Origin of the sequence: Levilactobacillus parabrevis, from assembly GCF_044051715.1 — a bacterium.
GTDB classification, from domain to species: Bacteria; Bacillota; Bacilli; order Lactobacillales; family Lactobacillaceae; genus Levilactobacillus; species Levilactobacillus parabrevis.
Genome location: NZ_CP168688.1, coordinates 1,037,405 through 1,152,747, shown reverse-complemented (window position 1 = coordinate 1,152,747; position 115,343 = coordinate 1,037,405). Strand labels below are relative to the sequence as shown.

The window sequence follows — 115,343 nt, the reverse complement described above, 5'->3', positions numbered from 1 at the left end:
CAAAATAAGAGGCATAGGCCCCACCCGCGTAGCCAAGTGGCGAATCGCTCAATCAGCGACCACCCTAACTTTTGCTTACTGTAGCGACTCCCCAGAACCCAAAAAGGATAAACATTCAGTTTTTGATACCCCCTGGTTCGCCAAGCAACCTGTCTTGTCATGATCGGACTGCATTGAAACTCGATAGCAACCGGTCGTTGCCCCCTTCGTTCCACCCAACAGTCCGCACGTTGTTGGATATCCGGTAAGATCCGTTCCAAGGATACCGTTCCCCACGAGTCAAAGAATGCCATTAACTGTCGTTTGCCCATCAAATGTTGTTGGGTCTCACCTTCACCTAGAATTGTGCAGGCTGCCCTGGGTCGATGGGCAAAGTACGGCTGGACCCGCGTCCCATGATGTAAGGTCACACGTTGTCGGCAAGCAGGACAGCAATAGTCTTGCAGCCGCTTCGCATACGCCGCATCAATCAACTTCCCCTTCAGTAAAGCAATCAACATGGTCGCCGTCCCCCCTTTACTCTCTAACTCCGTAAAAAGGACCGCAATATATTTTATTTCTGCAATTTATTTCAAAAAAAGAATCCGTGTGAACAAACACCGGTGTCATCACCACTGTCTGTCCCCACGGACCCCACAAGTCTAATCTTTAGTTTCAGTCGGGAAGTGGGCAATCACTTGGTAGATTGGCCCCTTCGCTGAGAATTTTTGTTCGTATTCCGTCTGAATATCTTCCACGTCATCCGTAGCGGCGTGGAGATCGAGCCAGACCCCATCGAAGACCAAGCCAAAGTTGTTCAAACTCCCTAAGGAATATTCGAACAGGCCCCGGTTATCGGTCTTAAATTGAATCGAGCCTTCAGGCTGTAAAACATCGGCGTAGTGCGCCAGAAAGACTGGCGACGTCAACCGCCGCTTAGCATGCCGCGACTTAGGCCACGGATCGGAAAAGTTCAGGTACAAGCCGGCAATTTCGCCCGCCGCAAAGAACGTGTTGACTGCTTCGCCATCCGTGTGAACCAATTGAATGTTAGTCAGTTCACTGGCGACGACCTTCTTCAAAGCCGCTGCAATCACGGAGAACTGAATTTCGATCCCAATGAAGTTTCGGTCGGGATGGGCCTTCGCCATTTCAACGATGAACTGCCCCTTCCCCGTTCCAATCTCAACATACAACGGTTGGTCCTTAGGGAAACGGCTCTGCCACTCACCCTTCAGTGGTTCTGGTTCCTCAACGAGTCGTTCAGTGTGTTCGGCCACATAATCCTTGGCCCACGGTTTATTTCGCACGCGCAATGTCCAATTCCTCCTTCAATCACAACGGCGGGCGCAAGGTCCTTCCCCGCTCCCGCCGACGCTTAGTCCGTCACTGACTCTCTCGTCAGCTTTTCTAATAAAATTAAATGTTGATTCATAATTTGAAAACGCTGTTGGTGGTAACTGTCGGCAATCACCGTTAAACAGTGAATCCGCGCATACCAGTTGACCCGCGCCGTTAAATCCGTCGTGATCTTCTCGCCGTAGTCCTGTAACCACCGTTGCCACTCTTCCAGTGGCACGTATTCACAGAGCAAGGCGCCGAGATCATAAGCGGGATCGGCAAACGTTGCCGCGTCCCAGTCGACCAGGTACAGCCGTCGCCGATCAGACAACAGCCAATTTTTATGGTTTAAATCACCATGACATACTTCGTAATGCGTCTTGGGCAGTTGTGGTTGCTCAGCTTGTAACGCAGCAAACGCCGATTGAATCAGCGGATGGCGCCGTAAGTCAGCAGCTAGGGCTGGCTGTAAGCGAGTCAACAACTGGGCGGGCGTGGTAAATCGTCCGCCGACTTTTAATAACATATCATGAAGCAGGTGAGAATGATGGACCCGATGCAGAAGCCGAGCGACCCGCTGTTCGCGCATTTCTTCGCGATGCAACGTGCGACCGTTCAGCCATTCCTGAGCCGTCATGACATCCCCACTGGCAAGCCGCTTTGTCCACACCAACCGGGGTGTGATGCCCTCCATCGAGAGCGCGGCAAGAAACGGTGACGCATTTTGTTTTAAGAACACTTTTTGTGAAGCCTTCGTCCCCATATACGCTGTACCGGTATTCCCGCCCAGCGGATACAGACTCCAGCCGTCACTGATATCCAGTGCCATGGTCACCCCTCCTCGATTTGTCAGCTATTATTAATTTTATGGGGAAATCGGAGCCACGTCAAGCCCTATTTTCAATCGACCGAGCTAACCGCTGCGGTGTATAGATCCTAGCGAGGTACCAGACCTCAACGACCTCGACCAGCAACGTTATCCCAGCCGTCATCAGGTGTGGATTGGCTACCACGACCACGAGCCACAGAAGCAAAGCGGCCACGCTCAGAATCAACGTAATCAGCGTCACGAAGCTCTTCAAGCGCTGTGCCGGTAGGATTGGATAGACGTGGGTAAAGACGATATCCTCGTATTGCTGGAAGAATGGGAGCAGTTGAAACCCAATCAGGTAGATGAACAGGGCCGCCAGAATCACCGGCAACCACTCACCCCGGACAAAGTACAACAGCAGCATACCGATCACCGTTAACCGAACGACCAGTCCACTGAACTCACTGCCCCGCACCATACCACGACTGTAGAGGTAGAGATAGAACTTATCGTGTCGTGGCTTGATCAGTTTGAATAGGCCATCGAGATAACGCCGGCGTTTAATCGTGCCGGCCAGCATAGGTACTTCGGTAAACATGTTGAAGAAACGATAAATGCCCAGCATCCGATTATCTTCAATTTTAATCTGTTCACGCCAACGAATCTGTTGTTTTTGCCAGTGCTGTGCGTACCAGACGGCCACGGCGATATCGAGGATCAAGGCTAAGCCAACGGCCACCAAGGGTAGCATCCACAACCCCGCTGCCAAGACAACAATACTCAGCAGCCACTTGAACTCCCAACGATTCATCCGCGTCTGCCCCGTGACTTGGTAGGCACTCGCCAAATCAAGCCGGAGCAACGCATCCTTTAAGATGATCTGCGCCAAGCCTAATTCAACGAGGCTCAGTACCGGCCAAGCCATGGTCACACTCATAAATGGTGCCAATAGGAAGACGGCAATCACCTGGGTAGCCTGTGCCAAACCTTGGCTGTACCGCCGAGCGGCCACCAAGTAAGCGTGCATCGCCCGTTCCTTTGGCAACAGGAAGACCCGATCGGCATCTTCAATCAGCGTTGCAAACCGCCCAATCTGTGCCACAATTACCAACACCAGCAGCGCCACAACAGGTGCCCACCAGTAGCCGGTCTTCAGCGTCTTTAACATATTTGAATAACCGTATCCCAAGCCCCCCATTAAGAAGAGCAGGGCAAAGACAAAGAAATCATTGAACACGAGCCGCAAATACTTCGCCATTTCCCGGAGATGGCGCTGCAGCCGTGTCTTGAATAAACCGGTCATGCGCGGTCGACCTTCGTCATGGACAGGTAAATATCATTCAGCGATTCCCCCGCTTCGGGAAGAGCGGCTTGTAACTCACTGAGGGTCCCTTCAGTCTTAACCTGACCATCATGCAGTAGAACGAAGCGGTCACAGTAACGTTGCGCCGTGTCCAGCACGTGGGTCGACATCAGAATGCTAGCACCCTTCTTCTTGCGATCCTCGATCAGATTCAGCAGATCGTTAACGGCCAATGGATCTAGCCCCAGGAAGGGTTCGTCAATGATAAACAGTTTGGCCTGTGTCAAGAAGGCACAGACGATCATGACCTTTTGTTTCATCCCCTTGGAGAAGTTTGCGGGGAACCAATCCAGCTTATTATCCAGCCGGAAGGTCTTCAATAACTCATGAGCCGTCGTCCAAGCTTGATCATGGTCCAAATCGTAGGCCATCATGGTCACTTCCAGATGTTCCCGCAATGTCAATTCTTGATACAGCACGGGCGTTTCAGGGATGTAAGCAATCTGTTGCTTATACGCCTGACTATCCTGATCGATGGTCACGCCGTTAAGCGTAATCGTTCCCTTATGGGGTGTTAATAACCCAATAACATGATTGATCGTCGTTGATTTACCGGCACCATTCAGCCCGATCAAACCAACCAATTCGCCGTCCTTAACGTCAAAACTAATGTCCTTTAAGACGGGAATCTGGGAGTACCCTCCCACAACGTGGCTAACTTCTAAAGCCATAAACATTCCCTCATTTCTTGACCACCCTGCTGTTAACTGGGCGGTCTTTAATTTTTTCTAAATTTAACAAGCTCAAATTCCACCACCGTGTTTTAAACTATAGCGATTCAGCCCGCAGATAATTGGCAGAATCATTGCGAGAGTATTGACTGAATTGCTCTATCAGCGAATGTAACGAGAACTCAAGCCGCTATCTTAGCCGTAGACGGTCAGGGACGGCGCCAGCCGTGATTGTGGTGTTAATTGGCGTTTTTCTGCCAATTTACAGCACGGGACGCGTTTGAAAACTCGATGATTTTACGAGGTTTCAAACCGAGCTGGAAGCCCGGTTTTCGGCTGCAAGCGGTCCCCACAGCAGGCAGAGTCCCTGACAGTCGCAGGCGACCAGCATACGCACGCTGATAATTCGAGGCAAGACTCGGTGATAACTCAGCTATTATACCATAGCGTAGACTGTGAACGAACGGTGGAGATGAATCCGCCCCTAACGATGGTGTATAATAGACGAAATCAACCCGAAAGAAGGAGATTTCATGGATAAAATGACACTCGAACCGCACTATGATGACGATTGTATTTTTTGCAAAATCTTAAAGGGAGACATCCCGAGCTACACCGTTTACGAAGATAATATCGTGAAGGCTTTCCTAGACATTTCACAAGGGACTCCCGGCCACACACTGGTCATTCCGAAGACCCACGTCAAGGACATCTTCGCCTACGACAGTGATCTCGCAGCAGCCGTCTTCTCCCGGATTCCGCGAATCGCCCGTGCCGTTCAGGCGTCAGATTCCGCCATTACTGGGATGAACATCGTCAATAACAATGGTAAGGTGGCCTATCAATCCGTGTTCCATTCCCACTTTCACCTAGTTCCCCGCTACACCGACGATGATGATTTCCAAATGATCTTTAAGGATAACTCCGGCAACTACACACCAGACGACTACGCCGCTATTCAAGCTAAGATCAAAGCACACGTGGAGGATTAATCATGGGATTTGGTAAATTTCTAACGGGCGTTACCCTGGCAACCGGCGTTGGTTTGGCAGCCTACTTTACGTTGACCAAGCAAGACCCACGTGTCTGGGCCAAGCAACTCGGTGACCAAATCAAAGACACTGTTGACAAGGTTGATGACGTCAAAACGGCTAAAGATAACGTGACGACAAAGGTGGCCGCCCTTGACGCCGCCGTCACCGCTGCCACCCCTGCCATCGAAGACATCCAAAGCGACGTTGAAAAGTTTGCGTTTAAAATTGGCCCCCGCGTGGAAGAAATTCAGGACACCGTCTCACGCTGGGATAAGCTCTAAATTTGAACTTTTTGTAAAGCTTCGCGTACCTTTTTAGGTTTCGCTATATTTGTGTTATGATATCCAAGTATGGTGTTTACACCAATTTTGATGAATGGATGTGTTGAGTAATATGAAGAAATGGTTTATCGCCCTTGCTGGCTTGTTACTGACTGTAACGCTTGCTGGTTGTGGGAACCAAACCGTTGCAACCACTAGCGGTGGCAAGATCACCGAAAGTGCTTACTACAGCAGTTTGAAGGGAACTTCATCTGGTAAGCAAGTTCTGCAACAAATGATCCTGAACAAGGTCTTGGAAAAGCAATACGGTAGCAAGGTCAAGAAGTCCGCTGTTACTAAGCAATTCAATACCTACAAAGCCCAATACGGGTCATCATTCAAGAGCGTTCTTGCACAAAGTGGGATGACGGAATCCAGCTTAAAGACTGAAATCCGTTCTAACTTACTGTTGAAGGAAGCCGTTAAGGACAACGTAACGGTTACTGATGCGCAATACAAGAAGCAATTCAAGAGCTACGAACCAGAAGTTACTGTTGCCCACATCTTAGTATCCAAGAAGTCTACTGCTAACACTGTTATCAACGACTTGAAGGACACCAAGAAGAGCGACATGACGAGTGAATTCACGAAGTTAGCTAAGAAGTACTCTACTGATACAGCTACCAAGAACAAGGGTGGTAAGTTGAGTGCCTTCGATAGCACGGATACTTCTCTGGACTCAACCTTCAAGAAGGCTGCCTTCAAGCTGAAGACTGGTGAATACACCGCTACGCCTGTTAAGACGCAATACGGTTACCACGTCATCTTAATGTTGAAGAACCCTGGTAAGGGTACTATGAACCAACACAAGGCTGAACTTAAGAAGCAAATCATTGACAACGACATGAACGATTCTACTGTTCTGCACAACGTGGTTGCCAAGGTCTTGAAGAAGGGTGACGTTTCCATCAAGGATAACGATTTGAAGAACATCTTGTCTGATTACTTATCATCAAGCAAGTCTTCAAAGACGACTTCATCCGCAACTAAGTAATTTCTGAATTAAACGAATCCCCGGTACACCGATTTCCGTCGGCTTACCGGGGATTTTTTTTGTCGTCTTTGCCCTTCGCCTTGCCGGGCGGTGAAAATAAACCGGAACGCGGTGGGCGACAGACAAATTACGCCCTGTCGCCTGCGGCAGCCAGGGTTCCGTCTGCTGTGGGGACCGTCTCCAGCCAAAGAACGGGCTTCCGACTTGGTTTGAAACCTCGCTCAAGACCGCGAGTTTCCAAACACATCCCATGGTGTAAGGACGGCCCCACCGTCCTTACACCATTTTCACGGCTGACTCCACCCCAGCTGCCTCCGGCTACGCTGCAATTATATTTCAACCGCGCTACCTCGCCACAAATAATTGCGACACATACTTCAAAGATTCATCATGCTTACCTCTCATACAACGAAAAAAGTCGTCCCCTGCTTCTTTTCACACCATTCGTAATCAACCAAATAGATCCCCCTTAAAGACGCCATCATTTGAAACAAAAACCACGTCCAAAATTAACTGGCGTGGTTTTCTATTCTATTCAGATGTTATCGAAAAATTTTGAGACCCGTCTGGCTTAAATTTTACGTTCTAATCCTGCTTCTTTTCTGGTGCATCCGTCGTTGGCCGGTAGAAGCGACGGCCGTCTAAAGCGAAGACTCGTTCCGAGAATTCTCCCGGTTCCGTGTGGTCCACGACCGTATCCAACATCATGATGGAGGCGTCCAATTCGTCCAGTTGGTGGAGCACATCGGCTTCACGCAGAGCTGGGCGCACGGGGGAACCGTATTCCAGTAAGCCATGGTGACTCAAGATCATGTGCCGCAACAGCAAGACATCCTCAGCCTGTGGGTCCAATTTGAGTGGATCACAAGCCCGAACCAATTCACCATCGATCAAGACAATGTGACCAATCAGGTTACCGGCCAAAGTATAGGTCGTTGACTGTGGTCCGGACAGCTCAATCGTCTTGCCCAAGTCGTGCAGAATCGCCCCGGCAAAGAGCAGTGGCGCATTTAAATCCGGATACTGTTTAACCACTGAATGGGCTAATTTCAGAATTGAAATCGTGTGGAAAGCCAGCCCCCCCTTGAATGCATGGTGATTACTCTTGGCCGCTGGGAACGTGAAGAATTGATCCTGGTATTCACCTAAAAGCTTGCGCACCAGCCGATTCCAAGTTGGCTGAGTAATTTCAAAAATCGTTTGGTTGATATAGTCTTCCATGGCTGCCCGGTCCATTGGCGCCTGTTCAATAAACATCTCTGGATCGGTTGGCTCACCTGGCTTGGCTAACCGCAAGTGAAAAATCTTAATTTGCGGATGGGTCTGGTAATTCTCCCGCTTACCTTGCAAGTGCACGACCTGCCCCGACACGTAGTTTTTGACATCCTCTTCGGAAGCATCCCAGTACTTACCTGAGATCTCCCCGGATCGGTCCTCAAAAATCAAAGCGATGTATTGCTTCCCATTCTTAGCTATCCGGACGTCCGCTGACTTTAATAACACAAATAAGTCGACCGCTTCGTCCACTGCATAGTCCATTAATTGTTTTGTTGCCGCCATGTTAGACCCTCCTAATCAGTTAATTGGATTAAATTTTCTGTGGGTAATTTATCTGCGACCCCATCATCTGCGGTCAATAGAATCACTTGAATCGTGTCGCTGATTGTCACCAGCAACTGGTAAGCCGCCCGTCGCCGATCGGCATCAAAATTAACGAAGCCGTCGTCGATGACTACCGGCATGGCCACCTGTTGCGCCATAACTACGGCGAAGGCCAACTTCACGGCAAAGTCGAGCTGTTCAGCCGTTCCCCGCGACAGTTGTCCCACCGTACGCCAATCACCATCCGCACGTTTGACCCGGAGCGTGGTTGGTGTGAGTTCAATTTCAGTATACCGGTTTTCCGTTAATTTACCATAGAATTGGCTAGCCGTTTTGACGATTTGGGGCAAACGGTCGCCGGATGCCGCTGCTAGAGTTGCCGCGATCCACTGACTCACCAGGCGATCGACCAGCCACTGCTGCGTGGTCGCCTGCATCTGTGCCGCCAGGTTCGCTAACTTTTGTCGTAAGCCAGCCTGCGTGCCACTGGCAGTCAAATGGTCTAGCTGACCAGCAATCGTCGCGAGCTGTTCCGTTACGGCATCTAACTGTTGCTGTAAGTCTGCGACCTGTGTCGTCGCCGACTGTGCACGTTGACTGAGGTCCGCGTGACTAGCAACCTGTTGAAGTGCCGCCAAGTTACGCGCACCCAGCTGCTCGGCCAAGGCTGCCCGTTGCTGCGTCCGATTCCCCTGTTCACGCACCCGCTGATACTGCTGATAAAAGGCATCCGTGCTTCGTAAATTACGCGTCTGTAAAAAGGTCGTGACGGCTCGTTGAGCTTGGTCTAGCGCATTCTGGTCGCGTTTTAACCGACTGGCTACCGCCGTGACATCGCTCTCTTGGGTTCGCAAGCGCTGTTGTGTGCTTTGTAAGTCTTGTAACTCACGCGCCAATTTCGTAAAATCGGCCGTTGTCGCCGCCGGCAGTACCCGCTGAACGGCTGCCTGAAAGTCCGTGACCGTTGCGACCACCGTTGCTAACTGCTCGGCTACATTCTCCAAACGTTGTGTGAGGCGATCCCACGTCACGATGGCATCCTGCGCCGCGTTCCACTGTGCAGGTGCCAAGTCGCCTAGGCCGTGAGCATCCCCAATATCATCGAGCTGCTGAGTCAGGTCATCGATAGCTTTACCACCCTCTCGTAGCTGCGCCTGAACGTCACGGATATCCTCCTCTAACGTCTGCATTTGCCGGCTAGCTGGCGTACTGCTATCCACGATGAAGACACCATAGTAGCCCACGGCCACACCAAGTAACGCACCGCCCAGCTTAAATAGCGCGCCGGGAAGGAACATTGCACCAATCAGCACAACCAACCCTGCTGCCAACCAACCGACCTGTTTATCGGCCAGCGGATTCTGACGTTGCTGACGGGTTGGCTGTTGCTGGCGGTACTGCTCGTTAAGTTGATTCAATTGTTGCTGGAGCCGCCGGCGCTTCTGGTTTGCCAACGATAGACTCGCGGTTAACTCCTGAACCCGCTGCGTGGTTGCCAGTGAAAACGCCCGTGGCATCTGACCGTGCTTTGCGTACTGGCGTTCAATATCGCCAGCCTGCCGCTGAAGCTCCGCTTGATCGGTCTGTAAGCGTTCCTGCTCCCGCACAGCAATCGTTACGTCGGGCAACTGTGCAATCAGGGGGTCGACTTGGCCCGCGACTAATAAGTATTGTTGAAAGAGTGGCGGTAATTGGGCTTGGTCTTGCAAGCTCGCCAGTTGTTTCTGGTCTCCCTGAAGAGTTGCTGCCGTGGCATTTACCTGATTGGTCAGCCGTTCCAGAGTCGTGGCATCGTTCTGCTGAAAACCACTGATGACTGGCGCAGCCGTATCATCCAAGTCTAGCCACTGCTGATATGTCGACCACAGTGACAACTGCTGATCGTATTGGCTAGCTACCTGCCGTTGCACCGCAAGTTGTCGTTGTAAGTCTTTCTGCTGCGAACGCTGTTGTTGTTGCGTTTGTAAAAGTTCCCAATAGGTCGCATAACTGGCATTCGCCCGATTTAATTTTTCCGTTAAATCTTGATATTCCTGAAGTTGCTGATTCAGGCGGGGCTTGCGGCCCTGCGGCTTATACAACTCATCCGCCGCATCATCCAGTTGATGTGCCTGGTCCAACCAGAAGTCACTGCCGACAGCCCCCACGTGACGTAACCGATCAATTAGCGCCTGTTTAGACGCCGCAAAGACGGTTCCCAAACGGGGCTCATTGATTGCGTAAACGTTGCTAAAGAGCTGAGCATCGACCGGTGCCAATAAGTGAGTGAGTGTGGTAGCTGGCAGGGCCAAATCGAGCGTCACGTTGTGCAACGTCACCTTACCCCCACGGGGACCATCGACCCGGCTGACCAGGTAATCCGTTCCGTCCTGAGTGAAAGCAATCTCACCGCCAAACCGACTGCCATCAAGGGGTTCATAGCGGAGTTCCGGATGCTTCTTCGTGGGAAAACCAAAGAGGATGGCGCTGATAAACTGCGTCAGTGTGGACTTTCCCGCCTCATTGGGCCCCAACAGAACGTTTAAGCCTGCATTCAGTGGAAAAGTCCGATTATGAAATTTACCAAAACCATAAATCGTCAACTGGTTAAGCCTCATGGTTCCCCTCCTCTCCCATTAATTCTGCTAATTGCTGCCGCGCCAGAGCTTCCACAGCCTTCGCTGTCTGTGGCTGCGTGAACCACTCTGCCAATGCGGGATCCTGATTGAGCTTGCCAAATAGCCGTTGTAAGTTTTCCGGCGTAAAGACGCCAGCTGCTCCCTGTTCCCAATAATGCTGGTCCAGTTGGGGAGCCGCAACACTAGCCATCTGGGTCGCCACATTAACCGTAACCACGTAACGTTGAGCTGCTCGCATCACCCGTTGCTGCGTTCGTTGCCACAGCGCTAACCAATCTCCACTCTGAAGTTGTGCGGCATCCTCACCGGCCAGTGGCTGCGTCAATTGGATCGTGACGGCCGTGAGCGTCGTGCGGTCTGCGGGATGCGCCGTTAACCAGTCCACCAGCTGTTGACTCAATTTCTGGAGCGACGCACCCCCGGATAATGTGATGGCCTCCCAGTTGATTGTCGACGTTTCAAAGAATTCTGGGACCAGTTGGCCATTCCGACTGGTCACCAAATAAGCGCCCTTGGTGCCCGTCTCGGTGATCGCCCGTCCCTGCGTATTTCCCGCGTACAAGATCGGTGGCTGATCATTCAATACCTGTCGATGATGAATATGGCCCAGCGCCCAGTAATCGTAGTGTTTTGCCAATAACTCAGCCACCGTAAACGGCGCGTAGTGGTCGCCGCTTCCCGTACTGACAGCGCCATGAAGCATGCCAATATGCCAGTCCGTTGACGCGTGCGTGGGAAATTGAATGACTTGATCCTCCGGCACCCAGCGTTGCGGATAACTGAAACCACTGATCGCCACGGTCTCCCCGGAAGCTAACGTCAGCGTTTGTGTGCCGACTTCCGGACCAAACACGGTCACATTGGCCGGATACGCCACCGTCTGATGCTGATCGGCGAGATAATCGTGATTCCCAAAGCTAATCAACGCCGGAATTCCCACATCATTGAGTCGGTCAAACTGCTCGAATAAATAGGCTTGTGCGGCCACACTCTGTTCCGCCCGGTCGAAGAGATCTCCAGCGAGTAGCACAAAGTCCACGTGTTCGGCAATCGCTTTGTCAAAAACCTTAGTTGCCGCAGTAAAAGTTGATGCCCGCACTTGCGCCAACAGGCCGTTGGGTAAATGTTGCAGCCCCAAAAACGGGCTATCTAAATGTAAATCAGCCGCATGAATGAATTTCATGGTTCGGGCCTGCCTTTCCTTATTTCCTTTGGGTTAAGTCTAGATTGGAAAAAACATCCATAGATTTTTACCGCGCCTTACCGGGGGGCGCAAATAGACTGGAACGCTGGGGCGGACGTCCAGAGCCAAAGAGCGGTCTCTGAACTTGCTTTGAACCTCTGTGGACCGAGTTTCAAAGCACCAATTCTCTAAGCAGCAAAACCAGCTGCTAAGAGAATTCCCACGGCTGAGTCTATTTGCGCCCCCCTCACGGCTTATATTGTGGTCTCCAATCATTACTTGCACAATCACCATGCGAATTTAGTTTCACACAGTCAGCTCATTAATCTCTGATCGAACGCAATTGCCACCCAGCATTATCTATGGTGTTGGACTTAAAGCCTTTGTGAGCTTCACGAGGTTTCACCCGCACAAACTTCAACCAAAAACGATAGGCACAACCAACAATAAATTCCAATCTCCTCTGAACCCGTTCCAAAACATGGTCGGGTAAAAAAATCGTCGGCGCCGACCTTCCCAACGGAATGGTTGCGCCGACGATTCTTTTTGCCTAGCCCTTGTAGATAGCTTGGATGGGTTCGGTAATCATCTTGTTTAAATCAGTCAACAGGTCGTTAACGCCCCGTTCCTTATCCATCAAGGCCTTGATGGCATCCTTTTCGGAAACGCGACCGGCAACTTCTTGGACGTGCTTCATGTCTTCGTCCGTAGGTTGTTGACCCGTCATTTGTTTTTGTTGTAAGTCCATTTGAATTTGTTCAAATTCTTTAAACAACTTGTACGTTTCATCGTCAGCCTTCATCGTGTCAAAAGCTGCTTGAAGATCCTTGAATTCTTGCGTTTCTTGCAAGGTTTGGGCTACTTGTTCGCCCAGTGCGTGCATGTCTGCCATTAGTGTTCCTCCTTGATGGGCCTTCGCCCGGATAAGTTAATCACCAACTATTGTACCATGCTTTCCGATGCAACCCCAGCGAGAATCGGCTATTCCACGTAGGATTTCGCCTTTTCCCACCAAGCTTTAACCGTATCGGCAGCGTTGTTAAATGACTTACCAGCGTTATCGATCCCGTTTTGAACCTGATCCCAGATGTCACTAGACGCGGAGGTTGTTCCGGAATTCTGAGCTCTAGCCAGGGTTGACGCATCCTTGGTGGTAAACGACGTCCCCTTAGTATTGGGCAGGATGCCTTGCATTTCTGCCTGGAACAGTGGGCCTTCGCCGGTACCACTGACGTTCTCCAAGTGATGTTTACTGCTGGTGCTGTCAAACCCTTCCCAGGTCGTGACGACCACGTCAGGCGTGTAACCAACGATCCATTTATCACGGGTCGCATCGGCATCCCCATCGGCTTCGGTACTCCCGGTCTTCCCGGCAATCGTGTACCCGTAAGGCTTAGCACTGGTCCCAGTCCCGTAATTGAAGACGCCCATCATCATACTGGTCATCTGCTTAGCGGTCTTCTGCGACATCACTTTAGAACGCTTAGCTTGACTGTCATCCGTGCTGACGACCACGTTCCCCGAAGCATCCACGATTTTGCGGATGTAATGTGCCGAGGTCATGGTCCCGTTGTTGGCAAACGCCGTGTAGGCCTGCGCCAACTGTTGCGGCGATACCCCAGTCTTCAAGCCACCCAGCGCTAACGCCAGATTCTTGTCGGACTTCGTCACGGGTAGGCCAAACTTCTTCACAGACTCATACCCCTTGTCCACACCAATCTTATTCAGTAACCACACGGCCGGTGCGTTGGCACTCTGCGCAAGCGCCTGGTACATTGGCATCTTTCCGGTATACTGGTTACCATAATTTTCTGGCGTGTACTTGTTAGACCCATACGATTTCTTCTTGTTGGTCAATTCTGAGTCATAGTAATACCCGTTCTCCAAGGCTGGCGTGTAAACGGCCAGTGGCTTGATGGTCGATCCCGGTTGCCGCTGCATCTGCGTTGCTCGGTTGTACCCCCGGAAGACGTGTTTACCCCGACCCCCGACGACCGCTTCAACGCCACCAGTATCCGGATCAATGGCGATGCTGGCCGCTTGGACCTTGGTGCCATCACTCGCATTGGCTGGGAAGTAGCTGGTGTTCTTGAACAAGGTCTGCATCTGTCGCTGATTAGACTGATCCAAAGTTGTGTAGATCTTATACCCCTTGTTCATGATCTCCGATTCGGTCAGTCCATACTTGCTGACGGCTTCGTTGATCACGGCATCGAAGAAGTACGGATACTTATAGGTATTCTTATAGGAGTAACTATCACTAGTGGTTAACGCGGTGGCTTGATACTGCTTAGCCTGGTCCGAGGTAATCGCTCCGGTCTCCGCCATCAGTCCCAGCACGACGTTTCGCCGGGCGCGTGATGCCTGCGGATGGTCAATGGGATTATACGCACTCGGTGAGGTCAACATCCCCGCCAGAACGGCAGACTCGGGCACGGACAGCTGTTCGGCTGAGGTGCCAAAATACCGTTCGGCCGCGTCCTGAACACCCCAGACCCCGTTACCGAAGTAAGCGTTATTCAGATACATCGACAGAATATCCTTTTTGGTATAAACATTTTCAATTTCAATCGACAAAAAGAGTTCCTTAAATTTTCGCGTAAAAGTCTGTTCCTGCGTCAGGTAGGCATTCTTCGCCAACTGCTGGGTCAGTGTGCTCCCCCCACCACTGATGTAGTTGTGTCGAAGTATCTTATTCTTGGCATACAAAAAGAAGGCCCGTGCATATCCCTTGAAGGAAAACCCATACTCATGATAAAAGTTTCGATCTTCCGTCGAGATGACGGCACTTTGGACGCTCGGCGAGATGCTCTTTAATGGCACGTAGGTCCCCTTCTGGGAATACAGCGTCCCGGCTTTTTGATTACTGCGGTCATAGATCTGCGTTGGATTTTCCAGCGCAGCCTTCAGGTCACCGACGTTGGCTGTCTTAGCCATGAACGTCAGGTAACCACTTAACACCAAGAACCCACTCATCACAATGACGATCAACCACCGGGTTAATTGGAATCGATGCCAGATGTACTTGAAGCGGGCCTTGAAGCCTGACCAAAAGTTCTGATTAGGTTGTTGGTTATTCATAAATAGCCTCTTCTTATCTCAATTAGAATTGAATACTCAGGTTAGGCTAACCACGCCAAACTATCAGTTCGGACGGTCGGCACTGGCTTGCGTATCCGTTAGCTAGTCGTGTTGCCTTGCGACAAACGCGCACTCACGGCTCACACATGATTTTAAATAAACCTGCCGTGTGTAATATCACTATTTTAGCATAGTCCATTGCCCCGCCCGGCGTTTCCCGAAAACTTTACGAACCTTTAAAATAGCTTAACTTCGGGTCGCTACAGGACCTGCACCAGTTTCGATCACTAAGTTTACCGAATCGGCAAAAAGGCGTAAAGCGAACGGCTATTCGCTTTACGCCTTCTCAAATTAGCTGGTAAGTTTAATGGACGATGTCCGGATTCATTTCGTCTGCGATCATGTCGTGGAGCTTGACCGCCACCTCGGCGCTAGGACTGATAATGAAGATGGTATCATGTCCCGCTAGTGTTCCGGCCACCTCTGGTAAATTCAAGTCGTCAAAGATCGCTGCTAAAAGGTTCCCGTTGCTCGGCAGCGTTTTCAAAATATTGACGAATTCAACCCGGGTCAAACCCGTAACGACCTCGTTGATGGTTTCTCGTAGCCGCTCTTCCTCGCTACGATTACCTGCCTTAAAAATTGTGTAGCGCAAGTGGCCATGACCATCCTGGGCCTTAACAATCTGCATTTCCCGAATATCCCGCGAGATGGTGGCCTGCGTAGCTTGAATGCCAACCTCCTCGAGGTGTTCCATTAACTCTTCCTGCGTACCGATCGGATATTGATTGATCAGCTGCTCGATACGTGATTGACGCATACTTTTCTTCATTGCGACCACCCTTCCCGCATAAAATTGCATTAAGTATAACAAAGGATGCGGAATTTAGCCACACGTCTCTGCATATTTATAAAGCAAGTGTACCAAATATTCGTTTTCAACGCAAAAAGAAGCTTCCTCAGGAACGGGAAACTTCTTAACGAACTGCACTGGTTAAAAATTACCGCTTGCGGCTGCCAGGGATTACACCTGCTGTGGGGACCGCCTGCAGCCTGAAAACCTGGCTTCCGGCTCGGTTTGAAACCTCGCCAAGTTCATGCGAGTTTCCAAACGCGTCCCGCGGTGTAAGACCGGGGAGAAACAATCGCCCGGCCTAACACCACTGTCACGGCCGGTTCCATCCCCGGCCTCCTCCAGCTACATAATCCTTTACCCACAGCATTAGTTAATCACATAGTCATCAATCTTAGCATGCGACATCACGATTGTAAGCTCTAGTAGCCACCCACATTTTTCCTCTAGCTATCTTGACGCGTTGCAGCTAAATCAATCTCACGGACGTTAACTTCCTGTGGCATGTCATAGATAAACTTCACCGTCTGCGCCACGTACTTCGGGTCTAACGTTAAACCACCCATAGTATGCTTCCAGGCTTCGTAGTCCTTCAAGGCACTGGCGTCCGTCACGTGCGTCAGTAATTCCGTCTCACCGGCACCCGGTGCAACCAGGGAAATTCGCACGTTATCGTTGGCCACTTCCTGGCGAATCGTCTCCGACAGGCCGTGAACACCAAACTTGCTGGCAACGTAGGCGGCATGGTTGGCAAACGCCTTAAATCCGGCGATTGACGACATGTTGATGATGGTTCCATGTTGGCGTTCGATCATGCCTGGTAACACGATTTGCGTACCATTCAAGACGCCCATTACATTGGTATCTAGCATCGTTTGCCATTCCTTAGGATCTTGACGGGTGACGTTTCCCAATAACATGACACCAGCGTTGTTGATCAACAGGTCCGTGGGCCCATACTGTGCTTCAGCTTGACGAATCGCGGCGGCCAAAGCTGCTTGATCAGTCACGTCAACGGCATCCACCAGAACGTTATCAAAGTTCAGGGGCAACGCCTTGATTTTCTCTACACGCCGACCCAACAGTAACATGGGGTAGCCTGCAGCATTGAATAATTTTGCATCTTCCGCGCCAAATCCTGAACTGGCACCGGTAATGACAACTAATGGTTTTGTTTTTAACATCAGATAAATCCTCCTATTTTTTCCGAAATAACTTGAATAATCGTAGTATATAATCTAGAGTTAACTCTAAGTCAACACCAATTCGAAAAATAAAGGAGATTTTTTGATGAGTTACTCAATCGGGGAAGTCGCGGATAAGCTCGCCATCAGCCCCTACACCCTTCGCTATTACGATAAGGAGGGCCTGCTGCCCTTCGTCGACCGCAATGCTGCCGGGCGCCGGCGCTTCAAGGATAACGACTTTAATTTTCTAGAAGTCATCGTCTGTCTCAAGGAAGCCGGTGTGCCCGTCAAGCAAATCGGGGACTTCATCGACCTCTGTATGACCGGGGATTCCACGTTGCAGGCGCGCTACGATTTCTTAGACGACCACGAGGCTAAGCTGGAAGCCAAGATGGCTCGGCTCCAACACACCCTAGATTTCCTGCGGTGGAAGAAGTGGTACTACAAGACAGCGCTCCAGGCCGGCACAGAAAGCATCCACTATCTGCCAGGTACCAACCAAGTAGACCCAGCCGTTCACGCCGAGTTCAACCAACTCGTTGCCAACGGTGCCAGTCCCGAGAAACTGGGAACATTGGATTAGCTTTCAAGTGACCACACCACAAAAAGACGACCACCAACTCAGCCTATGCCCAGTTGATGATCGTCTTTTCTAAACTTTTAAATTTATTATGAGCCTACATTTCGTCCGGTGCTTGAACACCCAACAGGCGTAAGGATTCCTTCAGAACCGTGGAAACGGCCTTGACCAGTGCTAAACGTGCTGGTAATTCGGCGTCTTCCGTCAGGATCTTGGAGTGTGCGTAGTACTTGTTGAAAGTCTTCGCTAAGCGAATGGCGTACTTGGCAATGACGGATGGTTCCAGTTCCTTGCAAGCCATCTTGACCATTGCTGGGAAGTCAGCCAACGTCTTGATGGTATCCCAAGCCTCTGGGTCCGTGATTTGGTTGCCAGCTGCCTGAACGTCAACGTTAGATGCCTTACGCAAGATACTTTCGGCACGAGCATGGGAGTACTGGACGTATGGACCAGTTTCTCCTTCGAACTTCAATTGGTCAGCCAATACGAAGTCAATGTTATTCGTCCGTTCGTTCTTCAAATCACCGAAGACAATGGCCCCAACACCAACTTGCTTGGCAACTTCTTGCTTGTTTGCCAATTCTGGATTCTTTTCGTTGATCTGTTCACCAGCCAGCTTAACGGATTCTTCCAGAACCTTGGCCAACAGGATGATCCGGCCAGAACGGGTCGATAACTTCTTCCCATCAACAGTGATCAGACCAAATGGCACGTGTTGCAGATTGTCGGCGGATTTAACGCCCATTTCCTTCAGAACGGCCTTCAATTGCTTGAAGTAGTAAGTCTGTTCGGAACCAACCACGTACAGGTTCTTAGCTGGATCGTAAGTCCGGTCACGGTACAATGCCGTGGCGATATCACGGGTGATGTACAGGGATGCCCCGTCACTCTTCAAAATTAAGGCTGGGTTCAAGTCGTATTTGCTCAAATCAACCACTTGGGCGCCTTGTGACTCAACCAGTAAGTGCTTGTCCTTTAAGATCTGGACAACTTCTTCCAGCTTGTCGTTGTAGAAGGCTTCACCGTTGTAGGTATCGAACTTCACGCCCAATTCGTCATAAACATCGTTGAATTCTTGGAGGGAAGCTTCACGGAACCACTTCCACAGACGGTGGGCTTCTTCGTCACCATCTTCCAACTTCTTGAACCATTCCCGCGCAACGTCGTCCAGTTCAGGCTTGTTGACGTCTTCCTTGTGGAAACGCACGTAATATTCAACCAACTTGTTGATAGGATCAGCCTTCACATCTGCTTCATTCCCCCACAGCTTGTAGGCGGTGATCAGCTTCCCAAATTGGGTCCCCCAGTCACCCAGGTGATTATCTTTGATTGGGTGGTAACCGTTCTTAGTCAAGATTTCAGCAATCGAATTTCCGATAACCGTTGAACGCAGATGACCCATGGACATTGGCTTGGCAATGTTAGGTGAAGACATGTCGATTGGCACGTTACCACCATTACCGTCTTCGTTCTTCCCATAGCTGGCACCGGCCGTCAAAACCGTGTCCAGGGTAGCTTCACTGTAAGCACCCTTGTCAAAGAAGAAGTTCAGGTAAGGACCCACGACCTCGACCTTTTCAAAATCAGTCGTATCCAGCTTGTCAGCTAAGTCCTGCGCAATCTGTTGAGGTGCGCGGTGTAAAACTTTAGCCAGCGTAAACGTTGGGAACGCCATGTCCCCCTTGTCAGACGTCTTTGGCCGTTCTAGCTTGGCGCTGATCTCGTCAGCGGTCAATTGGCCGTCGAGGGCTTGGGCTAAGGCTGCAGTAACTGTTTGTTTGTAATCCATGCTAATTTTCCTCCCTATAATTCACTTCATCAATGACGTTGTGCTCTTAGTTTACATCATTTCACCGGCGGGATAAAAAAACGTCCCCTACAAAAATATTTGTAAGAGACGAGATTTCCCGCGGTACCACTCTGATTGACTTAAAAGTCCACTTAAATGATCAATTAAATTGACTCAGCCGCTCCGTTCCGATGGTGAAATTACCCGGCTCACAGCCTCCCGGATTCGCTGAAAATTATAACCACCGTACTAATTCGTCTGAGGTGCTTTCGAATAATAAGAAAGACGACCCTAAAGGCCGCCCCATTCGAAAGCGGGTGACGGGAATCGGACCCGCGACACAAGCTTGGGAAGCTTGAATTTTACCACTAAACTACACCCGCACAACACAGAAAAGTATAGCATACCATCTGTGAGTTGTCATTATCTTTTTGCAAATAAATTCAAAAAATTGTTAAAAACTAGTTTTCGTCATCTTTGTTGCCCGTAATCTTGGCAGCTGACTTACGTACTACGGCACGGTTATTCATGTCCCCGACCGCCGTTTTATCAGCTGGATCGTAGTCGCGGATCTCAACTAAAACTGAATTATCATACACTTTGGTCACTTCACCCGTGAAATTGTGTTCCAGGGGACCAAACTTCTTTGCCGCAACGTAATCGCCAATCTTAATCTCTGTTGTATCAGTCGTTTCATCAGCCATTGTTCGTCGCTCCTTTCGTATGCAAATAATAATTATAGCCAACTTCTGGCGTGACCGCAAGCAAATGCGTCTGCCATTTCTGCCACAGAATTGTAAGAACTTTGAAACAAACAGTTAATTCCGAACTTTTATTGTAAATATCATGTAAAACACGTAAGAATCCGACAGTTAGCGACACCATCCGCCCTTTTCCCACTATACATGTCGAAACTCCGAACTTCGCCGATAGATCACCCCATAAGCTATTCAATATTCAACCTTTGAAAAATACGTTATAATCGAGTCGTTGCGTTACATCTTTTTTTAAGATAAGAGATACTCAGTAGGAGGAGAAGTTATTATGAAGAAATGGCAACGCTGGACGATTCGGGGAATCGCCCTCACGGCGGGATGTCTGGGATTATTCTGGTCATCCACGACCGCTAGTGCCAATGCAATCAATACCTACATTGGTAATCAAGATTACAGCACCCCCAAGATCAAAAAGGCCTACCAATCGGTCTTGCCTCAAAATAAGTACCGGCACAACAAGCCTGAAGGGGTCGTCGTCCACGAAACGGCCAACCCTAATTCTAATATTTTTGGTGAAATCAGCTACATGACCAGTCACTATAACAACGCCTTCGTGCACACCTTCGTTGATGCCAGTAACATCATCAACATCGCCAACACGAAGTACCTGTGCTGGGGAGCTGGCCCGGTAGCCAACCAGCGTTACGTGCAATTCGAACAAGTCGAGGTTCACTCAAAGTCAGCCTTCGCCTCCGAATTAAACAACGCGGCCTACTACACGGCTTACATTCTTAAACAGTATGGATTAACACCAAAGCGGTACACGACAGTTCTTTCCCACCACGATGTCTCTAATCAACTGGGTGGGACGAACCATACCGATCCCGATGGTTACTGGTCCACTAACGCTCGGAAGTACTTCGGCACAACCTACACCATGACTGACTTTGTTAGCCTGGTTAAGTCACAGTACGCAAGTCTCGGTGGCACCACGGATAACACGACCACTGACGAGACTCCCGACGAATCCACACAGCATACGGTAGCTAAGCCTAAGACCGTGAAGTACTACCACGGCGGGAACAACGAAACGGCTACGTTGGCCAACAACTACACCAACTGGACCGTCTACAATCACGTTAAGGGCACGAATGGCGCCCGGAAGATTGGCTGGTCCAACCTGAGTTCCGACTATCGCGGGGCCAAGGTCTACGTCGATAGCCGTGGCGTCAAAAAGGGCGGCTGGAGTGGTACTTGGTACCGGATTCGTTTCAGCAAGAACTCCGGTTACAAGTACTGGGTCTACAACAAGGTGCTGAACTTCCCTAAAGTCAGCTACAGTGACGCTAATGGGACGCCAACCCTGAAGACCACCAAGAACTATGCGTTATACAATCACGTCCTGAACTCGGACTACTTGTCCAAGACGACGGCCCACACGCAAGACTTCAAGGCGGGAACCACTGCCAAGATCAATAAAAAGGGCTATAAATCCAGCGATGGGTCAACTTGGTACCGTGTTGCCGTTGCTGGTAACACTTACTGGGCCAAGTCCACGAGCCTGAACTTAAACTAACAAATAGACATTAAGGGGCGCAACACCATAGGGGTTGCGCCCCTTTTGACTAAAGGAGTGACCTTACATGGGTAAAATTCAATTCTACGGTGCTATTTCGCTCGACGGTTACCTGGCGACCACGGATGATAACATTGACTGGCTGACCAGACTGCCGAACATCCCCGCTGACGTGGGCGCTGACACGCTCGCCGCCATGTCGAGCGCCATCCTGGGCCGGGTCACCTACGAGGCGGTTCAAGCCATGGCGCCAGGAAGTCCACTGAATCCTCACAATCCCGCTATGGTCAGCTACGTGCTGTCTCATCAGGCTAGACCATCCCAGCCCGGCTACACCTTTACGTCAACGGACGTGGTCACTCTGGCCACTCAGCTGGCTCAGCAGTCGGGTAACGTCTGGATTGTCGGTGGCAGCGGCGTCCTCACCCCACTTCTAGCCGCTAACCTCGTCGACGACCTGTATATTCAGATTGCGCCCATTCTGTTGGGTACTGGCAAACGCCTATTCGGCGAGCTCACACAGCCCCAGAATTATCAGCTAGTGACCACCCACCAATATGGTCCATTGGCCGAAGTCGTTTATCACCGGGTAAATTAGTTCACTTTCGCCCCTCCAATATGGTACTCTGGATGTAAATAGTGCTTAAGGGAGCGGTTACGATGTGGTTAGCCTTACATTTTTGGACCTGGATCATCCTGACGATTCTGGTGATCTTCGGTCTAACACGTCACTCGGAAAAACGCGTGACGCAATTCTTACTACTGGCGAGACTGGCCTACCTGGTCATGATCATTAGCGGCGTTGTCCTGAGTATTCGGACGTTCGGTCACGCCCCCCTGCTAATCAGTCTCAAGTTTGTCTTGGGGATTGCCACCATCGCGCTGATTGAAGTCAGTTTTGGCCGCAAAATGGAACGTGACACCCCCCACCTGATCTACTGGGTACTGGGCGTTGTAGGTCTGATCACGGTTGGTCTGGGCCTAACTTTAGCCTTCCGATAATAGTTGCCTGTAAGCAAAACGGACCCGCTCATCATGAGCAGGTCCGTTTTTATCTGTAGAAATTTATGCTTCGCGCATCTTCAAAGCCAGTTCCAGCGTCCGGTCAACCAAAATAGATTGGCTGTCGGCCGTTGGAAAAGTCGTCTCGGACTCGATAGCTTCGATTTGCAGGACGGACGTTAACCCCTCTACTACTCACCTCATCCTTAATCTCCAAATATCATCTAAAAAACAATCGGTAAGATAACCTTCCAACCCAGGACGCCAACTAATAGAATCACTATCAGAACAATCCAAAATAAGTGAAAAAGTAATCTGAATACCAGCAATCCCATCCGCAACAAAAATAAGGGTAATTCTAACAAAAACAGCATTTTCTCTGTCCCCCCATCAATCAATTCTAATCAATCGAATATCCTTCTGCCCCCGATGACCTTTTTGGGGAATCATTTTATAATTAATCGTATCCATTTTCATGGCGTACCGTCCCTTAAGACTGCCACTCCTGATGCTTAACAGCTGATTATAATCATCAACTGAGTAGCGATAATGATAACTAGAATGGGCACCAGTGATTTCCATCGTTGATTTAGAAAACTTAGCAATTCCAACAGAACCCTGCTTCGTGTTTACATGCTAACTGAATCGTTGCAAAATTTGCTGAGTCGTTAAATGATGTGGCATTCGGGCTATCTTGACGGTCTCAACACCTAAAAACACAACAATTAGAATGGCGATTTACCCTTTCACCTTATGCTTACTCATCTGCTAATATCTCCCTATAACTCTTTATGTTGTATCAGAACTGTTGAACCGACGATTGTCAGGACTAATACCCCAAAACTAACACCGATATACGGCCAAAGTGCCCCAATCTTTAAAGTTCCCAAGGTTATTTGCTGGGCAACCCCCGTAAAGTTTAGGTACTTAAGCCACTGCCAACTCGTGAAATTTGATAAGAGCACAATCAAAATTGGCCATAAAGCCATAAAAATAGTCGCTGCTACCACCGAATTCATCAGAACTAGCACAATGACGCCAATACTGAAAATGACACTAATAAAAAATCCCATTGTTACGGTCATTAGTCCTAGTGTTCGTGCTAGAGTCATCAGCGAAGTACCACCGTCGCGGCCAGCCAGACGACTGGTTAAAATAACCACGCCGTAAAAGGCCAGCGTCAAAAGAAGAATGTCTAACAACATGGTGACAAATTTCCCCAAAATAAAACCCAGTCTCGAAATACCTGAAATCAACGTGTTTTTATACGTCTTCTTCGAAAACTCCTGTCCAATAACCATCACGAATAAGGCAATGTCGATGTATAACAGCATGGTTGCGGATAACGTGGCACTTCTCAAGCCCGTCATGACTGTCCACTGACTACTTGCAAACTTTTGCATTGTACCAGCATTAATCATGATGCCGCCTGTACTCTCATAGGCGGTAATCAAGACGCTAAGTAAAACCGTCAATGTTAAGATGACATAACTTCCCCAAGTATGTAGCTGCCGATAGCTGTCAGCCTTGATTTGGTTAAACATGACGCTGATCCTCCCTTGCAATCAGACTCGTATAATATTCTTCCAATGAGCCTTCTCGTTGTACAATTTGGGTCACGGAGACGCCTCCTTGAACCAAAAGTTGGTTTATCTTTGCAGCTGATAATGAACTATGCCGAACAATAAGTCGGTGTTCATCCAAGATTTCAAAGTCACCGGCCATAGCATGATCTAACACTTGTCCGGCAGCCGCGACCTGGTCAGCCTCAATCTCCAATCCAGCCTGATTAGCAGTATCTAGCTCAGACTTGGTGAGCTGTTTAATCAGTCGCCCATGATGCAGAATACCAAAACGGGTTGACACTTGGTAGAGTTCAGATAGGATGTGACTTGAAATCAAAATTGTTGTGTGTCGTTCCTCATTAAGCTGCTTAATCAACTTACGAAACTCTATGATGCCACTGGGATCAAGTCCGTTGATTGGTTCATCCAGGATTAAAAAGTCAGGCCGTGGTAACGTCGCCAACGCTAATCCTAGTCGTTGCCGCTGACCCAACGATAGATGGCTCGCCTTGGTAGACTGTTTGGACGTTAGCCCAACGAAGTCTAATGTTTCTGCCAACAGGTTTGGCTCCGAAATGCCATGCTGAATAGCACATAACTTCAAATTTTGTTTAACCGTTAATCCCGGAAAAGCTGTTGGATTTTCAATGATAGCCCCTGTTCTGCGCAGCGCTTGCCGATAATGACCTGGTTGCTCACCTAGTAAGACTATCCTTCCTTGTCTCAAAAAGGATAATCCTGTAATCAAACGCATGAGGGTTGTTTTCCCAGCGCCATTCTCCCCAAGCAGACCATAAATATCACCATTTCTTACGGTCAGACTAACATCATCAAGTGCTTGAAAATTACCGAAGCGCTTGCTGACATTAGTAATTGTTAAGACATCTTCACTCATGGTTATCGTCATTTCCTCTCCTATTCGCCCTTACCATCACTAATCTTAGTGACTATTTCTTAACTTCTGCTATAAGTAAACCTTAATTTAACCTAAATTGTGACAGCCCGCCTCTTCATATATAATTAAACATATATGAAGCTAAGGAGCCATTCAAAATTAATGTTAAAAATTTTACTAATCGAAGATCATACTGATATTCAACAACTTTTAAGGGCTGTATTAAGTCCTCAATACCAAGTTTTAACCGCCCTAGACGGTATTAAGGGACTGCAGGTCTTTAGCGAGCAGCACCCAGATCTCATTATTCTAGATTTAATGTTGCCTAATATTACGGGCGAAAGTGTGCTCAAAACCATCCGTAAGACCTCAAATGTTCCCGTCCTGGTTTTGACAGCTATTCAGTCAAAAACTAAAACAGTAGCTTTACTAACAGCCGGTGCTAATGACTATCTCACAAAACCTTTCGACATTGATGAACTCCTGGCTCGCGTTCAAGTCCAGCTACGTTCAACAGCCTCCACTAGTCCCGTAGAAAATACGACTTTGGCCTTTAATGATATTCGGCTCAATCTAACGACTCATCAAATCACAGTCAGCGATCATGCCCTAACGCTCCCCAAAAAAGAATTTCAAATTCTCCAGTTATTACTTAAAGATCCGCATCAGGTCTTTGCCAAGGCCCAACTCTACGAAACTGTATGGGGTGAACCCTACCAGGGCGCCGAAAACACGCTTAACGTTCACCTCAGCAATCTGCGGATTAAACTCAACGCGCTGACTGGTCACTCAAAATATATTGTCTCCGTTTGGGGTATCGGTGTCCGACTCGTCTAGTGAAGGAGTAGTTCATGACAACTTTAATCATCATCGTCCTATGTATTTTTGTTTTTATTTTGAGTAGTGTTCTCGGACTCATCTTAGTTGATCTGCAACACATCACGACAGACCTTGTCTACATCAATACCCATACGACTAACGCGGGTGTCACCAGTAATCTCCATTTTGGCCTCATTCAACATCTGACGGTCACAATGAATCAAACCCTTCAGAAGACCCGGCACCTCCAACAAACAGAATATCAGCGCGAGCATCACCTGGAACAAATGCTCCTTAATCTGACACACGACATTAAAACACCGCTAACAGTGGCTACGGGTTACGTTCAGCTAATTCAACGACAGCCAACGACCGCGACCACCACTAACTTACAGCGGGTTCTGAACAATCTGGCTTCCGTCAACTACTACCTACGATATCTGATGGACTTCAATTTGGTGCGCACCAAGGCGAATCATTTAAATCTGGAATCAATCAACGTTTCTCACTTTCTGGAACAAGAATTATTTGGCCTCTTTGATGAGCTAACCGCTAAACACATCACCGTGACTCCCCAGATTGCACCTAATATCACACTCACGACCGACCAACTGCTACTCCAAAGAATCATCCAAAACTTGGTTGGCAACTGGCTCAAATATGCAAAAAATTCAGCTATTGTTAGTCTAAGGTTCCTGGACGAGCAACATATTTGCCTAGAATTTCAGAACGAAACAACTGTAACTGCCACGCAAAAAGAAGTGACGACCAAGCAATTCTATACCACCGATGACCACTCAACCCAGAGTCTCGGCCTTGGGCTAAACATTGTCCAGTCGCTAGTGACCACCCTTGGGGGAAAGCTCATGTTACAAACGGACAGCCAATCCTTCACTGTACGGTTAACCTTCAGAACGACGCCCCCAATAGACTAATTTCCACAGCAAAAGACGGCAACCACTACTGGTTACCGTCTTTTTAGGTTCTTTTACTATCAAACTTATTTATTACGCATCTTCAAAGCCAGTTCCAGCGTCCGGTCGACCAAAATAGATTGGCTGTCGGCCGTTGGGAAGGTTGTCTCGGGTTCCCGTTCCTGAGCGAGTGAAAGCTCCGTGCAACCCAAGATAACCACGTCGGCGTGCTGTTCCGTCATCATTTCGCGAATGATGCGATGGAATAGGTCGGCGTTGACTTCGTTGTTTTCTTTAATGTAATGATAGATCAGCGTCATCGTCTCATCTTCGATGGCATCCGTTGGCAGAACGGGCGTTAACCCAGCTGCCTTCACCTCATCCTCGTAGACCTTATCGGCAATGGTTCCTCGCGTCCCGGTAATCCCGATACGTTTGGCATCCGGATACCTGCGCTTGATTTCTTTAACCGTCTCGCGTGGCATGTGCAGAATGGGAATGTCGGTAGCCGCTTGCAGATTGTCATAGAAATAATGCGCCGTGTTACAAGGCAACGTGAAGAATGCCGGATTCAGCTGACTCTGCTGCTGAATATCTTCTAACAAGCTCGGTAGCGGATTGGGCTGACTGTGATCCAAAATGTAGTCCGTCCGGTCCGGCACCGTGGCGTGGTTGACCAAAATATAATTCAAATACTCCTGATCGGCGTGAGCCGGCGTCCGTAAGTTCAATTGATGTAAATAACTTTCGGTGGCCATGGTGCCCATGCCGCCAATAATCGTAAAGAATTTTTGCATGGCAATTACCCCTTGTTTTCTGCGAAGTACTTCTTAAAGTTGACCGTATAGTTGTGTTGCATCCACTGGATTAAGGCCCAACGCTTCAGGTTCATATCTTGATCATAACGATACGTGGTGCCATACTTGCCCGCTGCAATCAGCTTGAGGGCGCGTTCCTTGTCGGCATTTTCACGCGTGTACTGCTTGAAGACCTTGACGGGAACGCCAAGCCACAGGGCGTGCTGACTTTCATCCTTGTTTCCGTAAACGGTTGGTGCATCAACCAGTTCACCCTTAACATAGTCCTTAACGACCCAGTCTGCAAGGTTATAGCCGTTCAACGTCACGAAGAAACTGCTCCGCCCCTGCCGCAAGTTGATTTCAAACAACTTGAAGCTGTGGTCACGGACGTCATACTTCATGTCAAAGTTGGCATAACCGGTAAAGTCGATGGCTTCCAGGAAGGTCTGGATGTTTTTGTAAATCGTTTCGTTATATTCCGGAATGATGGCCACGTAGTTACCGATGGCCGATGGTGCGGGATCTTCCAACAAGGGATGGCCCAAGCACATCATCTTCACGTGATGGTGCTGATCCACGTAAGCGTTCAGCACCCGCATGTTGCTATCATCCCCGGGCACGAAGTCCTGCAAGATCAGATCGGACGTGTAGCCATTGGCATAAGCCTTGGCCACGATGTCCTTGAACTCGGCTTCACTCTGAATCCGGAAAGCCTTCTTCCGACCCTCAAAGTGCACGTCCAGCCATTCCACGCTGTTAGCTGGCTTCAAGGCAACTGGGTAATCGAAAGGCTGCTCGATATCGCCACTAGTTGCTTCATCCTTGGTGATGATCCGCGTTGCCGGGTAAGGCAAGTCGTACTGATCACACACCTTGTAGAAGTTTTCCTTGTTGTTTAGGTGCCGCAATTTATCGTAATCAATGTATGGGCAGATAAAAACATCTTCCAATTCGGCCTTGTGCTTACTGATCAGTTGGGCATAACCATCCCCACAGCCAATTAAAATAACGGGTTCAGGATGATTGGCATACCGTTCCTTGAGTTTCCGCATGGTTTCAATCCACACAGGGTCCTCATCGAAGCCGGGGATCAATTCCAAATTAACCACTTTGGTGTAGCGGGTCGGGGCCAACTGAATGCTGGCGAAGGCCTGAACGGGTTCATGGTACAGGTCGTAAAATGACCGGGCCATCCCGTAAACGTTGAAGTCACTCCCCAACAAGATTGGGGTGAATTTTACGCCATTGTTTTCCATAACTATTTAAAAGTCCCTTCACAACTACTTTTATCTGACTAAACGCAAGCAAGGTTGTTAGCGGACGAGTCCAATAGCAACCTTGAGCGTTATGTACGCGCCGTGTAAATGCACGGCGCCATCGTAAATTATTAAACTTGCGTCCGGTGGACCAGATCAATCGTCTTAGCCGTCGTGTCTTCTGGGAAGTAAACTTCATACCAGAGAATGAACGTGTAGATAGTAAAGATCTTTTGCATGCTGGACTTACCGTTAATGTGTTCACGTAAGATATCCATCAAGGCTTCGGTATCAAAGAACTTGTGGGCCACGTCAGAATTGAAGGCTTCAATGATTCGTGACTTGTAAGGTTCCGTCTTGATCCAAGTAGCGATTGGGGATGGGAAGCCCATCTTTTCCTTCTTCGCTACCCGTTCTGGCAATTCGGCCTCGGCAGCGGTCCGCAGAGAAACCTTGGTCTCATCCGTGTGGATCCGCGTCTTCACTGGCATGGTTGCGGCGAATTTCGCCACTTCCTTATCAACCAATGGGGTCCGCACTTCCAGAGAGTTCGCCATACTCATCCGATCAGCCTTATGTAAGATATCATAAGGTAACCAGGTGTTGATGTCGAAGTATTGCATTTGCGTCATTTCATCTAAGCCCTTAACGTCATCAAACAAGTGCTTAGTGTAAGCACCAGCATCTTGGTTGAGCTTCGGATTCTTCAAAATCTTGTTTCGGTCATGGTAGTCAAAGACGTAGTTGACCCGGTAGTAGCGTTCGCTCAATGGCTGGGCACCACGCACCAGGAACCGCCGCCCATGGAAGCGAGGAAACTTTTCGGCGATGCCACCTAGCATCTTCCGAATCCCCTTTGGCACCCACTTCTGGTAGCGTTCGAATGGAATTGCTTCGAGGTACGTGTTGTAGCCCCCGAAGAATTCATCGGCCCCTTCACCAGACAGGGCAACCTTCACGGATTCACGCGTCCCCTTAGACAGGTAGTACAACTGCATCGCTGAAGGGTTAGACAATGGTTCATCCATGTAGTACATGATAGTTGGCAGGATATCGAAGTAATCCTCCCCCGTCATGTAGAGTGGCGTGTTCTTCTGCTTGATTTCCTTGGCAAACTCAGTGGACCAGCTCAGTTCGCTGTACTTAGAGTTCTTGAACCCTAAGGAGAAGGATTGAATTGGCTTGAGCTTAGAAGCTTCGTTCAGCACGTAGGAAGAGTCGATCCCACTGGATAAGAAGCTCCCAACCTCAACATCGGCGATCATATGGGCCTTTACGGATTCGTCAACGATACCGCGAATCTTCTTGGCATCCTCTTCAACCGTTTGGCTGTTGTCGATGTGATCGTAGTTGAACTTGAAGTAACGGTGCGTTTCCGTTTCGCCGTTTGCGTGGTGAATGAAGTATTGTCCAGGCAAAACCTTGTAGACGTTCTTGAACATGGTGTCCCGTGATGGGATAAATTCAAAGCTCAAGTGGATTGGCAATAAGGTTTCGTTGAATTCCTTCTTGAAGTTTGGATGTTCGAGAAACGCTTTGATTTCAGAGGCCCACAGGAACGTCTTACCATCGTCATAGTAGTACATTGGCTTGATACCGAAATGATCCCGGGCACCAAAGACTTCGTTCTTCGTCTTGTCGTAAATGGCAAAGGCGTACATTCCCCGAAGCCGGTCCAATAACTTAGGACCCCAAGCATCGTAACCGTGGATCAAAACTTCAGAGTCCACGTCCGTTTGGAATTCGTAGCCGAGCTTTTGCAAGTCAGCTCGAATTTCTTTATAGTTATAAATTTCACCATTAAAAGTTAAGACCTTCGTCTGGTCCCGGTTATACATGGGTTGCTTACCGTGAGCCAAGTCAATGATCGACAAGCGACGGAAACCCATGACAGCTTGGTCATCACTGAAGTAAGCCTCGTCATCTGGCCCCCGGTGCTTGATGCGGTCTGCCATATCATTAATCGTGGTAGCCGGAACATCCTTTTGGTTCACGTAGCCAACGAATCCACACATGTGCGTATCCCCTTTTTCCTGTTTATTATTAAGTCTAATTTGGTCGTTCATTAAGATTTAAATGAAACACAACACCCATCATTTTAGCAAATTTATTTCGGGAATACCATATTATTAAGGATTCTTAAACGGTTCGCTGAAAATGGCCTATGATGGGGCTAATTCACTGAGTTTAATGGAATCGGTTACTTTGACCTGCCGCCGGCCAATCGTCTCAATAATCCCGGACGTTGCCAGCTGTCTTAGCTTGCGGCTCAACGATTCCGGCGTCATCCCCAGATAAGCGGCCAGATCCTGTTTGCTCATCGGTAAGTCAACTGTGCCCGTCGTATGGCCGGTGAGTTCCTGTAAATATCCTGCCAAACGAGGTAACGCATCTGGAATCGCCAACAATGTTGCTTGACGTTCAGCAGACTTCAGCCGGTCGGCCAAAGCACCCAGTAAGGCCATCGACAGTGGCGGCAACTTCTTGATCAGTGCCGTCAGCGAGGCCCGCGAAATGGTACACAGCTCGGTTGTTTTGGTTGCTTCAGCGTAGGACGCATGGATTTCGTCCGTGAACAACGCAATTTCACCAACGAAGTCTCCCGGATTCAGGACCCGTAAAACCTGTTCTCGGCCATCCTCGGCCAAATGATACAAGCGAACCTGTCCCTGATTAACAATGTACAGCGTTTGTGAGACCTCGCCCGTGCTAAAGACGGCACCGCCCTTTTCGGCATGAATCGGGCGAGTCACCTGTGCCACCGAGGTCATCTGTTCAGCAGACAACCGCTGAAAAATCGGCACCTGTGAAACACACTCTAATTCTCGTTCAATCGAATGTTCATGCGTATGGACATTTTCCATCACGACATCTCCTTTAAAATCTTGCTTTCCGGCCACATATGAAGTGACTATTCTTGCCATCCTGACGCCTAATCAGTCGCCACTCTCAAAATTCGGCAGCTATCCAGAGTCTATTCTAGCAAACAATTGGATAGAAACGGTGGTCAACGGCTTATTCGGTCAAAATATGCTATAGTAAATCTTATATTTACGCACTTTTTGAAGGAGGAACCCCCATGACTCGTCAAACCCACCAGGCCTGCACCTCATTTCTTGCTGGCAAGCTAGCCACCATCGACGGTAGCCCCTTGATTGCCCGCAACGAGGACAACGGTGTCGCCATCTGGCCGAAACAAGCGGTCGTGCACCCAGCGACCAACAATCCGAATACGACTTTTATTTCTAAGAACAATCACTTCACCACCACCCTTCCAGTTCATGCAGCCCACTACACCGCCGTTCCCGACAGTGATCCGAGTGAGGGTGACTACGCTGAGAGCGGCATTAACAGTCACAACGTCGCCATGAGCGCCACGGAATCCGCTTACGCTAACAGCCGCGTGCTGGGCGTAGATCCACTCGTCGACGACGGCATTGCTGAAGACGCGATGGTCACGGTCGTTCTCCCTTACGTGGACTCAGCCCAAGCTGGTGTCAAACGACTAGGCCAATTGGTTGAAACCAACGGCGCTGCCGAGGCCAACGGCGTTCTCTTTAGCGACAGCGATGAGGTCTGGTACATGGAAGTCGTCAGTGGTCATCACTGGGTTGCCCAGCGCATCCCCGACGACATGTACGCCGTGGTCGCCAATCAATTGGCCATTCAGGATATCGACTTCGACCGTCCCGGTGACTTTCTGACTTCGACCGGCATCCGGCACTTCGTTCAGCGCAACCATCTTAACCCAGACGGTAATCGGTTCAACTCCCGCCACATCTTCGGCACCCAGACCGTTTTCGACGCTCACTACAATACGCCACGAGTCTGGTACGGACACAAGCTTTTCACGCCGAGTGCCTTTGAAAATCCGACCGACCAGGAACTCCCCTTCATTCGTCATGCGGAACGCAAAATCAGCGTGCCGGACGTTGCGGAGTTACTAGGTTCGCACTACCAGGAAACGCCCTATGATCCATTGGGCGATGGCACCGAAACCGAACGCCACCTCTACCGTGCCATTGGCCTTTCACGCACGGAAAATTCCCACATCCTGCAGATCAGACGTCACGTGATTCCTCAGTTAGCCGGTCTTATCTGGCAATGTTTTGGCAACCCCGCCTTCAATCCATACGTCCCCTTCTACGCCAACGGCGACCAGCTCGGCACGGCGTACGCGGCCGCCAATCAGCAGTTCTCGCCACAGAATCCCTATTGGGCTGGCAAACTGCTAGAGGATCTGAGTGAAGCGCACTACCACGAGAATCGCCAGCTCATTGCGGACTTCCTGAAGCACACCCAATCATTGGGGATTCAGCGTGTGACCGCTGGCGATGCGCTGACAGCGAACGATGACGCCAACTTAGGCCATTTCAACGTGGCTACCGCACAACTTTTTGCGACAGAAATTGAAAATCAAGCCGGCAAATTGCTCTGTGCCAACGCTGAACAGTCACAGCTGTCATTTACTATGGACCAGAATTTGTGAATTGATACCGTTTTCAGGACAAGTGCGGTATAATGAAATTAGCAGCTAGCCCTGAAAGGAATGATTATAATGGATGAAGTTGTACTCTTTAATCCTGGCGATTCAATTGGTAACTTTCACGATTATCACGAAGCCGTCCAATCGGCGCAGATCTATCAAGAACGGCACACCGATGCCGGTCACGTTTTGGTAGTGAAGAGCGAAAAAGGTGAGCCTTCCTTTGATATCTTCCTAGCAGAATCACAACTGGGAAATGGCCAGACCGGCCACGCGGCCAGCGAGCGTTACCAAATTTCCAAGAAACTTTAATCTAGATGAAACGAGCGTCGACGAAGATTGGTTCGTCGGCGCCCTTTTTTGTCTTAAATCTTAAGCGAATAGGTCTAACTGGGCCTTCAAATACCGCCCCGTCACACTCGCCGGGTTCTCACTGACCGCGGCCGGTGTCCCAGTTGCGACCAGTTGTCCCCCAGCAATCCCGCCACCGGGGCCCATATCGATCACATAGTCCGCATTGGCAATCAGATCCAAGTCATGCTCGATGGCAATCACCGTGGCCCCCTGCTGCAGAAGCTGATCGAAGACCTTGACCAACTGCTGTATATCCAGGGGATGCAACCCGACCGTGGGTTCATCAAAGATAAACAACGTGCCATTCTGCCGCTTACCGATGCGAGAAACCAGCTTCAGACGTTGCGCCTCCCCACCGGAGAGCGCCGGTGTACTTTCACCGAGTAACAGATAACCCAATCCCATGTCGTGAAGCGTCTGCAAGGTCTGTTCGATACCCGCTTCTTCGGCGAAAACGGGTAGGGCTTCATCAACGGACAAGGCCAAAACATCGGCGATACTGTACCCTTGCCATTTCACGGCCAACGTTTCTTGGTTGTAGCGCTGACCGTGACACTGCGGGCAAACTTCCGTAATATCCGGCAGATACTGAACATCTAGAGAAATCTGACCGGTTCCATTACACGTGGGACAAGCCCCAGCCTTAACGTTATACGAGAAGCGGCTATTGGTATAGCCACGTTCCTGCGCCGCTGGTGTTGCTGCGAACAGCTTCCGTAAGCGATTCAAGATATCCGTATAGGTTGCTACCGTTGAGCGCACATTCTTTCCCACGGGAACCGAGTCAACCTTGATCACGTGACGAATGCCCGCGCGGTCCAGTTGGGTGACATGCTTAGGTAATGGCCGATGGGCCACCTCGGCTTCAATCGCTGGAATCAGGCTATCAAGAATCATCGTCGTCTTGCCAGCACCACTCATCCCCGTGACCGTCGTTAGCCGATTCTTCGGAAACTTCACCGCCACGTCATCGATGTTAAACCGGTGCTGCACTTCCAGACTGAGCTGTCCTTTTTGCCAGAGCGCTTGATCACTCAGCATCGGCCGCTCACGCAGTTGCGTCGTCCCGTTCAAGAATGGTGCAATCAGTGAATGTGAACTCCGCGCCACCTCGGCGACCGTCCCCTGATCGACCACTGTGCCACCATTTTTTCCGGCACCAGGACCGATTTCAATCACGTAATCCGCCGCACCAATAATCCGGGTGTCGTGATCCACGACCACCACAGAATTGCCCTGTGCGACCAATCCTCTAAAGGCCTTGATTAGTCCGGTCACGTTAGCCGGATGTAAGCCCACTGAGGGTTCATCTAGCACGTACAGGACGCCGGTCGTTGCGCTCCGCAGGGTCCGGCCCAACTGGATTCGTTGGAGCTCACCCGTGGACAGCGTCGCACCGGGACGACTCAGCGTCAGGTAATCTAAGCCCAAGTCGACCATCGGCTGCAGGCTACGCACGAGTTCATCGACGAGGTCCGTTCCCAGCTTATGCATTTTAGCGGGAAGCCAGTCAACGATGGTGCCGGCAAACTCACGTAGCTGTTTAACTGGCAAATCACTGACCTCCGCCAGATTCTTACCATTCAGCAATTGTTTTAACAACTTCGGATTCAGCCGCGTACCGTGGCAAGTTGGGCAGGTGTCAAACGTGTAAAATTTATTAAGCTTCGCAATTGTTCGTTCATTCTTGGTCGTGGCTAAGCTATCCTCAACCGCCGCAAAGGCATTCTCGTAGACCGCATTGTCCATATGGAAGATCTTGCCCTTACTACTAGGAATGTTAATCGCCACGTTCTGCTTAGGACCGTGTAAGACACGCTGCTTATCGGCCGCACTCAGATCCTTGTACGGTACGTCAATAGGAATACCGATAGCGTTGGCGACGATTGGCATAAAATTACGTCCAGGCAAATGCCAGGATGCCACCGCTCCCTCTTCAATCGTCTGGTCTTCATTGGCAATCAACAGCGACGAATCCAATTGCCGCACCTCGCCTAAACCACCACAGGTCGGGCAAGCACCGTCGGAGTTAAACGCGAAGTCTTCAGCTCCGGGCGCACGAAAAGTCACACCACAGGTTGGGCAGGTCACGTAGCCATCATTTTCGGCCACTGCTAACGTTGGTGGCACCTGATGCCCATTCGGACAGACGGGTGACCCCAGCCGTGAAAAGACCAGCCGCAAGATATTGAGACTTTCCGACATTGTCCCCACGGTCGAGCGCACACCAGGAACCTGTGGCCGCTGACGGAGTGCCAACGCGGAAGGCAGATACTCAACGGATTCAACCGCCGCCTTGCCCATCTGATTGATGCGCCGCCGCGTAAACGTTGAAAGAGCATTGAGGTAGCGCCGGGCTCCCTCAGCGTAGAGCACCCCCATGGCCAAGGACGACTTGCCGGAACCACTGCGGCCAGTAATTGCCACAAACTTATTCAACGGAATATCAACGTCCAAATTCTTGAGATTGTTGACCTTTGCACCACGAACTTTGATCTTAGTCGGTAACTGATTTGCCATAAAAACGAGGGACCCCTTTCGAAATTAGTCAATGTTTTCATTCTACCCTACTTACCCTGGAAATTCAGGGTTACGGCTTAACTATCGTTTTAACCTCGAAGTAGTCGTCAGTTCGGGTAACTGCCCGCGATAATCGTCGTGCCAGCGAACTGTTTCGCACATTGGCGAGCGTCTCGTGTATAATACAGTGATAGGGCTTTCAAAATTTACTTATGGAGGCAATCCCGTGAAAAAAAGAAGCGGTATTTCAATTAGTGTTATCGTCTTTCTAATTCTGGATGTCGTTCTTGGCATCATCTTCTATACACTAGGATACGCCATCACGTGGTCAACGGTGATCGCACTGGTCTTGGCTATCATCTACTGGTTATTTCCACATATTGGGCGCTCAGTTGGGCTTAACCGGCCGCAAGTTACGCAAGCCCAACAGCCGGTCGGGACGCCTTACACCGATTACTACCAGATTACTTGTGTTCTCGATCAGGAGACTTGTCCGGACTGTGGCGCTCAGGATGGCCGCGTCTACCGGACGGACGAAGCCAGACCGGGCATCAACTACCCGCCCTTTCACAAGGGCTGTCGCTGCATCGCCACGCCCTGTACGGGTGATCTCCCCACGACTACGAATCGACAGTACCTTGATCCAAAGACCGGCGAATTAGGAATGGGCCCCTACCTGACGTACAGCAACTGGCGGAAGGCCATGATCAAGGAATATGGCAAAGATGTTTTTCAAAAATGATTTTCCAAGCAGAAATCGAACCTAACCGGCCAATTCGCGGCAAATCCGTGAAAATAAAATCTTCAAAAGCAATTGTCCCCCTCCCAGCAAATCGGTATACTGGAAATGCTAGGAGGCGCTAAATATGGTCCGATGGATTCCATTTATTGGTGTCAGCCTACTGTGGGCCACACTGAGCCTCAGAGACTGGCATCAACGACGTTACCGCCGAATTTGGTGGTGGCTGGGTTGCTGGGGACTAAACGCCCTGACGTGGACGCCAGTCGCCATTACGCTGGGGAGTAGCGTTGGCCAAATTCAAACTTTTTGGATTGCTGGCGGCACTTGGGTCATTTGGCCCCTACAACCGGCCAGTATCGACCTGTCATTTTGGCTGAACATTGTCATGACTATTCCACAAGGTGTTATCTGGCAATACAACCATAGTCAGCATCGGTGGCGCCAATGGCTACTCGCCGGTCTCGCCACTGGTTTGACGCTTGAGAGTGGCCAGGCCATCTTTAATTGGCTGGTCGGTCTGGGGCGTTGGGTTGACATCAATGACGTCCTGACCAACTGCACAGGCGTCATCATTGGTGCGGCCTGCATGCTGCTCCTGCAACGCCATTACCAGGTTTTAAAATGAGGAGGAATTACAGATGTTCATGACAACTGGGGGCCTAAACCGGTCCCACCAGATCCAAGGCATCCTGACCGCGACAACACACACCATGTTACGGTCAGAAAAGCCGGATCAATTCGAACTCTTCGATGGCCTATTCGATGAGGCCAAACAAGCGTTGATGAAGAAAGCACAAGAGATGGGTGCGGACGGTCTGATTGAAGTTCGCTTCAATACCGAGATCGCCCAGATGAATGTTGCCCCGAAATTTCTGGTGGTTCACGGCTATGGGACGGCCGTTAAATTCCCTAAATAAAAAAATTTTAAATTAAGGGTTCACATTTATACACGGATAGTGTAATATATTACTTGTTGTTGAGTTGCCCCGATGGCGGAACTGGCAGACGCGCAGCGTTCAGGTCGCTGTTTGAGAGATCAAGTACAGGTTCGAATCCTGCTCGGGGCATCACGAATAACCTGATATAGGAGCTTTGTTAGATTAACGTCTAGCAAGGCTCCTATTTTTTTATCCCCAGTATTCAATTCAGTATCAACGTTGGTGCTTCCCCACCGCGCACCAAGCCACATTCCTCTCACTAGACTTTCATTATCACATCTATAAAATTTAACTTTTTATTTTTAAATCTTCTGGTATACTTAAACGGTCTTGTCAACCAGCTAATCAGTTGACAACTTTAATCATATTTTCACAAGGATTCCTGTTGAACTAGGACTACCCCAGTCACCAATAGTGTTTTAGTTTTTAAGTTATCGTAAGTTACTGGGTTCAACCACACATACCCTTTACGAACTAACTACTCCCCTAAATTTTAAATGTGTAATAAAACTAATTTTGTCAACAATCGTTTTATTTACCTATAGATATGCTATATAATTATTGTGATGTTACATTTTCGCCGAATTGTCTCGCCTTTTGGTTATTCACGCGACCAGATAGGCCCATGGCGGGCAAGCTGAGGTATTTTACTTGCCAGCGGCAATTTAATTGTATACAATACACTGGAAAGTAAACGAAAGGAGGCCAATACGATGACAGACGTTAACCCCGTATTGTTGGATGAACAGTTATGTTTTTCAATCTATTCGGCCAGCAAGAAATTTAATCATTTTTACCAGAGTGCTTTAGCGCCCTTTGGCTTAACCTATCCCCAATACATTGCAATGCTTGTTCTGTGGGAAAAGGCGCCTCTGACGGTTCACCAGCTTGGCGAACGCTTGGAATTAGACAGTGGTACGTTGACACCGCTGCTGAAGCGACTTGAAAAGCAAGGTTGGGTCACCCGGGTTCGGAGCCAAACCGACGAACGCCAAGTCCTGATTCACTTGACTGAAATGGCCACGACTAAGCGTGATGAAGTCTACTCACGAATTGGTCAATGTCAAACGCTACTTGGGATGTCGTCAGAAGAAATTGATTCAATGATGACTGAACTGGTGACCGTCAAGCAACAGCTTGATACGGTCAGCAACGAGCGGCTCATTACAAAAGAAGTCGACACCGTCGAATAAAGAAGACCAACGCCCCCATTTGTGAGTGCGTTGGCCTTTTTGTTGTTTCTATTGGTTAAAAGCTGTTGCTTCCGGTGGGCGACTGCCCCCTCTGGAGCAAGCAATCACCGATTCTGATTCACCCAACTATCCTAGCGCAGCGTCGCAATCATCACGGCGACGGCAATCAAATTATTAAAGCCGTGCAAAATGATCGTTGTCTGGAGCTTATCCGTCTTCCGGTAAATGTAGGCGAACGTGCCCCCCATCAACGCGTAAATCAGCCAACTGATAATGTTGTCACTCTGGTGAACCAGCGAGAAGATGACACCACTGGTGATAACCGGTAGCCAAAACATCTTGGCTGGGAAGCATCCCCCGACCAGAATTCCTCGGAAGGTCAGCTCCTCCAGAAAGGGTGAGGCCAACACAGCCGTTAGACTGAGCATCACCAGCGTCAAGGAGCTGTGACCCATGATATCCGCGATCAGGGCGTTGTTCTTCGTACTGGTTTCACCGAAGAAGACGTTATTGACCACGTTTAAAACAATCTCTGCAGCAATAATGAACACGTAGCCCTTGACCATCAACTGCCAGTCCTGACGCGTCAATCGCTGCCAGTGCACCGGATGCACCCGCTGGAAGATCCAAGCACCCAGCGCGATTGCCACGGCAAACCCGACCAGATAGCCAGCTGCCCACAGTCCGCGATGGAGTGTCGTGCCGTGCGCCATAAAGTTCAGTGGAATCTGAACCACCGACGTCACGACGATCATAATCAGGACCCATCCAAAATTCCAATAGCTAACTGGTTGCTGCTTAATTTGCACGTTATCATTCCCTCTATCACTTTGTTTTTTTGCCGAACAAACCCGTAACCCATCTAGGTTACCACCGTTTCTCGGGTCACCCTTAAAACCGCAGAAATTTTGCCAAATATTTATTTTTTAATGGCATTTTTTCTTGTTCTGCGTTACTATAGGGTTGCGGGTAAGTTTGGACTAACCTTCAACTTACGCGTGAGGCTTCTGTCCTCATTCAACAGACAGATTTCATTTTACTCCCCCAAAGTAGATGAAATTTTTACAACATAATCCCCCAATTATGTTGTAACCTTACTCTTTGGCCATTGCGACTTATCGTAATGGCTTTTTTTGTGTCTATTTTTAAGCGTTTCGTCTTCCGGAAAATTCCCTATTCATCGTCATCCTCAAAAGGTCGATGCGGCCACAGCGTCCAATATAAGAAGAAATTGACGCTTGTTGCCAGCAACAAGCCACCAAAACCGACCGCAACCTTTACCCAACCAACGAGGGCCCACGCCAGCAAGCCCCAGAGGGTGCCGCCAATAATGAGGCCAGTTGCCAGGACAATTAGGATCATCGTTAACACTTTCAACAGCGTTAGCTCCCTTCACAATTCAATACCAAAAGCTTACCACGTTTCTGCCAATTTATCGAAGCCTATTTTACCGATGCTCGGTCATTCAATTGGTCGAACCAATGGGTAAAAGTTCAAATCGTGCAATCGCTTGCAACGGCGCCGCTTTAGCGTTTTACTTCACGTAAATTTTAACAAAATTAAGGGGAATTAATTGCTTATTGTCAGTGGGTAACCTAAGATAAATAGTGAATAATACGCTAAGTTTTAGCAGAAAGGACGACGATCAAGCTTGAAAATAATTACATTACACGTTTTAGACGATTCCTTGCAGGTGAGTTACGCACCGGCCGGCCAACCCGCTGCCCAGCGTCAATTTACGATTGCCTACAACTCGGATCAAGCTATCGGTGAAAATTTGGAAAACCTCCGACTGAAGTTAGCGGGGCTCGATGTGGACGCTGCCGTCATCGACAACGCATTGAGCTACCCCTTCTCCGACACCGTTGTCGGTATCAATCACCAACGAATCGACATCGGTCTTGCCATTACCAATATGCTCAACATTCCCGTCGTCAGCAGTCAGGCCATTGCTGACCAAGGGTTAAATGCGGCTCTCACTGCCAAGCGCAACTATCTGAGCTGGCACCTCGACTACTATGGCCAGTACCAAGGTAAGCGCAACTATGGGCAAGAAGCCATGCTCACCGTGGGCAACGGTTTCTTCGGTCTACGGGGGGCCTATACCGAGGCCCATGCCGATCACGACAACTATCCTGGCATGTACGCTGCGGGCCTTTACGATCAACTGTCGACTAACATCAACGGCCGCCAGGTGACGAACGAGGATTTGGTCAACCTGCCCAATGCCCAGGCCCTGACCTTTGGCGTTGACCATCAGAATCCATTTCAGATCAAAGCCAGCGACATTCAGGACATCTACCGCAGTCTTGACCTCCATACTGGTGCTTTAACAACGACCATGCTGGTTCAGCTGCCCACCGGCCATAGTCTACAGATCAGAACGACGAAGCTCGCCAATATGAAAGACTGGCATCGTCTCGGCATTCGCTACAGTGTGACCCCCCTCAACTTTGCGGGCACCCTGCAGATCTATTCAGAAATTGATGGTAGCGTTATCAACAGTAACGTTGACCGCTATGCCGCCTTCGATCAGCACCACATCAAGGTAACCGGCACCGGCCAACAACCCGATACCATCTACCTGGAAGGCCACACACGGTCCTCCAAGGTTAACTTTATCTTTGGTTCCCAGCTGGTTGGTCCCGGCAAGGCCCTCGATGCGCCAGTCGATACCCGACCAAATGCCGAACAACACATTCAACAGATGCGCTCGGTCGCCGTCCAACCTAATCAGACCTATACCTTTGAAAAAAATGTGGTCCTGTTCACCAGCCGTGAAACCAAGACCGACCTTATGACGACCGCCACAACCGACCTTCAACAAGCCAGCTTTGACAACACTCTGGCTAGCTCAACGGCTTACTGGCAGCAACGGTGGGCCGGCGCCGACATCCAGATCACTGGAGACATTACCGCGCAGAAGTTAACCCGGGTCAATCTCTATCACCTGTTCTCCTCGGCACAGGCCATCGCTTCTGGCAAGATCGATGCCTCCGTCAACGCCCGAGGACTCGACGGTGAAGCCTACCGCGGCCACGTCTTCTGGGACGAAATGTTCGATCTTCCCGTTTACGCACTACACGATCCGCAACTCGCCAAGCAACTTCTGATGTACCGTTACCGGCGGCTACCCGCAGCTAAGCAGAACGCCAAGGACGCGGGTTTCGCCGGGGCCATGTATCCGTGGCAATCTGGTGAGGTTGGCGACGAGCAATCGCAAGTCGTTCACTTGAATCCGCTGACCAACACCTGGGACCCGGACTACTCCTCACTGCAACGCCACGTCTCATTGGCCGTGGCCTACAACGTGATCATGTACACACACATCACCGGCGACACCGACTTCATGACCGACTACGGTTTGGAAATGTTGGAGGAAATCTCGCAGTTCTGGCTCAGCAAGGCCAAGTTGGACACTAAGACCGGTCGCTATACGATCGACCAGGTCATGGGTCCCGATGAATTTCACGAAAATTATCCCAATGCCGACTCAACCGGATTGGCCAACAACGCCTATACCAACCTGATGGTCACTTGGCTATTCAATCAGCTGACTGATTTACGGCAATCCTTACCACAGACACAAGTTACGACCGTTGACCAGAAGACTGGCTTCGACCAAGACGTGGTTAAAAAGGTCGCCGACGTAAGCCACCATCTTAAGCTCGATATCAATCCGGATGGCATCATCGGGCAGTTCGAGGGTTACTTCAAGCTCCCACGCTTAGACTTTAGCAAATATCAGAAGAAGTACGGTGACATCTCGCGGATGGACCGCATCTTAAAGGCCGAGGGTAAGACGCCCGACGCTTATCAGGTGGCTAAACAAGCCGACGCGCTGATGGCCTTCTACAGTCTGGATGCTACGGCCGTCATGGGTCTGCTCAAGCAATTGGGCTATGACTTACCACAGCAAGCCCTGATGAAGAACCTCCAGTTCTACCTCGACCGTACGACCCATGGTTCTACCCTCTCACGCATCGTCTACGCTGTTTTGACGGCGATGGCGGGGAACATGGACCAGTCGTGGAAACTCTTCTCACAGGCCCTGTTATCCGACTATTACGACATTCAGGGCGGCACCACCGCTGAAGGCATCCACCTCGGCGTCATGGGTGCCGTTACCCTGATGTCCACACGGCACTACGCTGGCGTTGATGTCCTGGCACCGCAACTCACAGTGAACCCCCACTTGCCAGAAAACTGGCGAGCCATTCAGTTCCACCAGCTGGTCCGAGGCATCCGTTACACCTTTGAGATCGACCACCGTCAAGTCACGGTAACCGCCGATCACGCCGCCACACTAACTATTGGTCAACATGAAGTTTCACTAAAACCGCAACAACCCGCAACCATTTCATATTAAGGAGTGTTTCGCAATGACAAAATTTGCTGATATTAAAGGATTCGTTTTCGACTTAGACGGGGTCATCACCGATACTTCCGTCCTACACGGTACTGCCTGGCATCAATTGGCCGACTACCTCGGCGTGGCCTGGAGCGACGAACTCGCCAACGGTCTCAAGGGCATTAGCCGGATGGACTCCCTGGAAATGATTCTCAAGGCTGGGGGCAAGGAAAACGACTACACCCAAGCCCAAAAGGAAGCATTGGCAACCAAGAAGAACACAAACTACGTGGCCGAAGTCGACAAGATGACCCCCGCCAACATTCTCCCTGGCATGAAGGCCTTCTTGGACGATCTGCGGGCTAAGGGTTACCAATTATCCCTAGCCTCTGCTTCTAAGAACGCCCCGCGTGTCTTGGACAAGTTACAACTGGCCGACTACTTCCCTAAGGTTGTCGACCCAGCAAGCCTGACGCATGGCAAACCGGACCCTGAGATCTACACCAAGGGGGCCCAGTTGTTAAACTTGCCACCTGAACAATGTATTGGGGTCGAAGATGCCGCTGCCGGCGTCCAAGCCATCAACGCAGCCGGTGAAGTCTCCCTGGGAATCGGTGATGCCACCGAATTGGGTGCCGCCGACATGGTCTTTGCCGACACGGCCGACGTAACGTTGGCGAACATCGCAAAGAAGTTAGGCTAATCACAACGCGCAATCCGAAATAAGCAATCTGCTATCAGTAGGGCCTGGGACAACTCCCTAGGCTCTTTTATTATGCTATTTTATAGGATTGAAACGTGAGCCAAAGACAGCCGGTACCACACTCTTAGCTTTGCCCCCTACTTAGTACTAATGTAAAAAGTGGCCAATCAGTCGCATCTTTATTGGCAACTTTAGGAAAATTTACGTTCTCACAAATTAAACAATAAAAGGGCAACACCCGCCATCCCCCACTGCAATAGTGAGCAGATTAGCTACGTGTCGCCCGTCTTTTTGACCCTATTCTTCCTAATCAAAATACGCTATACTAACGAGACTGGTCACCTGATTTACTGGATCAAACCGAAGTGACGCAGACCCTTGACGATGCCGTCATCCATATTGCCAGCCGTGACGTATGCCGCCTTATTCTTGGCCTGGAAGACCCCGTTACCCATGGCAATCGGGATATCGACCTCATCAAACATCTGTAGGTCGTTCAAGCCATTCCCAAAGGCGTAAGTCTTAACCTTCTCGAGGCCGGCTTCCTTCAAGAACGTGCGAATTCCCGTCTGTTTGGTGACCCCCGTCTGCATGGTGTCCAAGGCGCGCGGATTGTTGCGGACGAAGGACAGTGTCCCTGCGAACTTCTCGCGGTAGATTTTTTCCTTGTCGCGGTTGAAGACGTTCAAAAAGTTAATATCTTGGGTCTGATACCAAGTGGGATCGACCCGCGCGTCTAGCCGCAATAATTTAAAGTTATCGGTCGTGTCCTGGTTTGCCTGACTCAAGCGAAAGCCCTGGTTGTTAAAGTAACCCAGCGGATCACCCTGCTCTTTGGCAAAGGCCGTAATGGCCGTTAACGTCTTCTGATCGATCACGGCCGCAGTTAATTTTTTGCCCTGATATTGGACGTAACTACCGTTCGCACTGACCACAGCATCGATTCCCGTGGCATCCAGGACATATTGAATCTCAAAAATGTTTCTTCCAGTCGCAATAACTGGTAGAATATGATGTTGTTGCATTTCTTGAATGGCTGCGACACTTGTCGGTAAAACATTCTTGTCGTCGTCAAATAACGTTCCATCCAAGTCAAAAAAGACGATTGCTTGATACATTTAATCAACCTCCTAATCCACTAATACCAACGGTTTCATTATACAACAATGACCAAAGTACAGGAAATGGCGGAAATTTTTCTTCCCGGCAGATGTAGTAGTCAGTCATTTTATGGTACACTATATCTTGTATTTCTAATTAAAGAGGGGCTATCATGGTGATAATTACAGCTGGAATGATCGGGGTCGGTAAAACGACTCTAACTGGAAAAATCGCATCACATTTAAATACGCAAGCATTCTTCGAACCGGTCGGTGATAACCCGGTGTTACCACTCTACTACCGGGACCCAAAGCAATATGGTTTCTTGCTACAGATTTACTTCTTGAACAAGCGGTTTAGCATGATCAAACGAGCCCTCGCGGACGACAACAACGTCCTCGACCGTTCAATCTACGAAGACGCCCTGTTCACGCGAGAAAACAACGCTGAAGGAAACATTACGGACACCGAACTCGAGGTTTACTTACAACTCCTCGACAACATGATGACCGAATTGGACGAACTCCCAAAGAAGGCACCAGACTTATTAGTCTACGCCGATGCCGACTTCGACACCATTCTTCACCGGATCAAGAAGCGTGGCCGGGACTACGAACAATTCGACAACAATCCTGAATTGGAATCCTACTACAAGAAGATGTGGACGGCTTACCAAGGTTGGTTCGCCGACTACGACATCAGCCCTAAGATCAAGATTGACTTACAGAAGTACGATCTTGACAAGCCGGGTAACACCGACATCGTTTTAGGCCAAATTGATGACGCCTTAAAAGGCATTCGGACCGACGCAACGGTCTAAATTGACAAAAAACTCCCGCAAGCCAGAAATGGTTTGGGGGAGTTTTTTAATTTAATGGTCCGCCGTTTCAGATGGCAGCAGGATAATCTGGCTGTCACCATCATCGTAGGCCAGAACAGTATCTGGGAGTTCGGGAGCATAAGCGAAATCCGTATCGAACCCCGCACTCAGGGCTCCTGGATGATCATTTTCATCTAATTGGACGTATTCAAACGTAGTCGTCCCTTGGTTGTTATGCAGCTTAAACGTCAGTAGATTCTCCAACGGAAATACCCCTTGGAGGTCTTGGTCGATGATCTCCCAAACGGCGTCGATCATGTCGCCGGGCAAGGCCGCAACGGTACCGTAACTGGCGTAACGTGAATGATTATTTTCAAACATTTTCTTCGCCTCCACTCTCGGTCATTTAGAACTATTATACCGTATCTCCCCTTAAAACGGGAATAATTACGCTTGATGGTCACTTAAGCTCTGCGTGCCTCGGCGGTCGAGCAAGTTGACCAAGAATGAAACCACAATCAGGCAGGCCCCGGTAATGAAAATCAGGTGTAACCCTTGATACAGAATACCATGTAGCGTAGGCAACAGGTGCGCTGGGAGATTTTTGGCCGTTTGTGGGTTAATTAACTTATTCATCATCGCCATGCTGGTCCCGGGATGACTGGCAACGCCATGCGCCATCACCACGTTCATGACAATCCCTAAAACGGACACCATCACGGTCTGTCCCAACGTTCGTGCCAAGGTATTAAAGGAAGTCGCCACCCCAATCTCAGCCACGGGTACCTTGCTCTGCACCGTGACGGTCGTGGTGGTAATCGTAATCCCAAAGCCAGTCCCGCAGATTGCGGCAATGACAAAGAAACTCCAGAACGGCGTGGTAGCGGGAATAATCGCCATAATAACCGCCCCAATCAGCACCAGCGTCAGGCTAATATTAACAATCTGATATGGTGAGCGTTTCATTAGTAATTTACCAGCAATAAAGGACCCGACAATCCACATCAGCGAGCTCGGTGTAATGGCAAATCCTGCTTCGGAGGCCTTCAATCCCAGTAACCCCTGCGTCCAGGTTGGGAGATAAACTTCGAATCCCATGATAAAGCCACTTAAGAGCGCCGCAATCAGATTTTGGACCACAAAGGTTCGGTTGCTAAACAATTCCATGGGAATCAGTGGATCATCCGTGCGCTTCTCGCGGCGAATAAATGCCCAAAAGGCGACAATGGCAACAATCAGGCCGCCGATCACCCACACGATGTTAAGGTCCCCTTCACCGAGCAGCTGAAACGTCAGCATGACGGCCAAGAGACCCACGGACAGCCAGATACAACCGGCCCAATCCATGGTAAACGCCTTACGCTCTGTGTTCTCATTGAGAAAGAACCAGATCAATCCCATGGTCACGATTCCAATTGGAATGTTAATGAAGAAAATCCAGTGCCAGCTCAGTTGATCGACAATGAATCCTCCCAATAGCGGTGCGACAACCGCCGCAATTCCCCAGGCAGACCCATTGAGGCCCATGACCCGGGCGCGCTGCTCAACGGGGTAAATATCGGCGAGAATCGTGAACGACACGGGCATGATGGCCCCCGCTCCGATTCCCTGCAGGGCACGCCAAGCAATCAACGTCTCCATGCTGTGGGACATCCCCGATAATGTAGATCCCAGAACGAAGATGAACAGCCCCACGAGAAAGACCAGTTTCCGGCCAACGGTATCCGCCAATTTACCATAGATGGGGGTGGCAATGGCGCTGGTCAGTAAGAAGATGGAGAAGACCCAGTTCATCAGGGCCACCCCTTTTAAATCACCAACGATAGTCGGCATGGCGGTCGACACGATTGTCCCTTCAACGGCAGACATGAAGGTCGCCACAAAGACGGCAATGGTGACAACCTTAACATTTGTTTGTTTCATAATTTTCCTCCTACCGTTGGGCCCCACCACGCAACGAAACTGAGTAGCCAACAGCGCTACTTCCCAAATTCTGTTTGAAACAGTAATATCTTATACTATCACGGATTGCTGGTGAAAGGACACCCTCTGGTGAAAATAAATCTGGTGGACCAGTCAACCTGAACGCAAAAATCCCATCAGCCGGCGGAGTGCCAAACTGATGGGATTTCATTTTAGAAATTAATCGTGGTGCTTATTTGCAAGCAGCCTTTAAAGCATCGACCTTGTCCGTGTGTTCCCAAGGCAAATCGATGTCGGTCCGACCAAAGTGGCCGTATGCGGCAGTTTGCTTGTAGATTGGCCGCTTTAAGTCGAGCATCTTGATGATGCCGGCTGGACGTAAGTCAAAGAGTTGACGAACGGCAGCAGCTAATTTGCTTTCCGTAACGACCCCGGTGCCGAACGTGTTGATGGAAACGGAAACGGGTTCCGCCACACCAATGGCATAGGCAATCTGGACTTCACATTCCGTTGCCAACTTGGCAGCCACAATGTTCTTGGCGATGTACCGCGCAGCGTAACTTGCTGAACGGTCCACCTTCGTGGCGTCCTTCCCGGAGAAGGCCCCACCACCATGGTGAGCAGCCCCACCATACGTGTCGACGATGATCTTCCGACCAGTCAGACCGGCATCCCCTTGAGGACCCCCGATAACGAAACGACCAGTTGGGTTGATGAAGTACTTCGTCTTGTCGTCTAACAAGTGGGCGGGAATAACTTCCTTAACCACTTGATCGATCACGTCTTGACGAATTCGGTCCAACGTAACGTCTGGATCGTGTTGCGTACTCAAAACCACGGTGTCGACCCGTAATGGCTTACCCTCATCGTCATATTCAACGGTGACTTCTGCCTTCGCATCTGGCCGTAAATAATCAATGGTGCCCATCTTCCGCAGGCTGGCGATCCGACGCATCAAAGCGTGGCTCAGCGTGATTGGGAGGGGCATCAGTTCTGGCGTTTCGTCGATGGCGTAACCAAACATTAATCCTTGGTCACCGGCACCGATCTTGTCCAGTGGATCTTCATCACCTTCACGCGTTTCGTAAGAGTCATCGACCCCTTGCGCAATGTCGGGTGATTGTTCGTCGATAGCGACGAGGACGGCACAGTTGTCACCATCAAAGCCGTATTGACCGTCCGTGTACCCAATTTCCTTAATGGTTTGACGAACGACCTTTTGGATGTCCACGTATGCCTTGGTAGAGATTTCACCGAAGACCAGCACCAGGCCAGTCGTAACGGACGTCTCGCAGGCAACCCGTGAATCCGGATCCTGAGCCAATAGAGCATCTAAGATGGCGTCACTGATCTGATCAGCAATTTTATCTGGATGGCCTTCTGAAACGGATTCCGACGTAAATAAATGTCTTTCTTGCAATGGATATTCCCCCTAGATAGTGTTGACGACGAGTTGACCGATAATCTCGCGCCAGTCGGTTACAAGGCAGCTTCACTGAATGCGTGAATCCTATCGGGAATTGACTCATAACTTAAGCATTCTAACATATATTAATGAGGGATAAAAGAAACCTTGCCGTTTTTTTGCAAAGAATGATTGACCAGGGTCAAAACAATATCTATTATAAAAGATAAGACTAAATCAGTTGAAATGGAGCGATTCCATGACCACAATCATGGCCTTCTTAAAAAATAAGACGGTACAACAATTATTCATTTTCACCTTTTTTCAAAATTTACTTTGGTGGGTCGCCGGGTTGACCGCCGCAACGGGAACGCCCCTGGCTACGAATATTAAGGTCTACCTTGGTGGATACGGTATGCTCGTCGCTGCTGGCTACTTTCTGATTCTTAAACGTCACTTTCAGTCCCGCATCGGCCCAATTTTCGTGGTTGCGGCGGCCACGTTGGGATTGCTGGCGGCCCCGCACGATCACATGCTACAACTATTTGCGATCCTACTGTGTGTCTTCCTGGTCCTAGCATGCGTTCCCCAATTGGGACTGCAATCCGCCTATGGCCTCGTGGTCTTCAGTTTCTTGGCCGGTTGTGGCGTCCCCGTGATCCTATTTTTCCTTCGCAATCACTACCTGGCAATGCAATTTCTAATGCCCATGGTGCCGTTAGTCGCTAGCTACCTGGTCTTCTTCGAACCTTACTATTTGACTAAGGAACGCGACTGGCGCTGGACACTCGTCACCCCCGCTATCCTGATACTGACACTGCTTACCCTCGGTTTCTCGTGGCAGATTGTCATTGCCGGCCTGTTAGCGGTCGCTTATTGGTGGCTCCAGCCCAAGATCAACGATAACTACCGGCTGGTCACGACCAGTGTCGTCCAACTCATCCTGGGCCTACTGATTTTCGATTAAATCATCAGAAAAGTAATATTTAGTTGCGTAAATTTAAAGTTTCGCTAAGCTCACAGGTATTTGGTCCCCCTCCCCGAGTTCTCGTGTTAAAATGGGGCATCATTGAAATTGGAGGAACCCCTATGCCTGAAATCAAAGTGATCGGTGACATCCTAAGTGGTAAGTTTCAGCCAACGTTAACGGGTAATACCATTGTGGACGCTGCCTTGATCGATCGCTTTTGTCAGAGCTTAATCACCGCACTAGCCCTATCACCACAATCCGTTCACGCTGAACATCACTGGGATCTAGTTGTTAATCCCGCAATCATCTACGTTGTGGATGAACATATTTTAGACGCTAGCGACCATCAGCGCAGCATGGCCAACATTATCCCTGTCAGTCACAGAGCGCTGTTACGCGGCGAAGTTGGCACCACTAAGCGTAAATTAGCGACTATCCTAGCTGCCCAGTCGTCAGCTAACTAATGAATCCAACCAGCAACGTGCTTGCGGTTGGATTTTTTCTTTACCTTCGTATGTATCTGCCACCGTTCGCAGCAGATGGTTGGTCACTTGATTTAGGTGAAATCTTTGATGTGGAGAATGGCGTCTTTGAGCCACACTGAACGGCTTTCTAACCGCTGTTGCAGGAGCATCAACCCATCGACCATGTCACAGGGCTGACCTTCAACGTAAAACTGCATTTTGACCTGGTAGAGGTGATGATTTTGGATGTCATACGTGCGCCGCATCTTATAGCCCAGTTGTACGTAGGTGAGCGTTTCGACCGCGGTTCCCGTCTTGATGTCGCAGGTGTCCGCGCGTGACAGCTCGTGTTGTGGAAAACAATATTTCTGATGAGAATCACGATCCCAGAACTCCAGTTGATAGGTTGCCGCAACGGACTTCTGTAAAAAACGACCGATTCGCGTGAAGAAATTCCGGCGAAAGTGCGTCAGGTCACTCACGTTCTGATAAAATAACCGTTGATCATGGTAGTTCGCAAGGGGGGCGTGTAGCGACTGCTCTAACACAATCACAGCCTCTCGATGGGCCCTTTCGGTAGCTAAGAAAGTATCAATCTGGTCGCGTTGTTTCTGTGATAATGGCTGATTCAGCGTCTCGTTCGTTAGTGCTTCCAGGGGACGTCGTGATTCTCTGCCTTCTATCGTCATGCTTTCTCCTTAGGTGGTACCTCTTATTAGGTCTCCACAAGTCACAGCTTAACATGTGGTTATCCCGATTAACAGCTAATAACATTGCCAGTCTGGCTAATACTGGTGCTAGGATACCGGTTATATGCAAGATTTTAAGCCGCAAAAGGTGAGGAGTGGGTCGTGCCACTGGATATACAGCCAGATATCGCCTATTCATGCAGTTTAGATCCCGACAAATCAAGTCAAAATCCGTTGCCAAGGCTTCGAGATTTGACCAGCCCCTTTCTCGCACGATTTTCTCTGAATTATCAAAGTTGTATTCACCCCCCCAACACCGGTATATTAGGGGTAACCTATCTGAGGAGGATGTACACTATGGCAGAAATTCTAGTAACAACGACTGAAAAGATTCCCGGACAAGATTACGAGGTTCTAGGTGAGGTCTTTGGTCTGACCACCCAGTCCAAAAACATCATGCGTAACATCGGTGCGTCTTTGAAAAATGTGGTCGGTGGTGAAATCAAGGATTACACCAACATGCTGAATGAATCACGTCACATCGCCATCGAACGACTACGACAGAACGCGATCGACATGGGCGCAGATGCTGTCGTGATGATGCGCTTTGATTCCGGTTCCATTGGCACAGACATGCAATCCGTTGCCGCTTACGGAACCGCCGTCAAATATCGCTAATTACCCCACAATAGGGAAAGTGTTACCACCGAATGTTCGTTACACTCTGATTATAAATATCGTTTTAAACAGACTGAACAAAGTGACTCTAAAAAAAGAGTTCTACTTTATCCAGTCTTTTTTTGTGCGCTTGGACAACCAAAGGTAGTCAGTTAGCACCGACATTTCAAGTGGCCACAATGCCCGATGTGTAACGCTTTTCGCGGCGTTACGGGCTTTTTTTGGTCGTTTATATCCACTTCCACAATATTGTCCCGTGGAAACTATCCACACTCGTCATTGTGGCATAACAACTGATCCACGACCCGCTTTATACTAACGATAGTCAATAAGATATTACACAACCGAATTACAAATAGTTCGGAATTAAGAAAGTAGGTCATTAAAATGTTAAAGAAAGTTGTTAAATGGACAGTCTTAGTAATCGCCACCGTCGTCTTGACCCTCGCAAGTTTCAGTACCACGATCCTCGCATCCGCAAGCAAGCCAACACCTTCATGGGGCAGTTGGAATGACACCACCATTACTTACAAGACCAACACTTCCTCCTCTTACTACAAGAGCGTTTGGAAGAACGCCGTTAAGCGTTGGAACAAGGTTGGCGTTGTTCAATTAAAGGCTGCCAAGAGCGGTGAAAAAGCTGACATTACCTTAACCTCTTCCAAGTCATTAAGCACTAAGAGCGGTAAGCTGGCGGGTTACACGAACTACTCTTACTTAAAGAAGAGCGACAACAACCAAATCGTTTCCGCTAAGTCCACGTTGAACCGGAGCCTCTTAACTAAGTACGGTTACACCAAGAGCCAACGGACCAACGTTGCAACCCACGAGATTGGCCATGCCTTAGGCTTGAGCCACTCCGGTGACAAGTCCAGCGTGATGTACGCTTCCGATCGTTACGCTTCCATCGACCATCAAGACAAGGTCGGCTTACAAGACGCCTACGAAGGCTAATCTATTTAACAAAACAACTTTCTTATATGACTGATAAAATCCTAGCCTGTCCAGCTAGGATTTTTTTATACCTGCAGGAAGCCAACTCCCCTGTAAGGTTTCGGGTATCCCCGCAATCACTACGATCAAACGCCCGCTTAAAAATCCCCGATGCACCAAAAAAACCGCTAGTACGGAATGGAAATCCTTCCACTGTACTAGCGGTTTATTATCATCTACTTCATATGAATAGCAAACTGCGGATGACGATGACTTATCTTAGAAACATGAACCGACTTTCCCGCTTCCTCAATCAGCTTGCCGTGTCCAATCGCCATGGCCACGTGGTAGGTGTACTTTTGCCCAGCAATCTGCCAGAAGAGCAAGTCCCCCTTCTTTGCCTTGCTGACAGCCACGTGTTTGCCGAGTTTCTGCTGTACACCAGTCATTCCCCCGATGTCACGATGCTCGACATCTAAGTAGACCTGATCAACGAACGAGGCACAGTCTAGCCCACCAAAGGCATCACGACCAGCATAGCGATAAGGGACGCTCAAATAGCGTTTAGCGTCCGCTACCAGCCGATTTACCCGAGTACCATGCTTGGGGACAGCACGCTTGAAGACTCGGTTATTCCGCGCCTGAGTGGCCTTACCATTGAGTGTGATCCGACCATTCTTCAAGTGCACCGTGAGTAGATTTTTCTGGTATTTAAATAGGACGTTCCCCGCCTTAGAGAAGTGCACATTGACCTTTCGTGATCCAGCCTTGATGTTGCTGCCGTGTCCCTTGCTCAGCTGATGATAGCTTACCAAATAGTTACCATAAACCGTCTTTTCGTTGTAGGCGTAGACCTTGCCATTTTTCAACTGGCGAACATTAATCCAGTGCTTCGCATAACCATCGAATTTACTAGTTTGTGGCTTACTATAAAACATAAGACTGGCATTACGAACTGCGCCATGCTTCGTCTGGGTGATGTAAACCGACTTATAGGTGCTGATTTTCCGATCAAAGGAAGACGTTGCGTCCACCTTCTCATGCGTAGAGAAGTACCCTTCTCTGGCAAACATGGTGTTGTAACTCGCCTGAGCGGGCTCTTGCCCCAGAAAAATACCGCCACCAGCGGCAATCAATCCAATTAACGCATAACGAATCAGTTTATTCACTTTCACTATCTCGAGACTTCCCATCTATATATGTATGATAATCTTAGTTTAGGCCTAACTGTAGGCCGTTACAAGAGGCACAGGATCGACACAGAATATAGACGAAGCTGTTAGCTAAAATTAGTCATAAAAAAAAACGACAAACCCGAATTAACAGTGTCTGTCGTTACTTTTATGAAAACCGAACATGTTCTTAGTGATACCGGAGGTGGGGTTCGAACCCACACGACCTCAACGGTCACTGGATTTTGAGTCCAGCGCGTCTGCCAGTTCCGCCACTCCGGCAAAAAAATATTGATTGGATACACCCAGTCAAAGGTGGTAATCGGATTTGAACCGACGATGAAGGTTTTGCAGACCTCTGCCTTACCACTTGGCTATACCACCATAATCGCCTATCCAATCTGATTGGATCAGCTGAAAGTAATTCAAGATGCCCAATCTAAGGGCGGTATGTGGGAATCGAACCCACGCGTGCCGGAACCACAATCCGGTGTGTTAACCACTTCACCAATACCGCCATCACATTACAAACAGGGATAGTAGGAGTTGAACCCACATCGACGGTTTTGGAGACCGTTGTTCTACCATTGAACTATATCCCTATAATGATGGTGGGGAGTGGATTCGAACCACCGAACCCGAAGGAGCGGATTTACAGTCCGCCGCGTTTAGCCAGACTTCGCTACCCCACCATAAATGGCGCGGGACGGAATCGAACCGCCGACACATGGAGCTTCAATCCATTGCTCTACCAACTGAGCTACCGAGCCATACCATCATGTAATATGTTTGTTGTGTATTAAATTGTTAATAACATAACAACGGTCTGTACGAGACTCGAACTCGTGATCTCCTCCGTGACAGGGAGGCGTCCTAACCAACTAGACCAACAGACCATAATATATTATGTTATATGGAGGATACAGGGCTCGAACCTGTGACCCTCTGCTTGTAAGGCAGACGCTCTCCCAACTGAGCTAATCCTCCATGTTAAGTGTTACAATGACCCGTACGGGATTCGAACCCATGTTACCGCCGTGAAAGGGCGGTGTCTTAAACCACTTGACCAACGGGTCATACTTTATGAAACGGAGAGTGAGGGATTCGAACCCTCGAAACAGGTTAGTACCCGTTTACAGCATTTCCAATGCTGCTCCTTCAGCCACTCGGACAACTCTCCATTATTAAGCTCCGGCAGGCGGGCTCGAACCGTCGACAACCTGATTAACAGTCAGGTGCTCTACCAACTGAGCTATGCCGGAATAATCGCGTGGCAACGTCCTATCCTCGCAGGGGGCGATCCCCCAACTACTATCGGCGTGCTAAAGCTTAACTTCTGTGTTCGGCATGGGAACAGGTGTATCCTTTAGGCTATCGCCACCACACTATAAGAGAACTTCTTCCCTCAAAACTAGATATTATTCAATTATCTTCCATTCGGAAACAACCACGTTTTCAACTTGGTTAAGTCCTCGACCGATTAGTACTGGTCCGCTCCACGCCTCACGGCGCTGCTACTTCCAGCCTATCTACCTGATCATCTTTCAGGGGTCTTACTTCCATATAGGAATGGGAAATCTCATCTCGAGGCGAGTTTCACACTTAGATGCTTTCAGCGTTTATCTCATCCATACATAGCTACCCAGCGATGCGCCTGGCGGCACAACTGGTACACCAGCGGTATGTCCATCCCGGTCCTCTCGTACTAAGGACAGCTCCTCTCAAATTTCCTACGCCCGCGACGGATAGGGACCGAACTGTCTCACGACGTTCTGAACCCAGCTCGCGTACCGCTTTAATGGGCGAACAGCCCAACCCTTGGGACCGACTACAGCCCCAGGATGCGATGAGCCGACATCGAGGTGCCAAACCTCCCCGTCGATGTGGACTCTTGGGGGAGATAAGCCTGTTATCCCCAGGGTAGCTTTTATCCGTTGAGCGATGGCCCTTCCATACGGTACCACCGGATCACTAAGCCCGACTTTCGTCCCTGCTCGACCTGTCTGTCTCGCAGTCAAGCTCTCTTCTGCCTTTACACTCGACGAATGATTTCCAACCATTCTGAGAGAACCTTTGGGCGCCTCCGTTACTTTTTAGGAGGCGACCGCCCCAGTCAAACTGCCTACCTGACACTGTCTCCCACCACGATTAGTGGTGCGGGTTAGAGTGTTCACACAGCGAGGGTCGTATCCCACCAGCGCCTCACTCGAAACTAGCGTTCCGAGTTCTACGGCTCCGACCTATCCTGTACAAGCTGTGTCAACACCCAATATCAAGCTACAGTAAAGCTCCATGGGGTCTTTCCGTCCTGTCGCGGGTAACCTGCATCTTCACAGGTAATATAATTTCACCGAGTCTCTCGTTGAGACAGTGCCCAGATCGTTACGCCTTTCGTGCGGGTCGGAACTTACCCGACAAGGAATTTCGCTACCTTAGGACCGTTATAGTTACGGCCGCCGTTTACTGGGGCTTCATTTCTGGGCTTCGCCGAAGCTAACTCATCCACTTAACCTTCCAGCACCGGGCAGGCGTCAGCCCCTATACGTCATCTTGCGATTTTGCAGAAACCTGTGTTTTTGATAAACAGTCGCCTGGGCCTTTTCACTGCGGCTACACTTGCGTGTAGCACCCCTTCTCCCGAAGTTACGGGGTCATTTTGCCGAGTTCCTTAACGAGAGTTCACTCGCTCACCTTAGGATACTCTCCTCGACTACCTGTGTCGGTTTGCGGTACGGGTAATTAATCACTAACTAGAAGCTTTTCTCGGCAGTGTGACATCTGGCGCTTCCCTACTAAAATTCGGTCCTCGTCACGCCTTGTCCTTAGCGATAAGCATTTAACTCATCACCAGACTTGACGCTTGAACACACATTTCCAATCGTGTGCACACCATAGCCTACTGCGTCCCTCCATCGTTCAAACATGATTAACTAGTACAGGAATATCAACCTGTTATCCATCGCCTACGCTTCTCAGCCTCGGCTTAGGTCCCGACTAACCCTGGGAGGACGAGCCTTCCCCAGGAAACCTTAGTCATTCGGTGGATCAGATTCTCACTGATCTTTCGCTACTCATACCGGCATTCTCACTTCTAAGCGCTCCACTAGTCCTTGCGGTCTAGCTTCGTTGCCCTTAGAACGCTCTCCTATCACGCGACCTATTGGTCGCATCCATAATTTCGGTAACATGCTTAGCCCCGGTAAATTTTCGGCGCGGGATCACTCGGCTAGTGAGCTATTACGCACTCTTTAAATGGTGGCTGCTTCTGAGCCAACATCCTAGCTGTCTGTGCAACTCCACATCCTTTTCCACTCAGCATGTATTTAGGGACCTTAATTGATGGTCTGGGCTGTTCCCCTTTCGACGGTGGATCTTATCACTCATCGTCTGACTCCCGGATATAAATCAGTGGCATTCGGAGTTTATCTGAATTCAGTAACCCATGACGGGCCCCTAGTCCAAACAGTGGCTCTACCTCCACGATTCTTAACTCCGAGGCTAACCCTAAAGCTATTTCGGAGAGAACCAGCTATCTCCAAGTTCGTTTGGAATTTCACCGCTATCCACACCTCATCCCAGCATTTTTCAACATACACGGGTTCGGTCCTCCAGTGCGTTTTACCGCACCTTCAACCTGGACATGGATAGGTCACCTGGTTTCGGGTCTACATCAACTTACTGAAACGCCCGTTTCAGACTCGCTTTCGCTACGGCTCCGGTCTTTACACCTTAACCTTGCAAATTAACGTAACTCGCCGGTTCATTCTACAAAAGGCACGCTATCACCCATTAACGGGCTCTAACTAATTGTAGGCACATGGTTTCAGGAACTATTTCACTCCGCTTCCGCGGTGCTTTTCACCTTTCCCTCACGGTACTGGTTCACTATCGGTCACTAGGGAGTATTTAGCCTTGGGAGATGGTCCTCCCGGATTCCGACCACGTTTCACGTGTGTGGCCGTACTCAGGATACTGAACTGAGGGTCAACAATTTCATCTACGGGGGTATCACCCTCTATGCCGAGTCTTCCCAGACTCTTCGATTATCATTGACTTTGGTAACTCAAATGTTCAGTCCTACAACCCCAAAGAGCAAGCTCTTTGGTTTGGGCTATTCCCCGTTCGCTCGCCGCTACTTAGGGAATCGATTTTTCTTTCTATTCCTGCGGGTACTTAGATGTTTCAGTTCCCCGCGTCTGCCTCAACTCAAGTATGTATTCCCTGAGTTGTAATTACTGATTAAAGTAATTGGGTTTCCCCATTCGGAAATCTCCGGATCAAAGCTTACGTACAGCTCCCCGAAGCATATCGGTGTTAGTCCCGTCCTTCATCGGCTCCTAGTACCAAGGCATCCACCATGCGCCCTTCATAACTTAACCTAACGATTACTTCGTAATCGCTGATTAATTGAGTATTAGCGATATAAACTAATTAAAAAACTCAAAAATACGCAGTTGTTTCTCGGTTTTAATTATCTTAATAATTAAAGGAAAATAATTGATAATATCTAGTTTTCAAAGAACAAATTCCTTGGCACTCTCGTACCAATGGAGAATAGCGGGATCGAACCGCTGACCCCCTGCTTGCAAAGCAGGTGCTCTCCCATCTGAGCTAATTCCCCAAAATGATGACCTTGCGGTCAATGGGCATAAATGGACTCGAACCATCGACCTCACGCTTATCAGGCGTGCGCTCTAAACCAGCTGAGCTATACGCCCAAAATCATTTAGCAAAATCATATGATAATGAGGGTAGACCCCTCAAAACTGACCATTGTTTCGACAAAGTATGTGTAGCCTCCGTATATTCCTTAGAAAGGAGGTGATCCAGCCGCAGGTTCTCCTACGGCTACCTTGTTACGACTTCACCCTAATCATCTGTCCCACCTTAGACGGCTGACTCCCGAAGGTTATCTCACCGGCTTTGGGTGTTACAAACTCTCATGGTGTGACGGGCGGTGTGTACAAGGCCCGGGAACGTATTCACCGCGGCATGCTGATCCGCGATTACTAGCGATTCCAACTTCATGTAGGCGAGTTGCAGCCTACAATCCGAACTGAGAACGGCTTTAAGAGATTAGCTTAGCCTCACGACTTCGCGACTCGTTGTACCGTCCATTGTAGCACGTGTGTAGCCCAGGTCATAAGGGGCATGATGATTTGACGTCATCCCCACCTTCCTCCGGTTTGTCACCGGCAGTCTCACCAGAGTGCCCAACTTAATGCTGGCAACTGATAATAAGGGTTGCGCTCGTTGCGGGACTTAACCCAACATCTCACGACACGAGCTGACGACAACCATGCACCACCTGTATCCATGTCCCCGAAGGGAACGTCCTATCTCTAGGATTTGCATAGTATGTCAAGACCTGGTAAGGTTCTTCGCGTAGCTTCGAATTAAACCACATGCTCCACCGCTTGTGCGGGCCCCCGTCAATTCCTTTGAGTTTCAACCTTGCGGTCGTACTCCCCAGGCGGAGTGCTTAATGCGTTAGCTGCGGCACTGAAGGGCGGAAACCCTCCAACACCTAGCACTCATCGTTTACGGCATGGACTACCAGGGTATCTAATCCTGTTTGCTACCCATGCTTTCGAGCCTCAGCGTCAGTTACAGACTAGACAGCCGCCTTCGCCACTGGTGTTCTTCCATATATCTACGCATTCCACCGCTACACATGGAGTTCCACTGTCCTCTTCTGCACTCAAGTCTCCCAGTTTCCGATGCACTTCTCCGGTTAAGCCGAAGGCTTTCACATCAGACTTAAGAAACCGCCTGCGCTCGCTTTACGCCCAATAAATCCGGACAACGCTTGCCACCTACGTATTACCGCGGCTGCTGGCACGTAGTTAGCCGTGGCTTTCTGGTTAAATACCGTCAACTCCTGAACAGTTACTCTCAAGAGTGTTCTTCTTTAACAACAGAGTTTTACGAGCCGAAACCCTTCTTCACTCACGCGGCATTGCTCCATCAGACTTTCGTCCATTGTGGAAGATTCCCTACTGCTGCCTCCCGTAGGAGTTTGGGCCGTGTCTCAGTCCCAATGTGGCCGATTACCCTCTCAGGTCGGCTACGTATCATTGTCTTGGTGGGCCTTTACCTCACCAACTAACTAATACGCCGCGGGTCCATCCAGAAGTGATAGCCGAAACCACCTTTCAAACAGAAACCATGCGGTTTCTGTTGTTATACGGTATTAGCACCTGTTTCCAAGTGTTATCCCCTGCTTCTGGGCAAGTTACCCACGTGTTACTCACCAGTTCGCCACTCGCTTCATTGTTGAAATCAGTGCAAGCACGTCATTCAGCGGAAGCTCGTTCGACTTGCATGTATTAGGCATGCCGCCAGCGTTCGTCCTGAGCCAGGATCAAACTCTCATCTTAAAGATGATGCTTGAACAGCTCATCGATTGTTGTTACTTTATTTTCATAAAAGCGAATTGACTTCGCAAATATTGTTTGGGTTTGATACCTAGTATCAAACCGCCCTACACATATTTGGTTTGTCGAAACAATGTTCAGTTTTCAAAGGTCTACCAAGTTATCAGAGAAGCAATTGCTTCGTGACAACTTTTAAAGTATATCATGTCGTCAAATTAGTGTCAACTGATTTTTTCAATATATTTTGAATAAATATTGAATTTTTGAAGCTCAGCTGAATAAATATTCTCAACAACGATTACTACTATATCAATTATCAATCAGGCCGTCAAGCCTTTTTTAAAATTAATTATGTCGCAATCTTTCGTTGCTGTTACAATGTTTGCCCTGTAATTGACAACAGAAAATAGTTTACCAATATCTGGGACTATGGTCAAGTGAAAAATGAATATTTACTGAAATTTGTTGCCACCGCTGGTGAAAATCCCGTCAAGTCGGCGTTTCTGGCATGCAAAAATACCCACTTTCACCTATTGCTTCCACAACGAAGACTCAACTGGTCTAGGTACATGACGATAAAACGCGACCAGACAAAAAGCCGCCACCGCGATTACGCGGTAACGGCCTCAACTCATTTACTTCAGTTCTGGTGCATCAGTCTTATAGTCAGAAACAGTACTCTTCCCATTGTTCTGGGCAACAACACTCGTCTTCTCCTGCTTCTCCGCATCCGCCAGACGTTCCATCGCTGGCTTCAACTTGTAGGTGAATGAAGACTTATCGACCTTCTTAAAGTTCTTCGGTGTATAGAACCGCAGCAAGTCACCATAGATCACACGATCAGATAGGGACAGCTCGGTCGTCACGTGGTTCTGAAGCTTAGCCACAGCCTTCTTCTGTGCCGCCGTGAGCTGGAGCTCCTTCCCTGTCTTCGTATCGTAGACCGTTCCCCCGACTTTCGTATACTTCGGTGAGACAAAGTTGCCATCACGGAAAGCAACCGTTTGATTACGGTTCTTTGCAAGCAGGTCCTGACCAAACTGGATGGTATCCGTATTTTTAACCCCTAACAGGTCCAATAAAGTTGGCAAGGCATCGATTTCACCACCATAGGTATGGTTAATCCCACCCTTCAGTCCATCTGCATGGATCATGAAAGGTACCTTTTGGAACTGGGTCAGATCATAACTCGTGATCTTATCCTTACCCAATAACTGCGCAATGGCTGGTCGGTGATTGTTCGAAATACCATAGTGATCCCCATAAGCGACGACCACACTATTCTTATCCAGCCCCGTCTTCTTCAGATAAGTCATGAACTCGGCAAACGACTGATCAAGATAGTGCGCTGTTTGCACGTATGGGTCCACAGTCTTATCCCCGGTCTTCGTTGCTGGGAAATCAGTATTCTTCTTATCTAATTCGTATGGATAATGATTAGTCAACGTAATCAGCTTAGCGTAGAACGGCTGTGGGAGCTGCTCAATATACTTGGCCGACTGCTTAAAGAAGATTTTATCCTTCAGACCATACCCAACACTATACCCCGGCTTCTCCGTATAATAGCTGGAGCTAAAGAAGTACTGGTACCCCCAGGACTTATAGGTGTTGTCCCGGTTCCAAAAACTCGGCACATCCCCATGGAAAGCTGCCGTTGTATACCCATCCTCCTGGCTCAAGATAGCTGGTGCCGCTTGGAAGGTGTTCTGTGTACCGTAAGTCGTCATCGCCGACCCCTGAGGTAACCCGAACAGAGAGTTTTCCAGCATCATTTCTGCATCAGAGGTCTTCCCCTGAGCTACTTGATGATAGAAGTTATCGAACGACAACGTATTATTGTTATGGTAGAACTTATTCAACGTCGGCGTGACTTCCTTCCCATCGACCTTATAGTCGATCAGGAACTGCTGGAAGCTCTCCAAGTGAATAATGAAGACATTTTTGCCCTTTTCCTTGCCGTAGTACGACACGTTAGGGCTGACCCGATTCTGTTTCAGATATTTCAAGACACTCTTCATATCAGAAGCGTTGGCACTCGCCCGGGTCGCACTTTCCTTTTGGGTCTGGTACGCGTTGAAGGCGGCGTATTCATTCAGTCCCAGGTACTTCACGATATAATTGTTATCAAACGTCCGCGTTAACAAGCCAGAACGATCCGCACTGGCCATTCCGAACTCCGCAAACATCAATGCAAATGACAACACCGTGATTGAGAAGGCGTACCGCCGTTTAAACGGTCGCGCATCAATTCTGATCACGTGCGTCACCAGTAAGACAATCAAAATAATAATGTCAATGTAAACAAAGAAATCATAGAGATGGGTGATCTGCGCCAGACTCTTGCCTAGGTTATTACCGACAGAACTCGATCCCTTCATGATCCCAAAGGACAAGAAGTCAGAGAATTCCCGATAATAGACCACGTTGGCAAAGATCCACGTGGATTCCAACACATCAATGATCAACATCAACCAATAAGCTAATCGCCCCCGGAAATACAGGGCGATCCCGAACACCAACAGAGCGGCCGGTAGTGGGTTAATGAACAGTAAAAACTGTTGAACATTCCCCTTGGCACCCAAGGTAAACTCGGTCTGATAGGCAATGTAAGTTTTTACCCAAAATAAAACGACGATCAACAGGAAAAATCCCATTCGGGTGTTTAACCAGTTCGTCTTCCGCTTAAAAAAGTTCGCCATTACGACTGCCTCCACATAAGAATTAACATCTCTCAAGTATAGCGGATATTGCGAGGTAATCAATCCGATTCCAGAACCTTTGGAAAAAATTCAATCTTTCCCCGATTATAAAAAAACAAAACTATGGCCGCCCATAGTTTTGTTAGTTATCCGTTAATAAATCAAACAGCTCAATAGCAACTAAATCGATGTTATCAAACTCAAAAGTTGTTTCCGGATTGTGTTCAGTTAAAGTGTACGTGTGCGTTGCCTGGTTAAATACGACCGTGGCTTGCTCAACGCCTTCTTTTTCAAAACGACGGGGTTGTGGCTCGTCGGTGGCATCTTCTTGCATCGCCTTTAAGCGATTAATAATGCCAATCAATTGAGATTCTTCCATGGTTGATCCCCTTTCTAGCTTTCCATAATGATTTTACCAAACTTACGGCCTGATGACACGCCCTAATGCAGAAAAACTCATGGAAATCATAAATCCGGCTCTTCAACGACCTTATCTGGCCGAATAACCATCGCCACCAGACCGGCCAGCATTCCAAAGTAGTAGGTCAACAAGCGCCATAAAATCATCGCTAAGACCAACTTACTATTTGAAGTAATATAACTCCTAAAGATCATTTCAAAGCTATACTCGGCCCCACCAGAGCCCCCTGGAATTGGAAACAGGGAAATGACCATCACAATGAGAACGTGGAAGCTGGTCACCATGACAATGTTGGCTGAGGTGTATCCCAGCGCAAGCATAATAAAGTAGGGAATCAGGTAGTAAACTGCCAGCTGAAAGAAGGTGATCACAAAGACCCGCAACATCAGCTTGCCCTTCCCACTGATTCGGACACTCTCCGCATAGAAAGAATCAATCTTACTATTCAGGTTGTCTTCGATCCGGTGGAAACGTTCCGCTTTCATGAACCAATGGAACGGGTACATTAAGACGCCGACCATCTTCTTGGTAAACGAATACCAGAACATAATCATCAGGAGGCCCACGATAACCGCCAAGTGAATGGTGAATCCAAAGACAACTAGCCACGCCAATGCGTGAAGCTTGTCCTGAATCTCCCGAAACCCAATGATCAAAGCAATGATAAAGTTAATGACGATCATCGATTGGTAGACCACAAACTTCATTAAGAGAACCGAACTGGCCTTCCCTGCATCGATCCCAGTCTGCATCAACGCAAAAAGTTGTGCGGGTTGCCCACCAGATGAAAACGGCGTAATACCGTTAAATAGCTGTTCCACTAAGGGAATCCGGACAGCATCTTTGAACGTGAAGCCTTCGATCCGATCGGAAATAAAAACCTTCACGATCCATGACTCTAGCCCCAAATACAGGAGCATACAAAGAATGGCGACCCCAAACCACCAAAAATTGATGTGAACAAAATCGTTAACTAATACTGAAAACTTAATGTCACGGAGTGAATACGCAAAAATGGCAATCCCCAAGAGTAACATTAACACTAATACCCATTTATTTCGTCGTGACATGCAGTTTACCCCTCTTTTGCTTGCTGCGTATAGAACTTCCGCCAGATTTCGGTGAGGTGTTCCTCAGAGTAACGGTCCGCAGCAGCGAGACTCTGCTGATGCCAATGTGCCAGTGCTGCTGGATCGTGTGGCAGGCGCTGAAGTTGCGCATTCATTTCATCGTAATCTTTGGCCGGCTGGTAATCCCCAGCAATAATCGCCTGGTACAGATCTAGATCCCGTAAGAGGACCGGTGTTCCCGTACTAAAGGCCTCCAGAACCGACATTGGAAAGAGTTCATTGAAGGATGGCAATAAAAAGAGATCGGCTAGATTATAATAGTCCACCAATTTATTCCGGTCGACAATGCCTGGAAAGCTCAGGTTAGCCGGCGGATTGTCGACAACCTTCTTCAGCTCGGCATAGCCGTCCGTCATCCGACCGAAGGAGAAGCCCCCGGCCCAGATGAACTGAATCTCCGGATTGTTCCGAGCGAGCTTAATAAAATCAAAAAGGCCCTTACGCTCCTGAATCTGACCGATACCCAGTACCGTGAAACGCTTCGAATCATAACCGTACTGCGCCCGCAAAGCGACTTTCCGCTCCGCATCGACCGGATAAAATTCCTTACGACTCACAAAGTTGGGAATATACGTCACTCGCTCAGCAGGAATCCCGTACGCCACCAGCTTAGGAATAAAGGTCGGGTTGACCACAACAATGTGATCCATCCGGCGGTAAAAGGCAATCACGTATTTATAAAAGATTGACCGGAACGGTTGTGGAATCTTCAGACTCCCCTCCAACGTTTCCGGCAGAAAATGAACATAACCAATCTTTCGGCCACGTCCTGGTAGGAATGTTGACAGGTAATAGGTCGGATTAATCGTGTGGTAATGGGTCACGTTGACCCGACCATACTTGTTGACTGTCACGTCGAATTCATCCTTGAGCCGTGTTGCCAATAGATTCATTAGTTCATTGTAAGCACTCCCCACGCCCTGTCCCTTGACGGAATCGGCCTTGGAGAACATGTTAATTTTTAGCATTCAATTGCTCCTCTAATCACTAAAGTCCGGGGTATCTTCGTGCGTCGCTTCGTAGCTTGCCTGAGCATCCTGATAGAACTCAATGACCCGTTGGCCAAAGGTATCAGCAGAAATCTCCGCTAACTTACGCGCCAGCAGTTCTGGGTCCTGTTCCTCATCCCCATGCTTCAGGTAGTCCACCACATTGGTCACCATTTCATCCTCGGTCTTGAAGGTCACCCCAAGTGTCCGCTTCGACAGCAACTCATCGGTATACGGACTCGTCATGACCACGATCTTCGTTCCCGCCGCCATGGCTTCGATGTAGGTCAACCCCTGCGACTCCGAATCGGACGAAGACAAGAAGACATTTGCCATGTGATAGTAACGAAAAACATCGTTATTATTCACCTGGCCGGTAAACGAAATATGGTCGGTCAGACCGGCATCCTTCACCTGCTGTTCGAGGTCTTCCTTGGCTGGGCCATCCCCAACGATTAGGAGTTGGGCATTGGGAACTTCTGCCAGAATTCGTGGCATAGCCGCAATGCTCTCCTTAATATTCTTCTCGTAGGCCAAACGACTCAACGATAGAATCACTGGTGTATCTGGTTGATAGCCTAACTCACGCCGTAGATCCGCCGTATCTGGCTGTTCATACTGATGTAGATTGACCCCCGTTGGGATAATTCGAATCGGCGTCTTGACCCCATAATCAGTTAAGGTCGTTAACACCCGGTCACTCGGCGCCACCACCCCAGTTAAGTGGTAACAAAAGGCCAGGGTCGCTTGCTTGACGTGCACGGGCTTCAAAATCTTCCCGTTAGCGACGTAATGCAAGTAATCCTCGTACATGGTGTGGTAAGTATGTAGACAGGGAATCTCTAAGTTCCGCGCCACAAACTTCCCGATCCACCCCATCGAGAACTCCGTCTGAGTGTGGACAATATCCAAATTTAATTCCTTCGCAATTTGATAAGCTTGAAAGAGTCCCCGCACCGCGATCCGGCGATCCGTGAATGAGACGAACGGAATACTCGAAAAACGAAAGACATTCCGCTCATAAACGTTGCGCTCGACGTTTGGATCGGTCGTGGTAAAAATATAGACCTGATGCCCCTGCTTTTCCAGTTGATCTCGCAGCGTCTTAATTGATGTTGCGACCCCACTTACTTGAGGGAAATAGGTATCCGTAAATAAGCCAATGTTCATCGCCAATCCCCCTTGCGTCTGTGTTTGGCTAAAAATATTTAGAGTTTCGCTTTGTACAATCATCACAATTATATGGGTTTGGCTAGGGGATTGCAAACCGCAGCGGCCATCGCAAGAAAATCTCATCATTTGGCCATTCTTACGCGCTTACATTTCGCACACCCGTCAAACAATTTCGGTAAGCACCCATTAGCCACTCACGTCACTAGCAAAAAGGACATCCCCAGCAAAGCGGATGCCCTCACGCACATTTTATTCATTTCAGAACACCAGGAACCGCCGCCTGAACCATGGTCACGACCTCCTGGCTGGTACTGGCGGAATTCACCGTCGTCTCTGCCAGTGCCGCCAACTCGTGAGCGTCTAACTGGCTGATCAGCTGACGCGTCTTCGTAATCGCACTCGGCGCCATAGAGAACTCATCGAGACCCATCCCCAGCAAGAGCGGTAACGCAATCGGATCTCCCGCCATTTCACCACACATGGCAACGAGAATGCCCGCCGCGTGTCCTGCCGAAATGACATTATCGATCAAGCGCAGAATCGCCGGATGATAAGGCTGATACAGGTAAGCCACGTTCTGATTGGTTCGGTCAGCCGCCAGCGTATACCCGATCAAGTCATTGGTACCAATACTCATAAAGTCTACTTCATTAGCAAACCGGTCGGCCAACAACGCCGCTGCTGGCACCTCGACCATCATGCCCACGGCAATCTTTCCCATAGGAACCCGCTTCGCCGTCAGCTTAGAGCGTTCATCATCGTAAATGGCCTTAGCTTGTCGCAATTCATCCAGTGTCGCAATCATTGGAAACATAATGCTCAGATGGCCAAACGCCGAGGCCCGAATCAATGCCCGCAATTGGCTTCGAAAAACCTGTTGGTGCGCAAGGCTTTGTCGGATCGCGCGCGCTCCCATAAAGGGATTGGCCTCGTTCTGTGACGGTCGGTAAGGAAGTTCCTTATCACCACCGACGTCCAACGTCCGAATCACGACTGGCCGAGGTGCCATTGTCTCCAAGACCTGACGATAGATGGCGAACTGTTCGTCCTCGGTTGGTAAGTGTTGAGCGTCCAGGTATAAAAATTCCGTCCGGAACAGGCCCACACCTTCTGCACCACCAGCAGTCACCCGATCTAAATCCGCCAAAGTTCCCATATTGGCGGCTAGGGTCACGCCCACACCGTCCTTGGAAACTGTCTCGTGATGCGCCAATTTGTCTAACCGCCGCTGATTTTTCATGCGTTGCGTCATGGTTCGCCGCGCGACCGCAATCTCGTCCGCCGTCGGGCCAACCATCACATTGCCCTGGGTTCCATTGACAACGACCAATTCACCATTAGTCAGTGCCTGTGTCGCCGTCTGGGTACCCACGACCGCTGGCAAATTCAACGACCGCGCCAGAATTGACGAATGGGACGTGCGGCCACCGGCATCGGTCACGAACCCCAAAACCTGTTGTGAATTGACCGCGACCGCCTCACTCGCAATCAGGTCGTGTGTGACCACAATCACGGGCTGAGTGACGAGTGCCAGGTCCGGCAAAGTCACGCCTAACAAGTGCGCCGTCAACCGCTTCGCCACCGTTTGCCAGTTGGTCAGACGATCCTGCAAGTAAGGATTGTCGACAAGCGCCGTAAGTTCTTCCTCTACCGTCGTTGTGACCAGAGCCACCGCAAATTCAGCGTTGACGTGTTTTTCCCGGATATTCTGTTCGACATGTCCCATCAGGTCTTGATCCTTTAACATCGCTAATTGCGCAATAAAAACCTGGGCACGGTCAGCACCCAGGTTTTTATTTACACGAGTTTTTATCGTCTCAATCTCTGAAACGGTTGCTTCAAGGGCCTGATGGAATCGATTTAATTCGTAATCAAGATCAGTGATTGTCTGTTGAGAAACGTGAAGGTCTGGCTCATCCAGTCGGTAGACCCGACCGCAAGCCACCCCGTCACTGGCAGCAATCCCCTTGAGCATCGCCTTCATTAGTCAGACAAACCCTCTTTAGTCATGGTTTCAGCAATAGCAGTCATTGCATCAGCTTCGTCTTCACCGTCAGTCGTGATGGTGATGTCAGCGTTTTGGCCAACACCTAAAGACATAACACCCATGATAGACTTCAAGTTAACGGACTTGTCTTGGTATTGTAAGCTAACTTCAGAGCTAAACTTACTTGCTGATTGTACCAATAAAGTAGCTGGACGTGCATGGATACCAGTTTCTGCTGTTACATGAAATTCGCGTTTTTCCATAATTGATCGATCTCCTTTAAGCTTAGGTTGACTACTTACCGACGCGGTTCGCCTTGACCTTGCGCATTGGCCAAACAACCATTCAACGAGTCACGCCTACCTACTAAGAATATCAATGTAAGCCACAAATTACAAGTTATACATGAACCGCTTTCATCAAAATATCGTTATTCGCCGTCATTTCCGGCGTCATAATCGTAGTGATAGATGAGTTTGCCGTTCTTTTCAGCCTTGCCCACCACCCGTTTTCGCGTTTCGTAAGCCATAAAAGCTTTTTGAAATGCCGGGAAGTCTTCGGGGGTTACTTCGAACTGCTCAATTTTCTTATCTTTTAATTGATTCATTAAATCCGTAAAGTCTCGTGCCACTGTTTTTTCCTCCCTCGCTCTTCTTTGTCTGGTGAAAAATTGTCGCCTGCGGCTGCCAGGGATTCCGCTTGCTGTGGGGACGCTCCAGCCTGAGAAACGGGCTTCCGACTCAATTTGAAGCCACGAAGCCCCCGTGTCTTCAAGATTGCCCGTGCTGTAAACTGGCAAAAAACGCCAGTTAACACCACCTCCACGGCTAGCTACATCCCTGACCTCCTCCGGCTAAGATAACTTTTAACCACTAAATAACGCACTGCTGGTTCGCGAGCAAAAAGTCCGCCATTATAAGTCTTACTACTTTATTCAGGTACGTTATCCCAATGGCCCAATCTGCTGAGCCAAAGAACGCAAGCCTTACCACTAATCTCAAACAACTATTATATCACCCTTCGCGTGCGTTCTCCCCTATCTTACGGGGCAAACGCGTGTCGGTCAAAGTATTTAAAAAATTTTTTCAATTTTGAAATGTTCATTTTAGCATTCTATTGTCGAGAGTGCTAAAATGAAGGCGTTCGTTAGAAATTTCCCGTAATACCGCGCATTTATCGTGCAAACAAAATACTTGCACGACCAGATGAACGCGGTATAATGTGGTCAATGGTCAAGAAAGGTCAAATACTTTTCGAAGGCCCGTGGAATTTCCACGAGAACTCCAGGCAAGAAAGGAGACGACAAGATGCTATGTCAAAATTGCCACCGCAATGAAGCAACGATTCACCTTTACATGAGTGTAAATGGGCAGCGGCAACAAGTTGACCTATGCCAAAATTGTTACCAGCTGCTGAAACAGCAACAATCAAACGATTCTGGAAATGGAGGTGGCCGCATGGCACAAGATCCATTCGGCTTTAATAACCTGGATGATATTTTCCGGGCAATGCAAGGCGGCGACAACAGCCAAGCTAATAATTTCCAACAAGCTTCCGGACAAGGTCGACCAACCCAACCTTCTGGCAACCAGGGCGGTTCCGGTAATGGCTTACTCAGTCAGTACGGGTTAAACCTCACCCAGTTGGCCAAAGATGGCAAAGTCGATCCCGTTATTGGCCGGGACAAAGAAACGGCACAAGTCATTGAAATCCTGAATCGGCGAACGAAGAACAACCCCGTGTTGATCGGAGAAGCCGGTGTTGGGAAGACGGCGGTCGTTGAAGGCCTTGCGGAACGCATTGTCGAAGGCAACGTTCCTCAAAAGCTCGCCAACAAGCAAATTATTCGCTTAGACGTTGTGTCCTTGGTCCAGGGAACTGGTATCCGTGGCCAATTCGAGCAACGCATGCAACAGTTAATGAAAGAGGTTCAAGCTAACCCCGACATCATCCTATTTATCGATGAAATCCATGAAATCATGGGTGCCGGGAATGCCGAAGGCGGTATGGATGCTGGTAACGTTTTGAAGCCAGCCCTCGCCCGTGGTGACTTCCAATTGATCGGTGCAACCACGTTAAGTGAATACCGCGATATTGAAAAGGACCAAGCCTTAGCACGGCGGTTCCAACCAGTTACGGTCGATGAACCAAGTGCTGACGAAGCCATTAAGATTTTAAAGGGTATTCAAAAGAAATACGAAGATTACCACCACGTTCACTACGACGATGACGCCATTGAGGCTGCCGTTCGCCTGTCTGATCGCTACATCCAAGACCGCTTCTTACCTGACAAGGCCATTGACTTGTTGGATGAGGCCGGTTCACGGAAGAATTTGACCATCAACATCGCCGACCCTAAGGCCATCGATGAAAAGATCAAGTCCGCTGAAGCACAGAAACAAGCTGCCTTAAAGCAGGAAGACTACGAAAAAGCCGCCTACTACCGCGACCAAGTCACGAAGTTGGAGAAGTCCAAGGAAACTGCCAAGGACGCCGACCAAAACGCTTCTGCCGAGGTTACGGTTAAGGATATGCAAGATATCGTGGAAGAAAAGGCCAGCATTCCTGTCGGTGAACTGCAAGCCAAGGAACAACACCAACTTAAGAGTTTAGGTGCCGACCTTGAAAAGCACGTCATCGGCCAGAATGAAGCCGTCGACAAGGTTGCCCGGGCTATCCGGCGGAACCGAATCGGATTGAACGGTACTGGTCGGCCAATCGGTTCCTTCCTCTTCGTCGGCCCGACCGGTGTTGGGAAGACGGAATTAGCCAAGCAATTGGCCAATGAACTCTTTGGTTCCGAGGACGCCATGGTTCGCTTCGACATGTCTGAGTACATGGAGCCGCATTCCATTTCTAAGCTGATCGGGTCACCACCTGGCTATGTTGGCTACGAAGAAGCTGGCCAACTTACCGAGCAGGTTCGGCGTCATCCATACACGTTAATTCTGTTGGATGAAATTGAAAAGGCCCACCCCGACGTCTTGAATATGTTCTTACAGATTCTGGACGACGGCCGGTTGACTGATTCTCAAGGCCGGACGGTTTCCTTCAAGGATACGCTGATCATCATGACCAGTAACGCCGGTACCGGTGATGCCGAAGCCAACGTTGGTTTTGGCGCCGCTGCCGAAGGAACCACCCACTCTGTTCTGGGGAACCTGACCAACTACTTCAAACCAGAATTCTTAAACCGGTTCGACGATATCGTTGAGTTCAACTCCCTGAGCATGGAAAACTTGATGCACATCGTTGACTTAATGATTGTTGACGTTAACCAAATGTTGGCGGGCCAAGGCCTCCACATTCACGTTACCGCGCCGGTTGAGGAACAACTGGTCAAGAAGGGTTACAATCCTGCGATGGGGGCTCGGCCACTGCGGCGGGTCATCCAAGAAGAGATTGAGGACCGGATTGCCGACTTCTACCTGGACCACGGGGACGTTAAGAACCTCGTTGCCAAGATTGAAGACGGTAAGATCACGTTGGCTGCTGACACGGATGCTAATGCCGCAGCTAGTGATTCCACGTCAAGTAACGCTTAATCACGAATTTTTGAAGGTGTTCAGCCATGAGAGCTGAGCACCTTTTTTTGTCGGCACATTCAGCTGAAGACCACTCCACCATTTTCTGTTCACATCAATCCCCTTACTGAGCTCATCAGAAAAAATCTGATAGCGTTCACATGTTGGCGTGGCCGGGAAAAATGGTATACTAGATTTTAAAGGAAACTTCTGGAGGTGAATGGCATGGCATTTTTTGACTGGTTACGACGGATGATTGAACCGAAGCCCCGACGCGAAAACATTTCGCAGCCGGTAGCACCACACCGCCGTCGTCAACCAATCCCGGCTCCAGCAGAACCCGTTGCCCCTAGCCAACCGGCTGTAACGCCACCCGTTCTGACTGACCACGCTGTCACCTTAAAACACGCCGTCCAACAGCCGCAGCCCGAGCCGACTGCTACATTAGTGATTCGCTTGGTGGATGAACACAATCATCCGCTCCAACCGGCACTTATCTTAACGGGGTCACTTAACCACCCCGTCCGCTGTCGATTCCCGGAGATTCCGGGGTACGCGCTCTCACGGATTCACGGCTTTACCCAGGACTTTATCAGTGAATATGGCCTGACGACCGCTATCTATCGTCGTCTGTTGGGCAAACCGATCATCGCCTACCTGGTCGACTTCGACTCTGGCCGCTTGCTAGAGCTTCCCCAGATTCACCGGGGCGCCCTTTCTACGAGCTACGCGCTAACGCCACCCGTTGTCAGCAACTATCACATCTTCCAAGCGCAGGGTCCACAACGCGGTAAATTCTCCACGCACGCCCAACGCGTCGTGTATTTCTATCGACGTGACAGCTGGGAAACGGTCCAACGCGTTCAACAGTACGTCTTCCTTCAGGCGGATCATCTGGTCTACGATGGTCCAGACGGCACGGCATACGGCTATCAATTCCCCGCCGACTCACTCTGGCGGCTGTTCATGATCATCACGTTGACGGACGGCTCAGTTTGGTACAATCTCGGTGGCAGTCAGTGGCTGAGTGCGACTGAAACCACTCGCCGAGACCACCAACTGGCCCACCCGGCTCTGACGCAGAAACGCGCTTGGCATCCCGAAGACTTTGCCCGAATCGGCTCGGTCGATTACGTTCCCGGTGCCGCAGTCTCCATCTATACGGAACCATACGGCGAAACCGCTGGCCAACTCGAGCATGGTGAGCCGCTGGACATCCGCGGTCGGATCGTTGATAATCAGCAATTGGTCTGGTATCAAATTGGACCGGAAGCTTACATCAACGCGCGATACGTGCGCCTCGTCCCTACCGAAACCATTTAAAGCTAAAAATAAAAGTGTCACCGCAAATCTTTCAACAGATTTGTGGTGACACTTTTTGATTCGATAAGCTTATTAGAATTCAGCGTTACCTGGAGTCCGTGGGTAAGGGATCACGTCGCGGATGTTTTCCATCCCCGTCACGTACATCAGTAACCGTTCGAAACCAATTCCGTAACCGGAGTGCTTGGTTTCACCGTACTTCCGCAGATCCAAGTACCATTGGTATTCTTCCTGTGGTAAGTGGTTATCCTTGATCTTCTTGGCCATTTCAGCTTGACGTTCTTCACGTTGACTCCCACCGATCAATTCACCGATACGGGGAACCAATAAGTCAGCGGCTGCGACAGTCTTGCCATCGTCGTTATCGCGCATGTAGAAAGCCTTGATCTCACGTGGGTAATCCGTCAGGAAGGTTGGTCGCTTGTAGACCTGTTCACACAGGTAGCGTTCGTGTTCAGCTTGTAAGTCGAGCCCCCAGTAAACGGGAACATCGAACTTAACAGGCGCCTTTTCCAACTCTTCGATGGCTTGCGTGTAGGTAATCTGTGCAAACTTTTCGTCGATGGTCTGGTGAAGACGGTTCAACAGATCGTCATCCACGGCGTTGTTCAGGAATTCCAATTCATCCTTGGCGTGGGCTAAGAGATACTTGACCACGTGCTTCAGGAGACTTTCGGATTCGTTGATGACGTCTTGCAAGTCAGCAAAGGCCATTTCTGGTTCAATCATCCAGAATTCTGAGGCGTGACGAGCCGTGTGCGAGTTTTCAGCCCGGAAGGTTGGGCCAAACGTGTACACGTTCCGCAAAGCCAAAGCGAAGGCTTCCACGGGAAGTTGACCACTGACCGTCAAGTTTGTTTCCTTCTTGAAGAAGTCTTGGCTGTCATCAACCTTGCCGTCGTCCGTCTTAGGCAAGTTGTTCATGTCTAACGTGGTGACCCGGAACATTTCCCCGGCCCCTTCGCTATCACTACTGGTAATGATTGGCGTGTTAACGTAAGTGAAATCATTTTCCTGCAGGTATTGGTGTACGGCAAAGGCCGTCAGTGAACGGATCTTGAAGACCGCGTAGAACGTGTTGGTCCGTGGCCGTAGGTGCGCCATCGTCCGCAAGTATTCGTAGGAGTGCTTCTTCTTTTGCAGTGGGTAGTCACTATCGGAGGCCCCTTCAAGCACAACTTCTTCGGCATGAACTTCGAAAGGTTGCTTGGCGTCTGGCGTGTAAACGACCGTCCCCACAACCTTGATTGTAGAACTCAGTGGCAACTTCGTCATTTCGGCGTAGTTCTCCAGATCACTCTTCATCACGATCTGTGCGTGCTTCAAGCAAGAGCCATCGTTCAATTCGATAAAGCCCACGCGCTTAGAGCCCCGCACCGTCTTCACCCAACCGTGCAGAACAACTTGTTCGTCTTCGGCAAAGTGCCGGTCGCTAAATAAATCTTTAACCAAAATTTCTGTCATCATATTCTCCTTCTGTCGTACCCATAAAAAAAGACCCATCATCCCTATCACTAGGGACGAAAGATCTTTCCGCGGTACCACCCAAATTGTTTTTAATTCAAAACCAACTTTAAACAACGTACTAACATACGTTCCGCTTGATAACGTAGCGGTCACGGCGCGGCCTACTCTTGATTCAGCCTGCAACGAAAGCGGGGTTATCCAGATTGGGCGATCAACTAAGCTCTCACTATCCTTAGTTCGCTAGGCACCGGTGACCAATCTGGCGTTGTCCGTTTCAATTGTTTTTGATTTATGCAACTGTTGTCAGATTAGCACAAATCGGGGCGGGACACAACCGAAATCTATCTGTGTGTGGTGGAACCCCGTTCTTCTCAAGTTTAATTTTCAGTCTTCAACCAACCGATTGCCCATTGATTGGGCCCGTTGCCCCCAGCGCTTCTTAATTTCCAAGACGAGCGTCGGGATGAAGACGCCGATGGCAACGAGTACCCAGCCACCGACTGGCAGTGCAACGAGGCCGAAGAGCCCTTGGAGCCCCGGAACCACTGCCACAACAATCAGCAAGCTAATCGTGACCAGCAGCGCCCGGTTAAGCCGTGGGTTCCGTTTCAGACTGGCCCACGTCAACGGTTGACGATCCTTAATGGCGTAGATATCAATCATAGAACCAATCGCCAGGATCAGGAAGGTTACCGTCATGCCGACCGCTGGCTGGTTAGCCGCTAGAACGAAGCGTCCCAGCCCGTAAGCCCCCAGTGTCAGGAACGTAAACGTCACGGCACGGGTTGCCAGTTGACCACCTAGGCCACGAGCGAAGAGACTTTCATCGTTAGCCACCGGCGGCTGTTGCATCGCGGCCTTTTCGCCAGGTTCTCTGCTCAGGTAGAAACCAGGAATACCATCGGCTAAAACGTTGATCAGCAGGAGCTGTTCGGCCAACAGTGGCGCGCCCCAGCCCATCAGGACCGAGCCAACCATCAGGAAGATCTGAGCGAAGTTGACCCCCACCAGGAATTCGACGGCCTTGAGGATGTTTTGATAGACCGTCCGCCCTTCCTTCACCGCCGAGATGATCGTCGCGAAGTTGTCATCCGTCAGGACCATGTCCGCGGCACTCTTAGACACTTCTGTCCCGGTAATTCCCATGGCGATACCCACATCGGCGGCCTTTAAGGCTGGCGCATCATTCACGCCATCACCCGTCATCGCAACCGTGGCGCCGGTCTTCTGCCAAGCCTGAACGATTCGGATTTTATCGGTTGGCGATACTCGCGCATAGACGGCAATGTTTTTGATCTGACCGTCAAGCTCGGCATCCGTCAACGTTCGGAGTTCATCCCCGGACATCACCAGTTGCCCCGGTGACAATAAGCCAATTTCTTTGGCGATGGCCTCGGCCGTCACCATGTGGTCTCCGGTAATCATAATAGGCTTGATTCCGGCGGCCTTCGCCTCCCGAATTGCCGTGATAACCTCTGGCCGTGGTGGATCGATCATTCCCACGATCCCCGCAAACGTCAGGTGTTGCGTCAGGTCGGCCCAGTTGATGGTGTCGCCAGCCGGTACGACCCGGTAGCCGACTGCCAGGACCCGTAAAGCCTCCTGACCGAATGCATCGTGAGCCCGTTTGGCCTGCGCGAATTCTGCTGGCTGCCAGTCAACGGGTAAGCGATCAAAGGCCCCTTTGACCACGACCAACCGACGACCATCCTTTAATTGATGGAGCGTTGCCATGGTCTTCTTCGTGGAGTCAAACGGATCTTCGGCGAGTCGCGGCGCCGTTGCTTCAAAGCCCTTACGGCTGGCATCATTTTTAGCTAACCAGCGAACGATGGCCAATTCAGTGGGGTCACCCACCGTTTCTTCCTCGCCGTTAACCATTTGAATTTCAGCATTGGTCACTAACCCCAAGTAACGCATGAGGTCCTTACCGGCGTGCGTCATTTCCGTAGCCGCCGCAGCCGACTTGGCGCCCGGCGTCCAGTAACGGGTGATGGTCATCTGGTTCTGCGTCAACGTTCCCGTCTTGTCGGAAGCAATCACGTCGACCCCACCAATGGTTTCAACTGCATTAACCCGGCGCATGATGGCGTTACGCTTAGCCATCCGCTTCACCCCGTGAGCCAAGCTGATTGTCACGATAATCGGCAGCGTTTCAGGAACGGCCGCCACCGCCAGGGAGATCCCAATCATGAGGCTGTCAGCCAGCCCCTGGTTTTGCATCCAAATACTCAGGGCAAAGATGGCCATTCCGCCCATGACGGCAAATGTCGTCAGCCAACCGGAAAGCCGATTCAAACGGCCCTGTAGCGGTGTTGCTCGCTTCTTCGTTTTATTCAAAAGCCCGGCAATCTGTCCCAGCTCCGTTGCCATCCCAGTCGTCACAACCTGAATGACAGCCGTGCCGGCCGTCACCGCGGTACCGGAGAAGACTTGCTGGTTTTCCTTAGCACCGTCGGGTTTGTGTAACGCCACCTTGTTGACCGGCACACTTTCACCGGTCAGAACGGCTTCATCCACGGCTAAGTTAGTACTGGACAGGACCACCCCATCGGCCGGGACTTGGTCTCCCGCCTTCAACAGGACCAGGTCACCCGGAACCACGTCCTTCGCGTCAATCGTCTGGGCAATGTTTTCCCGCCGCACGGTCGTCGTGGGCAAGCTCATCGATTGCAACGCCGCCAGCGCCTTTTCGGCCGAGGCTTCCTGATACATTCCGATAATCACGTTGATGACCAGGATCGACCCAATGACGATGGATTTCGTCCAACCGCCACCTTGGAAAAGTGCCATATAACTGGCTAATGCCACGGCAAATAATAGCACAAGTGAAGATACGTCCGCTAAATGATGCCCAATTTGACGCCAAATGCTAGCCTTTTTAGCAGCCACCAATTGGTTACTGCCAAATTCTTGCCGCCGCGTCTGAGCCTCTCGGGCCGTCAGCCCTTGCTGGGGTGTTAAATTTAAAGTCGTCATCTCTTCTCTCTTCATAAGTTATGCCTCCGTTTATTGAATAATTTATCGTTCCGATTACCATACTCTTATTAAACCGTAAAAGTTTGGCCAGACTGCGGGAGAATTGTGAAGAAAAATAGAACATTATATTTTCTATTTACGGTATGACTAATTATGTAATGGATATGTTGCCCGTGCATTGGCCTCCCTTTTTATAATTTTTTCAATATTCACAGCAACAATCGTCACGCCCCTAAATTTGTGAGGCGTCCTAGTTGCCATGCTGAACCAGATACCCTAGAATCAAACTAATCACTACCGGCTACCATGAACGGGGCCGCGCAGAAAGGAAGCATCGGTGTGAAACTACTCAGACGCCTGCTCATCGTGACCCTCCTAGCAGTGGGGCTCTTTATTCTCAGCAATTGGCAGGCCCTCTCCACGCAATTTACTTACTACCAAACGGCCATCACGGGTCTCCTTACCCACCAGGGAACGCGCAAGGCCGACAACTACCAAACCAGCGGCTATATCCTCCGCAACCCTAAAGACGCGACCACCAAAACCGGAGCAGACGACACCCCGGTGGAAAGTGCCGTTCAGGGACTACTCCTCCAACAAAAGTATTACTACCACTACGCGACTGGTACCCCAGCCAAGGCCCGGGCAGTCTTCGCCGAGGCGGTTAAACTCTATAATCAGCCCGGGATTGTCCAGTTGACCGAGGGTCCCGGATCGACCACGACCAATCGGATCACGTTTGGCGTTTACCACCACAAGGAGACCGGCAAAAAGAATACAATTGAGCTGGGACACGGCGGTCCGCAGATCACCCAGCGTATCAGCTGGCAGGGAATCTTGACCACCAACACGGCTACGGCCAAGCTCAACGCCACCTACCCCCAATCCTTCAAACAATCCGTGGCCGTCCACGAACTCGGCCACGCCCTGGGACTCGACCACAGTTCGGACAAGATCTCCGTCATGACTCCGATTGATCAGGGCCGCACCCAACTGTTGACCGCCGATCTGAAGAGTCTGCGAGCCATTTACGATAAAGGTTAAGCTCAGGCGTCCACGTATTCGTTAAGTCACCTTTCAATCTAAACAAATAGCGTCCCCAATGGCTTGTCAGCCAAACTGGGGACGCTATTTTTGTCGCAATTTCAATTTGATGCGACAAAATCCGTCATTTTTACATTAGTAGTAAGTATAGGTGCATTGGAGAGTGTGCGCAACGCACCCTCCGCCTGCAAGTTACCACCACTGTTTACAGGTTAATATCCATGTTGAACGTCAGGCGAGACAGCGTCAGCCCCTTTTCGATGAGGTCGTTCGTGAACTTCGTTGTCGTCTTCCGCATGTCGGCCGTTACTTGATGGTTTTGCGTCGTCAAGAAGGCCGTCAATTCGTCACCAGACAGGCCCTTAGCACCTTTCAGTGCTTGGTCCACGTGAGTCCGCAAGCCTTCCTTAGCGGCCGTCACGTAATCCGTATCCTGTTCAATGAAGTCGACGTAGTGAGATTCCACAATCATCGACAACTTCCGGTACATCCAGTAAGCACTAACGTCGTCCAAGTGAACGGGCGTGCTACTGTATGAAGGATCGGTGTCGGTTGCGTTGGCAAAGAATGGCACGTATGGGCTAAAGGCTGGGACCCCAAAGCAGACCCACATAATGGCGGAGCTTTCCTTGGGCACATCGTTGCGTAGTTGTAAGACGTGGGAGTTCTGCGTCCGGTTCATCGAAATTGGCCGGAATTTCAGGCGGTCAGCATCGTCGCCGGGGCCTAATGGATCGTACTTCGTTTCGTTATAGTGAGAACTCAAAATGTATTCAACATCTTCCACACTGATCTTGTGGCTGGTCCGGCAAATAAATGGCAGATCACTGGATTGGGGGTCCTGCTTAATTTCTGGGTTCAAGCAACGGTGACCGAACCAGACCCGTGGCGTGTTGTAGTGCCGATCCTTTTCGGTACTGGTCCCAAAGATATGACGGAAGTTCCAGCCGTCTTGGTCGGGGTTCAGGTGATTTTCGCTGACAAATTCTTGAATGCCTTCAGAGTACATGAAGTTGTCGGGATCATCAAACGTCACTTGTTGAATGGCCACTTGGTTGGCGGCTACCGCATAGGCATCGTCCGGAATCCGCTGGGCAACCCAGTGGTGACCGGTAACAATTTCCATGTACCAGACCTCATCGTTGTCGGAGAACAGCACCCCATTGCCTTCCGGTGAACCGTATTCCTTGATCATCTTACCCAAGTAACGGACACCATCACGCGCGGAGTTGATGTAAGGCAGAACCATCGTCTGCAGGGAATCTTCAGCTAAACCGTTAGCAACTAAGGGATCGAATGCCAGTGCCTGAGGATTACCGTAAACACTTTCGGTGGCACTCATCGCAACGTTCTGCGAGTTGATCCCACTTTCGGCGTATTCACCGGTCTTGTCGGTCTCAACGTTAGGCGTTGCCAGGTAACGGTAACCGTCACTAGGAATGGGCGCCGTGAACCCGTTTTGATTAGAGACCCAGGTCCGCTTTGGTTGATCCTTTTCTGCGGGATGCACGTAGAACCGTTGGGGCGTCAGGGCTAAAAAGGTATCGTCATTTCTGGCGATCAGTGTTGACCCATCAACCGTTGCTTTTTTACCGACGAGCACCGTGGTGCAGGCGGTCAGATGTTTTGCTGCTTTCATTACAACTACCACTCCTTCTATAACTATCGTCTTGCGGAAAACGCCGGTTGCGTCTGACCATCACCACACCCCGCCGTCGCACGCCGCAAGACCGAAAACTCTTCACCAAATAGTCTACTCTTAATCCCCACTGAACACTAGCCACCAGAAATTCTTTCCGTCAATAATGGTTACACATTTAGAAATGTGTTGACTTTTCGTCTAAGTTGTCTAAAATGAAGTTGTAACCAATTGATTTATTTTTTTGACACAGTTTGTGAAATATCTTTCAATCCATTTAAAAAACTTGTTTGGGAGGCTACATTTATGAAAGTCACAGTTGTTGGTTGTACGCATGCCGGTACCTTTGCCATTAAACAGATCCTAACGGAACATCCAGATGCCGAGGTGACCGTCTACGAACGCAATGATGTCATCTCTTTTCTGTCCTGTGGGATTGCATTATATCTCGGTGGTAAGGTCGCCGATCCACAAGGCCTCTTCTATTCCAGTCCCAAAGAATTAGCCGGTCTGGGCGCCAACGTGCAAATGAACCACAACGTCCTCAACATTGACCCTGAAAAGAAAACGGTTACGGTTGAAGACTTGAACACTCATGAACAAACAACTCAGGACTATGACAAGTTAGTCATGACCTCTGGCTCCTGGCCAATCGTTCCTAAGATTCCAGGTATCGACAACGCCAAGGTCAAGCTCTGCAAGAACTGGGCCCACGCTCAGACGCTGATCGAAGAAGCCAAGAGTGCTAAGCACATCACGGTCATCGGTGCCGGCTATATTGGTGCCGAACTAGCCGAAGCCTACTCGACCACCGGCCATGAGGTGACCTTGATTGACGCTATGGATCGCGTGATGCCGAAATACTTCGACAGCGAGTTCACCGACGTCATTGAACAAGACTACCGTGACAATCACGTGCAGCTTGCCTTAGGCGAAACGGTGGAAAGTTTTGATGATAACGCCGCCGGTCGCTTAACCATTAAGACCGATCACGGCAGCTACGATACCGATCTCGCCATCTTGTGTATCGGTTTCCGGCCCAACACCGACCTGCTCAAGGGCAAGGTCGATATGGCAAAGAACGGCGCCATCATTACCGATGACTACATGCGTTCCTCAAATCCCGATATCTTTGCCGCTGGAGACAGTGCCGCTGTACACTACAACCCAACGCATCAAAACGCCTACATTCCGTTAGCTACGAATGCTGTGCGGCAAGGTATTCTAGTCGGTAAGAACCTGGTTAAGCCAACCGTGAAATACATGGGGACGCAATCCTCATCCGGCCTGGAACTCTACGGTCGGACCATCGTATCCACTGGGTTGACCTTAGCTTCAGCTAAACAACAGGGAATCAACGCCGAACAGGTCATCGTTAAGGATAACTACCGCCCTGAATTCATGCCAACCACGACACCCGTACTGATGTCGTTGGTCTACTCCCCAGATACCCGGCGGATCCTCGGTGGTGCCCTGATGAGCAAGTACGATGTATCTCAATCTGCCAACACACTGTCCGTTTGCATCCAAAACGACAACACGATTGACGATTTAGCCATGGTTGACATGCTCTTCCAGCCTAACTTCGACCGGCCATTCAACTACCTGAACATCGTGGCACAGGCCGCCCAAGCCCAAGCTGACAAATTAACGTCGGTAGACTAGCTTCCCCTCCTAATTTAAGTCAAAATAAATCACCCGCGAGTTTACACATCGCGGGTGATTTTTAACTATCGGTTAGCGTTCGCCCTAGTCAGGGAACGTTGTTTAGCGTCCAGGTAATATTTGCAGAATATTCGCCTTGAACCGCATCACCATCGACCTCTAAGACCAATCCAGCTTCATCATCCCAACCACCGACAACGTCTGTCACGTCGTCCTGGTCACTGGACGTGCCACTCATCACGGTCATCGGCGTACTGGTCACCGGACTCTTCTGGTCACTGTCGTAGTAGTAAAGACTACCAGACAATTCTTGACCAGCCGCCGTGGCGAATTTCGTGCCCGCCACTTGGAGCGACCACTCCGCACCGGCTTCACGGGTATCTAAAATTTCGACTTGCCAGTCCTTGGTCCGTTTGACTTTCTGGCTGGCACCAGTCAGCGTGGTTGCTTCAAAACTACTCTTAGTCGAAACCTGTTGGAACAACAACTGCCCTGGAACCGTGATCGTATACGTCACCGTATTCGAAACGTTACCGTAAGGATCCTCGACGCTCAGCTTCAGCGTATTCGTCCCGGACTTCAACTGGTTAGCAGCAACCGAATAGTTGAACCGACCACTACTGTTATCATCCCCGGCCGGCAGCTTAAAGTCAGCCTGGGCCGTGCCATTCAGCGTGGGATGCACCGTCATATCCGTATTGTTCAGATCGACCCCTTCTGGAATCACAATCAAGCCTTTAAAAGTTGCACTCTCACCGGGCTCCAATTGCACGCTACTTCCGGACAGCGAAAAGAGATTCAATTCCAGCGTCGGGTTCACCGTGAAGACGGACGTGTCAGTCGTTACGACACCGTTAACCGCCGTAAAGCTTCCGGCACTGGCATCCACCGTCACCGGTCCCTTAACGTCTGCTGCCGTTCCCGTAAAGGAAATCGTCGCGGTAGGATTGTCCGCTGATAACGCCTCTCCCAACGTGAAGCTTGCCTGATTATCGGTCATTCCCGCCAGGTCTACGCTACTCGTCTTTCCATTTTGGTAGCGAATTGTAGCCGTTTGGTCATAGTCCAGAGACGCCGGCAATTGAATCTTGGCGGCCACGTCTTTCCAGGATTGCTTCCCATCGCGATAGTCCAATTGATAATCCAAACGGAACTGGTGGGTCCCCTTCAGCACGTCACCGTCGTCAATCGTCTGATTAGTCTGCAGGTCCGTCAGCGTCGTGTGCGCCTTAGCATTCACCAGTCCTGGAACCTTTTCCATCACAACTAAATTATTTTCGTAACTGTCACCGGTCGCACCAGTGAAGCCCCAACGGATTTTCCCAGAATTATCGGGATCAATCTTCTTGAGGTCGAGGTCCGCCGTTTCACTGACGCCCGCCTGATCATTCCCAGTCACGGGGTCCTTGTCGTTAAAGGTATAAGTCATCTGCTTTGTTGTAGCGTCCCAGTCCAACGTTAAATGATGCCACGCACCGTTTGACAAGAGGGTATAGTCACCGGTGATTGCCCCCGCATGAGTCTGCGTGGCATAGTAACCTGAAGCCGGATAGGGCAATAACTGTGAGGCCTTGACCATCTGGTAGGTACTAGCTTCACCCGGATAATTGTGCGCCAGATGCGGGCCCTTCAGCTTACCGTCAAAGGAATCCGCATCCCCCGCATTCGAGTAGTTACTGGACGTATTCAAATGCGTATCAAATTCCAACGCCCAGCTATTCTGAATCGCACTGGCCGCTAGTTTATCTGCGGTGCTCTGCTTCTTATCGGTATCGACGCCCCAGACCCCCAGCGTTTCGCCGGAAATGGTTTTGCCAAAACCCGGGCTTGCTGCCAAACCGGCACCATCATTCTGGAAGACCAGAGCCATCCCATCGGCAGCTTTCTTTCCAGTGTTTCCGAAATACAGCCACATTGAAGCGGTTTCATTCTTTGTCAAATCAAAACTATTGTCGGCGGTTGACCACAATGCTCCAAATTGCTTCTTGCCATTATTGACCTTGGCCGCCTGCGTTCCAGCCGTGTTGGTGTCCACGACTGCCGCCTGGTTATTACTGGTGGTTCCTGGTGTAAAAATATTTTCCAGCGAGATCCCCTGTGGCGCCGACTTCAAGGCGTTATCGTAATCGGTATCGGCCTGGGCCACGCCGCCCCCCAGGACAACGGCTCCTAGACCGAACACCACACCTAACCAAGTCCTCAACTTCATTGTTACCGCTCCTCTCCACCCCCAAACGGTGTTGGGCCTCAATCGACTAAACAACTCTCTATTTCCTCGTTTAAATGATAGCATGCCTTCACCTTTTGCCGGACAATGCGTCAAAATATCACGGAATTGCTTCGAAATTTGAACGGCGTCCGTTGGCCCCGTTTGACCCGATAAGTCTGGAACAGCTGCCGAAATCAATTAAAAAAAGAGCATCGCAGCTTTACAGCTACGGTGCTCCCATTTTCTTAGTTGTAATCCCTAATTTACCAGGCGATGTAAGCTGTCATACTCTGAACACGCTTGTACCGGCTAGCCAGAACTTCTGACGGCTACGCGTGACAACTCTTTTTCCTAGTCCTGCGTAATTTTCCGTTGACGGACGTGGTACCAGATGACCCCTAACAGTCCGAATAAGATTGGTCCCACCAGCATCCAAATCGTACTTTGAATGTCGTCGTTTTCCAAAACGGGTTGAATCAGCGTGAAGGTGTTGGCCCCCAACACCACGAGGAAGACGACCCAGCTAATGACGGTCGTCCAAGCCGGTGACTTGTAGACTTCAAATGGCTTCTGAATATCGCGATTCCGTTTGAACTTAGGAAAGGCGTAGACCAGAAACAGGTAAGGCAGCGTCATAGAAACGTTGGCCATCAGCGTTAAGATGTTGTAAAAGGCTGAGGCATCGGTTGACGCGAAGGAAGCTAACAGAATAATAATGATGACGACCGTACACTGCAACTTCATCGCGTAACTTGGCATGTCGTTGTCATTTAATTCCGTAAATTTCTTTGGCCACATGGACTTCGGCGTCCCGAGGATCAACGTCTTGAGTGGTGAATAGGTCAGCGTGAAGAATGCCCCGGAGTAAGCCAGGAACATTCCCAGCCCCGTGTACCGCGCAAACCACAGGCCAATCGTGGTACTCGTTGCCGCGCTCAGACCCAGTGACTCACCCAGCACGTCACCTAAGTTCCGCATCATCACATAACTAATGTTCCCCATATTGGTTGATGGGTCGGACAAGACGGCATTCCAGTTCGTACTGATCCCCCAACAGAGAATCCCGATGGCATAACCCAACGTGATGACGATGGCCGAGATAACGATGGCCTTGGGGAACGTCTTTTCTGGGTTCTTAGTCTTATCGACCATCCCCCCGAGAACTTCCAGACCCCCGTATGCAAAGATAGCAAACACGGCAAAGCTCATAATTCCCATTGGTTGTTGGTAATTTGGGTGTGGGGAGGTCATGAAGTGTTGCAGCGGCTGAGCCATGTGACCATGCCGTAGCGCCAAGACAACGCCAGACACCACCAGCAGGATCGCATTCAAACTCATGACGGCGATCCCACCAAGACTGGTGACCCGCACGATTCCCTTGACCCCTTTGATTGAGACATAGGTGACCAGAATCATCCACAAACAGGATAAGATCCCAATGACTTGGGTCGCATTCAACCCCGCGAAAGCAAATTTTTGCGTCTGATCAGACCCAAAGAACAGCGTGGTGAAGGGAATCCAGACCTTAGCCGAGGTCGAGACCAACCAGATAATGTAGGACGCAAACCACATGAAAGTCCCGATAAACGCGAACTGGGGATTCACGCTGACTTCCATCCACTGGTACATCCCACTCCCCTCATCGGATTTGATAGCGGCACCATACTCCGCCATCATTAAGGCAAACGGAATAAAGAAGAGGACCGCCGCCGCTAAGTAAAATAGAATTGATGAATAACCCATTAAGAAGTAAGCCACCGTACTGTTGGCAAAGCCAAACACGGTGGTGAAGATCATCATGACTAATGCCATTAAGGTTATTTTATTGTTATTTTCAGCCATTATATTTCTCCCCAAATTTTTTAAACTACCCAATTGAAGGCGCTTTTATTAGTTTATATGAGCGACAATACAATCCCCTGTAAATTTAGTAACAGCTAGCTTAGAGTTTCGTGTGATAATCGTGCATTTTCTCATCAGATTTACCGCCAAAATCTGATGACACCTTAATTTTAGACCCACAACGGTTGCGCCTCACCCCAATTGGGCTCGTCTAGTAAACCCACCGAATTATCCGCAAAAAAAGAGTCTGGGACAAAATCCCAGACTCCTTTGCTTATCTCGATATTATATGGTTGAAACGTGCGCCAAAAGGCAGCTGGTTCCGCTTAAAACCGCTAACCAAACAATCCAAGTTCGGGATTATTCAGTTAGCGGCCTTAATGCTCGCCAGCTAACCGCCTTTTGTCCCACTCTCCATTGGCGATTATAGTTTTGACGTCAATTCAACATCAGGATACTTGTCCTTGAACCAGCGTTCTGCGAAATGATTTTCAAACAGGAACAGTGGTTCACCGTGGTTATCCTTGACCAATAGGTTCCGCGACGATGACATCCGTTCGTCGAGTTGGTCGGGATCGATCCACCGAGCCGTCTTCTTACCCATTGGTTCCATGATAACTTCTGAATTGTATTCATTTTGCATCCGGAACTGGAAGACTTCGAACTGCAGTTGCCCAACGGCACCCAGAATGTAATCACCAGTCGAGTAGGACGTGTAGAGTTGCACGGCCCCCTCTTGCACCAGCTGATTGATCCCCTTGTGGAAGGACTTCTGCTTCATGACGTTCTTAGCTGCGACCCGGACGAAAAGTTCTGGCGTAAATTGCGGAAGTTTTTCAAACTTCACGGCTTGTTTCCCGGTATAAATAGTATCCCCGATTTGGAAGTTTCCCGTATCGTAGAGCCCAATAATGTCACCAGCCACGGCCTTTTCGACGTTTTCACGCGTATCAGCCATGAATTCCGTCACGTTGGATAGCCGGAGCTTCTTCCCCGTCCGTTCCTGTGTGACGTCCATCCCACGGTCGAATTCACCGGAGCAGACCCGCACAAAGGCGATCCGGTCCCGGTGCTTCGGGTTCATGTTGGCCTGGATTTTGAAGACAAACCCTGAAAATTCGGGGTCGGTCGGCTTGATGTCGTTGTCTTCTTGTGTGTGGTGCGCTGCGGGTTCTGGGGCGTATTCCAGGTAGGTTTCCAGGAACGTCTTCACCCCAAAATTTGCCAGCGCTGAACCGAAGAAGACCGGCGTTTGGTCCCCACTAGCGATCTTGGCTTGGTCAAATTGATTCCCAGCTTCACCAATCAGCTCCATGTTATCGCGGGCATCCTGGTACCAGCCATCGTCTTCCAAGTCGTTGTGTTCCGCCAATTCACCGTCTTCAGTTAATGGCAGGTAAGGTTGACTCGCATCCTTAGGCCGGAACAATTCGACCCGTTGGTGATAACGGTCGTACAGACCCTTTAATTCCTTACCCATCCCGATTGGCCAGTTCATTGGATAACCTTCGATTCCCAGTACGTCTTCCAATTCGGCGATCAGGTCCATGGGGTCCCGGCCATCACGGTCCAGCTTGTTCATGAAGGTAAAGATCGGGATGCCCCGCATCTTACAGATCTGAAACAGCTTCTTAGTCTGCGGTTCGATCCCTTTAGCGGAGTCGATAACCATGACTGCGGAGTCCACGGCCATCAGTGTCCGGTAAGTATCTTCGGAGAAATCCTCATGTCCTGGGGTATCCAAAATGTTGATGCGCTTGCCTTGGTAGTCAAACTGCATCACGGAACTCGTAACGGAGATTCCCCGCTTCTGTTCGATTTCCATCCAGTCAGACTTAGCAAAGTTACCACTCTTCTTAGCCTTGACGGTTCCGGCTTCGCGCACAACGCCCCCAAACAGCAGGAGTTGTTCGGTAATCGTCGTCTTCCCGGCATCAGGGTGAGAAATAATGGCAAACGTTCGACGCTTGTCCACCGCAGATGCTAATTTAATTTCACTCATATTGTTTAGTCCTCACAAAATTTCTTATTTTAAATAGTCGTTATCTTTTGATTACACAGCTCTTGATTTTAACACATTTAACGTTACAATTCACGGTCTAGGTCCCTTTTTACCCCGCATCTCCGTACTTTCGTGGTATCATAAAAGAATGAATGCATTGAGAAACGGGTGAAAATATGTCGGCGAGTACCGAAGCCATCATCATCGAAATTGTTTTTAGTCTAGGCGCCCTGATTGCCGTGGGTGGCCTAATTGGTCTATTCATTGCCAAACACCGTCGGCGCGGACTGCGACCGGCCATGACCATCATTTTTAGTGGCGCTGGCCTAGTTATCATCGCCTTACTGCTGAACGTCCTGATATTTAAGACTTACGATCACGTCCGGGTCAAGAAGGACCAGTACTACGAGATTGTCAGTCTGACGGCCAACATGAACACCTCACTGGCTAGCAGTCACGCTGAAGACCAGCCGGTCACGCCCCGCGATAAGAAGGCCAGCAAGAATGTAACCTACCTCGTCAAACACACGAATCAGGGCAACCATTCCCTGCGGCTCGCTCAAGCGGCCCAGGCACAGTTGACTACGCAGAAGCAGCCCGATTTGAAGCTGGTCAAGCGCAATTACCGTTTGATCTTAGACCACTACTTCCAGGAGACTGTACAACCCAGTCGTACGGCCACACAGCTCAGTAGCCACGCCTACCAGCAGGCCACGAAGTTCCACAAGTAACCCACTACTATTTTGACAGAAAAGCGAAGCCCAACCGGCTTCGCTTTTCTTATCCGTAAATTTAAGTTTAGTGACACGGGTTACCCGTGCTTTTCAATCTGTTGCACCACGTAGTTGACGATCTTCAGGGAACTTAACCCATCGTCAATTGAACAGAAACGTTGATAGAAGTCCATAAACTTCTGATCATCGCTCATGTCGGGGGTCTTCAGCTTATCACCGATCATCGTCAATAACTGCGACTCGTTGTGGGCAATCTCGCCCGGCAAGTCCTTCTCGTAATCGAGATAGAACCCACGGAGCTCGTCCTTGTACATGTGATAGTCGTACGGGTAGAACAGGATTGGCCGTTTCAAGTAAGCAAAGTCAAAGAAGACGGATGAGTAGTCGGTGATCAGCATGTCACTGATCAGGTACAGGTCGGAAATGTTCGGATGGTTGGAGAAGTCAAAGACGACGCCTTCGTACCCGCTGATATCCAACGCGTTACTGATCAAGTAGTGCATCCGCAGAACCAACACGGCATCCTTGCCATACCGATCACGGAACTCATCGAGAGAGAATGGTAACTCGAAGGTGTACTTCCCCTTCTCGGCAAATTGATTGTCCCGATAAGTTGGCGCGTAGAGAACGACCTTCTTATCCAACGGAATTCCCAGCTCCTGCTTCAACGCGGTCACGTCTTCACGGGTGCTGTTGATGAGTTCATCGTTTCGGGGATACCCAACCTTTAAAATCTGATTGTTAAACCCAAAGGCCGACCGGAAGATCCGCGTGGAATAGTCGTTAGGTGAGACCAAGGCATCCCACCGGTTGGCTTCCCGGACGAAGTTGGCATGATACTTAGTCGTCGTGGTGCCGGGCATCGAGACATTCTCAATGTCCAAGCCCAGCTTCTTCAGCGGCGTTCCGTGCCACGTTTGAATATAGGTCACGTAGTTAGGCTTCTTGACCCAGGATGGGAAGCGGGCGTTACTGATCCAGAAGCTGGATTTTTCCAGTGTCCGGACCCACTTGGACGTCCGTCGAATGACGAACGGAATCCCATTTTCCTTACAGAACTTCTTCTGGGACCGGTCAATCGACCAGATAAAGGTAAACCCGGGATAGAGCTGCGTGAACAGTTGGTAAATGGCGTAAGGCGAGTCACTGACTTGCCGCCCACCAAAACTTTCAAAGATTAACGTTGGTTGATCGTAAGGCCGGTGACCCCGCTTGAACAGCCGACGCATGTAGAACAAGTTGGCCTTGTCCATTAACATCGACAGGAACTTCGTGGCGCCTCCCACCTTGCCTGGCACGTTAGCCAAACGTTGCGGAATGGATGGTGCCGCCGTTTCTTGCACCCGAATCCCGTTATCGAAACGCTTGTCGATGATCACCAGGCGGTGCCCCGGCGTCACGGCCTGGGTCACCTGCCCGGCCAACGACTTGGCTAAGACCACGCGCTGTTCCAGGTCTTGACCGTCAATTGTTGAGCGAATGAAGAGCTGTTGCGTACTATCGTCAGCCAGGTCGGATAGTGGAATTACCCCTGTAAATAACCCGTGCAAGGTCATCTGGGTAATCGGCCACTCCGCCGAACTGTCAGCCTGTACATTCTTCAAGACCAGTCGTTGATTAGTGATGGCATGGTTGTTGATCCGACTAGGTCCAATCACCTGAAGTTGGTCGTCCTGCAAGTTAATTGCGTTAATCGTGAACTCGTCTTCTGCCTGCTCCGTATGCATATTGAACAGCGCCATCCCGTTAGCATCGCTATTCAGCTGGTAATAGCTGGTCAGCGTCAACTGGTGACGGTCACTCAAGTATTCACTCTCGACCTGAATCAGGCCCCGGGTGTTCTGTTGTTGTAGGTTTAAATAAAGTTCCCAGCTAAATTCGCTCTGACCCTCTGCTGGAAATTGGAGGTCACTTGCGTTGAGTCGTAACCGAACGACCTGCGCACTGAGGACCTTGCTGACGGGAATCGTGATGGACGCCTTGGTTTGTTTTTCCAAGAACGTGACCGCGAGATCGTCGAAAGGTTCTGGCACATCGATCAGTTCGAGCTCAAGTTCCTGTAAATTCTTTTTATGATGTAATCCTGATAAAATCGCACGCACGATGGAAAAACTCCTTAGTAGTTAAAGATCAGTTGGTTCGGCATTTGCGGTGAGAAGTGCGCATTGACCGCCAAGTCAACGTACAACCGGGTATCATCCGTCAACAATCGACTGAGAACCGCCTGATAGAAGGCAAAGACGTCACTGAAACGGCGGTAGTTCGAGTACGCTAAGACACCGTAATAGGCTTCCGTGGCCGTAATGATCTGTGTCTGATCGACCGTATTTGCTTCCGCCCGTTCCCGTTGCCGCTTCGACAGCGTCTCCGAGGTGGCTACCTGTTTGGCACCCTCAAATTCGGTAGCTAACATCGCCGAGGTGGCACTTAAATTATAAATGTGCTCAATTGGTCGTTCATGCCTTACAAAGCGTAAGACGGCCTCTCCGTTCCGATTAAGGAGATAGCTGGTCTGAGCAACCTCATTTTGAATCTTTTCAATCCCGACAACCTGACCGTCTAACCCGTATGTATCGACTTGAGCCAACTGATCGGCCTGATACTGGCGCAGAACCATCGGCGTCTCATCGTCGATCTGCCGTAACTCTGCCACCATGTGACCATCACTCAGATACCGCTTAACCTGTTCCTGATTGTCAGCAAACAACCGCTGCTCGTAATCCTCGAGCCCTATCGCATGTCGTTCCTCAGTAGTCAAGGCCAGTCCCGGCTCATCAGCGAACATTTCCGCCAAGGTGATCAGGCGAATCTTGTTGACTTGACTGTCCTTTCTGGCAAGTTGATTTAGATATTGTCGCACCGTCCAGACTGATTCAAAATCGACCATCGCCACTAAGACGCTGACCTGTGAGCCATTCTTCAGAGCCTTCAACAATTGCGTGGAAAAGTTCGGCTTGTGCATCCCATTAAGGGACGTCAATAAAAATATCATCTGCTGCATTCGTTTGCCTCCGTCTACGCGTTCCTAAGAAAAAATCCCTAGTCTGCGACTAAGGATTTCACTGCCAACACTACTTTTCGTCTTCCGTCCAAGTTTTTTCATCGGAAAGACCTAAATCGTGCTTGATTTTAGTCGTGGAGATACCTTCCGTCCGTGGTAAGTAAATGACTTCACAGTAATCCTTTAAGAAATCAAACTTACCCTTCCAGTCGTCACCCATAACAAAAATGTCAATGTTGTTTTCCTGGACGTCGCGAATCTTTTGGTCCCAAGTGGTTTCTGGAATCACGTGATCAACGTACTTGATTGCTTCCAGAATGTACTTCCGGTCTTCATAAGAGGTGTAAGCCCGCTTACCCTTCTCCGCGTTGAATTCATCGGAGGAAACACAAACCGTTAAATCGTCACCCAAGGCTGCGGCCCGCTTCAATAAACGAATGTGACCCTTATGGATCAGGTCAAACGTTCCGTAAGTAATTACTTTTTTCATGTAGAATCTCCTACTTTATCTGGTTAATTTCCCCGTTGCTTTACCCGGGGGTCTATTTTTCAAAAAATCCAATAACAATCTAAATAGTAGCATATTCAGCGGTCACGTCAACTTCAAACCGCAAACGTTAGTCATTTCTTGATAATTTCTACCCAATTTGCGCGAATTTACGAAAATTCCGGTGCTGTCACCCATTAGATGACGCTCCCTTTCCGAATGACGCTGCTACAGTGACTTCTTCTCCGCGTGTTCCAATTGCCAGATGCTGTAAAGATACTGCACCACGGTCTTGACCACCGCGTACAACGGAATCGCCAGAATCATCCCCAGCAGTCCGGCGATATTACCGGCCGCTAGCAGGATAATAATGATCGTCAACGGATGAATCTGTAGGCTCTTCCCAATGATGTTGGGATAGACCAGGTTGCCATCGATCTGTTGCACCACGACGACCACGATGATCACGTAGACAATCAGGCTGGTACTCGTTGCAAAGGCCACGATCAGCGCTGGGAGAATCCCAATGTAGGGGCCCACGTAGGGAATCAGGTTACAGATGCCCGCGAAAAATCCCAGCAGCAGCGCGTATTTTTCACCCACGAAGAAGTAACCGATCGCCGTGAAGCTCCCCACAAAGAGGCACTCAACGATCTGACCGCCCACGTACCGAGCAATCGTCTTGTTCATTCGTCCCAGCAGTTCAACGGTTTGCTCACCATGCTTGGCAGGTAACCACTTCTGAATAGCTGGCATGAACTTGTCGCTATCCTTTAACATGTAGAACAACATCACCGGCACCGTGACTGCTGTCACCGTGACCGTGGTGACCGTGCCAATGATACTTCCGATACCACTGGTCAAGCCACTCATGAAGCCCTGTGCGTACTTGGACAAAGCACTCTGCAACTGCGTTAAGTACTTGGAGAAGTCAATCTCTTTCAGTACTGGATGATTGATCAGCTTGTTGAGGACAGCCTCACTAGATTTGGCAAAGTCTGGAATATTACCGACCAACGTGGTGACCTGGGTAACCAAACGGGGAATCAGCCACATCGCACCGGCCACCAGAACCAAGACCAGGAGTAAAAAGACCAGTGCCACGGCACCCGCGCGATTAATGTGAAACTTCTTCCAACGCACCTTTTCCAGTAATCTGACTACCGGATTCAGCAGGTAGAAGAGAATTCCCGAGATCAGCAGTGGTGCAAATATCGTGGAGAGAAAAATGCCAATCGGAGAAAACAAGAAGCTGATCTGTGTACAGACCCAGATTAAGGCCGCAACAATCAACAGTTCCACGGACCAAAACATCAGTCGTGAATTGGCGAACCACTTCATGGGCAGTACTCCTCTCATTCGTCATTTATTTTTAGAACGCCTTCCCGGACCCAGTAAGCCTCAATGGCCCGCAATGGTGTCCGGTAACAACGATGGCTTTTTGAAAAAAGGAGCCAGCCACGAATGACTTGCTCCTGGTGATACGGAAGACAACTCTTACAGGTCTACGCCGCGATTAATTTGAGCGTCGTAACAGTTCCTGATACCGTTGATACCAAAGATCGACATAGGCTTTAGAAAAGGGGCCCTTGTGATGATTAATCCAATCGACGAGGGTCAAGACGTTTGCCTTCAAGATCCGATCGGTTTCCTCGCCATACTGCCACCGTTGACTGAAATCTTGGTATTCATCAACGTCGAGCAAGCGTTTCTCACCATCCGGAAAGACCTTTACGTCGAGATCATAATCAATATATTTGAGCGCTTCTTTATCCAAAACATACGGGGAAGCCAGATTACAGTAATACGACACCCCGTTATCCCGAATCATCGCAACAATATTGAACCAATAATGCTTGTGGAAATAAACGATAGCGGGTTCTCTTGTCACCCACCGCCGCCCATCGTCTTCAGTGACCAACGTGTGGTCATTAACCCCGATGAGGGCATTTTCGCTTGTTTTGAGTACCATCGTGTCGCGCCAAGTTCGATGCAAACTTCCGTCGTGCTTGTAGCTTTTGATCGTAATGAAGTCGCCTTCCTTAGGTCCTCTAGCTTCGCGCGTCATGTATTAACCCTACTTTCTAAGTAACGGGTAACTATAAAAATTCAATCAATATTATACCAGATTCAGCCGTATTAATGAATAGGCACCGCCACATTCCTGAACAAAATCCTTGGGTGACCCGCAAATTTAAGATAAACTAAATGAATCAATGACCGAGGTGAATAAGCAATGACACAAGCTCCCCTGAGTACTTTTGAACCCATGATTCCACAAGTCGCCGACCTTTTGGCCGATGACCCCAAACTGACTGCCTTCTTTGCCGACCTGACTGTTGGCTACCAACGCGAATGGGCCCGCTACATCTTCGGTGCTAAAGCGGACGACACCAAAGCCCGCCACATCGCCGATATGCGAAAAATTCTAGCTGCTGGCTACAAGTCCAAACGCGCTTACGGCAGTCGCCCTAAAGATTAACCCAGGACTTTTCTAGAGTGGCTCTGACACTCTGCTTATGATCAGCCCGGAGACTAAAAACAGACCCGCTAGCCGCCGCTGTCACCCAAGTTGGTATCCGCGGTACTAGCGTGTCTGTTTTTAATTTTGCCTAAATCTAAAATCAATCAGTAGCAACGCACTTACTTGCCCAGCTCACCAGCCTGTAATAGATTCCAGATCTGAATTGCCGGCGTTTGCGAGAGTTGGTTGACCCGGTAGTAGTTACTCAAAAGAACCACCCCGTCCGTGCCATCCTTACTCAACAGAGACGTTGCTTCGTACCCATAGGCGAGTCCGTGCGTCCGGACGTAGCCGGGGTAAACGTACATCCCGCCCCCATACATGGAGGCCGTCCCCGGCGCGAGCAGGACATTGACGTCACTTTCTGGGTAGAGCTTCCCCTGCAGCATGTTCCGTTGGGCCGTGTATAGATCACGTGCGGACATGTAGACCTGCCCCGTGCCGAACTGGTAGAACATCGACGCCTTGGATTCCCCAAACTGAGACCCATAGTTGGCGGTCACGTCCGCATTGTTGGCATTCTGATACCCTTGTGAGTACGTGGCCTGATCCGCCATGTTAAAGACGAACCCGGTATGCTTCAGGTGCCAAGCATTGGTAATGTTCTGCGTGAAGTACCGCCGGTAGCTCTCACCACTCGTCTTCTGAATAATCCCGGACAACAACATAAAGTTAACGGGTGAGTAATCCCACTTGCCAATCTGAGCTGGCCGACTAACCACGTTGGCCAAGATAAACCGAATCATGCCCTTCTCCGAGTGGAGCTTGCTGGGAAACGCGGGTAATGTCAAGCCGCTCTTCATATCCAGCATGTCCCGCAGCGTAATCTCATCTGATCCGGCAATTGTCGGGTAGTATTTCGACAAGGGATCGGTCAGTGACAGCTTCCCCTCACTGGCGAGTCTCATGATCAGCCCCGCCGTGAACGACTTCTGCACGGAGGCCAACTGGTACACACTGTGGGCCCCATTCTTCTTATGAGCCGCCGCATCCGCGTACCCCCAGCCCTTTTGGTAGATGACCTGTTTGTTGTGAATGACCAACGCGGTCCCGACGAAACGATTGGCGCGGAGAACCGCATCAATTTCTCTAGTGGCCGCCGTTGGCTTCGCCTTAACGACGGCCTTCTTCACCACCGGCTTTTTCTTCTTGGGCTTAACTTGCCGAACGATTGAACTGCTGCTTGTCTTCGTCTCTGCCTGTGTCTTGGCCTGATTGTTGAACCACCAAGCCAGCCCCCCGCTGAGGCCCAAGACCGTGGCAAATGCCAGCACCGTTCCCATAACTTTAGAATTCATGGTAACTCCCCCTTACCCTTTAATTCTGAATGGATCTATTCAGCCGATTCCCCAAAATCAGCCAGCCATTGACTAATGTCATCTAGCTTAAAGCCCTTGCGGTACAACATCTGTTTTGTTTTATACTGTCGCTCCGAGGGACTAAGTGCCCGGTAACGGTGCAGAAATTTTTCGCCCTGCTTAGCCAATAACGCCTGTTGTTCGTCCACGTCTGGCGTCAGGTCCACGGCATCGAGCATCGCCTTAATTTCATCACCACCGAAGCCCCGCGCCATTAACCCCTGACGCATCTTCTGCTCCTGATTACGTGATGAATTGTGCTGATAACGCTTCGCCAGCTTCTCCGCCACGGCCGTCCCCACGGCCAACTGCTCTTCCGGCGTGTAAAGGGTCAACGCCTCGTCGATTACCTTTTCACCAACACCCTTTTGCCGCAAATGTTGTCGAATGACCCGCGGGCCCTTGTCCCCGGTGTGCATCACCGTGCGCACGTAACTGGCAGCGTAGTGGGCATCGTCCACCAACGCAAACTCACGCAACTTTTTCAGTGTCTGTTCGATGGTCTCTTCAGGAATCTCCAACGTCACCAGCTTATCGGCAACTTCCTTTTCCGTTCGCAACTGATGGGATAAATAATCCAGTGCACGATTGTAGGCCTTCGCCACGTCATCGGCAGCGGTCAGCTGTTCTTCCAATTCCTTATCGATTTCCATCCCCTTATACAGGCGAAAATCGACCAATACACTCTCACTCACGGGAAACGCGTAGTGCCCGTCAACGTATATGTTAAACCGACCACTGCGTTTCTGTGCTTCAATCATGGTAATTTCGGCCATTCAGGTCACATCCTTTTCTCGTCTTATGTCATCATTTTACCAGTTCTCCCACGGAGGTGACGACCCTAACAGCGGTTTAGTTAGTCAATCATCTTTTCGGCGGCACCATCATCCCCACACGTCACCATCCCTAGTCACCATCGCGATAGCCTGCTATAATTAACGGCAATCAGTACAACCAAAGGAGTGAACGATTTTGCTAAAAGCACACGTGGTCTTTGCCACGATTACCGGCAATAACGAAGACGTAGCCGACATCGTTACCGAAAAGTTAGAAGATCTGGGCTGTCAGGTCACCGAAACCGAAATTTCTCAGACCGATGCCGCCGAATTCAACCAAGCCGATATCTGCGTGGTCTGCGCCTACACCTACGATGAGGGTTCCCTGCCGGACGAAGGTCTCGACTTCTATGAAGACCTACAGACACTAAACCTAAGTGGCAAGACATTCGGGGTGGCCGGTTCCGGTGACACCTTCTACGGCGAGTACTACAACACGACCGTCGATCACTTTGAAGCGGCCTTTACGAAGACTGGCGCAACGCAAGGCGCTCCTAGCATCAAAATCAACTTAGAACCCGATCAGGCGGCCATCGAACAACTCGATACCTTCGCCACCCAACTGGTAACGCACGCGCAACAGGCCTAACCGCATTCATACGGACCTGGCACGGCATTATGACAGGTCTCTATCATCAAAACAACGCTACTGCGTCTAAAAGCTACGACTCATCAAACTTTTCGGAGTTGACGAGTCGTAGCTTTTTGGATTGTTTTTTGAATTAAGGTGACGTTATCACATTGGCCAGCTTAAATAATCAGCCTGGCCGATCCAACTAATCATCTTTGCGGTTACGTTTCAATCGATTCCGCAGAATGTAGGTAAAGACCGCCTGCTCCTCAATGGTCCCCTCAACTAAGTCCTGAATAGCGGCATTGAGCACCGCCCCAAACATCAGGATCAAAGCCGTAAAGTCCAACCAAAACATCAAGACAATGAACGTCCCAATCGTTTTATAACTATCGATATTGTGGACGAAGAATTTCAAATACCAGCTAAATGCTTGCGAGAGCAGTAACCAGCCTAACGTCGCCGTTAAAGCTCCGGGCCAAACATAGCGCAATTTTAATTTCACGCTCGGAACGAAGTAGAACAGAATCATCAGAATAAAGAACGTCATCACAAAAGTTACCGGCCACTTTGCCGCATTGACATACGCTAAGATCTGCGTTGGCAGATGCAAGAGTGGTGTGAGTCGTTCCAATACGATCTGCCCCACACTAAAGAACAACATCATCAGGAACAGAAAGGCAATTAGTGCCACCATCCAGAAGAATGCCACCACTCGATTAACGATGGCATTTTGCTTCCGCACGACACCGTACGCCCCATTGACCGTCCGCTGAAACGCCGCCACGGCCCGTGATGAGGACCAGATAGCCACGATAACCCCAATGGACAGCACACTGCCGCTTCGATTATTCAAAAACGAGTGGATGATCGGTGCCAACAAGTCGTAAACGTTCGCCGGAATAAACGGCTCGATACTGTTCATCACGGTACTGGTTTCAATGTGGAAAAAGGGCAATAAACTTGCTAAAACCAATAACGCTGGAAATAATGACAAAAGGGTATAGTACGCTAATACCGCCGCCGAGTCGGACACGTTCGCCATTTGATAATGCTTACTGATGGTTTGGATGATCCGGTTGATTCCCGCCAAACGCGGGCGCCATTTCTGCCACACGAGCCATGGCCCCTTTCACTAGATTTAGAACGACCCGTAATCCTCGGCAAACTTCAGAGTCCCAATCATCTTCTCCAAGGTCTTACGACTGAACCGCACCCGTTTGGCTTGACGAAAGGCTTCAATAAAGGTCGCCAAATCATCATAGTTAGCCACCGCCGTACAGTTGTACGCGTCATGGGCGTTCAGTTTTGTCTTGTTCCCAACCACTAACGAGTTACTGTGATTGTAACGGTCGTAGTAATTATAGTAAACCAACGGCTTCACAAAGTCGATGATTCGGTCGTTCTTATTTTCCAGCTGACGGTGCATGGTGATTTCACTATTGATGTAACGCACCAGCAGCTTAGAGGACAGTTCCGCCTGGGTAGCTGGATTGCTGATCCCGGTATGCAACGTGATGGAGCGCTGTCCACGCCCCTCCTGTTCCAGACTCATCGTATAGCCTTGCGTTAAAGATTCATTCTCTTCTGACAGGTTAGGCAGGAAGAATCGGTCTAAATGGTTCGCCAAGGCCTTGGGCACTTCCTTCTCCCGACCACTCAGATTCACGCCGGAGAAGTCATCCAGACTGGATGAAAAGATTTCTTCGGAGAGGTCATGGAAGATCATGCCCCGCCAATACTTACTTTCCACGTTAATGACCCCAAAGGAAGTCACCAGCAAATTATCAATCTGCATCACCCGCCAAGAATCCCCTTCGTTCATTTCCTGAGTCACCGGATTCTTGACCTTGTTTGCAAAGTGCACGTTACGCAGAATCTTATAGTCGAAACGTTCATGATGTTTTGCAGCGCTCTGATGAATCTCCCGCATAATTTCATACAACTGTTCAGTCGTTTTGATTTCGGCTCGATCGTACGCCGTTTCACCCATTAGCATTTCCTCCATTTAATTTTTCTTGAATCGCCGCCAGGATATACTCTGATGCATGCCCGTCCCCATAGGGATTTTCGGCCTGCGCCATCTTATCGTAAGCGGCTTGATCACTTAATAAACTTTCCATTGCGGCCGTGACACGTTTCGGATCGGTTCCCACCAACTTCAGCGTGCCGTTGGTAACGCCTTCCGGCCGCTCCGTGGTGTCCCGTAAGACCAACACTGGCTTGTTCAACGACGGGGCTTCTTCTTGGACCCCACCAGAATCGGTCATGATGAAGTAACTCTTAGCCGACAGATTGTGGAAGTTGACCACGTCCAGCGGATCGATCAGGTGAATCCGATCCATTCCCCCTAACTCTTCATGAGCGACCGTTTGAACGGCGGGGCTCAAATGAACCGGATAAATCACCTCAACGTCAGGATGAGCCTCGACTTCTGCGCGCACGGCTTTAAAGACGGCGTGCATGGGCGCCCCCTGATTCTCGCGTCGATGCATGGTCATCAGAATCAGCCGGTGACCGGGTTGCACTTGATCCAAGACGGCGTGATGGTAGTTGGCATCCACGGTCTGTTTCAGTGCATCAATTGCTGTATTCCCCGTCACGTAAATATTTTCCAACGGGTGAGCCTGCTTCAGCAAGTTCTCCTTGGATAATTCGGTCGGCGCAAAGTACAGGTCGCTCAAGATATCGGTCAGTTGCCGGTTCATTTCTTCTGGATACGGCGAGTACTTGTTCCAGGTCCGCAGCCCAGCCTCCACGTGGCCCAACATGGTCTGGTGGTAGAAGGCACTGATACTAGCCGCAAACGTCGTGGTCGTGTCACCATGGACCAGTACGATGTCGGGGGCCGCCTCCGTGATGATGGCATCAAGCTTGGTCAGCACCCGCGTCGTAATGTCACTGAGTGTCTGCTTAGCCTTCATGATGTTTAGATCGTAGTCTGGCTTGATCTTAAAGATTTCTAACACTTGATCGAGCATTTCACGGTGTTGTGCCGTGACCACCGTAATCGGTGTAAATTCAGTTGGTCGTTGTTGCATGGCTAGAATAATTGGGGCCATCTTGATGGCTTCTGGACGGGTCCCGAACACCGTCATTACTTTAATTGGTTTCGTCACTATGTTCCCTCCAAATTAACGTTGATTGATTAGGGTCAATTATAGCAGAACGGCGCGCGGCATGTTACGGATTACCCGCTTTTCACCGTGAATTATCAGAAATCCACCAGAAAGGCCGCTCATGGGTCTATCAGCCGGCGTCAGCGCATTCGGTGCCCCGCCGCAACAATCATTGCGCTAACAATCTCATGCCTGTAACTGGCTTCCCTGTAGCCAATCAGCTAGACTACTAAACGACAGCAAGTCCTGTTGCACCATTTGAAGGGTTACAGAAGACTTTACCCGAAGATGCAACCAATCACAATTCTTTTCGTATCTAGTGAAACAATAGTCTGCACATCCGACTAATTCGCTATGTATACATCAAAGCAGCGGCTAAAACGCGCCGCAAGGGCTAGAGGTCACCGTTTTGTCACCCTCATAATTTAAAGCAGGTTAGCCAGATTGGTTAAATTGACTTCTGCCTGTAAGAAAAATTTAATGGTAAGCCCCCAACATTTGAGGTAAGATGGTATCGTTGTGTGAAAGGAATGTCTGTGATGAAAAAGCTTAGTCTGGTCGTTCCTTGCTATAACGAGGAGGAGTCTATTCCATTATTTTACCGAACCGTTAGCAAGGTGATCGATTCCATGAATACCCCTACTCCAACGGTAACGCCGGAGTATATTTTTGTGGATGATGGTTCCAGCGACCACACCTTAGAAGAAATGAAGCAACTACACCAAGATCATCCGGAGACCGTCCACTTTCGGTCGTTCTCTCGGAATTTTGGGAAGGAATCGGCGCTCGCCGCGGGATTACAAGCTACTACCGGGGATATGGTAGCCGTGATGGACGTTGACCTTCAAGATCCACCAGAGCTCTTGCCAGAAATGGTCGATCTGATTGAGAACAGAGACTACGACTGTGTTGGCACCATTCAACAGGAACGTCGCGGTCAGAGCCGTCTTCGGGCATTTCTCTCCCGGAGTTTCTACAGTGTCATCAATTGGATTTCAGACGTACGAATTGAACCCAATGCTCGTGACTACCGGTTAATGACCCGGCAGTTCGTGGACACGGTTCTCTCGCTACCCGAGTTCAATCGTTTTTCAAAGGGAATCTTCAGTTGGGTTGGCTTTAAAACAACCTACCTGACGTACGAAAGTCAGCCCCGCGCGGCCGGCACGACGCATTGGAGTCTGCGGCAACTATTTGCCTATTCCATTGAGGGAATCATTGATTTCTCCAACGCGCCATTACGGCTGGCAACGTGGGTCGGCAGTTTATCGTTTCTTGCCTCGATCGTTGCCCTAATCTTCGTGATTGTTCGGGCCTTGACCGTTGGCGGTTCCGTTGCTGGCTGGCCTTCCCTGGTCGTCATCTTCTTGGCAATCGGTGGAATTCAGCTGTTCTGTCTTGGTATTTTGGGACAGTACATCAGTAAGATCTACCTAGAAACCAAGCATCGACCCAAGTACATTATCCGTGAAGAAAAGTAAATTGCTTAAGGGAATCAGTTCACGAACTGGTTCCCTTTTTCTATTCATTCACTGCGGACTGAAAGGCAGACCGTTTTTTACAAGCAGCACTTACCTTTCGATAATCGAAGGCTTATATCTTTCAATCTACATACTGTCTATCTCCGACTTACCATTTTGAAAAGGCTCATTGCGAAATACGTTCCCAAAAGTTTTGCCAACTTAAAAAGCCATATCACCCGCATTTCCGGTGATATGGCTTTTTTCAAATCTAGTTAATAATCGCGTTCATCAGCATAACCATGCCCAAACCAACGATGGAAATAACGGTTTCCAACGTGGTCCAAACCTGGAACGTCTGCTTAACACTTAAATCAAAGTATTCTGAGAACATCCAGAATCCAGCATCGTTCACATGCGAAGCGGCCAATGAACCGGCCCCAATGGCCAATGCAACCATTACGGGATCGGCACTCATCGTGGTCATCAGTGGTAAGACTAGTCCGGCGGCAGTCATCCCGGCAACCGTTGCAGAGCCCAAAGAGATCCGTAAGATAACCGTGATCAACCAAGCCAACAGGATTGGGGACAGGCTAGAGTGCATCATCAATTGTTGCACGGCCTTCCCGACCCCACCATCGATCAGAACTTCCTTAAAGGCAGAGCCCCCAGCGATAACCATCAGTAACATGGCAATCGACTTGATGGCATCTTCCAGGGTCGCACTGATTTCCTTCATCGTTCGTTGACGGTGGAAACCCATGGACCAAATGGCAAACAGCAAAGCCAGTACCATGGCAATGACGGGGTTCCCCAACATCGCCACAATGGCATCGAGACCGTGTGGATTCTTAGGTGCTGCCCCACCATCGACCGACAGTTGATAAATCGTTGCCGCAGCCATGAAAATAACTGGGAACAGAGACGTTACAACGGACAGACCAAATCCAGGCGTTTCCTTCAAATCAAATTCCTTAACTTCCCCGAAGGCAGGCAAAGAACGCTTGATGACGAACAGGTCTGGATTGAACCGCCGAATCACACGTGTCCAGATAGGACCGGCAACGATCACACAAGGAATCGCCACGATGATCCCAATCAGCAACATCTCACCAATGTTGGCGCCCAAGACCGTTGCAACGGCCGTAGGTGATGGTTGTGGTGGCAAGAAACCTTGCGTGGCGGACAGTGCCGCAGCCATGGAAATCCCCAGATAGAGGAATGGTACTTCAGCTTCCAGCGCAACCGCGAAGACGATTGGCGTAACCAGAACTAACCCAACTTCGAAAAGTAAGGAAATCCCGATCAGGAAGGAAGCGACCACGATGGCCACTTGTAGGCGCTTTTTCCCAAATACGTTAATCAAGGTCCGGGCAATCCGGTAAGAACCCCCGGCATCGGCAACCAATCGGCCAATCATGGCCCCGAAACCAAACACGATAATCAGTTCGCCCATGGAGCTACCGATTCCGTCCTTGATGGAGTTGGCGATATTAGCTGGGTTCATGCCCAACCCTAATGCCACTAAGATTGACGTGACAATCAGTGAAACGAAGGTATTCAATTTTACTTTAATAATTAAAAAGAGTAACAGTAAAATACCCAATAATAAAACGACGAACTGCATGTTTTTCTCTCTTTTCCTATGCTCGATTCAGATTCTCCCACCCCGTCGGAGTTGGGTGAATCGTTTTGCATAAAACCCATTGTATGAAAAAAAGTTTCCCAATGCAAGGGCTTACTTGTATATAATTTTCACATGTAGTTCATCAAAGCCTAATCTGACGCTATCGAACAATCATCACAGAAACTGGAGAATATTTTGCCATGTAGGCTGCTTGGCTTCCGAAATACTTCCGAACCCCCGTCTGAGACAACGACCCGATGACCAATAAATCTGGTTGCACCTCAGGAATAATCGTCTTCACAATGGTTTCACCGGGGTCGCCTTCCCCAATAATAATGGTGACCTTATTGATGCCGAAACGTTCAGCTAATTTTTGATATTGTTGTAAATGCTTCTGTAAATCCGCGCGTTGCCCGTGCACATAGTTCTTACTCAGGGCCTGGTAAATGTTCATGTTATCTGATTCCAGCACAGAACAGATCACCAACTCGCAATCGTCAAACTTGGCCCGATTCATAGCATAGCGGAAGGCCAGCTGTGCATCAGGTGAATCGTCTACCCCAACTAAAATTCGACTAAATTTCTTAGGATTCATTGATTCTGAATTTTCCATCGAAAATCCTCCTCTTGTTTGAATACCCTTATTATAAAGGAAAACGGTACCAAACGCGAAATTTCCGAGAAATTTTCCGTTCAATACCGTTTTAATTTTTAGTGACTGGTGGATCGTTACGGCCCATCACGTCTTTGAGCGCCCGTAGTCCCCAGAAAATTAAAGTCCAAATAACCCAATACGCAACCAAGATCCCGAAAAACAATCCCCAGACCCGCCAATCATGATACCGCCATAACCAGACGACCGTCAGACTTTGGTGCTGGAAAAGGCCAATCAAATCCTTAAGGACCCCGAAGAACAGTGAAAGGGCTAGCCAACTACCGGCGTCACCCATAGCTTTACGAAACATCTGTTTCCTCCCCAGGAATCATAATCATTAATCTTTTTTGTTACCCTTGCCTTGAAACATTCCCCAGCTCTTCATCCAGCCAATCAGGAACATGATGATGTAGAATGCCGCGGCCACCGTGGAAAACACGGCGAAGATTTTCTGAATGATCCCAACGCCACCGGAAGCTTGGGCACCACTGAAGAACCAGAAGTACCAAGACAGAGCTGACCAAAAGATAGCCCGTAGTAATAACTTAAAACCAACACCCATGTTAAATGACCCGCTCTCTTAATAATTTTTTCTTCTATATGTATAGGAACAACCTAATTCATAAGATTTTATATTAAGTTATCGTTAGTGACAACAAAACTTATCTTATATTCTGGCACGAATAATTTTAAATGTAAAGCGCTTTTATTATTCGTAAAAATGGCCGGTCCGCTTCCGACATACCGTTACGTTATCTAAATTATGGTCAGTGATTAAGCACTCACAAGCGGTATTAAAGGGCATAATCATAAAATAATAATGATAAATGGCAATAAGTTTGATATGATTAACCTAAAAGGGGGTCATTATTTTGTCTTACAAGAAGCTATTGTTCGTCATCATCTCCTCACTGGCTTTGCTCCTATTAATTCCCACCAATGCGAATGCTAAAACCTGGCATTATTCTGTGACACCATCTAATTCCTTCTCCCACAAAACGTATGCCCGCGCGTATATGTACGACAACTACGAGTACATGGAACTTTACAAGACTAAGAAGCACGCCCAAAAACAGGACACCGATACTGGTCGTATTATCAGCAACCAGAAAAAGTTCTATGCGCGCAAGACTTCCAGTAAACAAGTCTACGAGGTCATCTATCAGCATAAATACTACTACATGAACACTAACGATACCCGTCTTTACCGCTACAATACTTGGCGTAGCGGTCACAAGCTGATTTCGACAGTCAAACCCAATCAGCCTAGCAAGGTCATGTTAAAGGCCAAGATCCACGTCTACCGTAGTCAATACTGGCTGTACGACTATAGCGGACAGGACTTACCGCTTTACAACTGGTATCGACTTGCGGATACCGGCAAATGGGTGGTTGACTACTCGAAATAATTCGGCTACATAGACTGGGCTGGCCATTCGCGGTTAAAAAAGAAGCTAGGACAACGTTTGATGACGTTGTCCTAGCTCTTTTTTGGGTAACTTTGTTTGGTGTCGTTGATTCCCTGTTGCCGAAACGTGCGATTTCAGGCAGTTAGCTCCGCTTAACCCCAATAAGCCAAGAATCCAAGCCCGGGATTCCCGTCTTATTGACGTACTCCGACTGTCTGTTGCTGAAACGTGCATCACCAGGCAGCCGGTTGTGCTTAACCCCGCTAAGTAAATAATTCAAGCCCAGAATTTTTCACTTAGCGACGTTAATGCTCGCCAGCTAACCGCCTGGCGCTGCACTCTTTTTAAAATGTCCCCACCCGGACTCGAACCGGGATCATTCGCTTAGGAGGCGAGTGCCCTATCCAGTTGTGCTATAGGGACAATATCAATAATCCGCTTTTAAGTTTACCACGGATTATTTGATTTCAAAAGGTTAATTACTGTTGGGCATCGCGGTCGCGCCACTTCTTACGCATACCCTTGTTCTTAGTGTGACGGTTCTTGTGCTTCTTTTTCTTAGACGGATTAGGCTCCTGCTTAGCACGTGACGTGTTAGGCTTGCCTGCTGGCCTTTCACCAGCGACCACTGGTTTACCCGCAGCCTTAGGCACCTTGACCGTTGCATCTACACTTGGCGTTGCCGTTGCCGCTGGCTTGGGTGTCACAGCGACTGGCTTTTCAGTCGTCAACGTCCGACCACTGAAGTATAACGGGACTAAGTCGTAGTCGGTCTCCTTTAAGAGTTTCTTGAGATCCCGCAAATCATGGTCATCCCCAAGACTGATGACCTGTCCCGGTTCTCCCATCCGACCCGTTCGGCCAACCCGGTGAACGTACTCGTTCACAGAAGTTGGTAAGTCATAGTTGATAACAGCCGGCAACTTAGGAATATCGAGGCCTCGGGCCGCCACATCGGTCGTCAACAACAAGCGTGTCCGGCCCAGTCGGAAGTCCTGCAGGGCCTTCTCACGTTGAACCTGACGAAGATCACTGGTCAGGCTCGCTGCCGACATGTGTTCGTGATAGAACCGCGTTGCCGTTTGCCGCAAGGTGTTGGCCTGTTTGAAGAAGACCAGTGCCCGGAAGTTTGGCATCGCCAGCATGCGTTTCAGCATCTGATCACGCTTACCCATGCCGACCTGCAAAAGGCCATGCCGGACGGTCCCCTGGGTGTTATCTTCTTGACGGACATCAATCCGGGTCACGGACTGACCAAACCACTGGTCGAGTTCGTGAAGGATCGGCGTATCCGTTGCGGAGAAGAAACCCAGTTGAACATCGGCTGGCATGTCCTGTGCAATTGACCGCACCGTGTCCAAGGTATCCCCCGTCAACAGGTCATCGGCCTCATCGACGATCAGTAAAGAAACCAGGTGTAGCTTTAATTTCCGATCGCTGACCAGGTTCAAGACCCGTCCCGGCGTTCCGACGATGACTTCCGGCCGTTTCTTCAGGCGTTCCGTTTGGCGTTTGACATTGGCGCCCCCGGTCAGGGCAACCACCTTCAAATCTAACAGTTTTGCCCAGTCACGCATGACCCGGCTGGTCTGAATCGCCAGTTCCTGGGAGGGTTCCAACACGATCAGTTGCGTGCCGTCACCGGGTAACAGATTGGCTAAGGCCGGTAGCGTAAAGGCCACGGTCTTTCCTGAACCCGTTGGCGCGAGGCCCAAGACGTTCTGGTCTCCCGCTAGCGGCTCATAAACTGCCGTCTGAATTGCGGTCGGTTCAGTATAGCCCAAGTCTTTAAAATGAGCCTCGAATTGTTTTAACATTTATTTTCCTCTTTCTTAGTGTTGATCGGCTGGGAACTTCAAGTTAGCGGAGACCCGCAGATCGAATAATACTTGGTTGACCGTTAAACTCCACTGCAACCAGCGTTGGTAATCGGCCACGTTTTGTTTGTCATCCGGCGCTTCCAAAACCCGAGCAAAGTCTTCGGCTTCTGGCAACATTGGGTTGGCCAATTCAGCGGAACTCAGGTCGGTGGCCTGGCCACTGGCATCGCGTTCTTCGACGTGGGTCAATTCCCCAGCACTATCGATGGTGATAGTTTCCTTCAAGCCATAAATTTCGGATAAGGCGTAGGAGTTACTGGTCTTCCCGAAGTTCACGGTCACATCGAAGTCACCGTAGCGTAGCATTGCCAAGCCCTTACCATCGGCTCCGGTTGCAATGATCGTTGGGAAGAAGGCCACGTTTTCTGGCTGACCAAATAAAGCAATGGCCAAGTAAATTGGGTAGACCCCTAAGTCTTGGAGCGCCCCACCAGAGAATTCCTTGGTGAAGACGTTTGGTTGTTCACCATCCAAAACCTTGTCATAACGGGAGGAGTACTTCATGTACGTTAATGCTGCCCCCTGAACGGTTGGCAGCGACATGAGTGCCTTGCTGATGGCCTTAAAGTTTGGCGTGTGAACGTGCCGCGCTGCTTCAAAGTACTTCACGGCTGGGTGTTGCTTGAGTTCGGCCATGATTGCGGCCATTTCCCGCCGGTTACTGAAGGCTGGCTTTTCAACGATGATGGAAATGTCGCGGTCAATCGCAGCCATCGCTTGCTTGAAGTGCAAGCTATTTGGTGAGGCAATGTAGACCACGTCCAAGTTGGCCTGGTCTAACATCGTTTCGTAATCAGTATAGCTCTTCTCGGCCTGGTTCTTCTGAGCGAAGGCATCCGCCGTCTCTTGGTGCCGGGAGTAAACCCCAGCTAGCGTGTAACGTTTCGATAAGGCTACCGCCTCGACCAATTGTTGCGTAATCCAGTTCGTCCCTACAGTTCCAATGCGAATCATTGCAATCCCTCCATCGATTTTCTATCGTTAACTTTATTCTAACAGTCGCATCGCGTTAGGCATAGCAATAGAATTAATTTTCTTTGAAATCTGGGAGAAAAAGCACCTGTTTTCTGTCCAGAAATGTTATATTGAGAGTAACTAATAATTCAAGGGAGGGATTACCGGTGAAAGGTCGGGAGCTCGCATTATTTGGCGTTTCACTAGTGGCTGGTTTAACAGGCGGATTCTCATTACGCAGAAAGAAAAAGCCCCAGCCCAGTGAGTCGCCGTTGTTTTATGTCGGTACGTGGCAGTTCGTTGACCCCCATAACCAGCGGCGCCACCGGTTAGAAATTAGTCCTAATCTTGACGTGCAGATCGATAACCATCAGCTACAGGTATCCGTAAAAAGCCTCAACGATCAACAGCTTACTTTTCAAGATAAGTTTGGCTATCACTTAACGATTCACGCCAACGAACGTCAACCAATTTCCTTTTTCGATGAAGCAGACGATTGTACTTACGCCATGAAGCCACTGGCATCGACGGATCAGTCCTCGTAGACTGGCGCACATGCCGGGTTTTTAAATACTTAACGAAGCCGTAGCCCTGGATTGGGGACTACGGTTTTTGTTTGAATTGTGCAAAATTATCGTCTATGGCTGCGTTAACTTTTACCTTTTGGTGTAAACAAAAACAGCAGCCAAGTTGACTACTGCTCTAATGCATATCTTAATTTAGTCCCTGCAGCCACCCACAAGTGATGCTGATATTAGCCGCAGGCGGTCAGGGATGGAACCAGCCGTGACAGCGGTGTAGTCTGGCGTCCTTCGCTAGACTACAGCGCGGGACGAGCTTTGAGACGTGAGATTTTCACGGCTCAAAGTCGAGGCGAAAGACCGCTTCATCAGGCTTTCGCCGGTCCCCACAGCAGGTGGAATCCCTGACAGCCGGAGGCGAACAATACCAGTATCACTTGGTGAAGGCGTGCCAGTCGCGGCGAGTACCGTTAAACACCGACTTAGCCACCGGCAGATTCTGCCCATTCTGCGTCACCTGCCCGTTGGCATCATACTCGATCAGTTTAACCTGCTGTGAATGCCCGGATAGCTTGCCACCGGCGGTCCAGTAGTCCTGATTGGGGAGTACTGGCTTCACGAATTGGGTCAACACGGACTTGCTAGCAAAGACGACCACGCCTTGGTGGTAGTGGTTACTGAGTAACCGTACCAGCGTCTTAAGCTTCTGCCCCTGGGTCGCCATTTCTGTGTTATTACTATTATATTTACCATAATAACTAACCGCTACCATAATAGGTAAGGTTCCTGAATTTCTCTTAACTGTACTTTTAAAGTGATTGAACTGTCGTCGTGCCGAAGTGGTGAAGCTAAAGGTATGGGCCACCCCCACCTGAATATCGGCTCCCTGGGAGCGCGAATAGTTATCGCTAAAGTCATCATCGGTATATGTCGCCCCCGAGGTGGCTTGCAGGTAGACAAACGTCTCGCTCTTCGCCAACTGCTGAAAGTCTAAGTAACCGCTGTCCTGGTTAACCGTGACCCCACGAACGGGATAGCTAGCCACCTGAGCGCGCTGATGAGCGTCCCAACGGTACCAACCCCAGCCACTACCAACAACGAGCAGCACCAAGATCAGCACAACGAACCAACGGCGATACCGGTGGCGGCGCCGAAACGTGTTGTCATATATGGGTTGATAGTCGCGTCGTTTCACCGTCGATCACCATTCTCCTTCGTCAGGTATTCTACCGCCATGTTGGCGGTATGCCGTCCATTATACCATGACTGTTAGGAATCGTAACGAGTCTGCTCGATAACGTCTCTGACCCGGGTCAAGACGGGTTTAGTACGTGAAGAACTGCGCAAGACCGTCATCATAAAAAGACTGTCGAGAATCGTCATTTGCGAAATCAACGAGTACATCCCCTCTGAACGATACTTGACCTCATCCGTTAGAGATAGGAATGTGACCGCTGCCGCCTGAGCCAGCTCGGAACCACTGTAGCTGGTAATCACAATGATGGCGACACCGTTACGTTTGAGCTCCCGAACGATCTCCAAGGTCTCATGATTTCGACCTGAGTGGGAAATCACAATCGCACAGTCCTGCGCCGTCATCCGGGCCGCCTGCATCAATTGAATATCGTAGTCTGGATGATAAGTCACATTCAGTGGCGTCCGCAAGAACTTATGATAGCCATCGAGAGCAGCAACGGCAGAGCCGCCCAAGCCAAAGAAAGCCACCGTCTTGGCGTTAATAATTTTGATGACGGCGCGGGCCAGATCATCTTCATTCAGCGCTTCGTTTGTTGCTCGTAAAGAATTTATGGAAAAGCGAAAGGTCTTGTTCGCAATCGTCGCGAGTGAATCCCCCTCGGCTAATTCTGGAAAACTATTCTGTTGCGGCGTCATTTCGGCGGCAGTGTGGGCCAGAGCCATCGTAAATTCCCGATAGTTCGAGTAGTCCATCCGCTTAACGAAACGGGAAATAGTCGCGGTTGAGACCCCCGTGGCACTGGCTAATTCCTTAATCGTCATTTCACTGACCACGGCTGGGTTATCCAACGCCAGCTGGGCCACCTTTTTTTCCGTCCGAGACAACTGATCATACGTCCCCCGAATCTTTCCAATGGTTGAGCGTGCGATAATCGCCGCCCCCTTCCGATAATTTTTAATATAAATTAGGCAGAATTCCCTTGCTTTCAAACAAGGGATGAATGCCAATATGCCCTTCAATGACTGGCAATATAGCTTTCTACGATTTTTTTGCTCATGTGATACCTCCATAAATATTATTATAAACCGTTTTGCTATGGATAAAGTATACTCATATGCTACCATCAAGCAAGAGGAGATGGTAACTTATGGCGAAGACAATGGCCCAATTACCTTATCATTATGGCGTTAAAGTTAGAGTCTTTCCTTCAACCGAACAAAAGCGGCTGATTAAGCGTAATAGTGACGCCAGTCGGTTTATTTATAATCAGATGAACGGCATGAACAATGACCTGTTCTGGTTAAAGCAAGTGAAGATTCCAATTACACTTGTCTTGGATCGCATCGCTGATTTGACTGAACGTCTAAAGAAGCCATCAACTGCTATCTCCAATATTCATGGTTGGCTCAATCATCCAGACTTTGATAGCTTGATGAAAGCTAATGCTATCAAGAATTACAAGACTGCTTGGAAACTATTCCACCAGGTCCATCGGGCGGGGACTCCTAAATTTCATAAACGCGGCTATACTCAGACCTACCAGACATCTTGTCTCTATAGCGCCAAGGTAACAGCGCCATCGATGAACAATGGGAGCGTCAGGCTAACTGATACGCACCATCTATGGCTGCCAAAGCTGGGACGACTCCATTTTAAGGGCTTCCCATCACACCTTTTATTACGTGCCAATGATGTTAGGGTTGGTACGACAACGATCTCAATGGATACTATGGGTCATTATTTTGTGTCCCTGCAGCTTGGATCGGAGCACCCCTTCGTTTCTAAGCAACCAGTTATTGAGTCTAAAGTTGGTGTCGATTTGAATCTTGATAATTTTCTAACGGACTCCAATGGACAGGTGATTGCTAATCCGCGTTACTATCGAATGATTAAGGGAAAGCTGGCTAAAGCCCAACGAAAACTGTCACGGCGGGCCAGACGAGCTAAAAAGAGCCAACGACACTTATCAGAATCAAAGAATTATCAAAAGCAACGGTCATTAGTGGCTAAGCTACAACTTAAAGTTGCTAACCAACGTAAGAACTTCCTGCATTACGTCTCTACGGCCTTGATCAAAAACCACGATTTAGTCGTAGCTGAAGAACTGCGGAGTAAAAATATGTTGCGGAACCACGCTTTGGCAATGAGCATTTCGGACGTTGGCTGGCGAACACTATTGGCTATGCTGTCCTACAAAGCCGATTTGTACGGACGGAAATTTTTGACTGTCAATCCCCGAAACACAACGCAAACTTGTAGTGATTGTGGTCACGTCTTGACTGGTAAGAACAAGTTGACATTAGCTGAACGCAAGTGGACGTGTCCTAATTGTGGGGTACTCCATGTACGTGATCATAATGCGGCACAGAACATTTTAGCAAAGGGTTTAGCAACCCTGTAAGAAATGAGTCCGCCTGGCAACCTGCGGACCTAAAAGGCTTTGGTAATTAGCGGATAAGTCCTATTCATAGGCTAGCGCTGTATCTAAGCAAATTGTGGTCACCATGCCATGGGGTGTGGTTCTCACAAGCGTCCGTTTTTAAACGGGCGTGGTTGACAAAGATTACCTTTTGTAAACATTTTACAACAATTCGCTTGAAATGTGAAACTTCTTTTCATATAATAGTCGAAGCGGAAATTTTACATCTGCGCACTGAACGCTACCGTTTGACAGGTGTCTTGGCGTTTTATAAGCATTGTCGTTGCGTTCTGACGGGCGATGCGGTATCGTTCAAAGCAGGATGATTTTTTTCATTTAATAATCGCACCACGAAAGGAAGAGCACAATGGACTACATGATTGGGGTCGATATTGGTACGACCAGCGTTAAGACCGTTCTGTACGACACTACGGGTAAGATGCAAGGCTACTCCAACAATCTTTATCCCCTCTACCAAGATGTACCGGACATGGCTGAAGAAGATCCAGAAGAAATCTTCTCCGCCATCATTGACGGTTTGACGACCGTCTTACGGAAGGCAGACCTGAAGAACGGCGACCTACACGGGGTCTCCTTCTCCGCAGCAATGCACAGTCTGATTCTGTTGGACGAAAACCACAAACCACTGACACGGGCCATCACTTGGGCAGATAACCGGGCCGTAAAATACGCTGACGAACTCCGTGAGAACGGTGTGGGTAAGCAACTTTACGAAAAGACTGGAACGCCAATTCACCCAATGACCCCCCTGAGCAAGCTGATCTGGTTGCGCAATGAACAACCAGACCTCTTCAAGCAAGCGCGCTGGTTCGTAGGTATCAAGGAATACGTCATCTACAAGTTATTTGGCGTATTACAAGAGGACTACTCCATCGCCAACGCTACGGGGCTCTTCAACATCTTCAACATGGACTGGGACGACCAAGCCTTGGAAGTCGCTGGGATCACCCGCGACCAACTGCCAAAGCTGGTTGATACCACTGACCAAATCACCGGCATGAAGGCCGACTACGCTGGTGTCATTGGCATGGACGCCAACACGCCATTTGTTATGGGCGCTTCAGATGGTCCATTAGCCAACTTGGGGGTTAACGCCATTGATCCCGGTGTCGTTGCCGTTACCATCGGAACTTCCGGTGCCGTGCGGGTCGTCACTGACAAGCCAAAGATCGATCCTAAGGGCCGAGTCTTCTGTTACTACCTGTCCAAAGATCACTGGGTCGTTGGTGGACCAGTTAACAACGGGGGGATTGTCTTCCGTTGGGTTCGTGACCAACTCTTCGCACCAGAAAAGTTGACCGCAGAACAAATGCACGTGGATTCCTACGACCTCTTAACCGAAATTGCTGAGAAGATTCCAGCCGGTTCCGACGGCTTAATCTTCCATCCCTTCTTGGGTGGCGAACGGGCTCCAATCTGGGACGCTAACGCTCGCGGTTCCTTCTTCGGTCTGACTCGGACTCACTCACGGGCCCACATGGTACGGGCTGCTCTGGAAGGCATCGTCTACAACCTCTACACGGTCATGTTGGCCCTGGAAGAAGTTGTTGGCAAACCATCTAGCATCCAAGCAACGGGTGGCTTTGCCCGCTCTGCTCTCTGGCGCCAAATGTTGGCAGACATCTTTGAACAAGACGTCACGATTCCTGAGAGTCCCGAGGGAACTGCCCTGGGTGCCGCAACCTTAGGGATGTACGCATTGGGCATG

At 49.5% G+C, this 115,343-nt stretch carries 95 protein-coding genes, 16 tRNA genes, 3 rRNA genes and 1 riboswitch (2 of these 115 running past the window's edge); of the genes, 35 read left to right on the top strand and 79 right to left on the bottom strand.

Features of this window, described 5'->3' with window-relative positions; all coding sequences use genetic code 11:
• From ACEPSU_RS05530 to ACEPSU_RS05510, 5 genes are all read right to left on the bottom strand, one after another.
• Positions 1 to 500 carry the 5' end (the start) of a competence protein CoiA gene (locus ACEPSU_RS05530; RefSeq protein WP_395323041.1) on the bottom strand. Its footprint begins 586 nt before the window's first position, so only the first 500 of its 1,086 coding nucleotides appear in the window; it begins with the start codon at positions 498 to 500; the stop codon falls past the left edge of the window.
• Between the two features lie 141 nt (positions 501 to 641).
• A complete protein-coding gene (trmB, locus tag ACEPSU_RS05525) occupies positions 642 to 1,295 on the bottom strand; it encodes a tRNA (guanosine(46)-N7)-methyltransferase TrmB (protein ID WP_395323040.1) in 654 nt (217 codons plus the stop codon).
• A gap of 62 nt (positions 1,296 to 1,357) precedes the next feature.
• Positions 1,358 to 2,149 (bottom strand): phosphotransferase family protein, encoded by a 792-nt coding sequence (locus ACEPSU_RS05520; protein WP_260339953.1) that lies wholly within the window; start codon positions 2,147 to 2,149, stop codon positions 1,358 to 1,360.
• Between the two features lie 58 nt (positions 2,150 to 2,207).
• Entirely contained in the window at positions 2,208 to 3,434 is a 1,227-nt protein-coding gene (locus ACEPSU_RS05515; protein WP_395323039.1) for an ABC transporter permease, read from the bottom strand.
• On the bottom strand, positions 3,431 to 4,165 hold the full coding sequence (locus ACEPSU_RS05510) for an ABC transporter ATP-binding protein (RefSeq protein WP_020089251.1): 735 nt from the start codon (positions 4,163 to 4,165) through the stop codon (positions 3,431 to 3,433). The genes ACEPSU_RS05515 and ACEPSU_RS05510 overlap by 4 nt, the downstream gene beginning before the upstream one ends.
• 533 nt (positions 4,166 to 4,698) lie before the next feature.
• Between ACEPSU_RS05510 and ACEPSU_RS05505 the strand changes: the two genes are divergently transcribed.
• From ACEPSU_RS05505 to ACEPSU_RS05495, 3 genes are all read left to right on the top strand, one after another.
• A complete protein-coding gene (locus ACEPSU_RS05505; RefSeq protein ID WP_395323038.1) occupies positions 4,699 to 5,157 on the top strand; it encodes an HIT family protein in 459 nt (152 codons plus the stop codon).
• A 2-nt stretch (positions 5,158 to 5,159) separates the two neighbouring features.
• Complete coding sequence (locus ACEPSU_RS05500; RefSeq protein ID WP_395323037.1) at positions 5,160 to 5,480, top strand: hypothetical protein; 321 nt, start codon at positions 5,160 to 5,162, stop codon at positions 5,478 to 5,480.
• A 112-nt stretch (positions 5,481 to 5,592) separates the two neighbouring features.
• Complete coding sequence (locus ACEPSU_RS05495) at positions 5,593 to 6,513, top strand: peptidylprolyl isomerase PrsA (RefSeq protein WP_395323036.1); 921 nt, start codon at positions 5,593 to 5,595, stop codon at positions 6,511 to 6,513.
• A gap of 585 nt (positions 6,514 to 7,098) precedes the next feature.
• On the opposite strand, the gene ACEPSU_RS05490 is transcribed toward ACEPSU_RS05495, so the two are convergent.
• From ACEPSU_RS05490 to ACEPSU_RS05460, 7 genes are all read right to left on the bottom strand, one after another.
• A complete protein-coding gene (locus tag ACEPSU_RS05490) occupies positions 7,099 to 8,073 on the bottom strand; it encodes a 3'-5' exoribonuclease YhaM family protein (RefSeq protein ID WP_395323035.1) in 975 nt (324 codons plus the stop codon).
• Positions 8,074 to 8,084: 11 nt separating this feature from the next.
• Positions 8,085 to 10,712, bottom strand: a complete 2,628-nt coding sequence (locus ACEPSU_RS05485; RefSeq protein WP_395323594.1) for an AAA family ATPase — start codon at positions 10,710 to 10,712, stop codon at positions 8,085 to 8,087.
• Positions 10,702 to 11,916 (bottom strand): exonuclease SbcCD subunit D, encoded by a 1,215-nt coding sequence (locus ACEPSU_RS05480; protein ID WP_395361626.1) that lies wholly within the window; start codon positions 11,914 to 11,916, stop codon positions 10,702 to 10,704. Before ACEPSU_RS05480 ends, ACEPSU_RS05485 begins: the two co-directional genes overlap by 11 nt.
• A gap of 550 nt (positions 11,917 to 12,466) precedes the next feature.
• A complete protein-coding gene (locus ACEPSU_RS05475; protein WP_020089244.1) occupies positions 12,467 to 12,808 on the bottom strand; it encodes a YlbF family regulator in 342 nt (113 codons plus the stop codon).
• Between the two features lie 89 nt (positions 12,809 to 12,897).
• A complete protein-coding gene (locus tag ACEPSU_RS05470; protein ID WP_395323032.1) occupies positions 12,898 to 14,997 on the bottom strand; it encodes a PBP1A family penicillin-binding protein in 2,100 nt (699 codons plus the stop codon).
• Positions 14,998 to 15,361: 364 nt separating this feature from the next.
• Positions 15,362 to 15,829, bottom strand: a complete 468-nt coding sequence (locus tag ACEPSU_RS05465) for an arginine repressor (RefSeq protein ID WP_020089242.1) — start codon at positions 15,827 to 15,829, stop codon at positions 15,362 to 15,364.
• A 467-nt stretch (positions 15,830 to 16,296) separates the two neighbouring features.
• Positions 16,297 to 17,034, bottom strand: coding sequence for an SDR family oxidoreductase (locus ACEPSU_RS05460; protein ID WP_395323031.1), 738 nt, complete (start codon positions 17,032 to 17,034; stop codon positions 16,297 to 16,299).
• A gap of 106 nt (positions 17,035 to 17,140) precedes the next feature.
• Here ACEPSU_RS05460 and ACEPSU_RS05455 point away from each other — a divergent pair, with 106 nt between their 5' ends.
• A complete protein-coding gene (locus tag ACEPSU_RS05455; RefSeq protein ID WP_395323030.1) occupies positions 17,141 to 17,620 on the top strand; it encodes a MerR family transcriptional regulator in 480 nt (159 codons plus the stop codon).
• 94 nt (positions 17,621 to 17,714) lie between these two features.
• Here the strand turns inward: ACEPSU_RS05455 and argS are convergent, their stop codons facing one another.
• The 3 genes from argS to ACEPSU_RS05440 form a co-directional block, all read right to left on the bottom strand.
• Positions 17,715 to 19,406 (bottom strand): arginine--tRNA ligase, encoded by a 1,692-nt coding sequence (argS, locus tag ACEPSU_RS05450; protein ID WP_395361624.1) that lies wholly within the window; start codon positions 19,404 to 19,406, stop codon positions 17,715 to 17,717.
• 312 nt (positions 19,407 to 19,718) lie between these two features.
• Positions 19,719 to 19,789 (bottom strand) — tRNA-Gly (locus ACEPSU_RS05445).
• 78 nt (positions 19,790 to 19,867) lie between these two features.
• Positions 19,868 to 20,110, bottom strand: coding sequence for a DUF2187 domain-containing protein (locus ACEPSU_RS05440; RefSeq protein ID WP_260338352.1), 243 nt, complete (start codon positions 20,108 to 20,110; stop codon positions 19,868 to 19,870).
• 340 nt (positions 20,111 to 20,450) lie between these two features.
• Between ACEPSU_RS05440 and ACEPSU_RS05435 the strand changes: the two genes are divergently transcribed.
• The 3 genes from ACEPSU_RS05435 to ACEPSU_RS05425 all read left to right on the top strand — a co-directional run bounded on the left by ACEPSU_RS05435 (position 20,451) and on the right by ACEPSU_RS05425 (position 22,700).
• Positions 20,451 to 21,698: an N-acetylmuramoyl-L-alanine amidase family protein gene (locus ACEPSU_RS05435; RefSeq protein WP_395323029.1), complete on the top strand. Its 1,248-nt coding sequence runs from the start codon at positions 20,451 to 20,453 to the stop codon at positions 21,696 to 21,698.
• Positions 21,699 to 21,765: 67 nt separating this feature from the next.
• Positions 21,766 to 22,296 (top strand): dihydrofolate reductase family protein, encoded by a 531-nt coding sequence (locus ACEPSU_RS05430; RefSeq protein ID WP_395323028.1) that lies wholly within the window; start codon positions 21,766 to 21,768, stop codon positions 22,294 to 22,296.
• Positions 22,297 to 22,358: 62 nt separating this feature from the next.
• Positions 22,359 to 22,700, top strand: a complete 342-nt coding sequence (locus tag ACEPSU_RS05425; RefSeq protein WP_020089235.1) for a DUF1516 family protein — start codon at positions 22,359 to 22,361, stop codon at positions 22,698 to 22,700.
• A 779-nt stretch (positions 22,701 to 23,479) separates the two neighbouring features.
• Here ACEPSU_RS05425 and ACEPSU_RS05420 read toward each other — a convergent pair.
• Positions 23,480 to 24,244 carry an ABC transporter permease gene (locus tag ACEPSU_RS05420; RefSeq protein ID WP_395323027.1) on the bottom strand — a complete coding sequence of 255 codons (765 nt, stop codon included), beginning with the start codon at positions 24,242 to 24,244 and terminating at the stop codon, positions 23,480 to 23,482.
• A complete protein-coding gene (locus ACEPSU_RS05415) occupies positions 24,237 to 25,160 on the bottom strand; it encodes an ABC transporter ATP-binding protein (RefSeq protein ID WP_395323026.1) in 924 nt (307 codons plus the stop codon). Before ACEPSU_RS05415 ends, ACEPSU_RS05420 begins: the two co-directional genes overlap by 8 nt.
• Before the next feature lie 162 nt (positions 25,161 to 25,322).
• On the opposite strand from ACEPSU_RS05415, the gene ACEPSU_RS05410 reads away from it, so the two are divergent.
• Both ACEPSU_RS05410 and ACEPSU_RS05405 read left to right on the top strand, forming a co-directional pair.
• Positions 25,323 to 25,997 (top strand): response regulator transcription factor, encoded by a 675-nt coding sequence (locus ACEPSU_RS05410; RefSeq protein ID WP_395323025.1) that lies wholly within the window; start codon positions 25,323 to 25,325, stop codon positions 25,995 to 25,997.
• A 14-nt stretch (positions 25,998 to 26,011) separates the two neighbouring features.
• Positions 26,012 to 26,914 (top strand): sensor histidine kinase, encoded by a 903-nt coding sequence (locus tag ACEPSU_RS05405; protein ID WP_395323024.1) that lies wholly within the window; start codon positions 26,012 to 26,014, stop codon positions 26,912 to 26,914.
• 65 nt (positions 26,915 to 26,979) lie between these two features.
• On the opposite strand, the gene ACEPSU_RS05400 is transcribed toward ACEPSU_RS05405, so the two are convergent.
• From ACEPSU_RS05400 to ACEPSU_RS05385, 4 genes are all read right to left on the bottom strand, one after another.
• The gene (locus tag ACEPSU_RS05400) at positions 26,980 to 27,690 is read right to left on the bottom strand and encodes an aspartate/glutamate racemase family protein (protein WP_395323023.1); all 711 of its coding nucleotides are present in this window, start codon (positions 27,688 to 27,690) and stop codon (positions 26,980 to 26,982) included.
• Between the two features lie 5 nt (positions 27,691 to 27,695).
• A complete protein-coding gene (locus ACEPSU_RS05395) occupies positions 27,696 to 28,949 on the bottom strand; it encodes a carboxylate--amine ligase (RefSeq protein ID WP_020089233.1) in 1,254 nt (417 codons plus the stop codon).
• 131 nt (positions 28,950 to 29,080) lie between these two features.
• Positions 29,081 to 30,964 (bottom strand): asparagine synthase (glutamine-hydrolyzing), encoded by a 1,884-nt coding sequence (asnB, locus tag ACEPSU_RS05390; RefSeq protein WP_260339992.1) that lies wholly within the window; start codon positions 30,962 to 30,964, stop codon positions 29,081 to 29,083.
• A gap of 147 nt (positions 30,965 to 31,111) precedes the next feature.
• Entirely contained in the window at positions 31,112 to 31,813 is a 702-nt protein-coding gene (locus ACEPSU_RS05385) for a Crp/Fnr family transcriptional regulator (protein WP_395323592.1), read from the bottom strand.
• 215 nt (positions 31,814 to 32,028) lie between these two features.
• On the opposite strand from ACEPSU_RS05385, the gene ACEPSU_RS05380 reads away from it, so the two are divergent.
• Together ACEPSU_RS05380 and ACEPSU_RS05375 are read left to right on the top strand one after the other, a co-directional pair.
• Positions 32,029 to 33,438, top strand: a complete 1,410-nt coding sequence (locus ACEPSU_RS05380; RefSeq protein WP_395323021.1) for a C69 family dipeptidase — start codon at positions 32,029 to 32,031, stop codon at positions 33,436 to 33,438.
• 69 nt (positions 33,439 to 33,507) lie between these two features.
• Positions 33,508 to 33,747 carry a hypothetical protein gene (locus ACEPSU_RS05375; protein ID WP_020089229.1) on the top strand — a complete coding sequence of 80 codons (240 nt, stop codon included), beginning with the start codon at positions 33,508 to 33,510 and terminating at the stop codon, positions 33,745 to 33,747.
• Positions 33,748 to 33,807: 60 nt separating this feature from the next.
• On the opposite strand, the gene ACEPSU_RS05370 is transcribed toward ACEPSU_RS05375, so the two are convergent.
• Positions 33,808 to 36,309 carry an ATP-binding cassette domain-containing protein gene (locus tag ACEPSU_RS05370; RefSeq protein WP_395323020.1) on the bottom strand — a complete coding sequence of 834 codons (2,502 nt, stop codon included), beginning with the start codon at positions 36,307 to 36,309 and terminating at the stop codon, positions 33,808 to 33,810.
• 226 nt (positions 36,310 to 36,535) lie between these two features.
• Here ACEPSU_RS05370 and ACEPSU_RS05365 point away from each other — a divergent pair, with 226 nt between their 5' ends.
• The 5 genes from ACEPSU_RS05365 (at position 36,536) to ACEPSU_RS05345 (ending at position 39,182) form a co-directional block, all read left to right on the top strand.
• Positions 36,536 to 37,051: a minor capsid protein gene (locus ACEPSU_RS05365; protein ID WP_395323019.1), complete on the top strand. Its 516-nt coding sequence runs from the start codon at positions 36,536 to 36,538 to the stop codon at positions 37,049 to 37,051.
• 124 nt (positions 37,052 to 37,175) lie between these two features.
• Positions 37,176 to 37,676 (top strand): VanZ family protein, encoded by a 501-nt coding sequence (locus ACEPSU_RS05360; protein ID WP_395323018.1) that lies wholly within the window; start codon positions 37,176 to 37,178, stop codon positions 37,674 to 37,676.
• 13 nt (positions 37,677 to 37,689) lie between these two features.
• Complete coding sequence (locus ACEPSU_RS05355) at positions 37,690 to 37,968, top strand: heavy metal-binding domain-containing protein (protein WP_020089225.1); 279 nt, start codon at positions 37,690 to 37,692, stop codon at positions 37,966 to 37,968.
• 66 nt (positions 37,969 to 38,034) lie between these two features.
• Positions 38,035 to 38,118 (top strand) — tRNA-Leu (locus tag ACEPSU_RS05350).
• A 584-nt stretch (positions 38,119 to 38,702) separates the two neighbouring features.
• Positions 38,703 to 39,182: a MarR family winged helix-turn-helix transcriptional regulator gene (locus tag ACEPSU_RS05345; protein ID WP_020089224.1), complete on the top strand. Its 480-nt coding sequence runs from the start codon at positions 38,703 to 38,705 to the stop codon at positions 39,180 to 39,182.
• A 131-nt stretch (positions 39,183 to 39,313) separates the two neighbouring features.
• Here ACEPSU_RS05345 and ACEPSU_RS05340 read toward each other — a convergent pair whose 3' ends face one another.
• Complete coding sequence (locus ACEPSU_RS05340) at positions 39,314 to 39,991, bottom strand: CPBP family intramembrane glutamic endopeptidase (protein WP_260339986.1); 678 nt, start codon at positions 39,989 to 39,991, stop codon at positions 39,314 to 39,316.
• 364 nt (positions 39,992 to 40,355) lie between these two features.
• Positions 40,356 to 40,553, bottom strand: a complete 198-nt coding sequence (locus ACEPSU_RS05335; protein WP_395323143.1) for a hypothetical protein — start codon at positions 40,551 to 40,553, stop codon at positions 40,356 to 40,358.
• A gap of 280 nt (positions 40,554 to 40,833) precedes the next feature.
• Between ACEPSU_RS05335 and ACEPSU_RS05330 the strand changes: the two genes are divergently transcribed.
• Together ACEPSU_RS05330 and pgmB are read left to right on the top strand one after the other, a co-directional pair.
• On the top strand, positions 40,834 to 43,551 hold the full coding sequence (locus ACEPSU_RS05330; RefSeq protein ID WP_395323017.1) for a glycoside hydrolase family 65 protein: 2,718 nt from the start codon (positions 40,834 to 40,836) through the stop codon (positions 43,549 to 43,551).
• A gap of 13 nt (positions 43,552 to 43,564) precedes the next feature.
• Positions 43,565 to 44,236 carry a beta-phosphoglucomutase gene (pgmB, locus tag ACEPSU_RS05325; protein ID WP_395323016.1) on the top strand — a complete coding sequence of 224 codons (672 nt, stop codon included), beginning with the start codon at positions 43,565 to 43,567 and terminating at the stop codon, positions 44,234 to 44,236.
• 347 nt (positions 44,237 to 44,583) lie between these two features.
• On the opposite strand, the gene ACEPSU_RS05320 is transcribed toward pgmB, so the two are convergent.
• Positions 44,584 to 45,354 (bottom strand): Cof-type HAD-IIB family hydrolase, encoded by a 771-nt coding sequence (locus ACEPSU_RS05320; RefSeq protein ID WP_395323015.1) that lies wholly within the window; start codon positions 45,352 to 45,354, stop codon positions 44,584 to 44,586.
• A 155-nt stretch (positions 45,355 to 45,509) separates the two neighbouring features.
• On the opposite strand from ACEPSU_RS05320, the gene ACEPSU_RS05315 reads away from it, so the two are divergent.
• Entirely contained in the window at positions 45,510 to 46,157 is a 648-nt protein-coding gene (locus ACEPSU_RS05315; RefSeq protein WP_260339983.1) for a deoxynucleoside kinase, read from the top strand.
• A gap of 51 nt (positions 46,158 to 46,208) precedes the next feature.
• Here ACEPSU_RS05315 and ACEPSU_RS05310 read toward each other — a convergent pair whose 3' ends face one another.
• The 3 genes from ACEPSU_RS05310 to metK form a co-directional block, all read right to left on the bottom strand.
• The gene (locus tag ACEPSU_RS05310) at positions 46,209 to 46,538 is read right to left on the bottom strand and encodes a DUF960 domain-containing protein (protein WP_020089217.1); all 330 of its coding nucleotides are present in this window, start codon (positions 46,536 to 46,538) and stop codon (positions 46,209 to 46,211) included.
• A gap of 66 nt (positions 46,539 to 46,604) precedes the next feature.
• A complete protein-coding gene (locus tag ACEPSU_RS05305; protein ID WP_395323014.1) occupies positions 46,605 to 48,080 on the bottom strand; it encodes an MDR family MFS transporter in 1,476 nt (491 codons plus the stop codon).
• Between the two features lie 232 nt (positions 48,081 to 48,312).
• Positions 48,313 to 49,500 carry a methionine adenosyltransferase gene (gene metK / locus ACEPSU_RS05300; protein WP_020089215.1) on the bottom strand — a complete coding sequence of 396 codons (1,188 nt, stop codon included), beginning with the start codon at positions 49,498 to 49,500 and terminating at the stop codon, positions 48,313 to 48,315.
• Positions 49,498 to 49,616: riboswitch (SMK box riboswitch) on the bottom strand. Its footprint overlaps the gene before it by 3 nt.
• Positions 49,617 to 49,744: 128 nt before the next feature.
• Here metK and ACEPSU_RS05295 point away from each other — a divergent pair.
• A complete protein-coding gene (locus ACEPSU_RS05295; protein WP_395323013.1) occupies positions 49,745 to 50,452 on the top strand; it encodes a hypothetical protein in 708 nt (235 codons plus the stop codon).
• Positions 50,453 to 50,574: 122 nt separating this feature from the next.
• On the top strand, positions 50,575 to 50,919 hold the full coding sequence (locus ACEPSU_RS05290; RefSeq protein ID WP_020089213.1) for a hypothetical protein: 345 nt from the start codon (positions 50,575 to 50,577) through the stop codon (positions 50,917 to 50,919).
• A 92-nt stretch (positions 50,920 to 51,011) separates the two neighbouring features.
• Here ACEPSU_RS05290 and ACEPSU_RS05285 read toward each other — a convergent pair whose 3' ends face one another.
• Positions 51,012 to 51,608 (bottom strand): hypothetical protein, encoded by a 597-nt coding sequence (locus tag ACEPSU_RS05285; protein ID WP_395323012.1) that lies wholly within the window; start codon positions 51,606 to 51,608, stop codon positions 51,012 to 51,014.
• A 357-nt stretch (positions 51,609 to 51,965) separates the two neighbouring features.
• On the opposite strand from ACEPSU_RS05285, the gene ACEPSU_RS05280 reads away from it, so the two are divergent.
• Positions 51,966 to 52,286 (top strand): heavy metal-binding domain-containing protein, encoded by a 321-nt coding sequence (locus ACEPSU_RS05280; protein ID WP_395323011.1) that lies wholly within the window; start codon positions 51,966 to 51,968, stop codon positions 52,284 to 52,286.
• A 387-nt stretch (positions 52,287 to 52,673) separates the two neighbouring features.
• A complete protein-coding gene (locus ACEPSU_RS05275; RefSeq protein WP_395323010.1) occupies positions 52,674 to 53,240 on the top strand; it encodes a matrixin family metalloprotease in 567 nt (188 codons plus the stop codon).
• A gap of 215 nt (positions 53,241 to 53,455) precedes the next feature.
• On the opposite strand, the gene ACEPSU_RS05270 is transcribed toward ACEPSU_RS05275, so the two are convergent.
• The 25 genes from ACEPSU_RS05270 to ACEPSU_RS05150 form a co-directional block, all read right to left on the bottom strand.
• A complete protein-coding gene (locus ACEPSU_RS05270) occupies positions 53,456 to 54,394 on the bottom strand; it encodes a C40 family peptidase (protein WP_395323009.1) in 939 nt (312 codons plus the stop codon).
• Between the two features lie 194 nt (positions 54,395 to 54,588).
• Positions 54,589 to 54,673: transfer RNA gene (locus ACEPSU_RS05265), tRNA-Leu, on the bottom strand.
• 31 nt (positions 54,674 to 54,704) lie between these two features.
• Positions 54,705 to 54,775 (bottom strand) — tRNA-Cys (locus ACEPSU_RS05260).
• Positions 54,776 to 54,835: 60 nt separating this feature from the next.
• Positions 54,836 to 54,908 (bottom strand) — tRNA-His (locus tag ACEPSU_RS05255).
• A 14-nt stretch (positions 54,909 to 54,922) separates the two neighbouring features.
• Positions 54,923 to 54,993, bottom strand: a tRNA-Trp gene (locus tag ACEPSU_RS05250).
• Between the two features lie 7 nt (positions 54,994 to 55,000).
• A tRNA-Tyr gene (locus tag ACEPSU_RS05245) sits at positions 55,001 to 55,083 on the bottom strand.
• 5 nt (positions 55,084 to 55,088) lie between these two features.
• Positions 55,089 to 55,161: transfer RNA gene (locus ACEPSU_RS05240), tRNA-Phe, on the bottom strand.
• Positions 55,162 to 55,213: 52 nt separating this feature from the next.
• Positions 55,214 to 55,287: transfer RNA gene (locus tag ACEPSU_RS05235), tRNA-Asp, on the bottom strand.
• Between the two features lie 18 nt (positions 55,288 to 55,305).
• Positions 55,306 to 55,378: transfer RNA gene (locus ACEPSU_RS05230), tRNA-Val, on the bottom strand.
• A 16-nt stretch (positions 55,379 to 55,394) separates the two neighbouring features.
• A tRNA-Glu gene (locus ACEPSU_RS05225) sits at positions 55,395 to 55,467 on the bottom strand.
• A gap of 13 nt (positions 55,468 to 55,480) precedes the next feature.
• A tRNA-Ser gene (locus tag ACEPSU_RS05220) sits at positions 55,481 to 55,571 on the bottom strand.
• Positions 55,572 to 55,580: 9 nt separating this feature from the next.
• Positions 55,581 to 55,653 (bottom strand) — tRNA-Asn (locus ACEPSU_RS05215).
• 6 nt (positions 55,654 to 55,659) lie between these two features.
• Positions 55,660 to 55,776, bottom strand: a 5S ribosomal RNA gene (gene rrf / locus ACEPSU_RS05210).
• 75 nt (positions 55,777 to 55,851) lie between these two features.
• Positions 55,852 to 58,770 (bottom strand): 23S ribosomal RNA (locus tag ACEPSU_RS05205).
• Positions 58,771 to 58,939: 169 nt separating this feature from the next.
• Positions 58,940 to 59,012 (bottom strand) — tRNA-Ala (locus tag ACEPSU_RS05200).
• A gap of 22 nt (positions 59,013 to 59,034) precedes the next feature.
• A tRNA-Ile gene (locus ACEPSU_RS05195) sits at positions 59,035 to 59,109 on the bottom strand.
• 96 nt (positions 59,110 to 59,205) lie between these two features.
• A 16S ribosomal RNA gene (locus tag ACEPSU_RS05190) occupies positions 59,206 to 60,771 on the bottom strand.
• Together the 16S, 23S and 5S rRNA genes with 13 tRNA genes alongside form the textbook arrangement of a ribosomal RNA operon.
• A 632-nt stretch (positions 60,772 to 61,403) precedes the next feature.
• Positions 61,404 to 63,467, bottom strand: coding sequence for an LTA synthase family protein (locus tag ACEPSU_RS05185; RefSeq protein WP_395323008.1), 2,064 nt, complete (start codon positions 63,465 to 63,467; stop codon positions 61,404 to 61,406).
• 142 nt (positions 63,468 to 63,609) lie between these two features.
• Positions 63,610 to 63,846, bottom strand: a complete 237-nt coding sequence (locus ACEPSU_RS05180) for a YkuJ family protein (RefSeq protein WP_020089680.1) — start codon at positions 63,844 to 63,846, stop codon at positions 63,610 to 63,612.
• A gap of 86 nt (positions 63,847 to 63,932) precedes the next feature.
• Positions 63,933 to 64,958 (bottom strand): lysylphosphatidylglycerol synthase transmembrane domain-containing protein, encoded by a 1,026-nt coding sequence (locus tag ACEPSU_RS05175; RefSeq protein ID WP_020089681.1) that lies wholly within the window; start codon positions 64,956 to 64,958, stop codon positions 63,933 to 63,935.
• Between the two features lie 5 nt (positions 64,959 to 64,963).
• On the bottom strand, positions 64,964 to 65,986 hold the full coding sequence (locus ACEPSU_RS05170; protein WP_395323007.1) for a glycosyltransferase family 4 protein: 1,023 nt from the start codon (positions 65,984 to 65,986) through the stop codon (positions 64,964 to 64,966).
• A 12-nt stretch (positions 65,987 to 65,998) separates the two neighbouring features.
• Complete coding sequence (locus tag ACEPSU_RS05165; RefSeq protein WP_260339615.1) at positions 65,999 to 67,177, bottom strand: glycosyltransferase family 4 protein; 1,179 nt, start codon at positions 67,175 to 67,177, stop codon at positions 65,999 to 66,001.
• 256 nt (positions 67,178 to 67,433) lie between these two features.
• The gene (gene ptsP, locus ACEPSU_RS05160) at positions 67,434 to 69,164 is read right to left on the bottom strand and encodes a phosphoenolpyruvate--protein phosphotransferase (RefSeq protein ID WP_395323588.1); all 1,731 of its coding nucleotides are present in this window, start codon (positions 69,162 to 69,164) and stop codon (positions 67,434 to 67,436) included.
• Positions 69,164 to 69,430 carry a phosphocarrier protein HPr gene (locus tag ACEPSU_RS05155; RefSeq protein WP_020089685.1) on the bottom strand — a complete coding sequence of 89 codons (267 nt, stop codon included), beginning with the start codon at positions 69,428 to 69,430 and terminating at the stop codon, positions 69,164 to 69,166. The genes ptsP and ACEPSU_RS05155 overlap by 1 nt, the downstream gene beginning before the upstream one ends.
• 167 nt (positions 69,431 to 69,597) lie before the next feature.
• Positions 69,598 to 69,966 (bottom strand): hypothetical protein, encoded by a 369-nt coding sequence (locus ACEPSU_RS05150; RefSeq protein WP_395361622.1) that lies wholly within the window; start codon positions 69,964 to 69,966, stop codon positions 69,598 to 69,600.
• 508 nt (positions 69,967 to 70,474) lie between these two features.
• Here ACEPSU_RS05150 and ACEPSU_RS05145 point away from each other — a divergent pair.
• Entirely contained in the window at positions 70,475 to 72,712 is a 2,238-nt protein-coding gene (locus ACEPSU_RS05145) for an ATP-dependent Clp protease ATP-binding subunit (RefSeq protein ID WP_395361620.1), read from the top strand.
• 204 nt (positions 72,713 to 72,916) lie between these two features.
• Positions 72,917 to 74,014: a MucBP domain-containing protein gene (locus ACEPSU_RS05140; protein WP_395323004.1), complete on the top strand. Its 1,098-nt coding sequence runs from the start codon at positions 72,917 to 72,919 to the stop codon at positions 74,012 to 74,014.
• Positions 74,015 to 74,086: 72 nt separating this feature from the next.
• On the opposite strand, the gene asnS is transcribed toward ACEPSU_RS05140, so the two are convergent.
• Together asnS and ACEPSU_RS05130 are read right to left on the bottom strand one after the other, a co-directional pair.
• Positions 74,087 to 75,478 carry an asparagine--tRNA ligase gene (gene asnS, locus ACEPSU_RS05135; protein ID WP_020089690.1) on the bottom strand — a complete coding sequence of 464 codons (1,392 nt, stop codon included), beginning with the start codon at positions 75,476 to 75,478 and terminating at the stop codon, positions 74,087 to 74,089.
• Between the two features lie 387 nt (positions 75,479 to 75,865).
• A complete protein-coding gene (locus tag ACEPSU_RS05130; protein ID WP_395361619.1) occupies positions 75,866 to 78,475 on the bottom strand; it encodes a cation-translocating P-type ATPase in 2,610 nt (869 codons plus the stop codon).
• A 324-nt stretch (positions 78,476 to 78,799) separates the two neighbouring features.
• On the opposite strand from ACEPSU_RS05130, the gene ACEPSU_RS05125 reads away from it, so the two are divergent.
• The gene (locus ACEPSU_RS05125; protein WP_395323586.1) at positions 78,800 to 79,504 is read left to right on the top strand and encodes a matrixin family metalloprotease; all 705 of its coding nucleotides are present in this window, start codon (positions 78,800 to 78,802) and stop codon (positions 79,502 to 79,504) included.
• 205 nt (positions 79,505 to 79,709) lie between these two features.
• Here the strand turns inward: ACEPSU_RS05125 and ACEPSU_RS05120 are convergent, their stop codons facing one another.
• On the bottom strand, positions 79,710 to 81,143 hold the full coding sequence (locus ACEPSU_RS05120; protein WP_395323001.1) for a C69 family dipeptidase: 1,434 nt from the start codon (positions 81,141 to 81,143) through the stop codon (positions 79,710 to 79,712).
• 306 nt (positions 81,144 to 81,449) lie between these two features.
• On the opposite strand from ACEPSU_RS05120, the gene ACEPSU_RS05115 reads away from it, so the two are divergent.
• Positions 81,450 to 82,808 carry an FAD-dependent oxidoreductase gene (locus ACEPSU_RS05115; RefSeq protein ID WP_395323000.1) on the top strand — a complete coding sequence of 453 codons (1,359 nt, stop codon included), beginning with the start codon at positions 81,450 to 81,452 and terminating at the stop codon, positions 82,806 to 82,808.
• An 88-nt stretch (positions 82,809 to 82,896) separates the two neighbouring features.
• On the opposite strand, the gene ACEPSU_RS05110 is transcribed toward ACEPSU_RS05115, so the two are convergent.
• The 3 genes from ACEPSU_RS05110 to ACEPSU_RS05100 all read right to left on the bottom strand — a co-directional run bounded on the left by ACEPSU_RS05110 (position 82,897) and on the right by ACEPSU_RS05100 (position 88,861).
• Positions 82,897 to 85,017 carry a lectin-like domain-containing protein gene (locus ACEPSU_RS05110; protein WP_395322999.1) on the bottom strand — a complete coding sequence of 707 codons (2,121 nt, stop codon included), beginning with the start codon at positions 85,015 to 85,017 and terminating at the stop codon, positions 82,897 to 82,899.
• 351 nt (positions 85,018 to 85,368) lie between these two features.
• On the bottom strand, positions 85,369 to 86,859 hold the full coding sequence (yjeM, locus tag ACEPSU_RS05105; RefSeq protein ID WP_395322998.1) for a glutamate/gamma-aminobutyrate family transporter YjeM: 1,491 nt from the start codon (positions 86,857 to 86,859) through the stop codon (positions 85,369 to 85,371).
• Between the two features lie 424 nt (positions 86,860 to 87,283).
• On the bottom strand, positions 87,284 to 88,861 hold the full coding sequence (locus ACEPSU_RS05100; protein WP_020089697.1) for a peptide chain release factor 3: 1,578 nt from the start codon (positions 88,859 to 88,861) through the stop codon (positions 87,284 to 87,286).
• Positions 88,862 to 89,037: 176 nt separating this feature from the next.
• Between ACEPSU_RS05100 and ACEPSU_RS05095 the strand changes: the two genes are divergently transcribed.
• Positions 89,038 to 89,592, top strand: a complete 555-nt coding sequence (locus ACEPSU_RS05095; protein WP_395322997.1) for a hypothetical protein — start codon at positions 89,038 to 89,040, stop codon at positions 89,590 to 89,592.
• Between the two features lie 80 nt (positions 89,593 to 89,672).
• Here ACEPSU_RS05095 and ACEPSU_RS05090 read toward each other — a convergent pair whose 3' ends face one another.
• The 5 genes from ACEPSU_RS05090 to ACEPSU_RS05070 all read right to left on the bottom strand — a co-directional run bounded on the left by ACEPSU_RS05090 (position 89,673) and on the right by ACEPSU_RS05070 (position 95,151).
• Positions 89,673 to 91,697 (bottom strand): CDP-glycerol glycerophosphotransferase family protein, encoded by a 2,025-nt coding sequence (locus ACEPSU_RS05090; protein ID WP_395322996.1) that lies wholly within the window; start codon positions 91,695 to 91,697, stop codon positions 89,673 to 89,675.
• A 14-nt stretch (positions 91,698 to 91,711) separates the two neighbouring features.
• Positions 91,712 to 92,596: a hypothetical protein gene (locus ACEPSU_RS05085; RefSeq protein ID WP_395322995.1), complete on the bottom strand. Its 885-nt coding sequence runs from the start codon at positions 92,594 to 92,596 to the stop codon at positions 91,712 to 91,714.
• A 70-nt stretch (positions 92,597 to 92,666) separates the two neighbouring features.
• On the bottom strand, positions 92,667 to 93,086 hold the full coding sequence (gene tagD / locus ACEPSU_RS05080) for a glycerol-3-phosphate cytidylyltransferase (protein WP_020089701.1): 420 nt from the start codon (positions 93,084 to 93,086) through the stop codon (positions 92,667 to 92,669).
• A gap of 225 nt (positions 93,087 to 93,311) precedes the next feature.
• A complete protein-coding gene (locus ACEPSU_RS05075) occupies positions 93,312 to 94,424 on the bottom strand; it encodes an AI-2E family transporter (protein WP_395322994.1) in 1,113 nt (370 codons plus the stop codon).
• Between the two features lie 175 nt (positions 94,425 to 94,599).
• Positions 94,600 to 95,151: a DUF402 domain-containing protein gene (locus ACEPSU_RS05070; protein ID WP_020089703.1), complete on the bottom strand. Its 552-nt coding sequence runs from the start codon at positions 95,149 to 95,151 to the stop codon at positions 94,600 to 94,602.
• A 168-nt stretch (positions 95,152 to 95,319) separates the two neighbouring features.
• Here ACEPSU_RS05070 and ACEPSU_RS05065 point away from each other — a divergent pair, with 168 nt between their 5' ends.
• A complete protein-coding gene (locus tag ACEPSU_RS05065) occupies positions 95,320 to 95,565 on the top strand; it encodes a YdeI/OmpD-associated family protein (protein ID WP_020089704.1) in 246 nt (81 codons plus the stop codon).
• A 161-nt stretch (positions 95,566 to 95,726) separates the two neighbouring features.
• Here the strand turns inward: ACEPSU_RS05065 and ACEPSU_RS05060 are convergent, their stop codons facing one another.
• Both ACEPSU_RS05060 and recX read right to left on the bottom strand, forming a co-directional pair.
• Complete coding sequence (locus tag ACEPSU_RS05060; protein ID WP_395322993.1) at positions 95,727 to 96,905, bottom strand: serine hydrolase domain-containing protein; 1,179 nt, start codon at positions 96,903 to 96,905, stop codon at positions 95,727 to 95,729.
• 35 nt (positions 96,906 to 96,940) lie between these two features.
• Positions 96,941 to 97,741 (bottom strand): recombination regulator RecX, encoded by an 801-nt coding sequence (gene recX / locus ACEPSU_RS05055; protein ID WP_020089706.1) that lies wholly within the window; start codon positions 97,739 to 97,741, stop codon positions 96,941 to 96,943.
• 196 nt (positions 97,742 to 97,937) lie between these two features.
• On the opposite strand from recX, the gene ACEPSU_RS05050 reads away from it, so the two are divergent.
• Positions 97,938 to 98,390, top strand: coding sequence for a flavodoxin (locus ACEPSU_RS05050; RefSeq protein WP_395322992.1), 453 nt, complete (start codon positions 97,938 to 97,940; stop codon positions 98,388 to 98,390).
• Between the two features lie 187 nt (positions 98,391 to 98,577).
• Here the strand turns inward: ACEPSU_RS05050 and ACEPSU_RS05045 are convergent, their stop codons facing one another.
• Genes ACEPSU_RS05045 through wecB form a run of 3 tightly spaced genes read right to left on the bottom strand, consistent with a single transcriptional unit; the run spans position 98,578 to position 101,491 of the window.
• Complete coding sequence (locus tag ACEPSU_RS05045; RefSeq protein WP_395322991.1) at positions 98,578 to 99,489, bottom strand: YihY/virulence factor BrkB family protein; 912 nt, start codon at positions 99,487 to 99,489, stop codon at positions 98,578 to 98,580.
• Positions 99,490 to 99,513: 24 nt separating this feature from the next.
• Positions 99,514 to 100,365, bottom strand: coding sequence for a nuclease-related domain-containing protein (locus ACEPSU_RS05040; RefSeq protein ID WP_020089709.1), 852 nt, complete (start codon positions 100,363 to 100,365; stop codon positions 99,514 to 99,516).
• Complete coding sequence (gene wecB / locus ACEPSU_RS05035; protein ID WP_395361617.1) at positions 100,358 to 101,491, bottom strand: non-hydrolyzing UDP-N-acetylglucosamine 2-epimerase; 1,134 nt, start codon at positions 101,489 to 101,491, stop codon at positions 100,358 to 100,360. The genes ACEPSU_RS05040 and wecB overlap by 8 nt, the downstream gene beginning before the upstream one ends.
• A 539-nt stretch (positions 101,492 to 102,030) precedes the next feature.
• Between wecB and ACEPSU_RS05030 the strand changes: the two genes are divergently transcribed.
• Positions 102,031 to 102,972, top strand: coding sequence for a glycosyltransferase family 2 protein (locus tag ACEPSU_RS05030; protein ID WP_020090355.1), 942 nt, complete (start codon positions 102,031 to 102,033; stop codon positions 102,970 to 102,972).
• A 250-nt stretch (positions 102,973 to 103,222) separates the two neighbouring features.
• Here ACEPSU_RS05030 and ACEPSU_RS05025 read toward each other — a convergent pair whose 3' ends face one another.
• The 4 genes from ACEPSU_RS05025 to ACEPSU_RS05010 form a co-directional block, all read right to left on the bottom strand.
• Positions 103,223 to 104,578, bottom strand: a complete 1,356-nt coding sequence (locus ACEPSU_RS05025; protein WP_020090357.1) for a gluconate:H+ symporter — start codon at positions 104,576 to 104,578, stop codon at positions 103,223 to 103,225.
• A 160-nt stretch (positions 104,579 to 104,738) separates the two neighbouring features.
• The gene (locus ACEPSU_RS05020) at positions 104,739 to 105,191 is read right to left on the bottom strand and encodes a universal stress protein (RefSeq protein WP_020090358.1); all 453 of its coding nucleotides are present in this window, start codon (positions 105,189 to 105,191) and stop codon (positions 104,739 to 104,741) included.
• Positions 105,192 to 105,282: 91 nt separating this feature from the next.
• Positions 105,283 to 105,543, bottom strand: coding sequence for a hypothetical protein (locus tag ACEPSU_RS05015; RefSeq protein ID WP_020090359.1), 261 nt, complete (start codon positions 105,541 to 105,543; stop codon positions 105,283 to 105,285).
• A gap of 27 nt (positions 105,544 to 105,570) precedes the next feature.
• Positions 105,571 to 105,795 carry a hypothetical protein gene (locus ACEPSU_RS05010; protein ID WP_020090360.1) on the bottom strand — a complete coding sequence of 75 codons (225 nt, stop codon included), beginning with the start codon at positions 105,793 to 105,795 and terminating at the stop codon, positions 105,571 to 105,573.
• A 310-nt stretch (positions 105,796 to 106,105) separates the two neighbouring features.
• Here ACEPSU_RS05010 and ACEPSU_RS05005 point away from each other — a divergent pair, with 310 nt between their 5' ends.
• A complete protein-coding gene (locus ACEPSU_RS05005; protein WP_395322989.1) occupies positions 106,106 to 106,642 on the top strand; it encodes a hypothetical protein in 537 nt (178 codons plus the stop codon).
• A gap of 350 nt (positions 106,643 to 106,992) precedes the next feature.
• Here the strand turns inward: ACEPSU_RS05005 and ACEPSU_RS05000 are convergent.
• The 3 genes from ACEPSU_RS05000 to ACEPSU_RS04990 form a co-directional block, all read right to left on the bottom strand.
• Positions 106,993 to 107,065 (bottom strand) — tRNA-Arg (locus tag ACEPSU_RS05000).
• Between the two features lie 56 nt (positions 107,066 to 107,121).
• On the bottom strand, positions 107,122 to 108,459 hold the full coding sequence (locus ACEPSU_RS04995) for a DEAD/DEAH box helicase (RefSeq protein WP_395322988.1): 1,338 nt from the start codon (positions 108,457 to 108,459) through the stop codon (positions 107,122 to 107,124).
• A gap of 15 nt (positions 108,460 to 108,474) precedes the next feature.
• Positions 108,475 to 109,476: a Gfo/Idh/MocA family protein gene (locus tag ACEPSU_RS04990; protein ID WP_395322987.1), complete on the bottom strand. Its 1,002-nt coding sequence runs from the start codon at positions 109,474 to 109,476 to the stop codon at positions 108,475 to 108,477.
• Positions 109,477 to 109,643: 167 nt separating this feature from the next.
• Here ACEPSU_RS04990 and ACEPSU_RS04985 point away from each other — a divergent pair, with 167 nt between their 5' ends.
• Positions 109,644 to 110,021, top strand: a complete 378-nt coding sequence (locus tag ACEPSU_RS04985; RefSeq protein WP_020090364.1) for a DUF4828 domain-containing protein — start codon at positions 109,644 to 109,646, stop codon at positions 110,019 to 110,021.
• Between the two features lie 409 nt (positions 110,022 to 110,430).
• On the opposite strand, the gene ACEPSU_RS04980 is transcribed toward ACEPSU_RS04985, so the two are convergent.
• Entirely contained in the window at positions 110,431 to 111,192 is a 762-nt protein-coding gene (locus ACEPSU_RS04980) for a GH25 family lysozyme (protein WP_395322986.1), read from the bottom strand.
• A 74-nt stretch (positions 111,193 to 111,266) separates the two neighbouring features.
• Complete coding sequence (locus tag ACEPSU_RS04975) at positions 111,267 to 112,184, bottom strand: MurR/RpiR family transcriptional regulator (RefSeq protein ID WP_395322985.1); 918 nt, start codon at positions 112,182 to 112,184, stop codon at positions 111,267 to 111,269.
• 158 nt (positions 112,185 to 112,342) lie between these two features.
• On the opposite strand from ACEPSU_RS04975, the gene ACEPSU_RS04970 reads away from it, so the two are divergent.
• Both ACEPSU_RS04970 and gntK read left to right on the top strand, forming a co-directional pair.
• The gene (locus ACEPSU_RS04970; protein ID WP_395322984.1) at positions 112,343 to 113,596 is read left to right on the top strand and encodes an RNA-guided endonuclease InsQ/TnpB family protein; all 1,254 of its coding nucleotides are present in this window, start codon (positions 112,343 to 112,345) and stop codon (positions 113,594 to 113,596) included.
• Between the two features lie 385 nt (positions 113,597 to 113,981).
• On the top strand, positions 113,982 to 115,343 hold the 5' portion of the coding sequence (gene gntK / locus ACEPSU_RS04965) for a gluconokinase (protein WP_020090367.1). 189 nt of this gene lie beyond the right edge of the window; only the first 1,362 of its 1,551 coding nucleotides appear in the window; the start codon lies at positions 113,982 to 113,984; its stop codon lies beyond the right edge, outside the window.

What these genes read in the sequence shown, in the direction of transcription:
- ACEPSU_RS05520 (WP_260339953.1), bottom strand. Translation starts at nt 2,149, where the DNA reads ATGGCACTGGATATCAGTGACGGCTGGAGTCTGTATCCGCTGGGCGGG.
- ACEPSU_RS05515 (WP_395323039.1), bottom strand. Translation starts at nt 3,434, where the DNA reads ATGACCGGTTTATTCAAGACACGGCTGCAGCGCCATCTCCGGGAAATG.
- ACEPSU_RS05510 (WP_020089251.1), bottom strand. Translation starts at nt 4,165, where the DNA reads ATGGCTTTAGAAGTTAGCCACGTTGTGGGAGGGTACTCCCAGATTCCC.
- ACEPSU_RS05505 (WP_395323038.1), top strand. Translation starts at nt 4,699, where the DNA reads ATGGATAAAATGACACTCGAACCGCACTATGATGACGATTGTATTTTT.
- ACEPSU_RS05500 (WP_395323037.1), top strand. Translation starts at nt 5,160, where the DNA reads ATGGGATTTGGTAAATTTCTAACGGGCGTTACCCTGGCAACCGGCGTT.
- ACEPSU_RS05495 (WP_395323036.1), top strand. Translation starts at nt 5,593, where the DNA reads ATGAAGAAATGGTTTATCGCCCTTGCTGGCTTGTTACTGACTGTAACG.
- ACEPSU_RS05490 (WP_395323035.1), bottom strand. Translation starts at nt 8,073, where the DNA reads ATGGCGGCAACAAAACAATTAATGGACTATGCAGTGGACGAAGCGGTC.
- ACEPSU_RS05485 (WP_395323594.1), bottom strand. Translation starts at nt 10,712, where the DNA reads ATGAGGCTTAACCAGTTGACGATTTATGGTTTTGGTAAATTTCATAAT.
- ACEPSU_RS05480 (WP_395361626.1), bottom strand. Translation starts at nt 11,916, where the DNA reads ATGAAATTCATTCATGCGGCTGATTTACATTTAGATAGCCCGTTTTTG.
- ACEPSU_RS05475 (WP_020089244.1), bottom strand. Translation starts at nt 12,808, where the DNA reads ATGGCAGACATGCACGCACTGGGCGAACAAGTAGCCCAAACCTTGCAA.
- ACEPSU_RS05470 (WP_395323032.1), bottom strand. Translation starts at nt 14,997, where the DNA reads ATGAATAACCAACAACCTAATCAGAACTTTTGGTCAGGCTTCAAGGCC.
- ACEPSU_RS05465 (WP_020089242.1), bottom strand. Translation starts at nt 15,829, where the DNA reads ATGAAGAAAAGTATGCGTCAATCACGTATCGAGCAGCTGATCAATCAA.
- ACEPSU_RS05460 (WP_395323031.1), bottom strand. Translation starts at nt 17,034, where the DNA reads ATGTTAAAAACAAAACCATTAGTTGTCATTACCGGTGCCAGTTCAGGA.
- ACEPSU_RS05455 (WP_395323030.1), top strand. Translation starts at nt 17,141, where the DNA reads ATGAGTTACTCAATCGGGGAAGTCGCGGATAAGCTCGCCATCAGCCCC.
- argS (WP_395361624.1), bottom strand. Translation starts at nt 19,406, where the DNA reads ATGGATTACAAACAAACAGTTACTGCAGCCTTAGCCCAAGCCCTCGAC.
- ACEPSU_RS05440 (WP_260338352.1), bottom strand. Translation starts at nt 20,110, where the DNA reads ATGGCTGATGAAACGACTGATACAACAGAGATTAAGATTGGCGATTAC.
- ACEPSU_RS05435 (WP_395323029.1), top strand. Translation starts at nt 20,451, where the DNA reads ATGAAGAAATGGCAACGCTGGACGATTCGGGGAATCGCCCTCACGGCG.
- ACEPSU_RS05430 (WP_395323028.1), top strand. Translation starts at nt 21,766, where the DNA reads ATGGGTAAAATTCAATTCTACGGTGCTATTTCGCTCGACGGTTACCTG.
- ACEPSU_RS05425 (WP_020089235.1), top strand. Translation starts at nt 22,359, where the DNA reads ATGTGGTTAGCCTTACATTTTTGGACCTGGATCATCCTGACGATTCTG.
- ACEPSU_RS05420 (WP_395323027.1), bottom strand. Translation starts at nt 24,244, where the DNA reads ATGTTTAACCAAATCAAGGCTGACAGCTATCGGCAGCTACATACTTGG.
- ACEPSU_RS05415 (WP_395323026.1), bottom strand. Translation starts at nt 25,160, where the DNA reads ATGAGTGAAGATGTCTTAACAATTACTAATGTCAGCAAGCGCTTCGGT.
- ACEPSU_RS05410 (WP_395323025.1), top strand. Translation starts at nt 25,323, where the DNA reads ATGTTAAAAATTTTACTAATCGAAGATCATACTGATATTCAACAACTT.
- ACEPSU_RS05405 (WP_395323024.1), top strand. Translation starts at nt 26,012, where the DNA reads ATGACAACTTTAATCATCATCGTCCTATGTATTTTTGTTTTTATTTTG.
- ACEPSU_RS05400 (WP_395323023.1), bottom strand. Translation starts at nt 27,690, where the DNA reads ATGCAAAAATTCTTTACGATTATTGGCGGCATGGGCACCATGGCCACC.
- ACEPSU_RS05395 (WP_020089233.1), bottom strand. Translation starts at nt 28,949, where the DNA reads ATGGAAAACAATGGCGTAAAATTCACCCCAATCTTGTTGGGGAGTGAC.
- asnB (WP_260339992.1), bottom strand. Translation starts at nt 30,964, where the DNA reads ATGTGTGGATTCGTTGGCTACGTGAACCAAAAGGATGTTCCGGCTACC.
- ACEPSU_RS05385 (WP_395323592.1), bottom strand. Translation starts at nt 31,813, where the DNA reads ATGGAAAATGTCCATACGCATGAACATTCGATTGAACGAGAATTAGAG.
- ACEPSU_RS05380 (WP_395323021.1), top strand. Translation starts at nt 32,029, where the DNA reads ATGACTCGTCAAACCCACCAGGCCTGCACCTCATTTCTTGCTGGCAAG.
- ACEPSU_RS05375 (WP_020089229.1), top strand. Translation starts at nt 33,508, where the DNA reads ATGGATGAAGTTGTACTCTTTAATCCTGGCGATTCAATTGGTAACTTT.
- ACEPSU_RS05370 (WP_395323020.1), bottom strand. Translation starts at nt 36,309, where the DNA reads ATGGCAAATCAGTTACCGACTAAGATCAAAGTTCGTGGTGCAAAGGTC.
- ACEPSU_RS05360 (WP_395323018.1), top strand. Translation starts at nt 37,176, where the DNA reads ATGGTCCGATGGATTCCATTTATTGGTGTCAGCCTACTGTGGGCCACA.
- ACEPSU_RS05355 (WP_020089225.1), top strand. Translation starts at nt 37,690, where the DNA reads ATGTTCATGACAACTGGGGGCCTAAACCGGTCCCACCAGATCCAAGGC.
- ACEPSU_RS05345 (WP_020089224.1), top strand. Translation starts at nt 38,703, where the DNA reads ATGACAGACGTTAACCCCGTATTGTTGGATGAACAGTTATGTTTTTCA.
- pgmB (WP_395323016.1), top strand. Translation starts at nt 43,565, where the DNA reads ATGACAAAATTTGCTGATATTAAAGGATTCGTTTTCGACTTAGACGGG.
- ACEPSU_RS05320 (WP_395323015.1), bottom strand. Translation starts at nt 45,354, where the DNA reads ATGTATCAAGCAATCGTCTTTTTTGACTTGGATGGAACGTTATTTGAC.
- ACEPSU_RS05315 (WP_260339983.1), top strand. Translation starts at nt 45,510, where the DNA reads ATGGTGATAATTACAGCTGGAATGATCGGGGTCGGTAAAACGACTCTA.
- ACEPSU_RS05310 (WP_020089217.1), bottom strand. Translation starts at nt 46,538, where the DNA reads ATGTTTGAAAATAATCATTCACGTTACGCCAGTTACGGTACCGTTGCG.
- ACEPSU_RS05305 (WP_395323014.1), bottom strand. Translation starts at nt 48,080, where the DNA reads ATGAAACAAACAAATGTTAAGGTTGTCACCATTGCCGTCTTTGTGGCG.
- ACEPSU_RS05295 (WP_395323013.1), top strand. Translation starts at nt 49,745, where the DNA reads ATGACCACAATCATGGCCTTCTTAAAAAATAAGACGGTACAACAATTA.
- ACEPSU_RS05290 (WP_020089213.1), top strand. Translation starts at nt 50,575, where the DNA reads ATGCCTGAAATCAAAGTGATCGGTGACATCCTAAGTGGTAAGTTTCAG.
- ACEPSU_RS05285 (WP_395323012.1), bottom strand. Translation starts at nt 51,608, where the DNA reads ATGACGATAGAAGGCAGAGAATCACGACGTCCCCTGGAAGCACTAACG.
- ACEPSU_RS05280 (WP_395323011.1), top strand. Translation starts at nt 51,966, where the DNA reads ATGGCAGAAATTCTAGTAACAACGACTGAAAAGATTCCCGGACAAGAT.
- ACEPSU_RS05275 (WP_395323010.1), top strand. Translation starts at nt 52,674, where the DNA reads ATGTTAAAGAAAGTTGTTAAATGGACAGTCTTAGTAATCGCCACCGTC.
- ACEPSU_RS05185 (WP_395323008.1), bottom strand. Translation starts at nt 63,467, where the DNA reads ATGGCGAACTTTTTTAAGCGGAAGACGAACTGGTTAAACACCCGAATG.
- ACEPSU_RS05180 (WP_020089680.1), bottom strand. Translation starts at nt 63,846, where the DNA reads ATGGAAGAATCTCAATTGATTGGCATTATTAATCGCTTAAAGGCGATG.
- ACEPSU_RS05175 (WP_020089681.1), bottom strand. Translation starts at nt 64,958, where the DNA reads ATGTCACGACGAAATAAATGGGTATTAGTGTTAATGTTACTCTTGGGG.
- ACEPSU_RS05170 (WP_395323007.1), bottom strand. Translation starts at nt 65,986, where the DNA reads ATGCTAAAAATTAACATGTTCTCCAAGGCCGATTCCGTCAAGGGACAG.
- ACEPSU_RS05165 (WP_260339615.1), bottom strand. Translation starts at nt 67,177, where the DNA reads ATGAACATTGGCTTATTTACGGATACCTATTTCCCTCAAGTAAGTGGG.
- ptsP (WP_395323588.1), bottom strand. Translation starts at nt 69,164, where the DNA reads ATGAAGGCGATGCTCAAGGGGATTGCTGCCAGTGACGGGGTGGCTTGC.
- ACEPSU_RS05155 (WP_020089685.1), bottom strand. Translation starts at nt 69,430, where the DNA reads ATGGAAAAACGCGAATTTCATGTAACAGCAGAAACTGGTATCCATGCA.
- ACEPSU_RS05145 (WP_395361620.1), top strand. Translation starts at nt 70,475, where the DNA reads ATGCTATGTCAAAATTGCCACCGCAATGAAGCAACGATTCACCTTTAC.
- ACEPSU_RS05140 (WP_395323004.1), top strand. Translation starts at nt 72,917, where the DNA reads ATGGCATTTTTTGACTGGTTACGACGGATGATTGAACCGAAGCCCCGA.
- asnS (WP_020089690.1), bottom strand. Translation starts at nt 75,478, where the DNA reads ATGACAGAAATTTTGGTTAAAGATTTATTTAGCGACCGGCACTTTGCC.
- ACEPSU_RS05130 (WP_395361619.1), bottom strand. Translation starts at nt 78,475, where the DNA reads ATGAAGAGAGAAGAGATGACGACTTTAAATTTAACACCCCAGCAAGGG.
- ACEPSU_RS05120 (WP_395323001.1), bottom strand. Translation starts at nt 81,143, where the DNA reads ATGAAAGCAGCAAAACATCTGACCGCCTGCACCACGGTGCTCGTCGGT.
- ACEPSU_RS05115 (WP_395323000.1), top strand. Translation starts at nt 81,450, where the DNA reads ATGAAAGTCACAGTTGTTGGTTGTACGCATGCCGGTACCTTTGCCATT.
- ACEPSU_RS05110 (WP_395322999.1), bottom strand. Translation starts at nt 85,017, where the DNA reads ATGAAGTTGAGGACTTGGTTAGGTGTGGTGTTCGGTCTAGGAGCCGTT.
- yjeM (WP_395322998.1), bottom strand. Translation starts at nt 86,859, where the DNA reads ATGGCTGAAAATAACAATAAAATAACCTTAATGGCATTAGTCATGATG.
- ACEPSU_RS05100 (WP_020089697.1), bottom strand. Translation starts at nt 88,861, where the DNA reads ATGAGTGAAATTAAATTAGCATCTGCGGTGGACAAGCGTCGAACGTTT.
- ACEPSU_RS05095 (WP_395322997.1), top strand. Translation starts at nt 89,038, where the DNA reads ATGTCGGCGAGTACCGAAGCCATCATCATCGAAATTGTTTTTAGTCTA.
- ACEPSU_RS05085 (WP_395322995.1), bottom strand. Translation starts at nt 92,596, where the DNA reads ATGCAGCAGATGATATTTTTATTGACGTCCCTTAATGGGATGCACAAG.
- tagD (WP_020089701.1), bottom strand. Translation starts at nt 93,086, where the DNA reads ATGAAAAAAGTAATTACTTACGGAACGTTTGACCTGATCCATAAGGGT.
- ACEPSU_RS05075 (WP_395322994.1), bottom strand. Translation starts at nt 94,424, where the DNA reads ATGAAGTGGTTCGCCAATTCACGACTGATGTTTTGGTCCGTGGAACTG.
- ACEPSU_RS05070 (WP_020089703.1), bottom strand. Translation starts at nt 95,151, where the DNA reads ATGACGCGCGAAGCTAGAGGACCTAAGGAAGGCGACTTCATTACGATC.
- ACEPSU_RS05065 (WP_020089704.1), top strand. Translation starts at nt 95,320, where the DNA reads ATGACACAAGCTCCCCTGAGTACTTTTGAACCCATGATTCCACAAGTC.
- ACEPSU_RS05060 (WP_395322993.1), bottom strand. Translation starts at nt 96,905, where the DNA reads ATGAATTCTAAAGTTATGGGAACGGTGCTGGCATTTGCCACGGTCTTG.
- recX (WP_020089706.1), bottom strand. Translation starts at nt 97,741, where the DNA reads ATGGCCGAAATTACCATGATTGAAGCACAGAAACGCAGTGGTCGGTTT.
- ACEPSU_RS05040 (WP_020089709.1), bottom strand. Translation starts at nt 100,365, where the DNA reads ATGGGTGAAACGGCGTACGATCGAGCCGAAATCAAAACGACTGAACAG.
- ACEPSU_RS05030 (WP_020090355.1), top strand. Translation starts at nt 102,031, where the DNA reads ATGAAAAAGCTTAGTCTGGTCGTTCCTTGCTATAACGAGGAGGAGTCT.
- ACEPSU_RS05025 (WP_020090357.1), bottom strand. Translation starts at nt 104,578, where the DNA reads ATGCAGTTCGTCGTTTTATTATTGGGTATTTTACTGTTACTCTTTTTA.
- ACEPSU_RS05020 (WP_020090358.1), bottom strand. Translation starts at nt 105,191, where the DNA reads ATGGAAAATTCAGAATCAATGAATCCTAAGAAATTTAGTCGAATTTTA.
- ACEPSU_RS05015 (WP_020090359.1), bottom strand. Translation starts at nt 105,543, where the DNA reads ATGTTTCGTAAAGCTATGGGTGACGCCGGTAGTTGGCTAGCCCTTTCA.
- ACEPSU_RS05010 (WP_020090360.1), bottom strand. Translation starts at nt 105,795, where the DNA reads ATGGGTGTTGGTTTTAAGTTATTACTACGGGCTATCTTTTGGTCAGCT.
- ACEPSU_RS04995 (WP_395322988.1), bottom strand. Translation starts at nt 108,459, where the DNA reads ATGTTAAAACAATTCGAGGCTCATTTTAAAGACTTGGGCTATACTGAA.
- ACEPSU_RS04990 (WP_395322987.1), bottom strand. Translation starts at nt 109,476, where the DNA reads ATGATTCGCATTGGAACTGTAGGGACGAACTGGATTACGCAACAATTG.
- ACEPSU_RS04970 (WP_395322984.1), top strand. Translation starts at nt 112,343, where the DNA reads ATGGCGAAGACAATGGCCCAATTACCTTATCATTATGGCGTTAAAGTT.